The sequence below is a fragment of the Emergencia sp. genome, from assembly GCF_048465375.1.
Lineage (GTDB): Bacteria > Bacillota > Clostridia > Peptostreptococcales > Anaerovoracaceae > Senimuribacter.
This window is the reverse complement of record NZ_DBFWLQ010000004.1, coordinates 1-83,944: the sequence shown is the minus strand read 5'-3', so window position 1 is coordinate 83,944 and position 83,944 is coordinate 1. Positions and strand designations below refer to the sequence as shown.

The following is an 83,944-nucleotide window of genomic DNA, read 5'->3' as shown; positions in this document are numbered from 1 at the left end:
GTAAGGAGAAGCACTGTGAATAAAGAGCCTATCCTTTTTACGATACTTTTCTTCATTTTTATCTCGCCCTTTCAATTTATTTCTCTATGTCAAATCCTTGCGGATATTATTTTTTTGCATAAAAAAAGACGATTGAAATTTTTATCAATCGTCTTAAACGCTTTATTCAGTTTTTATGCTCTCAGCAAATATGTGTTCCAACAGGAGTGACCATAATAATCTGTTCCTGCTTGAATGATTATTATAGACTGAGTTAAGTTGTGCTCGTCATAAAAATCATATTCACCCTTTATGTCACTTTTCATTCTTTCTAGCACTTCATTATATTCATCATAACTGTAAAGGTTATCACTCGAAACCCATGAAGCAGTGTCGAGGTTAATATCTGCGGTGTCTGCTAAAAATTCATCTACTGATGAATAACCAAATTCGGCATATATCTTCTCGACTCTTGGTCTTGCCAATTCATTGCTGTATGCCTGCAATTCTTTCTGAAGTCTGTCTATATCACTCTGAGTAAGGGTTACCTTTGGCTTAGCCTTCGTAGTTGTAGTCGGCTTTGGCTTCGTTTTCTTTGCCGTTGTTGTGGTCTGCCTTTTAGTCGTTGTCTGACGCTCAGTCTGTCTTTCTGTCTGACGTTCCGTCTGCTGTGGCTGATAGCTGTTGTTATTGTCATTGCTGTTATTGTTATTATTGTTAATGTTGATGCCTAACTGACCATTCTCAATTCCAGCGCTTGTGCATTCTGGATATGCTGCACAGATACAAAGCTCTGCGGTCAATGTAATTGGCTCGTCGTCAAAGGCCGTGCCGATTGGCTGATAATTTAATACGTTGCTCTGTGCCTCCAGTGCAATGACCCGGGTAATTATCCCCGAAAATGATGCTGTAAGAGTGAAGCATGCAAAATTGCCAGGGATTCGCAGTGCAATATAGAATTCCTGACCAATAACCGGATCAGCTATCGGATTTCCGCAAAAGTCCATGTACGACCATGAATAATCACCATTGCAGTCACAGAATGGTATCAGATCAATCTGTGGCTGGCCTGCAAAACCAGACTGAATCCGGAATGGACCGATTAATAATCTTCCGCATATTGTGCGAACTTCGTTTGGGCAGCCCTGGAAGACAAGGTATGGCTCATTTCCAGATGTCGGTAAAATGCTTCGATTGCAACAATTTAAGGAAGTGCAGCCTCCACAGCAGTATGCCATGGACGAGTTCAGACCTTCTGGCAAAGTTGCATCTGCATCTACATACTGTCCTGCAAGATCGAGGAGCGCCAGCACGGTTGCCCTCATCCTGTCAGATTTCGGATGAGGATCTCCTGTCGTACAATCGAGAAAATATACCTCGTCTAAAGCAATCTGCCCCAGCAATACCCAAAGAGCGACTTGTACAGCCGCATAGGCATCATTATCATCCAGCACAGGACTTGCCGTCGAATCCACACCTGCAAGGGTGAAAGTCTCACTGGCACTGACAGTAGGAAAGGCATTCGCCATAATCCAGCCGAACATCTCCTTCTGACGTTCAGTCGCCCCCGGAAACAGGGTTTCAAACGGTCTGCTTTCATACGGAACATCATTATATGGTCCATCAGCAAATTTATCCAAACAGTACACTAATTTATTTTGGCTGCCTAAAAGGTTTCCAAAGAATTGAAATATCTGATTGTGGTCATCTCTTTTTAAACGATATCGTGATGCCGAAGTGTAATCCAAAGCGCAATAACTTTCTACGCTGGGATTGCCGCCTGCGGTTCCACTGACATCATTGCCGTTATAGACGATAAACGGCCTTGATATATTTAAAGCTCTTGTTTCAAGCACAATAATTCCTCCCTATATATTATTTTAGAAGAAAGTTCTCCAAGATTAATATATGCGAGTCAGAAGGATTCCGGTACGTTGACAAAACATCATTTCTTCTAAATCAACACTTATTTCGTCTTTCCCATAAAATGTCTGGCAAATCATCTTTATATATCAATAATGTCAATGAGCTGTGAGGGATGTTTAGCATTTGCTAGTACCGGATGTATCAATCCTTCTAGAACAGTTGCGCTTTCTCATATGTAGAAAATCGCCGTTATAAAGTCATTGATACGTCAAAAGCGAGGCAGAATTTCACATGCCTCGCTTTTATGATTTATTTTAGTCCATCATTATGACTGCAAGATTACTATTGTTTGATTAATTAAGAAAGCCTGATTACAGTTAGTGATGCTCCGTTTCCTCCCTGAAGAACTGCTGCTCCTGCCAGCCCAAAAAGTTGAAGCTGCAACGTATCGCCTGCGGTCAGCGTAGCAAAAGTTGTGGCTGCATAGGAACTGACTGATACAGCCGGCGAGAAAGTGGAACCTGACAATGCTGTACCATTACGCATAACACGAGATGACATCAATAGTCCTGCTGTAGTCGATACGCGATAGGAAACCATATAGGTTCCTGTAGCTGGTACAGTGAAGGTTGTATTTCCAGCATCTACTGTGAAACTATCTAAAACCTGGTCATTTGGAAGGGGAACTGTAGTTCCGCCCAAAAGCACCGCGATTGTCGCTCCATTGGTATTGACTGCATTCATACTATTGACTGTTGCAGTAGTTCCAGTTGGACCTGTTGCTCCTGTTACTCCTGCTGTACCTGCAACCCCTGTCGCTCCCGTCGGACCTGTTGCTCCAGTTGGACCTGTCGCTCCGGTTGGGCCCGTTGGACCTGTCGCTCCATTTGCGCCTGTTGCTCCCACTGCTCCAGTTGGACCCGTTGCTCCGGTTGCGCCTGCTGTGCCTGCGGCTCCGGTTGGGCCTGTTGGACCTGTCGCTCCATTTGCACCTGTTGCTCCCACTGCTCCAGTTGGACCCGTTGCGCCTGCTGTGCCTGCCGCTCCGGTTGGACCGGTTGCCCCCGTTGGACCTGTTGGGCCATCTGCTCCATCTGGACCGGTATTTCCGGTTGCTCCTGTCGGGCCTGTTGCTCCGTCTGCTCCTGTGTTTCCGGTTGCTCCTGTTGCTCCCGCTACTCCGTCTGCTCCTGTTGGGCCTGTTGCTCCCGTCGGACCTGTCGGGCCATCTGCTCCATCTGGACCGGTATTTCCAGTTGCTCCTGTCGGGCCTGTTGCTCCGTCTGCTCCTGTGTTTCCGGTTGCTCCCGTCGGACCCGTCGGGCCATCTGCTCCGGTTACTCCTGTTGGGCCTGTTGCTCCTGTCGAACCAGTTGCACCTGTAGCGCCTGAGCCTGGACCTGTTGGACCTGTTGGACCCGTTGCTCCCGTTGGACCAGTTACTCCTACTCCTGTGTTTCCGGTCGGTCCTGTTGGGCCGGTCGGGCCGGTTGGACCCGTCGGGCCTGTTGGGCCATCAATTCCATCAACGCCGTCTGCTCCCGCTGCGCCGGTTGCTCCAGTTGCACCATCTCTTCCATCTCTGCCATTGGCCCCGGTTGCTCCAGTCACTCCATCAACTCCGTCTCTGCCATCGGCCCCGGTTGCTCCGGTTGCTCCATCAACTCCGTCTCTGCCATCGGCTCCGTTCGTTCCTGGAGATCCAGTGGCTCCCGTCGGACCTGCAGGAATGGTAAAGAGCAGCTGTGCACCATCAGGGGTAAACGTTTCATCAACGCCTGCACTTGTTCCGGGTTTCCCTGTGACAGTTCCCGCAACCGTAATTGTTGGTGTCACACCATTTTGGCCGGTTGCGCCGGTTGCACCATCTCTTCCGGCCGGACCCGTTGCCCCGACTGCGCCAGCAGTACCCGTTGAACCTGTTGGACCGGTTGGACCCGTCGGTCCAGTCGGTCCTGTTGGGCCTGTCGGACCGGTTGCCCCTTGCGTTCCTGTACAGTGGTATACTGGATAGCACATACCATAATCCATATATCCACATCTTCCATTTATATTATAATTCATATATTCACATCCCTTTCAATTTGCGGCCGTACCGCACTTTTATAATATGACATTATCTGAAAGGGGGTCCCTGAATTTAATGAGATTTTAATTTTTTATCAAAATATGCCTTATTATGCAGAACTGCTGGCGCATTTGGCTTATATTCCCCGGCTTTGACATTATACATCTCTGCCTCCTCTGTTTCTCCTAGTTTATCATAGCAGACACACAACTGGATTGTCGGAATATAGCCGTAACAGTCTGGCAAAATGAATCCGCCCTTGCGATAATCAAGCTGACAGTTCAACGCGGTTTTAAACCAAAATACCGCCGTTTCAAAACGTTCCATCTGCATAAGGCAATCTCCAATTTCGCAACAGACTTCTGCTCTCGGAACGTCGTAAAGCAAGCTTTGGAAAAGCCTCTGCAGCGCCTCTTCAGTTTTTCCAGTCTGCCTGTAACACTTTGCTGACATGATGCACGCCTCGATTTTATCTTCCACCCAACCTTCTGGCAGAGATAAAAAAAGATTGAAAGCTTTGATTGCATCATCATACAACTGGTGATAGTATAGTTCGCGGGAATAGTAATACTGCTCGCGTGCAGAAAGGTTCTTCCCTTCTGCCAACAACTTTTTATAGATATTGAGATTGCGGTCCGGGTCACCTGCCCGCAGTTTTTTGTGGGAAATTGCAACATCAGAATATAAGAGATTGCCATTGGGTGTGATGACCTCGTGGACCGCTCCCTGCCATGGATGACTTTGATCGTTGCGGATAATTCTCTCCCGATAATACCAAAAAGATGGGTTGCCATCGTCATCAAAAGCGGTATTATAGCGCATCATAACAATGTCCGTATCCAAAGTGAGGGTATTCTTCAGTTTTAAAAAGTCCAAACGCTCCTTCTCTTCTACGACATCGTCCGCATCCAGCCACATACAATATTCCATATTTGCCTGAGAAAAAGCATAATTTCTGGCAGCGGCAAAATCGTCAATCCAGGCAAAATCATAAACCTGGTCAGTATATTGTAAAGCAATCTGCTTTGTCGCATCTGCAGACCCTGTATCTACGATAATAATTTCATCTACCAATTCTTTGACGCTGGAAAGACAGCGATCCAAGACATCCTCTTCATCTTTTAGTATCATGCATAAACTGATTGTTATCATTCATATCCTCCTTCATATGCTGAATAGGCTTATATAAAGGCTATCTTAATATCATATGAAGGTCCTATCATAGTGTGAAAAAAAGACCGCCTAATCCTTTGATCAGACGATCTCAACCGGTCTTAAACTTCATGTCAGTTACAGAAGTGCTTTTACCCGTTTCGCAGCTTCTCCATCTGCTTTTATACCTATGACAGGGATTATCAAATTGGCATCTGCCAAAGCTGCTTTCAATTTCATTATAAAAACACCCTGTCCCTCTATCTCTCTATTATCGTCGGAAGTCGTATTGACGCCGCAGCAAGGAGAACGATTGATGCCGACAATGCCAACAACCTCAAATCCGTGCTTGTGATACTGTAAAATCTGTCTCATGACATACTCTGTCAGCACAGAAAGCTGTGCCCATGCTTCCGGTTCCTGCATCGCTTTGCGAATACGCGTGTTCTCGACTACAACTGGACTTTCGGCACCCAAAACATTGCCCCTGTCTAAGCCAAGGCAGCAGAGTTCCGGACAAGGCATCTGTACGATGCCCACTTTTGCCTTCAGCAAAGTCTGCAGAATCGCCTCATTGACGCCTGGGTAATCTGCCGTACCGTCAGAAATTGAATTCTGATTGAGCAGGCAGTGTGCAACAAATATGACGCGTTTGCTTCTTGCATCTGTAAACATATGATGATCCTCCTGATTAAAAGTCTTATTTTAAAAAGTTCTATGATACGAAGTCAGTATACGGCATATCGATGCCGCCGTTGCCGATGATAAACAAAGTTTTTTTGCTCCTTCATAAGGTCTCCGAATTCAGACTAGCTTGGTGATATGTTCTCTTACGGATTCTGCTGTCACGGATTTCTCATAGAAACTACAGCACAACGCCATCCTGCCATTCACTGTCACTATGCCAAAAGTTTCTTTTGCCGCCGGTGAAGCAGGCGGAATAAAGGTGGCCTCACGGATATTTTGATTTTCAATAGCACCCAGATTGGTGATACTGATGCCCTCTCCTTTTCCATATCCCAACATGGTGCGGCCGACAAAACGAGCTGCTTTACTATCAAAACACCCCAGTGCCGCTATAGCCGCTGCGTCAATTAAGGAACCTTCTAAATTCAAATAGCAGGAAAGGATGAGCATTAACTTTCGGTTATCTGCCAGATGTACAGCTGCCTGTCTATGCACTTTTTTTGCCAATCGGATTTCGTCTCTTTCTCTCCCCTTCCAATAGAGACTCAAGGCCGAAGCGTAATTTCCTAAAGCACCTTGCTGATAACAATAAAGCTTATCCTGAATATCTGCCGCCATGATAATCTTAGGTTCTTTTGTTGTCAAAAACAATCTGGCGGTCAATAAATCGTTAATTGAAATCTGCTGCTCATGACAAAGTATCCTCATTGCCTCTACACCCCTTTGCCCTAAGGAACTGCACATGTGAGCCACTGGCTGTTCTCTGACAAAAGACTCTGCAAACGCTGCATATTCATCGTAAGTGACCTGCCGCTTTTCTTTTTTCCACTGGTTGTTTGCCTTCACCAACAATAACCGATTCACGTTTGAAAGCTCGCTTCCCGGCGGCAGATCTGAAGGTTCTGCAATTAGGCGCTCCTCTGCATAATCAGGTCTGGTGCCCTGCACATACAAATCAGCAAACTGGCAGCAGAGTTCCAGCAAACGCCGCCCATCTGCTAATATGTGATGTGCGATGAAGAGGACCTGAAAATCTTCCTGATCAGGATAGAGAAAGACCTTGAGCAGTCCCTCTTCGAAAACATTCCAGTTGGTTTTGCTGATGCCGCTGTAGTCTTGCCAGATGGTCTGTATACTTTCTCTTTCTGTCAAAGCGACGCGGGAGTTTTCGCTCACTTGGTAGAAAAGGCAGCTGTGATTTTGTTCCCATCCCATCACACTGCGCAGGAAGGGATGGGCGTTTGCTAGGATATCTATGGTTTCACCCACCTTCGCCGCATCATATGGGGCATTGACTTTGACCAGAATGCCAAAATGCATGTTGGGGCACATAAAGTGTGCCCTCTCTGACCTGACATATTGTCGCTCCATCCAAACCTCCTTTCGGAAACGCCGTCGGTTTATGGAACCATTATACCATTCTTACGGTATCCCGTCATTTGATTTTCACTGCACCGCGGAAAGGATTTGAACAACGCAGGCTGACAGCAACGCAGTCACAGCGCCAATCAAAAGCCCCTTGAAGCCTCCAATTACATGAAACCACGGATCACGATAGGCTTGCTCCATGTCTTCCGTTCCCGGTATTCTCACTTTCTTACTGTGACAGAACAACCCAATATCCAATACGACGACATCGTAAACATTGACTGCTAAAAATAGCATAAACACATGGATATAGGCATTGCTGAAAGTCTTTGCGCCTGAGAAATAGGCAGTCAGACCCAAAACAATTGCAAAGAGAAATACAGCGCAGATTTTGATGGTAATATGCCGCCTCTCTATTTTTTGGATTACACCCGCATATTGAGGCAGACTTTCCACCCTCTCTCTGATGGACGGCGGATATGACATAATCTGTTTGACAGGGTTTTGATATAGTGCAGGAAGGATGATCAGCGTAAGCGCGATACAGGCGACGATGCATTCAATTGCTAATAACATATTTTGCTCCTTTTATTAACGGTAGTGGCACACTTGTGCATTTATTTTAGACCTAGTATAATACCATCAGCTACTGAGAGCAATAAGCGAGGAAAAAGTGATACAAATATTTAATTTTGTGCCACAGGAGGAGATTATGGAAATCAAGGAAGAAAATAGGACGAAGAAGTGGATCATAGAGGCACTCTTTGCCTTACTCAAACAACGGGATTATCGAGATATAACAGTCGATCAAATTGTCAACAAGGCAGGTCTTGGCAGGAGAACTTTTTATCGTTATTTCAAATCAAAGGATGAGGTCATAGCGCATACGACAAAGCTTTTAATGGATGAATTTGCAGCTAAAATCATCGCCAACAGTGCAGACACCTTGGAGGCCATCGCTAGATCTTATTTTGAATTTTGGGAAAGTTACATTGATATACTTCTGCTGCTCAATAAGGCGCATCTGCTCTACTTCATAGAAGATCACCTGCTTTCTCTCATCTACGAGGCGGCTTTGAAGTCAGGACATGTCTCTGCCGGAATCAGCAAAGAAAAGCTGGAAAGGCAATACAAGCAGTATCAGTATGAATTCGCCTTTAAACTGGCGGGATTCTGGAAAGTTACAATTCTCTGGTGTTCCGAAAGTCCGAGAAAAAGGCCAGAAGAAATGAGCAAAATTATCGATGCGATCTTAAAATAGCAATTAACAGATGTAATCGCTGTCAGCTATGGATTTTCCTATGCCTAAAACTAGAAACCACTTTGGCAATCTGTATGCCGTGTGTGTTTGGCACCCTGATGTTTTCGCCCATAAACTTTCCAATAGATCGGCTTCCCGCCTGAATGCAGGTTATCCACAATGTATTGTCCATCGACTCCATGGCGCAGAATATCAGGTCAACCTTTGCCGGAGCCATGTTCTTGGTCAATTTTATTCATTACATCAAATTGCTCTTATGATGCGTTGCTGTCCTGATTAATAAAAAGCAGACGTGCCTTCCCAACGTATCATTAAATTGGAATGATTTCGATTTTACCTTAGCGCATAATTGTGCGATGAGAGTTTGTGCCTCTCAACTTCACGCTGCGTCTTTTCTTGCCATCCACTCACTTTCATCCGCCAGATCATAAAAATGTAACGCGAATTAGAAAAGTGAAATTTCCCTGCAACTGCAAAGAAGGGGTTGTCATAATATGATTACCCCTCTTTTACGTCGGTTGTCTATTCAAAAATTTTAATATCGACTCTTTTATTTGCTCAAAATCTCTGCTTTGCAGGTTGACACGAAGGTTGGATCACTTTCGTTAGCCCCTACCAGAACCAGCATTCCGAACTCATTGACCAATACAGTACCCTGCGCAACAGTCTGACCGCCAGCCTTAACATTCACACTGCTAGTGCCTATCGGAAGATATTGTCGAATAGCATTTTGACAATCTGCCCCACACCCTTCTGGAGCTGGAACTGGCGCAGGAAGATAAGTGATTGTATCATTATAAGTGGTGCTAGTAATTCTAACTGATACAATCCGGCAAATGGATACCGCCTCTTGAGGAACACCTTGATTATTTACAAGTTGGAATAAGCCTGCATTTGGGTTGGTATTAGGTGCTGGCAATAGTGAACCCGGACGTCCACTAGCATTATCTCCGCTTTCCATAGCGACAATAATGTTATCATTAGGATAGAGGCTTATAATTTGTCTGAGAACATTTCTCATCTGCTGAACGCAAAAACATTCAACAGAATTACCTGTTGAGCCTGTTGGACCTGTCGGGCCTGTTGGGCCTGTTGGACCTGTCGGGCCTGTCGGGCCTGTCGGACCTATTGAACCTGGGCCTGTTGGACCTGTCGGGCCTGTTGGACCTGTCGGGCCTGTTGGGCCTGTTGGGCCTGTCGGACCGGTTGGGCAATTTGGACAACATACAGCTTGCGGATATCTGCGAAAACAAGGATATCCTACAGGATACATATTATAATACTGCCATGCAGCACTTTGATTTCTATTTCCCCATGATGGTACAATATCGCAATTCATTTCTCCTTTTTCGTAATCTCTACTAAAATTGTTCATTAAATCACACCCTTTTCAATTTGCAGTCATAGCTGCTAATATACATCATATGCCATCATGAAAGAAATGGTCTCCTATTGTCATCGGTTCCTTATTGCGGATGTCAGATTCCCCCGTCTCTATGGGTAAAATTTATCAGATTCTCTATTTTACTTGAACTCTTACTCGGCCATACAAAAATAGTAAATTAGACTCCATCCAACTCAAAGTCGGCTATGTCGTGATTCTTGGTGAAGAATATATATGACGCATTTCTTGCTAGCCATAAACTTGGGAATGCCAGCACAAATTCTATCTTGCTAATCGCCTGCGCCTCTTTGGACAGAATGTCATGGATAATGGAACATGTCTAAATTGAGTCTGTCGCATTTCGAAGAAGACTGGAAAAGGCGGAGGGATTTCTAAAACTGCTTAAAACTCACAAGGTAGTCCTCTACAAATTACTGATAATAAACGCCCACCCAGGTGCACATACTATTAGATAAAAGGAAAGTGTAATCTGCTTATACATCAGAATCGAGGGTGAATCATGAAATTTGACGCAATATATTTTGAACCGGACAGTCTGTCCTATGAATTGGGAAAACAGCTAAAAGAACAATTTGCTGATTTGCCGTGGATACCGATAGACAGCCACAATTCCATCAAAGAAATGCGAGAAAAAGAAAATGCCGAGTTTGGCAAGATGAAGCGCAATTTGATCATTGGCACTAGAAAAACCCACAAATATGTGGAAAACCAGAAGGTTTCAGACTACTTGGTTCCCTACACATCGTCGGGCTGCACTGCTATGTGTTTATATTGTTATCTGGTTTGCAACTATAACAAATGTGCTTATCTGCGTCTTTTCGTCAACAGGGAGCAGATGCTGGACCGCTTAATCAAAAAAAGCGTAAGCAGTGACAAACCGTTGACTTTCGAAATCGGCAGCAATAGCGATCTGGTGCTGGAAAATACCATCACCGGCAACCTCGGCTACACCATCCCCCGTTTCGCGGAGGAAGGTTTCGGAAGTCTGACCTTTCCAACAAAGTTTCATATGGTGGATTCGCTTCTTGACTTGCCTCACAAGGGGAAAGTCATTTTTCGCATGAGTGTCAACCCCCAGCCTCTGATCAACCGTATCGAACTAGGCACTTCTAATCTGCAAGAGCGGATAGAAGCCGTCAACAAAATGTGTGAAGCAGGTTATCCCTGCGGGCTCCTGATCGCGCCTGTCATGCTGGTGGACGGCTGGAAAGAAATGTACACGGAGCTTTTGGAGCAGTTGCGGGACGGTTTGTCAGAAAAGATGAAGGAAGAGATGTTCCTCGAAATAATTATGATGACATATTCTTATATCCATCGAGCCATCAACGGCGATGCTTTCCCCAATGCCCCAGATCTCTATGACAAAGAACTGATGACTGGCCGCGGCAGAGGTAAATATTGCTATAAGCCCGAACTTAGGCAAGAAGCCGAGCAATTTCTGCGCACGGAGATTAAGCGGATCTTAGGGGATGTCAAGATCGTGTACGTCAGTTAGTGAAACGCCTCTATAAGCCCACCAAATCCAGGAATTCCTTTTCTGCCTGCAGGTCATGCTCTCGCAGGTCTTTTGTATAGCCAGCGACGACGTATTCGTTTTTGTAAGACAGGCGTGTCAAAACGACTTCACAGGGAATTGATTCTCCATCCAGTCTGCAATGCATCCAATAGAATACTGATTTGCCTTGTTCAAAAGCTTCTTTTATCTTATCCCTCGCCTTCTGCATCGATGGCAGTCCATCGGGCTGAAACTCCGGGCTCAGTTCAAAAAATCGGTCGAGATACTCCGCTTCCTCCCGCAAGCCGAAGAGCTTGACCGCAGCCTGGTTGCACTCCACATTTTGATAATTCTGGTTCCATAAATTAAGGGCTAGCGGCACGGCATCCATCATCGAAAGCAGCAGATCTTTGTCTCCGGACATCCTCAAATATTGTGAAGGGATGTTTTTTGGTGCGGCCTTTGCAAACATACAGTCTGGATGCTCTATGAAGTTTTGTTGGAAGTCCTCTGGCGGCACTGGTCTGGACACATAAAATCCCTGCAGGCTGTCAGCATGCAAAGCGCTGACATTTTGCTGCTGCAACGCAGTCTCTACGCCTTCAATGCACACCTTCATGCCCGCCCTATGACACAGGCGGATGACTGCTTCCACAAAGCTGTAATTATAGTGGTTGGCATTGAGCGATTGTACGAATAGGCGGTCAATCTTCACTACATCAATATTGAACTCCGTCAATCTTCCCAACGATGAGTAGCCCGTTCCAAAATCATCCATGGCGATTTTGCATCCTAACTCGTGGAGATAGGATATTGTAGCAGCAAGATTCTCTTTGTTCGTTACAAAATAAGTTTCTGTCATCTCCAGTGTCAGATACCGCGGCGGCAGTCCGTATCTCTTCAGTTCTTCTTCTACCACAGAGGCAAAGCTGTCGTCTTTGAACTGGAGACAGGATACATTGACGTTGATTGTAAAGTCGTCAATTTTCTCTCGCCACCGTACACAGGTTTTGATCGCCTGAGATAAAACCCAGCGTCCCACTGGAAAAATACAGCCTGTATTCTCCAACAGCGGAATGAATTCATCAGGTCCTAATGCACCATAAGTATCACTGTGAAACCGCAGCAACGCTTCGGCGCCGATTACGGTCAGATCCGTTGCATCTGTAATCGGCTGATAGGCCAGATGAAAGCCCTGAAACCCTTCCCTTACGCTCCCTGCCAGTTCTTGCAGAATTTTTTGTTCGCGCACTTTATAGTCCAGCATCTCCGGCGCAAAAAACACGCACCGGTTCTTGCCCATCGCTTTCGCCTCTTTTAAGGCGATGGCGGCACACTTCTCAACATCTTCTTCAATGAACCCAATTTCAGAAAAACACACTGCGCCTGCCGATATCGTGAAACTGTACTCCTGCCCTTCCGCAAAATGAGGTTCTATCGTAAAGTTCTGTATTTTCTCGTAGATTCTGAATAACGTAGCTCTGTTTCCCACTGGCAAAAGAATGGCAAACTGATCGCCGTCAAAACGATACAGCATGGTTCCCGGCGGAAGCATTCTCATCAGGTCCTGGGCAACGTAACGCAAAACGATATCGCCAAAATGATGGGTTTTCAGGGTATTGATTCTCGAAAAATCATCGATGCCCAACAAGATCATTCCTGCTTTTGACATGACACCAGCCGCTGCCATTCCCTCGATAGCTTCCACATATTTCTCGTGGGTGTGCAGTCCTGTTACTTGGTCGATTTTGCCGATGGACGTAGGTTTCTTTACTATGCCCACGAAAGAACGAGGCCTGCCCGACTCCTGGTCGCGATACAGCCTGCCCCGGCAATGGACCCAGATATACTGTCCCTGTCGATTTCGTATCTGGTATTCCTCGTTGTGCGAATCTGTCCTGCCATCCAGCATATCCTGAATAGAATTGAAAAAACGCGCTTTGTCTTTTTCGTGGATCAGTGCTCCCCACGCGCTGACCAAATCGTTAACCATTCTGCCAGGAAGCTCAAAATCGTCCAACATATTCTGTGATATGAAATATTTATCACTTGTCAAATCCCCAATATAGACGTAATCGTCAATACTCTCCATCAAGGCGGCGTATATTTCCCGATCTTCTACTTCAAAATTATCCTGCTTCATGTGTGACATCTTCTCCTGTATTCATAACCAGCTGATTGTACGTTCATTGTCAGAACGTCAGCCTGCTTCTGCAAGCCGGCCCTTTTTATCTATTCTATCACGGGCAGAATGGATACACAATCAAAAGCTTTGAGAAGCAAGGGATTTCAATAAAATGACACAGAAATAACCTTCTATCAAAAAAGCAACAGGTCCGCTCAATCGAATGATCACCTGTTGCTTTTCTGCAATTTCTAACGTGATATGAGATTAATTTGTCATCGGCGGTGTTCCTTCTGCGTTGGACACCACTGCGTCGATTTGGATGCAGGCTTGGTCAGGCAATTCCGATACGCCGACAATTCTTCTCGCAGGGATACCGTCTGGGAAGAAGTCTTTGTACACTTCATCTGCCGCCTCGATATCTGCAATATTTTTGAGGAAAATATTCACTTTCACCACATCGTCCATCACATGACCGATACTTTCAACGATGGCCTTGATGTTGTCCAGGCACTGTCTTGCCTGTTCTTTTACGCCGCCGGCAGCCATGCTGCCAGTTTTCGGATCTAACGGTAATTGTGCTGAAAGGTGGTTATAATGGGAGAAAGCTACTGTCTGTGTGGACAAAGGACATTTTGGCGCGTTTTCTGTATTGTTCGCTTCAATGATCAATCCGTGCCTGTCCTCCACTGCTTGCGGAGGCGTGCCATCTCCGTGGGATACTACCGCTTCAACTTGAACACAGGCGTTCATCGGTAATCCGGAAGCAGCAATGAAGGTCCGCGCTGGAACGTAGGCTGCTGCCCTTGCAATCGCAGAGTCCGGAAAGAACGTCTTATAGACATCATCCACGACATTTCTATCTGCCAGGTCTTTGAGAAAGATGTTCAGTTTTACGATATCGTCAAAGGGAACGTCGATACTCTCTAAAATCGCTTTGATATTCTTAAAACATTGTGCCGCCTGCTCTTTGACACCGCCAGTGACCAATTTGCCGGATTTCGCTTCAATGGGCAGCTGGGCGGAAAGATGATTGTAATGAGAAAATGCTACAGTCTGTGTGGATAGAGAACAGGTCGGTGCATTTTCTGTGTTGTTTGTTATCTTTATGAGGTCGCCTGCCTGGGGCGCATTTGGAATGGTACCCTCTCCGTTGGAAAGAATCGCTTCCACCTGTACCAGGGCATCCATAGGTAAAGCGGCTGCAGCGGCCACAGTCCGGGCGGGAACATAACCGGGGAAAAACGGCTTGTACACTTCGTCTACAGCTTCTATGTCTTTGATATCCTTGACGAAAATCGTAATCTTCACCACATCACTCATAGAATGATCGATACTCTCGACAATCGCTTTGATGTTCTTAAAGCACTGCATTGCCTGTCCTTTGATACCGCCAGCCGCCAGCTCACCTGTTTTGGGGTCAATGGGCAACTGGGCAGAGAGGTTATTGTAGTGGGAGAACGCCACTGTCTGCGAAGAGTGACCGATATCCGTCGGTGCATTTTCTGTATTTCTAGCTAATACTGCGTTATAACTGCTCATAATAGTATACTCCTTTAAATTAGATTATGGAATGATACTTCTATTTTGCACAGAACACAAAAACTATATGCTCGTCAACTGAAAATCTTCTGCGCATCGCTCGGCACCATTGACGATGAGTGTAATCGTATGGATTCCTGGATAGTGCTTTCTTGTGGTTAAATCAGCAAAGGAGTGTTTTTTATCGTAGAACCTCTTCTCGTTTTTGCTCAGAGAAAGTTCAGAGATTTGAAAGATCTTTCTATTTCTTTTGCCATTGGCTTTTACATAGTCAATCGCATATTCCAGTCTCACTTTTGTCGCCTCCATGGACAAAATATGAAATGAAAAAGAAAGTTCTTCGCCGATAGAAAGGGATTTTGGATTTACCATATAGTCATTGACCTCAATACAATCAGTATTTTGATATCCGAAGATAGCTAGTACCTCTCGATTGCCTTTTTTCAACAGAGTCCTGCATCCGTGTTTTACAATCCAATTCGTATCCTCGTTTTTACCGTACCAATCCTTTGCCAGTTTTTCTATCAATTCCGGATGGGTTTTCGAAATGTCGTTCAAGTTATTTGCGACACTCTTGCGCACATAAGGGGATGGATCGGCTTTTAACTGCTCTAAAATAGGCAGAATCTGGGCAGGATCTTTTTTAAATTTTGCCAAAGCCTGACCCCATGGAAGCTGCGGGCGGCAGCCTTCACTGGCCAGCCTTCTGACGTGTTCATTTTCGTGTTTGGACCAGGCATACATCTGTGCCATCATACGTTCCTCATGGTCTATGATAAAAGGCCGTACGGCAAATTCGGCGGAAGAGTAAGGGGTATATCGCTCCAAGGCCGCTATGGATAACCGCCAGTTTTTTTCGTCCCGCCCATAGACTTCAACAAAATCTGGGAACAAGATGCCGAAAAAACCTGAATCGAAACGACCCACCACTTTATCCAGAATGGCCAGAGCAGCCTCATAGTCCGCCGGCAGATATTCACCTAGATTTGAACTGATTTTTCGAACTCTCGCTTTTAATTCTAAATCCTCCCACGACTCGTCCATCGTGGACTTTAAAAAATCGTCAATCTGAAAAGGATCATAAACGGATTGAATGATCCTCGCGATGTCATAAAGTGATTCGTGGTTGTACATATCTTTTAGTAATTCTGCCATGCGCGGTCTCTCCTTTTATCGTGTATTCTGTCCTAATCAGCAAACTATATTAAATAAAACGATGTCCAAAATTCGGTTGAGTTTCTGACGGCAAAATTCCGGCGTATAGTTGTCAATATCGTGCCATTCAAACTGCGCCATCAAGTAGACGCTCATGATGATGTCTACGATGTCGTCAGGGTTTAAGTCGCTGCGAAAGTCCCCTCGCTCTTGTGCCTCCAACACCAATTCCAAAAAAATAGCCATCATATTCATGCGCGTGGCGTACAGGGGACTTGTCTCGCAGGAATTTAAATAAGTGATTTTTCGCGCAAGATTGATGTACTGTATGGAGTCCAAAATAAATACTTCCAGAACACGGCGGATTTTTTCTGCCGCACTGCTCACGTCATTCAACTCATGGGTAATGAAGTGGCGAATCTGGTCCAGCTCCTCTTCAGCAATTCCAATCAAAAGACTTTCTTTATTGGGAAAATAGTTGTAAAGGGTGGCCTTGGAAATCTCGGATCGTTCGGCCACGTCTTCAATGGTTGTATTTTCATACCCTTTTGCACTGAATAATTTCCGCGACGATTTTAAAATCCTGGCGCGGCATTTACGTTTGTTTAATTCTCTGCGGGAATGTCTTACCATGGCGAACTACTCCTTTCTTTCCTTGCATTTATTCTACACTAGAACAAAAAAAGAGGCAAACAGAATTTTCAGACTTGACACTAATTTTATACCGAAGTATAATTAAACTGAATATTTAAACAAATAATGGGCGCGGACTGAAAAATCTTATGCGCCAAAAATTCTTATGACGTGCTAAAAGATTTGTATCATCAGTGGAACAGCTGACAAGTAAAGACAGACCAGGGCACCGTCGGAAAGGATGGTGAATAACCAATGAAGGAACAAAATTATCAAGTCTACGGATATCGCTGGGTTGTATTGGGGATTTACGGATTGTGTACGGGTGTTATTCAGCTCATGTGGACTACGTTCTTCTCAATCACCACAGATGCGTGGAAGTACTATGGATTTACCGACGCGACAAAAGGAGAAAGTGCGATCAGCCTTCTGTCAATCATCTTTATGGCAGGCATGATTATCGTTTCCATTCCATCTCTCGCCGCCTTTGAGCGCTTTGGCTTCAAGAAGGCAGTAGGATTCGGAGTCGTTCTTACCGGAATCTGCGCTTTGCTGCGCGGTCTTTTCGGCGATAGTTATACGCTGGTCTTAGTTATGACCGTCGGCTTCGCCATTGCACAGCCATTCCTGTTAAACTCACCCGGTCTGGTGGCCGGTAAATGGTTCCCAGAAAGAGAACGCGCCACGGCCAATAGCGTCGGCCTTCTCTGCAGCTATTTTGGCATGTGCGTAGGGCTGCTGCTTACACCGGTGCTGCTCGAATCAGGAATGACTATCAAAAGTATGCTGATGACTTATGGCGCAGTAGGTGTCGTTTCTGCAATCTTATTCTTAATCTTCGTAAAAGAAAAACCGCCGACACCGCCTTGTCCGGAAGAGTTAGCTGGACGTTCAGATTTCAAAGAGGGCATCAAATTCGCTTTAAAAAAGAAAAATTTCATTTTGGCATTATTAATGTTTTTCTGTGTATTTGGCGTGTTCAACACCTTCTTTACCATGATCGAACCGATCTTGCGCAACTTGACTAATGAAGGCGTCGATGCAACACAGGTTGGCATCATCGGGGTTATCATCCTGGGCATCGGCATCATCGGCAGCTTGATCATATCTCTGATTTCCGATAAGGATAAACAGCATAAGCGGCTGCCTTACATGATCGTCGTCAACATCATCGGCTGCGTCGGCTTTGCACTTTTCCTCGCCATGAAAGGCTTTGGCGGCCTGGCTATCGCTGCAGCAATCTACGGCTTCTTTATCGTAGGCGGCGCACCGCTGACCCTGACCTTCGCCGCAGAATCCTGCTATCCTACATCAGAAGGTACCTCCGAAGGCCTGCTCATGTTCATGGGCAACGTCGCCGGCGTCATCTTCCTGGGCGCTGCAGGACTCTTTGGCACAAACCACCGCATGCTGATGATGGCGATGATTGCCGTTACCGTCTTCTACATCGTGCTCATGTTCTTCGCCAAAGAAATCAAGCTAGAGAAAGCGAAACAGGAGGAGAAGATTGCACAGTGATGAGATGCTGCGCAATGAGATTTAAAGAAAAAACCTCTGCAATGTATTGTTGAAAGAAGGGTTTTACCCGTCATTTTGCTAAAATAGTTAAAAGCACCTAAAAAATATACTCGCCGCTGCAGCAATGGCAAATGCCGTAACGAAGTTTCAACGGTTACAGCCATTGGCAGTGGCGACACTCCCTTTGAGTCGGGAAATTTTTAGGTGCTTTTTCTATTTTTTGATTGAATAGAGGATAATGCGACGATTGCAAAGACCGCTATGTGCAGTGCTGCAGCCACTTTTTTGAAAGCTACTCCCCGATATAGGTAAACCGCTTGTAGGTTTTGCCGTCGCGTACCACGGTTTCGTTCCACATAGAAGCCGGGCGTACCCAGATACCGCCCTCTCCGTAAAGAGCGCGGTAAACGACCATCGGCTCTAGTGTCTCGCTGTGTTTTGCGATATATAATACTTCGTATTCGTTGCCTTTGAAATGGCGATAACGCCCCGGTTTAATTTCATTCATGTTGTTCCTCCAAAATAAGTACGGCCAATTTACGCCTTTGTTACCGATAATAGGTTTCTCGTTCCTCAAGTTCGACCATTGCCGCCAATAAGTGTTTCTGCACTATCCGTATCTAAACATTCCTCTCTATTCTTAATGTTTTGCTAGATACTTTTGCTTTTTACTTTTCGGCTTGTCCGGTATGGTCATCACTAACTTTCCGGCTTGAATAAGAGGTTTTAGGTAATTTCGAGTAAAATTCTTCACATCTTTATATCCAAAAAACTCCATAATTTCATGTTTACTCTTAGGTTCTCTACAATACTCCCATATTTTATCTTGGGGGGGGTATCTTGGGGATATCTTGGGGGTACTGGAAATCTGCTGTTCCAGGAATTTTTTATTCCTAATTGTTGCATACACCATGAATGCCTCTATTCGGTATTCCGGATCAGGCAATCCTGCCTGATTCATTTCATAGTACATACGATCAACACCTTCCCCAAACTCACGTACATATTCATATTCGTGCAGTAATCCGGCAATTTTGGGGTTTCTTGAAAAGTGAATTTCTCTCATATTGTTTAAGCGAACAATTCCCGGAAGCATGCCAGGGCTTTCCACAGTAAGGTGATCATCGAACATCTTAATCTGAATATCCGTGCCTTTAATACTGTAATCTCGATGCGCTATGGCATTGATAATAAGCTCTTTCCATACAAATTCAGGGTATTCCGGTTCTGTCACAAATTTAGCATCCGGCCCCAAATAAGTATGCTCCTTTATCTGACCCCTGACAAACTCAATCGCTGCTTCGACTAAGTCCAAAATACGGCCTTCAAAAATTACGTCTTTGACGACATTCATAGCAGCACCAACTTTTGCTTCTATGCCTTCATATCGGATGAAGCGCACTCTGGCACGTTCGAAAAACAGCTGAGGATTTTTACCAAACAATAAAATTGCAGCTCCACTCATTTCCTGTCGTCCACCAACATTAATGATAAATTTTTTATTTTGCTTGATATATTCTTCTGGTGACTTTGCATATCCGATTTTGTCACAGTACTCTGCGACAGCTACCATATCAATATCATCTATTCCGCTCCCATACACCGGCTCATTTTCAAAATATCTTGCACCCTTGGCATACATCAACTGCAATCTCTCATCAAAAGTTACGGTAAAATAATTATACATTCCTTATGATTCCCATTTACCCACAGCTACTATGATTTTATCCTGATTATTATATATTTCGTTCCAAATTATGTTATATGTCTTGCTATCTGTAAATTTCCAAATAAAAGAATACTTTTCACTATTCATCGGTGCGATTAAATAAATCTGTTTCTTTATACTGTCATAAAACTTTCCTTTTGCACGTGCCTCAATAAACCTATTGCCGAAACATCCTCTTGGATATTTATATTCGCTTCGATCATCCAAAAGCATTTCGCCAATTTCTTTATCGCCGTATGTTTCTGTCACCGAGTAGCCTTTACACCTCATATAAATTTGTCGCAGCGTTCTATGCGTGTGTTTTCACTGCCCCCTCGCAAGTGCAAAGGCTGCCAACCGCATTTTCAAATACAAACTTTGTTTCATCAAATTGGTCAGCGTCAAATATCATTACTCGCTCTGAATGGACAATTTGGTGCATGACGAAATTTTGGTCTCGTAGCTCTGAAATGGACCTTTCTGCTACCATCCACGGCACACATATGTAAATTAAACCCTGCTCATTTTAACCTTACCCTCCATTTGCATATCAAGCAGATTAGCGAAATATAATAGTAGCTTTATTTATTATTTTACACTTGCGTCAAATCAGTTGCAAGGAGTTATTAAAATAGCTGCCAATACTTTGTTCGCATCAGCAGCTAATCGCTTTAAGTTCAGTGTTTTATCTCAATATCCTGTTTTCTTTAATTAGCCTTCCGGATCAACCTCGAGTTTGACTTTCTCATACGGTTTCCTTTTGCACAAGAGACATGCCATCTTAACGGTATTACCAGATTCTCACAAAATCATGTTTCATACATAGATTATTATATTTTCATTCTAGCCCCGACATTTTTTTATACAATGTTTTTGCATATCCATCCGTCATTCCGCTTATAAAATCCGTCGCAATTAATATTCTACGATACAAAAGTTCTATCTCATCTGTAATGACATCCGTTTCCTTTGCTTTAAAGTAATCATTAATGTAATTAGAGGAAATGAGAGTAATTACTTTTTTGTCTTGCATTGTCATCACTCCATAATTATCAAATCGGACAACCGCCGGAACAAACTTATCTAACAAAAAATTAAGAATAATCTGTGCAGATATTTCCGGCTCCACAATAACGCGCGAATCAAAAACAAATTCACTCATTGCCTTTTTTAATAATTTTTCTGTTAAGCTGTGATTATTATCATAGAATAAATCATAGTTAAATTTTCCATGCAAAATATCCTCATAACTTTTTGAAAATCTCCAGCACACAACATACATCAACCATTTTCTAAGGTATGTTCCCCATTGGCTCATTACTTTGACCTTATCTTTTTCTGTTTCATTAAGAGACTTCAATTTGTCAATGATTTCTTTTGTTCTATCCATATGTTGTTGAGATTCCCTGTTTTTTTCTCCCAATGATTCATATGTATTTTCGAAAAAATGCAACAACTCATCAACGCTGACTATTCCCGACTTTACTGCATCCTCCAAATCGGCAGTCATATATGCGATATCATCTGCTGCCTCAACTAAATATGCCAAAGGATTGCGGATCACTTCCCCATCTGCGTTCATAGTGCCCACTTTTTCGGCAATTTGTAAAAAAGTACTTTCTTCAGCCTGATAGCACCCCATTTTGTGTCTAATATGAGCTTCTCCTATTTCGTCACATCTTGTGGGATATTTAATCAACGCGCTAATAATCGAAAATGGCAAATTAATCTCAGATTGGTGCCGCGCTTTCGATAAAATTCTCAAAGCCTGAGCATTACCTTCAAAATTCTCTAAATCTGTAATTTGCTTCTTACTCAACAAATCTGAAACAGGTTTTTCATCATTGCACCTTAGAAGATAAATATCTTTAAGATTACCCTTAAACCATTCCCTTATTATTTCTTCACCAACATGCCCAAATGGTGGATTCCCAAGATCATGCAATAATCCAGCACAAGATAAAACTGCTTCAATATCACCAACTCTTTGGGACTTTAATTTTTCATTGTTCTGCTCGTCACAGTCAATTGGCAAATGCTGATATAACGATGTATTTTGAAAACACATAATTCCTAACTGTTTTGCGATTGTTGATACTTCTATAGAATGTGTTAATCTGGTTCTGACAAAATCGCTCTTAGACAACGGAAAAACCTGAGTCTTATCCTGCAGCCTTCTAAATGCCGCACTAGAAACAATCCGCTCATAATCCCTTTCAAATGGGCTTATATAATAATCATCAAATGCTTTTGGATCCTTCTCTTCATTAATTAACCGAGTTTGTGTCAATAGTTTTTTCCATTCCATAAATATTGTCCTCCCATTGATCTCTCACGTTCTATATTTTGTTCAAATACAATTTACGTTTTTCTCTTATCCTGTGCTGATTCAATTTTTCTGTGGACTAGCTTCTAATTTTGGTAAATCATTTAAACTTACCACTTTCAATGTCGAGATAAACTCATTTTCAAAATTTGTTGTATAGATGCCAATATCAATACCTTTAGTAGGGATGGTTTCTTTTACGGTCGCCATACAAATTCTCCTATTCTCATATCACCAACTGCCTTTTCCAAATTCAGCTTTAACATTTATAATACTGACTGGTGACTTGTATGGGACAAAAGAATTACCGTCTCTACGCTCCCTGTCCACGGGAACATGTCCACTGGCGTTCCTTCCACAAACTTATACCCATTCCCCGCTAGGTATTTCACATCTCTGGCCAGTGTCGCCGGGTCACAAGACACGTACACAATTCGCTCCGGCGCTACAGAAACCACAGCCTCCAGCAATCTTTCATCGCAGCCTGCTCTTGGGGGATCCAAGAACACCACATCGGCATGGTCGATTTTCAGCGAGTCATCAATCTTTACTGCAGGTTTCGCACTTGCATCAGTCTTATCATTTGCTGATCCTTCACGTCCAACCTTACTTCCGTCATCAGTCAAATCATTCTGCACCATCAGCGGCAGCACTTCTTCCGCCTTACCACAGACATATCGGGCATTGACGATGCCGTTGATGACTGCGTTTCGGTTGGCATCCAGCACCGCTTCTTTGACTGATTCAATTCCGATTACACGGCCAGCGTTCATCGTCATTTGACGATTTTCGACAGAATCAGGGGATTTTTCAATATTTCTATCAGTTTCTGCCCCTGCTGCAGGACTGTCCTCACTCATAACAGTAACCGTTTTTCCTGCTGCTAGTTCATCTTCCACAAACTCATCGTTACCATTCGATTGCAAAATTACTCCATGCTCGTCCGAATCCAAGTTGGTTGTCCTATCCGCATCCGAGCCAGCAATTTCGCCATCAGCTCTCCTGACCAATTCAGCTCGCTCCTGCTGTTTTCGTTCCATCTCCCGCGCGGCAAATAGTCCAATGGTTCCGACGCCACAGTATAGATCCAGCACGGTTTCATCGCCAGACAGATCAGCATATTCAATTGCCTTGTCATAGAGGGCTTCCATCTGCACAGGATTTACCTGGTAGAAGGACAGTGGAGATATCTCAAACTGTAAGTCACCGACCTGTTCAAGAATCGTTGGTTTTCCGGCCAAAGTGATGCACTCCGTCCCAAAGATACTGCCGCCGCCCTGTCCTCGGCTGAAAGCCTGACCTTTACCAGGCTTTCCATCCTTCTGGGCTTTCTTCCCTTTGCCACCTTTACCCTCTGCTTTGTTCACGTTGAGGATGACGCTCTCCAAGTTATATTCCACGCCGTCTTCACTTGGCGTCAGATTGTAAATCGCATCGTCCAGCATCTCCACCAGCTTCTCAGCGTTTGGTATGCCTTTGCCGTTGATGACGAGAACCACCATAACTTCGCCGGTACCGCGGGCGGTTTTGACGACCAGGTGACGCAGAAGTCCTTTTTCCCACTTAGGGTCATATGCCGTAATATTGTCAGAAATCATAAATTGGCGCAGTGCCTCTGCTGCTGCCATGGCGGGTTCTGACTGCAAGAAACAGTCAGAACAGTCCACCACGTCGTGGCTCTTCGCCTGATAAAATCCCACTGCAGGCGTCCCCAAATTTTCTAAGATCCCGCCCTTGCGAGTAATCACGCCGCCAGTCCAAACAGGCATCGTCGCCTTATTCCGATAGCGGAACGGTTCTTCCATGCCAATAATCGGACGTAGCCGTGGTGCCTCCTCAAAGATCACTCCAGCCAGGGTTTCCGACTTAGCCAGAGTCTCTTGCAAACCAGGCGTTCCAGATCTGTCCGGGGATTCTTCCAAACTAAACGTTCCATCCGATCCTGGCAATCCATTCTCATCCAAATTTTTCTCCAGCCCCGCAACACCGCCCAGGCGGATCAGCTTATCTCTGACCTGCTTTTCCTTGAGGGCAAGCTGGGCATCGTAAGAGAGTTCTCCGTAGGCGCAGCCGCCGCACTGACCAGAATAAGGACAGAAGGCCTCGATTCGATCCGCAGAAGGCGCATCTACAGCCAGCAGGCGTCCAAAAGCATAGTTCTTCTTCACCTTAGTCAGTTCTGCCGTGACCACGTCCCCTATCACTGCGCCTTTGACAAAGACAGCGAGGCCGTTACTTCTTCCTACGCCTTGGCCTGCCTCCGTCATATCCTCTATCTTTACTTGAACTCTTTGTCCTCTTTCCATCCTTGTTACCTTTCTTCTTGTCTCGGCCCGAGCGTCCGCCCGGCACTTCCGGCTTCTTTCCATGACGACCTTCCTTGCCGGATTTGCCCGAGCGTCCGCCTTTGCCAGACCGGTCGCTTCTGCCAGCTCTGTTCTCCTGCTTCGGCTCCACCTCGATTTCGCCCAGACTCTGTCTCAGGAAAGCAGCAGCCACCATCAGCGGTTCCATCTCTTCCTCAACACATTGCTTATAGACGATTTTCATGTAAGGTACCAGATCCTTATCCTGACAATAATTCATGGCATCCTTTACATTTTTATATGCCTTTACTGTCATGGCGCTAGTCGCTGTCGGCATATCTTTTCGTTTGATCTCCGTGTTGCAATAATTCTCCAGGGAGTCGATTTTGTATTTCTCACGGCTGGTGATCAAAGACACCGCTTTGCCGTTTTTACCAGCTCTTCCTGTACGGCCGATTCGATGGACATAATATTCCATATCCTGCGGCATATCGTAGTTGAACACCATATCCACATCGTCCACGTCAATTCCTCTTGCCGCAACGTCAGTGGCCAGCAAAAGCTCCAGATTGCCGCTTCTGAACAAATTCATCACTCTGTCTCTCTGATGCTGTGACAAATCCCCATGCAGCGCTTCTGCCGCATAGCCTTTCGACTTCAACAGCAGAGTCAGTTCATCCACTTTTCTCTTCGTATTGCAGAAGATCAAAGCCCTCTGGGGGGACATGTAATCGAGAAGCCTGCAGAGCGAGGTGTCCTTTTCTCTGCCCTTTACGACATAGTGTACCTGTTTTACCAGGGGAATGGTCAGCTCTTCCTGCTTGACTTTGACCAGCTTGGCGTTTTTCTGATATTCCTGCGTAATCTCCAGAATCTCTTTTGGCATAGTTGCTGAGAAAAGCGCCGTCTGGCGTTCCTCCGGCATCGCGCGACAGATGGTCTCAATGTCCTCGCGGAAACCCATGTTGAGCATTTCGTCTGCCTCATCCAGCACCAACATCTTCAAATTATCAAATTTCAGAGTCTTGCGCCTCATGTGGTCCATCACTCTGCCCGGTGTGCCGACGACGATGGATACCTTGCCTTTCAAGGCCCTAAACTGCCGCTCTATATCCTGACCTCCATAAATGGCTACGACTTTGACCCCTGCCACGTGCTTTGCCATCTTCTTCAGCTCTTCTGATGCCTGAATGGCAAGTTCTCTGGTAGGACATAGGATCAGTCCCTGTACCCCATTATCCTTGGGATCTATGCCTTCAATCATAGGTATGCCAAAAGCTGCTGTTTTACCGGTACCGGTCTGTGCCTGACCTATGATGTCTCTGCCCTCCATGAGTTCTGGAATCGCCATCTCCTGAATCGGCGTCATTTTCACAAAACCCATTTCCTCAAGGCCGTTAAGTATCATCTTACTAATTTTTGATTCACTATAATTCATTTAATTCTCACTTTCTGTTAACTGTAACATATAATTATAACACAAATTTCTTCTAAAAGATACAATCAATATTTGTGTTTTGCTCTGCTGTCTTAGCTGAGTTACGCAAAATTCTATATTTTACCCAATTCTGTTACACAGATAACCCAGCTAGAGGTTCTCCTGCGTAACAGACCGCCATCTAATCGATGCCAGTTACGCATGTCACCCTTCATACCTCCACTCTTGCACAACAGATTCCCCTCAAAGCAGCAGTTTTGCGTAACTGAGCATCTGCAGACATCTGCCAGTTACGCATATTGCCCTTCATCCGGGCACTTCTGCACAACGTTTCCCCTCAAAATGGCGATTCTTGCGTAACTGGACCTCTGCAAACTTCTACATGGTGCGGTTCTGGAACGATAAATGCACAGGGGATTGTCCACCACATGCAAAAACCGGAGCCCGCAGGCTCCGGCATCTTGAATCAAAGGATGATCACCCGCCAGAGCCTGCAACATCGCCGGCTCTGGCTGCTTCATCTCTATATTTCTATTGTAGGGATTCTATCAAAGTTCGGTAGAGATAGTTCACATCAAGAGGTTTCGGGATAAACCCGCTCATGCCAGCTTCCATGGCTGCATCCACATCCTTTTGAAAAGAATTCGCCGTCATGGCAATAATCGGGATTTCCCCTGCGTCGGTGCGCGGCAGGGCCCGTATGGCGCGAGTGGCGTCGAGTCCGTTCATGACAGGCATCTGTACATCCATCAAGATCACATGATACGTATTCAGCTCACTCCGCTGGAAGATTTCGAGTGCCTGCTTTCCATTTTCACTGCGGGTTACGACGGCGCCCTTGATCTCCAGAAGCCGCATAGCAATCTCGGCATTCAGGTTGTTGTCCTCTGCCAGCAATATGCGAATCCCTGCCAAGCTCCTGTCACTTGCAGCATGTGAGCCTTCTTCCTTGGCTTTCCCGAAAGGAATCGTAATCGTAAAATAGAACTCGCTGCCCTTTCCGACCTCACTGTTTAACTTGAGCTGCCCGCCCATCAGATTTACAATATTGCGGCTGATGGCGAGGCCCAGGCCGGTTCCCTGACTCTGAGAAGAACTGGTTCCCAGCTGTTCAAAGGAGCTGAACACTCGCTCCTGATCCTCCGGAGCAATGCCTACACCATTATCAATGACCTGGAAAAGGTAAGTAGCCCCCTCTTCTGTTCTCTCCTTCTCTGCGACATGCAGAGACACCTTACCGCCCTCCGGCGTGAACTTCAGTGCATTAGAGAGAAGATTTGTGAGCACTTGGCGCAGACGTATGGCGTCACCCAGCAATATACTGTTATCGATGGACTTTTCAACTGTGAGGGACACGCCTCGCCGCTGCGCCTCTGCTTCCATCATGCTCTGCAGGTTCTCTATCATCTCGCTCATGGAGAACGGTTCCTCAGCAATCGAAAGCATTCCGCTGTCAATGCGGCTCATATCCAAAATATCATTGATCAGACCCAGCAGATATTGAGAAGACACGCGAATTTTAGATAGATTCTCCCGTATATTGTCCGGAACATCATCCATCATGTTCGTCAAGTCAGCTAACCCGACGATGGCATTCATCGGCGTGCGGATTTCATGACTCATGCGCGATAGGAACTCTCCCTTAGCGCTGTTTTCTGCTTCTGCCCGCTCCAAGTTGCTCTGAATGACAGCAGCTCTCATGCGGGAACGAGTGATGAGCAAAACCGCGCCTGCTATGATAATCAAAATCACCGCCAAAATGGCCACAAATGCCACAGGATCGGCATAAATCAACTCTTCCACGGACATTTGCCTCGCACCGAGAGAGACCAGGTTCTGGTTCAAAAGCGCTCTCTTTTCTTCTTCCGAAAGGTTATTAATCGCTTTGTTGATAATGGTCAGCAGGTCTGGCTCTACAGGCTTTGTAAAAGCAAAACTTGCGTTGAAGCTCTCGTTGGAAAGTGTGACAGGAACCAGATTTGTAAAATGGTGCTGCTGAATTTCCTGTTCCAGCCGCGAGGACAGACCATAGATAAAATCCGCCTCCCCTTTGTTGACGGCAGTAAGCGCTTTTGCCACATTTTCATAGACCGCCACTTCTGACGCTTCAATATTAGAAGGAAGCGTCTGTCCCTCAATTACCGCTCCAATCAGATTTTCATCGGGATAGTTGGACGATTTATTGCGCACCAACAGTGTATTCATCACAGCGTATGGCGCCGTCAGCACCAGTTTTGCCTGCACCGCGTGATCTTCTGTTCCCAGATAGAATCCCAGCATGTCCGCCTTTCCCTGCTGCACCATTTTTATAGCATCGCCATAGCTGCCCGCATACACGTATTCAAACTTCATCCCAGAGAAGTCAGTAACCTCTTTTAATATATCCTGTACCAGGCCGTCGTGCATGTTGTCTGTGTCTTCGCAGAACAGGGGATGCCAGGACTTGGGAACAGCCACAGTCACAGTTCCTCTTTCCTTCACATACTGTCTTTCCCGGTCAGTCAGAAGGATGTCCACGTCAGTATCAGGAAAATTCGCCTCATATCGTTCCTGTCCAAAATTCGGATTCGCATCTGTAATTCGCTCCATGGCCATGTTCAAACCGTCCAGCACTTCTTTGTTGTCCCGCGTGGTTACAATATATAAAGGCTGCGCATCATAAGAGACGATCACGCGCAAATCATCGTCTCGATCCTGGGCGTTGCCAAGCAATAGGTCTACTTCACCATTTTTCAGGAAAGCGTACAGGGTCCCATCTTTCCCCATCTGATCATATCCGTATTTTTTAATTTTGCAGTCAATACCGTTGACCGCCAGATATTTCTTGAGACGGCGAATATTTTCGGTCGCTTTCTCATAAACCCCGATGGTCTTGCCATTCATGCTTTCCAAATCATTGCTGCGGATGCTGGGGTCATCTTTTCGCGCTAAAAGAGTAGAACGGCTGTAACCCGTATTATAATCAGGATAGCCGTATAGGTCCTCAAGCTCTTTCATATAATATTGGCCGCCTATGAGATCGTATTTGCCCTTTTCAAAATCCTTCAGCATCTGTACTGGATCCTCAACGAGCACATATTCATATTCCCAACCCGTATATTTTGCTATCTCGTTGAGATAGTCTACTACCAGACCATAATGAGTGCCGTCTTCGTCAACCTCAGTCAATCCCGGCACCTCCGAAAAAGCCACCTTGAGGACACGAGACTCACTGCCGGCCTTTGGTTTGCCCGGCTCACTCGTTTCCGCCAAAACTGGAGAACAAATTGTAAACATCAAAAAAACGATCAAAAATATTACGGTATAGCATTTCAAATGTTGTGCCAGTAATTTTTTCATAAGTGAATCTCCCTTTTGGTGAATGATAGTGTTCATCAAATCTTTTATTTCAGTTCAATCCGTTCTTGAAAGAACAATTTTTCAAATACGTCCGCCGGCACCGGCCTGCCAAAGAAAAATCCCTGAATCAGTTCGATGCCTTTATCTTTGATGGCGTTGTATTCAATTTCCGTTTCTACGCCTTCAAGGCAGACTTTTTTACCCACGTCATGGCATAACTCGGTAATGGTTCTCACAAAGGTCGCATTGAACAAATCGGTGCTGATATTTTTTACAAAGCTTCGGTCTATTTTTACAATATCCACCGGCAGACTCTTCAGCGAAAACAGCGAAGAATAACCCTTACCAAAATCGTCCATGGCAATTTGAATGCCCAAAGCCTGCATACCGTCAACAATGCTGCGAAGAGTGCTGTTTTCCTCTATCAGATAAGTCTCCGTCAGTTCCATAGTGATCTTCGCCGGATCAAGACCGATCTCATGCAGGGTTGACTGCATGAAGTCCAAAATCGTTCCGTCCAAAAGCTGTCGATAGGACAGATTGATACTCATATGAAACTCTTTTTTTACCTTGCTCCACTTTTTGCACTGGCGTGCCGCCTGCTCAAAGATCCACTTTCCCAGTTGTACGATCAATCCATTCTGCTCCAAAAGTGGTATGAACTCTACTGGCGATACATCGCCGTATGCCGTACAGTGCCATCTGGCCAAAGCTTCCGCTCCGTAGACTTCACCCGTGGCGGAGTCAATCTGCGGCTGATAGTGTACCGAAAAACCGGTAAAACCTCTGTCGATGCTGTCCCTGAGAAGCTGATTCATCTCCAAAGTGCGGGCTTTTTTGTATAAGATATCATCAGAGAACAACGTAATTCGATTTTTTCCCATCATCTTCGAATATTCCAGCGAATAGTAAGCGTACTTCAGCAGATCCAGATAGTTGTTGCCATCCTTTGGATAAGAAACATATCCTGCTGACATCGTGCAGTAATATTTCCTTCCGTTATGCTCCTGCTGTTTATAGAACATCCTCTGTATCCGCCCAAAGACAGCCAGTCCTTCATTTTCGTCGCTGCCAGGCATGAAGATGCCGAACTGGTCCCCATCCAGACGATAGAGCCGGGCTTCTACCGGCAGCATGGACTGAATCTTCTGTGCCGTGATGCGCAGTATTTCATCACCAAAGGACTGGTCATAAAGGTCGTTGATGTTCTTGAAGGAATCCAGGTTCAGTACCATGATGCCCATTTTGTCTGCAGTTTCATTGACAAGGAACTCCTTGATCGCCCCTTCAAATTCATATTTATTGTAAAGACCCGTCATGTGGTCCGTCTTATCTTTTTTGCCCTGGTTGGTAATCATGCCTGCAAACAGATAAGGCTCGCCTTCTTGGTTTGTAATCATCCTGCCCCTGCACCTGAGCCAGATCCACTCTCCTTTTTTGTTTTTGGCCCGATATTCTATATCGTGATAGTCAACTCTTCCATCAGCAATCTCCTGATTGCTTTCCAAAAATCCTCTTTCATCATGAGGGTGAATCAATTCGCTCCAAAGGGCGGCTGCATTTTCCACTATTTCGCCGGGCAGGCCAAATTCTTCAACCATAGCCGGCGGATAACGAAAAGTGCCTGTCTTCATATTACCCACAAATACATAATCGTCCACGCTGGCGGACAACGCATCATAGAGGCGGTCCTTGTCGTATTCGAAATCGAGAATTTCTTTCTTTTCTGCTGCTTTCTGCAGCGCAGCCTTCGCCTGTTGAATATGATAGTCTCTCTTCTGTATATACATGTACTCATCGGCGCGGGAGATGATGTCCGAAAGGATATACTGATCTTCCGGGTAGATCTCCATGAGACCGTAACTGAAGGAGACCTCATAGTAAACGGAGAAATTGTTTTTTTCTTCCTTTAGCTGTTTCATGATCCACTGTACTTTTTTCTCAGCTTCTTTGGCATCTCGATTATAAAAAGCGAGGACAAATTCATCTCCACTGAGGCGGAATACCAGATCTCGTTTGCTGATATTCTGACGCATCACGGCAGAAAAATACCGCAAAAGGCGATCTCCTTCCAGATGTCCGTACATGTCGTTGATTTTTTTCAGTTGATTGACGTCACACAAAACGACTGTGACAATCTTTGCGTTGGCCTTTGCCTCTTCTATCAGTTCAGCGAGCTTTTCCTTGCCCGCGCGTCTGTTCAACATGCTTGTCAACTCGTCAGTACGCGCAGTTCTCGACACTTTCGTGAACTCCGTTACGTCTGACGAGCACTGTACAAAGTAAGTCTTGTCCCCACTTTCAATCAAACGGTCGTAATTTTGATAGACCTTTCCAGTCTTTGTATTCTCTTCCACCCAAAGACAACTTTTGCTGGGATTCTCCTGCAGATCGCCGATCCTGCAAAATTCACACCGTTCTGCCATATTTTCCTGCAGTACCTGCCAGCAGGGTTTTCCCTCCGGCCGATCCAGATCAAAGTCTTTCTTCATCGTATCGTTCATATAGACGATGTTGTCGGACTCAATATCTGTAATATAGACATTGGCATTGAGCTGCTCTACGATTTCAAACAGAAAAGCGTTTGAAAACAAGTTTTCTTCCCGATTAGACATTTCTTACTCTCCTTCACACTGCAAGTCATTTCCCTTGTCTACCATTGTAATATTTTGTAATCTAATAAACAAGCGCTTTTCAAAAAAAACCTAGGCAAAAAAAGAGAAGAGAGCCTCCATTTTCTGGAAGACTCTCTTTTGTCTCTGTGCGCGAAGACTGTCTGCGGTCAGAACCGAATCTGCATGCAAAAGGTAAACGGCATTCCAGCCGTACAGATCGCCCGTTTCTCGTATTATACGGATAAATCCTTTCTCGTGAAGACGAAACCGCCAATTACATAAAGCACCAACCAGATTGCCGCCATCAGAATGCAGTTCAATATTACGTTTCCAGTGCCGTCCAGGATGTCCTGCCCTGGCATCAGGGTAAAAATTGTCGCATATTTCAGGTTCTCCAATTTATCGCCCATGTTGGCCATCATCTGAATGACGTAGAAGACGAGGGGCAGCCCCGCTCCTACAGCCAGATACCATCTGGTCTCGTTAAAGAAGCAGGCCGCAAAGAGGCAGATTCCGCTGACAGCAAGGTCAAAGAGCATGACAGCTCCATTGAGCTGCAGGTACTTCGTAACATCCAAATCACCAGGAAACATGACCGCACTGCTGATGCAGCCGATAGCTGCGGAAATCACGATAAGCAGGACGATGAGCAGGGACATGGACAACATCTGGGTCAAAATGACCTTCTTTCTTGAATTGGCCGTGGCCAAAATGCAGGCGATGGACCCATTATCCACATATCTCATGATGAATTTGTTTGCCAGCATGATCACATAGATGATGGGAATAAACAGCATGATGAAACCGTAAAGGTAGGTGTGAATGAACTCGATCAAAGTCCCTGTGCTGCCTGTCATGCCTACAGCGGCCATCATTTCCGGCATGATTTCCTGAAACTGGTCCAAAGATTTACTCAATTCAGGGTCATACATCCAGATGATGATCATGCTGTACATGGCCATGATGGCGATAAAAGGAATCATCAGCTTAAAACCCGACCACAGGTTTCTCTTTAACAGCGGTGTTGAAATCATTTTGCCGCCTCCTCTCCATAATAGCGCAGAAAGATTTCTTCCAGAGATGACGCTTTCACGTCAAGATCCCCCACGCCGTAGCCCGCCAGAGTCTTAAGCAGCCCATCGACGCCGCCAGATAGCAGTACGGTGGCTGTGTTTCTCTCTGCCCTCGATATCTCAAAAGGTTCCTTCTGAAAGCGCTTCCGTTCTTCCTCATTAGCAAAAGTGATGACAAAGGATTTCTGCTTCTTCGCCTTCAGAGATGCCATGTCTTCTATGGTGACGATTTTTCCATCTTTGATGATCGCCGTCCTGTCGCAGGTCCGCTCTACCTCTTCAAAGATGTGAGACGACATGAAAATCGTCTTCCCCTTCTTCTTTTCCTCTAGCAGAAGTTCTACGAACTCATTCTGCATCAGAGGGTCCAATCCGCTCGTCGGCTCATCTAAAATGATGGTATCTGGGTCATTCATAAAAGCGCAGACGATGCCGATCTTCTGTTTCATGCCCTTGGACATCTTCTTAATCTTCCCCTGCGGGTTGAGACCAAAGCGCTCCATCAATTCATCGATTCGATTTTGACTGCGAACGCCTTTCATCTCTGCGATGAACTGAATCATCTGCTTCCCCGAAAGATCGTCCAGGAAAGCCAATTCTCCTGCCAGATAACCCAGACTCTGGTGAATCCTTTCTGCCTCGGCAAAACAATCTAAACCGTTGATCTTTACGTGTCCGTCGTCTGGTTTGATAAATCCCAGCAGGTTTCTGATGGTCGTGGTTTTTCCCGCCCCGTTCGGTCCCAGGAAACCAAAGATCTCTCCCTGTTCCACATCGAGATTGACATCAAAGATGCCTTTGCCGCTGCCGTAGTCCTTTATCAGACGGCTCACTTCAATTACACTCATTTATTCTCCTCCAAATAATGGTTCTTCTTCCAAAACGCAATCACTTCCAGGAAATCAGTTTCCCACTGGTCGATATTCCGGTTCTTTTCTCTCATCTGATGCAGCATATAACCTTCTCCAATCCATATGCTGATTTTCAGCAGCATGGCCGCATCTGATTCTTCCTTAAACTTAGACTTGTCGATGATATCCAGCAGCTTCTCTGAACTCTCGTCAATGAGCCCTGTCAGCTTTGGCCCCAGTGCGTCTAGAATTTCCGGCTCATCCTCAAAGTAGGCCCTGATGAGGAATTGATTCATATAGGTATATTCCCTCGCCACCTGGCACTTGACGTGAATGGATTTTCTGAACATTTCCATGAAGTCCGTTTCCTCCATGATGCCCGTCTCTCTCAATTTCCGCAGCTGGAAGGTGATGGCGTAGTCATATAAGAAAATAAACAGTTCCTTTTTGTTGTGAAAATAGTGAAAGAGCAGTGACTTTGAAATCCCAGCCGCACTGGCGATTTCAGACATGGGTGCCTTCTTGTATTCATTTCTGGCGAATACCTCTAGCCCTGAGTTGATAATGCGGTCCTGCTTCTCCTTTGACAGTGCCCAAAACTTTTCGTTCATATTTGCCTCCGTGCATAACCGAAACGGTCAATGAGTTTTTTCTATCGTAAACCCATTGACCGTTTTTGTGAAGACCTATTCAAAAATATTTATACCTGCAGTCCCTTTTTTCTCGACTCGGTCAGCACGAAGCTGGCCATAGACGTGGCGCAGACCACGCCGGTTTCTGCATCGATCGCTTTGCCCGTGCTGCGTACCATCCTTCTCCCCACCTGGGTATACTCTGCCCGGATGATATAGCGGCTGCCATTCATCGGTCTCAGGTAGCTGACCGCAATGTCTGTGGTAGAGACCATTTTCTGTGTAATCGCCACTGCGCCGATACCCAGACCCGTATCAAAAAGGGTGCAGATGATGCCGCCATGAACTCCGTTATAAGGGTTCAGGCACCATTCCTCTACATCAAAGGCAAACTCGGTGAATCCCTCTTCTCTGCTGCAGTCCACCAATTGCAGATTCAGTCTGGCGTTGACCCTTTCCGGCATTTGCCTGTTGTCTTCGAGGATTTCTTCTATCTCTTTCGCCAATTCTTTATCTTTCACTTCTGTCATCTCCATTCCATTAAACTGCATTTTATTTTATCATACTCCCATAGGAACCGCAAACTGAAAAACGGAATATGATAAAGGAATACCTCTGTCATTTTCTTCTTTTATCCTACATACACGAACAATTCGGTAAAAGACGCACACCGTGTTTCTAATTGCAGCCGTCAGCGTCAACGGCAGAATGGAGCGTAAAATGATACAGGTCTCGAATGAATCCGATTTTCGCAGGGCACTGTCCCAGCGGGAATCTCTAATCGAAATCACTTCTGATTTTTCCTTTACATCTCAGGTTCAAATCACCTATACTGTCACCATCAGATCTGCCGCCGGCAGCACTTTTACACTGACCCGCGGCGGCAGTTATTTCAGTTATCTCATCAGAGTTGCCGGAGGCAGTCTCACCTTGGAGAACATCGTCATCGATGGAGACAGCGCAGCTCACCCCATCGACAACGAAACCAACCGTTCTCTGCTCTTTGTCACTGGAGGCAGCCTGATCCTCGGTGACGGGTCGGTCCTGCAGAACAACAACGCTTTTCGGGAAGGCGGCGGCGTCTATCTTTCTGGCAGTACCAGTTACAGCAACACTCTGGTCATGAAAGGCAATGCCGCCATCACCGGCTGTTACTCCGCATCCAACGGCGGCGGCATCATGTTTGCATCCAGACATCCTGACGACAGCATCATCATTACAGATGACGCTTTGATTGCAGGCAACACTGCGCCCAACGGCGGCGGCGTCTATCTGCGCTCCTACGATGAAAGCACCGGAATCTCAGTGACCATTGACGGAAAGGCGCAGATTACCAATAATAGTGTTACCGGTAACGGCGGCGGACTCTATTTTTCTGGCTTCCGCAACCACGGCCCCCTCGCCAGACTAATGATCGCCGATGGTGTGTCCATTTCAGGCAACCAGGCCCTTAACGGCGGCGGACTCTACTTCTTCGGCGCCAGTGACGGCGATCAATTACAGATTCAACCCCAGGTTGTGATAAGTCAAAATACCGCCTCGCAAAATGGCGGCGGCATCATCGTCACAGCTTCAGTAGGCCAGGTGAATCTCGACCTCCTGGGCGTCCAGGTCTCAGATAACATCGCAGGGACAGGAGGCGGACTCTATTTTCTGGCTGATGCTGGAGCCGCGGTCAGCATCGTCAATACAGAAATCAAGGGCAATAAAGCTGTCGATGAAATCTCCGGCTCTGGAGGTGGTATCTGGATGCAGAATCGCGCTTCCAGCATTCCTTTTACCCTGACCCTCGAAAATTCGATAATCAGTGCCAATACTGCAGCTCTGCAAGGCGGTGCCATGGCACTATGGGGAGGTTCCGGCGGATTTCACTTTGACGCCCGCAGTAACATCATCAACGCCAACACGGCCGCCACCAACGGAGGCGGGCTGCTGCTCAGCAGCAGTGAAGCAGCAGAGTTGATTTTTCAGGGAAACACCATTTCTCAAAACGCAGGAGGTAATTCCGGCGGCGGCATCTATTATGCCAATCTCAGCGATGCTGCCAGCAGCCGCCTGGAATTCAGCGGCGACACCATTGCAGAAAACACGGCAGGAGCCGAGGGTGGCGGCATCAGACTGACTGCAAGCTACGGTCTTCTCGAAGGTTCTTTGACGGACTGCACTATTTCAGGCAACACCGCCCAAAATAGCAACGGCGGCGGCATTTGGGCTGGTGGTACGGGCAGCAGCCTGGTCCTGCGCGGAAACACCCTCATCACAGAAAATGCCTCAGAGGGACGAAATGGCGGTGGGATTTACTTCAACAGTATAGCCGGAAGGCTGATGCTCATAGATCAGGTGCAAGTATCTGCTAATCGAGCCGCAGTCAGAGGCGGCGGTATCTGCACCTTTCAAGGCAGTGTGCACCTGGCTGGGCAGGTTGAAATTGCCTATAACACGGCCCAGGACTACGGCGGCGGCATCAGCGCTTCTGAAGGAGCGCCTGTCGTCATGGAGAGCGGAAGGATTCACGACAATACTGCCCTTCAGCAAGGAGGAGGGTTTTGGAATCGCGGCGGCGGCATTTTTACCAGGACCGGCGGAGCGATCTACGGCAATCATGCAAAGATCGGCGGCGGCATCTACAATGACGAGACCTCTACAACACGTATCATTGGTGATGCTTTGATCGGCAGTCCTGCGCCTAATTCCGCTGATGCATATGCGCCAGGCATCTACAACGACGGGCTGCTCTATACCAGCGGCGTCAGAAATATTGCCAACGGTCTTTATCTCACCGAGCAACGGGCTGCAGTCCGCATCGAGGGTCCTTTAGAGGCTGGCTCTGTCATTCAGCTGAACAACTCAGACTACATCAGCGCCAATCCAGAAGGGAATCCCATCGTAGTCGGTATCGTCTCAGCGCCCTATTCGTCCCTCGTCCAATCAGATGCAGACGCCTTTCGCAAGCCGCCTGAAGGCTTTGACGGCTGGGAAATCCGCCTCAGCGAGGATCACACCCAGGTGCTTCTGGCTCCAGTCTTAGTCAATTATATTGTAACGTTTAAGGCCAATGACGGTTGGTGCTGCCCGAAGGCATGTCTGATTCCAAAACCAATCACGGTCCAATCAGGGGGAAGTATGATGATTCCTATTCAGGCTCCGACCAGGCGCTGTTACAGGTTTATAGGCTGGAGCACTGCTGCAAACAGCTGCGGTGTTCTCTATCAGCCAGGTGATACGATCAGCGATATTCGTGAGGATATCAGACTCTATGCCATCTGGAAAAGATGCTGCTTTTGACGCGAAAAGGGCTGCCTCACTAAAGAGGCAGCCCCCGTACAAAAAACGCTCAGTCAAAATTCCGAATAGGTGAACTGTGGTGTCTGTGCTGGCCCTGTGAGCAGCAGATAAAAATACACGATCAGCATCAAAGCGAGGAAGAGCATCGTATAAACGACATATTCCTCGCTAAGCACTTGCCTTACCTTGCCTAAAAAATTTGTAAACTTCTTCATTAATCCTTACCCAGACTTTCCCCGCAGAACAAAAACAGCTCCATGGACGGAAGCAGCTTTTCGCAAAAGTTTCTATCTGCCAGACACATGTCCGCAAAAGACGGCGTGGATATCCAATGGAATATGCCGCTCGCTTCCAGATAGGCGAACATCGCCGCCGCAGAGGAATCGTCATGGTATCACAGTGCAGCCACAGCATACGGTTTGAGTCGATAAAACACGGTTTGTGCTAATACCCTTGCCCCCCCCCCACGATTTGGTAAACTATAGACAGCAATACGATTGCAATCCAGAAAGAGAGGGAAAAATTATGTATAGCACCCATATCTCCAAGAAAAAACGCACCGTCAGCCTGCTGACCGCAGTCCTGATGGTCCTCACCATGTCCGCCGCCTCGCTGCCGCAGGAAGCCTGGGCAACTGTCGGTGAGACTTTTACCGTTGGTGAGATCGAGTATAAGGTCACTGCAGAAAGTCCTGACAGTCCTACGGTCGAGGTCAGCAATGCAGCTAAGGACATCTCCGGCAACGTCACGATTACTGATAAGGTGAAGAATGTCGACAGCGGTACGACCTACACCGTCAGCTCCATCGGGGATCAGGCTTTTTTGAACTGCACCGGCCTCAGGTCCATCATCATCCCGGACAGCGTCAACTCCATCGGGAATAACGCGTTTAATGGCTGCTCCGGCCTCAGCTCTGTGACCATCGGAAATGGCGTCACCTCCATCGGGATGAATGCGTTTTTGAACTGCACCAGCCTCACTTCCGTCATCATCCCGGACAACGTCAACTCCATCGGAGGAGAGGCGTTTTCTGGCTGCTCCGGTCTCAGCTCTGTCACCATCGGGAATGGCGTCAAATCCATCGGAAATAACGCGTTTAATGGCTGCTCCAGCCTCGCTGCCATCGATGTGGCTCCAGGCAATACAGCTTATACAACCGTTGATGGTGTCCTATTTAACAATACCAACCTGGTCTGCTATCCTGCCGGAAAATCCGCTGCCACTTACGAAATCCCGGACAGCGTCAACTCCATCGGGAATAACGCGTTTAATGGCTGCTACGGCCTCAAATCCGTCACCATCCCGGACAGTGTCAGCTCCATCGGGAGGAGTGCGTTTAGGGGCTGCTACGGCCTCAAATCCGTCACCATCCCGGACAGTGTCAGCTCCATCGTGTCTGATGCGTTTGCTGGCTGTTCCAGCCTCACCTCCGTCATCATTGGGAATGGTGTCACCTCCATCGGGGATTCTGCGTTTTCTGGCTGCTCCAGCCTCACCTCCGTCATCATCCCGGACAGTGTCAAATCCATCGGGAGGAGTGCGTTTTCTGGCTGCTCCAGCCTCACCTCCGTCATCATTGGGAATGGTGTCACCTCCATCGGGAATAGCGCGTTTTATGACTGCTCTGACCTCACCTCCGTCATTATCCCGGGCAGCGTCACCTCCATCGAGCAGGCTGCGTTTCAGGGTTGCTCCAGCCTCACCTCCGTCACTATCCCGGATGGCGTCAAATTCACCGGGATTGACCCTTTTACTGGCTGTGACGGCCTCACCTCCGTCTTCGTCCTCTTCGGCAGTGATCCAAGCGGCAAAGCGATAAATTCTAAAATTATCGGTGCACTCTCCGCCCCTAGCAGCCCCGAATTCTACCGCGGCTGGCGCCAGTTCAACAGTGGTACGGGCAATCTCACCCTGTCCCTGTCCCAGGGTTCCGCCTGCGACCTGGTCAAAGAGATGGACATCACCGACACGGTCTATGAAGGCACAAGCGGCGGCACCCAGGTTCAGGATGCAGTCCTGCCCTTCACCCTGTCTGGGAACACCTCGGCAGGCACCACAATCGACGCAGCAGGCGTCCTCCACACTGCCTCTGACGAGACAGGCGCCCTCACCATCGACGCGGGCGGCAGAAAGGCTGCCGTCACTGTCGAGTCCGCCTACGTGCCCCCTGCCATCTACTACAGTCTGACGGCGGAGGACCTGGCATTCCCCGACCTTCAGCAGGGCGACAGCCCCCAGTCCCTGCCGCTGACCATCCGCTGCACCGGCAACGGCACGGCTTCCATCAGCAGGGTGGAGACGGACAGCACGAACTTCCTCGTTGACGCTGCGGCAGCAAGCCCCCAGGTATCCCCCGGAACCGCCAACACAACCTACCGCATCACGCCGAAGACAGGCCTTGCTCCGGGGACCTACACCGCCGCCGTCACCGTCACCTACGGCTACGGGCGCACCGCGAAGGCCGGCCTCACCCTGACCGTGACAGAGGCGGTGCAGGACGCACCGGCGAAGCTGACGGCCTCTTCAAAGAGCTACCGCTCCGCCGCCCTCTCCTGGAAGAAGGCGGACCGCGCCGAAGGGTATCAGATCTGGCGCTCCACCTCCAAAAACGGCGCTTACAGGCTGCGCTACTCCACCAAGAAGACGTCCACCGTCAACACCGGCCTCTCCTGTGGAAAGGTTTACTACTACAAGGTCCGTGCCTACCACACTGTCGATGGGAGGAAGGTCTACAGCGCCTACACCGCCCCAGCAAAGGTGACGCCGCGGCCGTCCGCCCCATCCTTCACCCTCAGGGCCGGGAAGGGCAGGATCACCGCCAGCTGGAAGGGCGTCAGCGGGGCCACGGGCTACCGCATCTACCGGGCCTCCGCTAGAAATGGGAAGTTCCGCCTGGTCCGCGATGCCAAAGGCAGCAGCAGGAGCTATACCAGCACGAACCTGAAACGGGGACGCACCTACTACTACAAGATCCGTGCCTACCGCACCGTCAATGGGAAAAAGGTCTACGGCACTTACAGCGCAGTCAAGAAGATCACGACATGATAACTTGGCTACACGAAAAACGGAGGGGATACCGGTTTATCCGATTCCCCTCCGTTTTTTCATGCCAGATCCGGCGGACAAAGCAATTTTGTTGCCCGAATCATTGTCAAATCAGCAGCCCTGCGTAACTGATTTAGTAATAGACAGAGTTTCATCCGTTTGTTATGAGAAGCTTTTGACTATTTATCGGCTTTTTTACAATCATCAGTACGTTATCAGATAACTACTTTTTCCGCTCTTCCTTGATTCTGCCGATGATGGTATGTTCAGTCAGTTCAGATAACCCATACAGCTTTTGATTGATTATCTCCCGAAAGCAAGCTGGAAGATGGTTCTGGTGCCCCCGATGGGCAGCTACACACTCCACACAGTTTCCATGCTTGTCACAGGGACTGGTACAGCTGCAGTAGTCCTCGCCCTTTGCAATGGCCTGCCGCAGTTCTTTGATAAATGCTTCCTCCAACTGAACCGCAAGAGCAAAATCCTTCTGCTCAAAAGCTGCTAGCGCCGCTTTTTCTTTTTCATTTCCATCAATCTTCATGATCTAACCCTCTCTTTCCCTCAAAGCTGTACCTTTGCAAATGGGATATAATCAAAATCAAATCCAAAATAGCGCGGTCCGAAAGATTCTATGGATTTTTCTTCATGGTAAAAGTCATAGGCCGGCGAGACTACGATGCCGACATGCCGGCCATTTTCCAGATGAGAGTTCAGCAACGGTTCTTTCTCATCCAAATCGATGAAGGAGATAAGGTCGGGGCTTGTCACAGCCGGTCGATTGTCAATCCAGAGAATATGATTTTCATTTTTAAACCAAACCTTATAAATTCTGCCGTCATCGCCCTGCACCTCATAGGTTCCCCAGTAATAGCCGCCTTGATCTCTGGCCTCCAGCCTTTGAATGACTCCGCGCCCCACCACTTTTCCGTCGGCAGCCTCTGCCGCCGCGGTCAAAACATCTTCCGCCTCACGCATGGCTCTGCCTACCTGATAGGCCTTAGACAACGTCCTCGGTACGAGGATGGTTTTCAGTTCTTTACCCGTCATCAGATAAGCAGCTTCCGCCATTTCTCCATAGGCCGCTTCACTGAGGAACTTTCCAATTCGTTCCGCCGCTTTGGTATTCGTGGCCTGCAAGGTTGCATTTTTGTTCCCCCAGGCGTCAAAGTAAGCCGCTGGCAGAAAGTCCATGCCGCGGATTGCAGGCAGCCCCTGAGTCATCTCTGGAATCGCTCTGCCCGCAGGGTCGCCGTCGATAACGGGAATACCCATTTTGTAGGCTGCCGCCATGCAGCATCCAGCGTTAGAGCCGCCAGGTTCCGCGATAAAGAGTCCTTCAACAGTTTTCCCGGTCACCTCTTCTAAGGTTCGCACAGCACCCATCAAAATTTCCTCTAGAAAATACTGCCGCTCCAAGTAGCCCAGCGTTTCCATCTCCCTAAGGGATTCTGCCGTTTTCGGCGCGATACTGCCCATGAAAAATGGACAGCAGTATAACGCATCCCCTTTGATATCGTCAGGGTCCAACAATGCCAAATTCAGGTTCTGGGACAGGCAGTCCAAAAGTGATGTCCTGCCGGCGCTGACCTCCCCTCCGCCGCCAGTACCATAAAAGGCGCATCCCTTCAAAAGGTCCTCGATATCTTGTTCGTTCTTTAAGCTAAATTTTTTGTGCATCTCTACTCCTCCATTTTCGGTCTGCACAGATGGCATCTGACCGTATGATCCGTGTCATAGGTCACCATTTGCGGATCTACCTCTCTGCAGATTTCCATAGTAAAGGGACATCTGGTATTGAAACTGCACCCTTGCGGCACATTGACCGGGCTAGGTATTTCACCTTCAGAGTGAACCTGTGAGGGTTTCAGCGCCTCCTCTGCTTCGGTAACGACAGGAATCGATGACAGCAGCATCTTCGTATACGGGTGCTGCGGGTTTTGAAAAAAGCTTTCCGTCGGAGCGATTTCAGCAATCTTCCCTAAGTACATGATCGCTACCCTGCTGGATACATTGCGCATCAGGCTGAGATCGTGGGTGATGAACAAATAGGTCAGATTCAGTTCCTTCTGCAGCTTCAACAAAGTATTGATAATCTTCGCTTGAACTGACACGTCCAAGGCGCTGGTCGGCTCATCCAGAATCATCATGGACGGATTTGTCGCAAGTGCTCTTGCGATGGCCACCATCTGCCGCTCGCCGCCACTGAGGGTCGACGGATATTTATACATATATTCATAAGGCAGTTCTACAATATCCATCAGCCGCGCTACATACTTTACATATTCACCGGCCCCGCAGACTTTGTGCACCTTCAAGGGCAGGGATAAGATGTCATAGATATTTCGCTGTGGGTTTAAAGACGTCCCCGGATCTTGAAAGACGATTTGAATTTCCTTCTTCAGTTCCAGAGAACGTTTGGCCAGAGGCATGCTGATATCCTGACCTTTAAAGAGAACCTGCCCTCCTGTCATCTCCTCCATACCGATGACATTGTAGGCAGTGGTGCTCTTGCCGGAACCCGATTCTCCTACCAGGCCCAGAGTTTCGCCTGCCTTCAGTCTGAAGTTTATGCCGTCTATCGCTTTCACAAACTGTTCTTTCTCGCCGCGTACAGGAAAATATTTCTTTAGATCCGTCACTTCCAGGACATATTCATTGCTTTTCTTCTCCACCTATTTCACCTCCTCAAACCGATAGCACGCGACAAAATGCTCCGGTCTTACTTCAAATAACGGCGGCTGTGACTGCCTGCACCGTTCTGTGGCATGAGGGCATCTGGGGGCAAACCGGCAGCCCTTTGGCGGATCCATGTAGTTGGGAAGATGCCCAGGTATACCTGTTGAAATGCCTCCTCCTGAGAGTTTAGGCACGCAGCCCATCAATCCGATGGTATAAGGATGAAAGTATTCGCAGAACAAGTCCTCGGACTTTGCAACCTCTACCATGTTGCCCGCATACATCACATAGATTCGATCCGCCATCATTCTGGCGACCCCCAGGGAGTGCGTAATCAGTATGAGGGAGCTCTCTTTCTCTTCCACTCTTTGTTTAAGAGTCTTCAGCACTTGATCCTGTATGGTTACATCCAGGTTTGTCGTCGGCTCGTCGGCGATGACCAAATCTCTTGGCGTAGCAAGAGACATAGCGATGCAGATCCTCTGTCTCATACCGCCTGACAGCTGAAAGGGATAGCTGTCCATGATCCGCTCGGGATCAGGGAGCTGGGTCTCTTTCAAAGCAGCGATGGTCCTTTCGGTCTGCACACGTTTATCTTTTGCCCCTTCGATACCAGAATAGCTGACGATTTCTTTCATCTGATTTCCCACGGTAAACACGGGGTTCAAGGAGGCTATTGGATCTTGAAAGATGATGGAAATCCCTTTCTCTCTCAATTTCTTCAAGTCTCTTTTGTTCATTTCTAACACGTTGTCACCTTGGAAGTACACTTCTCCCTGGTCCACCCTGGCCTGTCTGGCGAGAATCTGGGCGATGGTGTATACTGTTGTCGTCTTGCCGCAGCCGGTCTCTCCGACGATGCTGATTTTCTCGCGGCGCTTGACGTGGAGATTTACTCCGTTCAGAACTTTCGTGTAGCCTTTGAAGGTTCGGAAAGAGACATAAAGATCTTTCAAATCCACAATTAAATCCGCCTTATTCTTTGTATCCATTTTCTTTCCTCCTCTATTCATTGTCCGAGAGCATATCCTTGATTCCATCCCCTGCTAAGTTGAAGCCCAGTACGATCAGCATGATGGCAAGGGCCGGGAAAATGGACATCCACCATTGATCCGGCAGGTAGGCTACGCCATCAGATACCATTGCGCCAAGAGATGGTGTCGGCGGCTGTTCTCCCATTCCAAGATAACTCAGGGTGGCTCCAGCCATGATTGCCCATCCCATGTCCAAGGTGACCTTCGTCAGCACAGGTCCCAGGGCATTGGGTAATATCTCTCGGAACAGAATATGGGCGTTGCTGGCACCGGTCACCTCTGCAGCCCTGATGTACACTTCATTTCTCGAGGAAACTACGATGTTATTTACAAGCCTGGTATACCAAGGCCACCAGGATACACACAGCGCCAGCATCGCATTCATCAAAGTCGGTTTCATGATGGACGATACGCACATGACCAGGATCAAGGCAGGCAGCGCCAGAAATACGTCCGCCAGGCGCATGATGAAGTTAGATACAAACTTGCCGTTGAAGTAGCCGGCAATTAATCCCAGGATTCCTCCCAGGGGCACTACGACGGCCAGACAACCGATTCCCATGGTAAATGCGCCGCGGAAAGCATAGCAGATACGGCTGAAGATATCTCTGCCCGTCGTATCCGTCCCCATCAGGTGCGAAAGAGACGGTCCCTGATTGGCTTCATTGAATTTTACCACTGATCCGATGTCTTCCGGATAGGGGGCTATGAATTCATAAAATACTGCTACGAATAAGATAATCAGTATGATAGCAAGTCCGGCAACCGAAACCTTGTTGAGCGAGAACTTATACCACAGTTTCCTGGCGTTTTCTAGGTGATTTTTCTTTGGAAGCCTGCTCGTATCTACCGAGGAAACATCGATGATGTAACTTTCCTTGTTCATTGTTTTGTTCTCCTTTCTGCTGGTTACGATAGTCTTGCCCGCGGATCAAGCCAGCGTATGACCATATCAGAGATGATGTTGAAGACCAGTATAATCAGGCCGTCCACCATGATGACCGCCGAAACGGCGAATACGTCTTTGTTCATCATCGCCTGCAGTCCGTAGTTAGAAAGCCCCGGAAAGCCGAAAATCTGTTCTACCAGATAAGCGCTGCCAAAGATGCCTGCGATATCTAAAGACATGGTGGTGATGGTCGAATTCATCGACGGCTTGAGCAGATACTTGAACAAAATCTTATTTTCGGGAATTCCATAAGCTCTCTCTGCAAATGCATAAGGCTTTTCCGTATTCTCGATCATGCTGGAACGGGTAATTCTAGCGGCTTGACTGATGCCGGCAAAAGAGAGGACGACTGACGGCATGATGATATGCTTAAACGCGTCCCAGGCTCCCGCCATATCTCCTGCCAATATGTAGTCCAAAACATACATACCTGTCACAGTTGGCGGCGGACTGAACCCGGCGCTGATGCGACCGGATATGGGCAGTATCGGAAAGATATAAGCAAATATCAGCATGGCAAACACCGCCCATAAGAAGGCTGGCGCTACAATTCCAAAATAGGAAGAAACTCTGATGATCGCGTCCTGCCACTTGCCCGCATACTTCGTTGAAATGACACCGAGAATCAATCCGAAAATGATGAGCAGCAGCGCTGCGATAATGGCCAGTTCCGCAGTCGCCGGCAGGTAACTCATGATATCCTGCGATACTGGACGCTTGGTAATGATGGACTCGCCAAAATCTCCACTTACCATGTCCTTTAGCCAATAACCATACTGTACGACGATGGGCTGATCGAGGCGCATCTCCTGGCTCAAAGCGGCAACCGCCGATTCGGGTGCTCTGGCGCCCAGCGCCATGCGTGCAGTATCTCCGGGCATCACCCTGACGATGACAAAGATCAAGACCGATAACCCAAAGAGCACAAGGATGTATGATAATATCCGTTTTATCATTTTAATAGTCATAAATCCTCCTTCGTAATTTTTTTGCCCAGGACAGGAGAGCATCTCCCCTGTCCTGTGTGATGATGCAGACAGCCACTATTTTTTCACTTCAAATTCTCTCAGATAGTAAGAGTACCCGCCGGCATATACGAAAGGCTTTCCTGATGCGAATTTTTCTGCTACTGGAAGGTTAACGATATTGTCTGATCTGTAGGCAAAGCTAGAGGCAATATCGCCGACCCAGATGGTAGGACATAGGTCAATTAGTTCCTCAGAAATCTTTTCATATGCAGCCGTCCTCTCCTTTTCGTCAGCAATTGCCATGGCATCGGTGATTTCTTTGTCGATTTTATCACTTTGCAGCCACTCCATCTGCTCCCAAGAACCGCAGGAAGAAGAGTGATATCTGGATTTCAAGAACACACCGCCGTCCAGATAAGGACCGGCAAATACTACGAACGCTGCGTTTGGTGTGGTTTCTACAGTAGCGGCATCGGTCATCATCGTTGCGAAGGGTTTCCCTGCGATTTCGCAAGTCACGCCGATTTTATCAAGACCCGACTGCATCAGCAGCGCTAGCTTCTCTTGATTGTCTCCCCCTTCAGAGCAATAGGTCAGGGTAATCTTTTTCTTTCCACTGATCAGGTCATCGTAATACTTCGACTGTTTCAATTCTGCTTTCGCCTTGTCCAGATCATAGGCATATGGGTTCGTGTCCAAGGAACCGGCAATCCCTGCCAAAATCGGTCCTGTCGCCTTTGTGCTGCCCGGGTAGATGCTCTCACAGACCTGATCGTAATCGAGGGCATAAGCCATGGCCTTTCTGACATGGATGTCGTCAGTCGGCGCTGATTTTGTGTTCAGCGCGATATTGAAATTGTTGCCAGTCTGTGTTCTGACCAATTCAACGCCGTCGGCTTTCGTCATAGCTTTCAGAGACTCATTGGTCTGCGTATCATCCGTCAAATCCAGTTCATCTCTCGTAATCATCGTGCGGACTGTGGTACCGTCCAAGTTTCCCATCATCACGGCAGTGGTCGGGGCGCCGGCATACTGATCCCATCCCTGCCAGTAATCCTCACTCTTTTCCATGGTCAGGGAATCCTCTGTACGCATCTCCTTCACCTTATATGGTCCAGAACCGGCATCATTGGTCTGCAGCCACTTTTTCCCGTAGTCACCCTTATCGCCATACGTGTCTTTGCTGGTATCCAGGTTTTTCATGACCAGATCCTCTTCCAGAACATAAAGCCTGATCAGCATGTTAGGAAAAGTACCCGAAGGCGAATTCAGAGTGAATTTCACAGTCTGATCGTCTACTGCCTCTGTGGACTTCAGCAGATCTGTAAACAGATAGGCGTAACCCTCTCCCATGGTGATCAGCCTGTCCATACTGAACTTGACGTCGCTGGCCTTCACCGGGTTTCCGCTGTGGAACTTGGCGTCTTTATTCAGATGGAAGGTATACTCTGTACTGCTGTCATTGACGTCCCACTTCTCTGCCAAAAGCGGCTCTACCGAACCGTCCGTGTTGGGATAGGTCAGACTATCGTAGAGATTGATCATGGCAATGGTATCTGCCGACTTGCTCCCCACGCCAGGGTCGATGGCCGCCGGCCAGTCGATATTAAAGGTTACAGAGTCCTTGCCTTTCGTCTCTGTGCCGCTGTCCTTGTCTCCTCCGCCGCAGGCAGATAAGGAAATCAGCATTGCCACTGCCGTTACTACTACTAGTAACTTCTTAAAGTTCTTTTTCATAATTCTCTCCTTGTTATCATCATTTCTGCAACAACTATTTCTACTTTCTTTTATATAATCTGTCTCGCCAAAGCCGCCAGGTACGAGTCTAGCCTTCTGCCCAAAATCTTCTCCAACATGTTGCATATTTTGATTGTCTTTTCCGTATCAATCCCAGTGTCAATTTTCATGATATCCAGCATTCCTGCGAAGTCGCAGGTTTCTACCAGGCCTGTGCGGCAGTCGTTATAATAATAGTCTCCCGTACCCTTGCAGGGGACTTTGTCAACGATGTTGGCTACCTGGCCGCCGATACCGCCCAAGGTACAATCAAAGGCTGTTACACCGGCCTCCATAGCCGCATAATACGCAGCCAGCCCCATGCCTCTTACGTCGTGTACATGGAAGCTGTGCATTTTTCGATCCGGGTATAAAGAAAATATCTTTGTAAAGTATTCATAAACGGCATCCGGCGCCGCCGTCCCTTCTGTATCAGAGTGTTCAATTTCGTCAAAGCCCAGGTCAAAAACCCTGTCGCAGAATTCATAGGCGGTTTTTAAAGGAACTGCTCCCTGTACCGGACAGCCGAATATGGTGCCTACGTTGGCAAAGACTTTCTTCACGCCAACGCTATGCAGAAGCTTCACATTCCGCTTGGCTTCCGCGAACAGTTCTTCATGAGTTCTATTCATATTCTTACGCGCATAGGCTTCACTGGTCGCCAACTGTCCGCATAGTACGCGGTCAATTTTCGCTCCCTTGTCGAGAGCAACTGCTACACGCTCGCAGGCTTTGGTATTCAAAGCGAGAACGGTATATTCTACGTCGTCCCGTTTGGGCAAATTCTCCAAAACATCCTCGATATCTCTGAACTGGGGCACGTATTTCACATGACTAAAACTTCCGACCTCGATATGCTTAAATCCTGCGCCGATAAGCTGGTTTGCAATGTACAGTTTTGCCTCTGTGGGAACAAAGATTTCCTCATGCTGCAGCCCGTCTCGCAAGGTCACGTCCAGGATCTCAATATGATCTATTTTCTTCATGGTCAACATCCTTTCTGCCTTTATTTCGTCTTGCCTTCGAGTTCTTCCATGATTTCTTTCGCCCGATCGATGCGGACGGCTTTCTCACTGATCATTTGCTGTATGACTGCATCAGCCATATCCTGCGGTACACCCGCCATGGCGGCTACATTTTTCCCATGGAGCGACATGTGTCCCCGCTGTATTCCTTCTGTAGCTAGTGCTTTCATAGCGCCTAGGTTCTGTGCCAACCCGACGCAGGCAATCACTTCACCCAGCTCGACGGCTGATTGTACGCCCAGAATTCTCACAGCCAGTTTTGCCACCGGGTGGACTTTGGTAGCACCGCCGACTAAGCCCACCGCCATGGGCAATTCAATACATCCTGCTAAATTGCCATTTTTCGTTTTTTCCCAAGTGGTCAGCGTCGTGTACTGACCCGTTCTCGCCGCATAGGCGTGGGCGCCGGATTCGATGGCTCTGGTATCATTGCCCGTAGCCAGGACGACTGCATCGATACCGTTCATAATGCCTTTGTTATGAGTCGCCGCTCTATATGGATCTGCTTCTGCAAAGGCATAGGCAGAGATGATCGCGTCCACGACAGCCACGCCGCCCAATTCCTCTTTGTCGATTTCCACTCTCGCCCGGGCAAGTCTTTGGTCGGCCAGATTGGAAAGAATCCGAAGATAAACCTTCCCTCCCGTCAGCTCCTCGATCAAAGGTGCCAGCGCTTCAGCCATGGTGTTAACGGTATTGGCTCCCATGGCGTCCTTTGTATCGACGAGGATATGGGTGACTACCATCTTGCCAAGGGCTGTTTCGACAACTCTTACCTCCAGGTCCTTCATACCGCCGCCTACCTGAATGAGGAACGGGTCCTTCGCATTGGCGATTTCTATCAGCCGCTTCCTGTTCTCCAAAATCCTAAGCCTTGCGGTATGTACGTCGCTGACATTCACGGCTTGTATCTGCGCGATCATCATGGCGCCTGTATTGGAAGTCTGAAAGCCCCCATTTCCTCTGCATATTCTCGCCATATTGCTGGCGGCGGCAATTACAGAGGGTTCCTCCGTCGCCATGGGAATCAAGTAGTCTTTTCCATTGATGCAGAAATTCACTGCGACGCCCAAGGGAATCGGCATGATACCGATGGCGTTTTCAATCATCCGGTCTGCTTCTTTCAGACTCAGCGCACCATCTCGGCGGAGCATCTCCTTCTCGCCCTCTGTCAGCGCTGCAAAATCAGCCACTTCTTCCAGACGATCTGCTGTACTCAAGTTATAGAAACCGCTGTATTTACTCGTCTTCATCTATTGCTCCCTCCATTACAATCAATTTTTTAAATAATTCCACTGCATACGGAATAATCTCATCGTTAAAATCGTATGCGGCAGTGTGAAACGATGGACAGTCGATCCCATTGCCGACAAAGAACAGTGCTCCCGGCCTTATTTTCAAGAAGTGACCAAAATCCTCTGAGCCACGATAAGGTCCGTCCTTTTTTTCAACAGTCCGATATCCGAGAAGTTTTGCCGCCTTCAACACCTTCTCTGCACATTTTTCTCCATTTCTTGTTTCTGGGAACTCGTCTTCAAAGGTGAATTGACAGGTTACACCCGCTTTTTCAGCCTCTTCTCTCGCAATTTCCATTATCTCTAACTGCATTCGATTCAATTCCTCTTCATATTCACCTCGAATAGTCATACGTAAAACACCCGCATCTGCGGCGATACCAAAGGCATATTCCCCTACAGACAGCTGCACTACCGTGCAGAGAACAATACCTTTATATCGCCCAGCATCTGCTATCTGAGGAAGTTTTGATACAAGTCTGGCAAAGGCAAACACCGGGTTTTTCCCTTTTTCGGGCAGACTGGCATGTGTGGGTGTGCCCGTCATCTTAATCGTCATGCCTTTCGACGCACAATTGCTACATCCTTTGCTAATTGTAATTTCGCCAGTCTCACTTTCAGTCTGGTTATGATAGGCGTAAATCTCCACAATATCCTCATTTTCAAGCAGACAGCTTTTTGCCTCTGCCGCTCCCTGTCCCGTTTCCTCTGCATGCTGATAGATTAAATACACGTCTCGGTCCAGTTTCATCCTGTCGATTTCTAAAGCAAGTCCACACAAGGCCGCCGCGTGTCCGTCATGACCGCATTTATGACCAATTCCTGGGAATTTGGATCGGTATGGTTCCTCAATTTGGTCTTCTATAGGCAATCCGTCAATGTCAGCTCGAAATGCGATTGCGGCTCTTTTGTTCAGGTTATCGCTTCTGTAAACTGCATAAAAATATTTTCCCTTGTCGTATAGTGTCAGGTTTGTATATACTTTAAGAAACTCCATCAAAGTATCTTTCGTCCAATATTCCTGGTAAGACAATTCAGGATGCGCATGTAAGCGATGCCGCAATTCTACTACCTTCTTTAAATTTTCTTCCTTCATTAGAAAACCTCTATCGTTTCTTCCGGTGGATTGACCCTGACTATATCGCCGGTTTTTATGCGCTTTGTGACATCACATTCAAATCGATCCATCATCGGAATTTCTCTGCTATAGAATTTTTCAGAAAGGATTCCTCCTGTTGCTGTGATAATTTCACTATCATTAAAGAGAATCGCTTTCGGTGCACAACCACATCTGGCAAGCTCCAGAATAATCGCTGCGCCTACCGTCGATCCCCGTCCCTGCGGATAGATTAGAATTTTATCTTTGATATTCTTACCATATAAATCATGCCACTCATCGATAACAGCTCCAGTTTTCGGATTAACACCGCCGAAGAATCCGAAGGGCATCTTTGATACCAGTGCTTCGCCTTGAACAGCGATACCGCCTACAACAGTACGGCCTTTATATACTTTCATTTTTTATACCTCCTTTGTCCAGACGTATCCACAAACTGCTGATTCAACACACTCCTCTACACTGCCAAAAACCATTTCTGTTCCACATTCCATCGGTCCATAATGCACACATTTGCCTGAGTCCGTCATCATCACCTTGAATCCCCATTCCGCAATGGGCGATATGATCATGCAGGTCTGTGCTCTAATTGTGACCCCCAGGCTCTCAAGGTCTTTACGAATCCCCATTTTTTCTGCCAGAGCAATGGCGGCAGAATTTGCATAAATCCACAAGGCGACGTTATCACTGATTTTACGGCCATTCAGTAACTTTTGCACAGAAATAATTTCGTTGATGGTATAATGTGGACACCCAAGAGCTACGATATCAACATTTTTCCCTTTATGGGTGTTCATCTTTTCTCTTGTTTCCAGTAAATCCTTTTTCGTAAATGTAATAGTCTCCTCAGGATGGTTCCCGCCAAAGGCTTCCTCCAGGGTTCTCGCCTCTGGGGTAATACCCACTATATGGAGAAGCGCTACAGACCCTGAAGCTGCTGCCGCCGCACATAATGCCTTAAGTTCTTCCGTATCAGGGGTTCCCAACATACCGACTACTACTCCGATACGGTTTCCTAAGAGTTGCCCCAGCCTGAATCCAAGAGCCGGATATTCCCAGGCCTGCAACGCTCTATCCATTCTGAGGTCAATCAATACCTGTCCTCGCCGTTCTTCCGCAAGATGCAGGCCTACTTCTGGAGCCAGTCCCAAAATACCGCAGCATATGTCAACTATGGCCGCTTGTCTATTCGTTCTGGCGCCGAGAACTGTATTGGCAAAGGCAACCGCACTGGATTCAGACCAAGCCACATTTTCCCCGAATATCGGCATATTGAACCCGTAATACGGCGTACAGGTCCACACAGGTATGACTCCCAATCGGTTAACCGCCGCTTCTAATCTTTTTTGCATGACTGCGTATTCTTTCGGAGTTTTAGCACCCTCCCAGTCCTCCGCATCCATTCCGTAAGGATCAATTGTAGTCGGAACAGTGAACTTACCGCCCATATCAGCAATTCTTTCTGCCGCTTCCACGCCCGCATCAAAAGCGCTCTTGTATGCGTGCAATACCAAATGCACACTTTGGATTGGGATCAGTCTTTGCGCACCAAATCCCTCTCCAACCTTTATAAGGATTTCCATAGCTAATTTCCGAGCCGGTCCCTCATTTCCGTCCAGTATGTTCTGTTGCTCCGGCGTTAATTGTAACGTCATAGTATTTCACAGCTCCTTTCAGTCAAATCATTCACTATTTTCTGTATATATCATTTAAAAGCAACAACCATGCCAACAGATTTTATCCGTCAATTCCATAGGGTTTCTTTCTATTTTCTCAATTTAAAAATGCCAAAAAAGACACTAGTGTCAAATTAGGCACGTCTGTTTGCCATATTTGACACTAGTGTTATATTTGGCACATTTCTTCAAGCGCAAGAAAGGGATTATTCTTGTAGCTTTCTATAAAAAGTTCTGCGGCTGATTCCCAGCTTTTGAATAGCCATTTCACGATCCCCACCACAGTTTTCGACAGCGGCTCTGATCAACCGCTGCTCATAACGTCTAACTGCTTCTGCAAAGGAGACCTCTTCAAGGAGAAAACTGTTTTTCAGGTCATCAATCAGACTCTCTTCGCAGGCATTCTGGCTGCTTTCACTCTTATATAGCGGCATAGACCTGGCAATACCGTCTTCATCCGTCATGATGACCATTGACTCGACGTAATTCTGCAATTGTCTCACGTTGCCCGGCCATTCATACGCTTCAAATTGATGGTAGGCTTCCGGTGAGATTGAAATATGTTTCTTGTACTTTTCATTGTTTTTCTGCAGAAAGTGATTAATCAGAGGAATAATATCCTCTTTTCGTTCCCTCAGTGGAGGCACCGTAATGCTGACCACGTTGAGACGAAAATACAAATCCTGTCTGAATTGCTTTGCTTTGATCATTTCTTCCAGGTTCTGATTGGTCGCCGCGATAATCCGCACGTCCACGGAAATGCTCTTGCTGCCGCCAACTCTCTCTATCTCCCCCTCCTGCAACACCCTGAGCAGCTTTGCCTGCATGGCATAGGGCATGTCTCCGATTTCATCGAGAAAAAGCGTCCCCTCATGGGCCAGCTCAAATTTGCCCAGCTTGCCACCCTTTCGCGATCCCGTAAACGCGCCGTCTTCATAGCCGAAAAGTTCACTCTCAATCAGGCTGTCAGGTATTGCTGCGCAGTTTACAGTGATGAGCGGTTTGCCGCTGCGATGACTGTTTTCGTGAATCAGCCTGGTGATGACTTCCTTGCCGACGCCGCTTTCCCCTCTGATCAGTACAGAAGCGTCGGTATTTGCAATGGTCAGAGCTTTGTCGAGCACTTTATCATAGACTGGGCTCCTGCGCACGATTTTCAGATGGCTGAGGGACTGTTTTTCGTTGAGCTGATTGCCATACTCCCGAGCGATTCCCGCCATTCTGTGAAACTCCTGGTTCAGCTTGTCAAACTCACTGACGTCTTGAAAGATAGAATAAGCGCCCTTGATCTTTCCATTTTTTACGATGGGATAAATCCGCATGGCGACAAACTTCCCTACAGAGTGAATCAGCTGCCGGTTGCGGTAAATCGGCTCCCCCGTTTCCAAGACCTTTAGGAGGATGGCATCTGGTTCTACGACATGCAGGTTCCGTCCAATGGTCTTTCGTTCCGACACGCCGACAATGCGGCTGTATGCCTCGTTTTCAAAGCAAATGCGGCCATCGGCGTCTACCACAATCACCCCGTCGTCCAGCTTGTCTAAGATATCGCTCAAATTCAGTTTTTGCGAGGATTCAATCAAATAAATCAAATCCGCCGTCCTCATTTCACCGACTTTCTTTTCGTTTTCATCCAATACTTCTAATTGCTCTGTATCGAGGATGCTCTCAAGAGCAATATCAGACACGAGCTGATAAGAATAGATATGGTGCTCTAATCTTCTCTTATCAACATTCGTTCTCATGATCCTGCTGATTAACATGTTACCAACTGCCTTTCCTCTACAAAATAGATTATGTACTAGTTACATAACTTCAATATGGCTGACGCATAGATTTTTCCACCCGTCAAAAGCCTGTCAATCTGGGCAAATTCATCGCTGCCATGCATAAAATTATCCACCCTTTCATCAGCAAAACCAAAGGCGACAGCGTTATCAATGCCATGACAATAGGTTAATCCCCCTGCAGCGATACAGTATCCTTTCTCTCCTGTATATTCTTCGTAGCAATGGAGCAGTTTCTCTACAAAGCCGGCCTTCTCATCCACATAATGCGGCCTCACACATTGGGCGCTGTAATGCAGGTCTTCCATCTCTACTCCTTCTATAAAAGACTTCAATTTCTCGTCTGTAAAGCAGATGGGAAGTCTGGCATCAATCGTTAAGTTCAGCTTGGTTTCCGTATAGGTAATTAGGTTGGGAGAAACTGTAATTACACCCGATTTCTCGTCCTCCATATAAATTCTTGCGCTCCTGCCGTAATAATCACCGTGAGGAAACAGTCTGCTGAGATATTGGATCTGCTTAAAACCCTTTAATTTGGAAAACGGCAAGCTGGCCAAAAGCTCCAGCATCGCCGCGATGGCGTTATTACCCGCCTCAGGCATGGATGCATGTGCCGCTTTCCCTATAGCTGTAATTTCAGTCTCGCCACCGTCTAACGCAATACATGTAAAGCGGACCCTTGTCTTCTGTTCTGTATTTTCCATCTGCTGCTGTACTTCAACTGCAGAAATTCCTGTAATAATCGCTTTACAAGTCTCAGCGACAGTATTGTAAGCGGTGCCGCCTTTGATCGAAAGAATTCTCGGCAGTCGCCCGTCCCTATCGTAAACACTTTGTATTTCCGCTACGAGGATGCCCTTTTCAATATTAATCACAGGAAAAGATGCGTCAGGGCTGATTGTCATCTCTGCGGGCTCCGTTCTTTCAAAATAGTAGTGCAGTTCCTCAGAGCCAGTTTCTTCACCGCAGCCAAGAAAAACACAGGGATTCCCTTTCAAGGGCAGACGTAACTCTTTAATCGCTCTTAGCGAATAGATTACGGCAAGAGCAGGCCCCTTATCGTCAGCCACTCCTCTGCCGTACACTTTCCCATTGTCTATTTTCATCACAAAGGGATCGGTCTGCCTCCAATCTGAAGGCGACGCCGGAACGACATCTAAATGCGTTAAAATGTCTAAATTTCGGTTCTGCTCGCAATTTATCTGCACAATTCCCAGATAGTTTTCCCAGTTCTCCGTATATAATCCGTAGCCCGCCGCAATATCCAGTGCTGTTTTTAAAGACCTCGCCGGGCCTTCCCCAAATGGCATTCCCTGCCTTGCTTCACCTCGCCTGCTGTCGATGGCAATCAGCTTCGCTAAATCTTTCAGATATTCCTCCCTATGTTGTTCAAAATAATTTTCAATCAATTGCTTTTCCATTGCGCTTCTCCTTTTCGATTGTTCATGCCTTACGGTAATAGATAAAGCAATTTATGTGCCAATTGTTCAAACAAAACAATACCCCCGAACAGATAATTTTTATCTGCTCAGGGGCAGGGTGGCTTGCATTCTTTTTATCAGCGCTGCTAACGCAGCTTATTCGCATTTTTCTATTAAATCCTCAACCTGTACTATACTCCTGCAGGAGTATTTTTGCAGCGAAATAGGTCATCGATCAACAGCTAACTTTTAGTATTCATCACTTAACAGAAAATCCGCTAAATGAACAATTTTAACGCCGTTGATATTACCCGCGGCCAATTCGTCCAGCGTTACCACATATTTCGGATAGTGGTCTCTGATTTCAAGAAGATTGGCAACCTCCCGATCGGATTCCTCCGGCAGCCTGCGGCACACCTGGACATAAAGACGCGTCTCACGCCGCACTGCAACAAAGTCTATCTCTTTCGTTTCATTTTTTCCGACATAGACATCATAACCTCTGCGGCGTAGTTCAAAGTAGACGATGTTTTCCAGCATAGCAGCAATTGACTTCGGATTGAAGCCCATTATACAGTATTTAAGAGAAGAATCAGCAAGATAGAATTTTTCCTGCGTTTTCAATACAGATTTACCCTGTAAATCATATCTCTGGCAGCGATAAATAACAAACGCCTTCTCCAGCCAGCTCAAATAGTTGTACACCGCCTCAACAGACAATGAACGCCCCTCGCTTTTTAAGAACTTTGCAATGGCGTTAGCTGAAAAAGTCTTTCCTACATTTTCAACAATATACTTTACAACGCGGTTGAACAAATCAAAGTTCATAATATTATGCCGTCTCATAATATCGTTCGTGACTACAGAACTGTAAATCCCCTCTACAATTTGATAAGCCGCGCGTTCATCAAAATTACCGAGTGCCACGATTGGAAAACCGCCCAATCGCAGATATTCATTTAACAATTCTTTTGGGGAACGAGAATCGGAATTTTTAAATTCCAGATATTCGGCAAAAGACAAAGTATAGATCGGAATGGAAATATACCGTCCCGTTAAATAGGTGGAAATTTCGCTCGACATCAATTTGGAATTGGAACCAGTCACATAAATATCAGTATTGGCATTTTCAAGCAAACTGTTGACGGCTTTTTCCCACCCGTCTATTTCCTGCACTTCATCCAACAGAAGATAGTATCGTCCGTCATCTATCATCTGTTCTTTGATACCGTGATACATATCCTTGTCATTCATTTCACTTCCAAAATCTTCTGAGGTATAACGCATACTGATAATATGGTCTGCTGGAATGCCGCTGTTCAACAAATCGTCCCGCAGCATTTCCAGGATTGTAGATTTCCCGCAGCGCCTGATTCCCGCCAGTATTTTAACAAGCGGAACATCACGGTAAGTTTTCAGGATATTCATATATTGCGGTCTGATGATCATCTGGCTCGCCTCCTTGTTTTCTACCAATATTATACCAAAAAACTCCAAAATTATCAAAAGTTTTTACTTACAATTCGCAAAAACTTTCCTAACTTCGAGATTTTTTAGAATTGCGAGCAAAAAGAGCCGCTTCAACCGAAGCAGCTCTTCTCAATCTTTCAAGGTATTTTAGAACATTATTTTGCGAAGCGTTCCATCGCTTCTTCATCGTGCTCTCGCTTTTCTTCGATTGCTTCTTTCAGCATCATGTCTTTGACCTTCATCAGCCTGGTCTGATTCCCACGCTCGTTTTCATCCAGTTTCATGGTGATATACTTGATGGTCATCTCAAGCTGCGGAATCATGACATACTCCAAAGCGTTGACGCGGCGCCGGGTCTTTTCCAGCTCCGCAGCCAGCAGCGCTGTCTCTTTTTCCTTTGCGGCCAAATCCAGCAGCATCGGGAATAAGTCAGCCAATTCGGAGATGGCGTTATCCAGTTCACCAGATGTACGGGCAAAACCATAGGGGAAAATGTTGGTCGGATCTTCTGCTGTAGTCTTAAAGGTAAAGACCGGTACGTCTACACTCATGATGTTTTTGTTGCCGACGTCCAATATTACACCCTGCTTCGGGAACATCAAAGATTCCTCCATGACTTCCTGGCTCATGATGGCGCTGGCCACGGTGAAGTTCTTGTAGACCTTAGCGAGACGTTTCTCCACTTCCTGTCGGAGTCTGCCGTTTTCTCTAGCCAGCTCCAGGAAGTTCTTCATCAGTTCGTCGCGCTTATCCTTCATCAGCTTGTGCCCGCGGGTTGCCGTCTTCAGACGCTTTTTCAGCGAAGTGAGCATCATCCTGGTAGGATTTACATTCATTCTTTCTGCCATAGAAACTCACCTACCCTAAATATTTCTCGATATACTCGTCTCTGATTCTCTTGAGTTCACTCTTCGGAAGCAGCTTCAGCAGCTCCCATCCTAAGTTCAATGTATCTTCAATGCTTCGATCCGTCTCATAGCCTTGATTTACATACTGCTTTTCGAACTGCTGACTGAATTTTGCGTACATCAGGTCGATGTCCGTCAGCGCCGCCTCACCGAGAATGGTCATCAGTTCCAGACACTCTTTACCGCGGGCATAGGCTGCGAAAAGCTGATTCATAGTGTCAGCGTGATCTTCTCTCGTCTTGCCCTTGCCGATACCCTTATCCTTTAGACGGGATAGAGAAGGCAGTACGTCAATTGGCGGTTTGATGCCCTTTCTGAACAGTTCACGAGAAAGTATGATCTGTCCTTCTGTGATATATCCAGTCAAGTCAGGAATCGGATGGGTCTTATCGTCTTCCGGCATGGTCAGAATCGGGATCATGGTGATGGAACCATCCGTGTCTCTCTTCCTGCCTGCTCTCTCATACATGGTCGCAAGGTCTGTATAAAGGTAGCCAGGATAGCCGCGGCGTCCCGGAACTTCTTTACGGGCAGCAGATACTTCACGGAGTGCTTCTGCGTAGTTGGTAATATCCGTCAAAATGACCAAAACGTGCATGCCCAGGTCAAAGGCCAGATATTCTGCTGCAGTCAGCGCCATACGCGGCGTTGCGATACGTTCTACTGCCGGGTCGTTGGCCAGATTCATGAACATGACGGTTCTGTCGATGGCACCTGTGCGTCTGAAGTCCGACGCAAAGAAATCCGCTTCTTCATAGGTGATACCGATCGCTGCGAAAACGACGGCAAAATTGCTTTCTCCGCCGATAACCTTAGCCTGACGTGCGATCTGCGCCGCCAGTTCCGCATGAGGCAGACCGGAGCCAGAGAAAATCGGCAGCTTCTGTCCTCTTACCAAAGTGTTCAATCCGTCGATGGCTGATACGCCGGTCTGGATAAACTCAGCAGGATAGTCTCTGGCTGCCGGGTTCATCGGCAATCCGTTGGTATCCATCTTCTTCACGGCGATGATGTCCGGACCTCCGTCCATCGGTCTTCCCATACCGTCAAAGACTCTGCCCAGCATTTCCGGCGATACGCCAAGCTGGGTACCTTTGCCTAAGAATTTGACAGAGCTCTCTTTCAGGTTGATGCCGGCGGAGCTCTCAAAGAGCTGTACCAGGGCATCGCTGCCGTTTATCTCAAGGACTTTGCAGAGCCTTTTCTCTCCACTGGGGAGAATGATTTCTCCCAGTTCGTCGTAAGTGACACCTTCCACATTTTTGACAAGCATCAGAGGACCTGCAACTTCTGATATTGTCTTATATTCCTTAATCATCGTCCTCAGCCTCCTTACTGATCAAATCTGCAATTTCCTTTTTCATTTCATCGAGTGTTTCTTCATATGCTGTATCAATTTTTTCTTCTTCCACATATTTAAATCTGCCGATGGTCTCTCTCACCGCCATACCTGCCACCTGGTTAAAGGGAGCGCCTTTGCCGATGGCATCCTTTGCCAGATTGTAGTAGGCTATGATCAGCTTCAGCATCTTGAACTGCTTATTCAGTGAAGAATAGGTATCGATTTCGTGGAAAGAGTTCTGATGCAGATAGTCCTCACGGATGGATTTGCACGCCTCCAGCTTGATTCGGTCTTCGAAGGACAGTGCGTCCACGCCGACTAGCTGTACAATTTCGTCCAATTCTGCTTCCTCCTGCAGCAGGACCAAAGCCTGGCTGCGCAGCTGCGGAAATTCTTTGCTCACGTTCTCTTCATACCACTTGGTCAGTCTATCGATGTAAAGAGAGTAACTCTGCAGCCAGTTGATGGCTGGGAAATGTCTCTTATATGCCAGAGACGAGTCCAAACACCAGAACACCTTTACGATACGAAGGGTCGCCTGGGATACCGGCTCGGAAATATCTCCTCCTGGAGGGGATACGGCACCGATCGCCGACAGTGCGCCTACTCTTCCATTTGCTCCCAGTGAAACAACACGGCCTGCTCTTTCGTAGAACTGCGCCAGTCTGGAACCCAGATAGGCCGGATATCCTTCTTCACCAGGCATCTCCTCCAGACGGCCGCTCATCTCACGCAGGGCTTCTGCCCATCTGGAGGTAGAGTCTGCCATCAAAGCGACGGAATAACCCATATCTCTGAAATATTCTGCAATTGTAATACCAGTATAGATGGACGCTTCACGGGCAGCTACTGGCATGTCGGAGGTATTGGCAATCAATACGGTCCTCTTCATCAGAGACTCGCCAGAACGAGGGTCCTTCAGTTCCGGGAATTCCATCAGTACGTCGGTCATCTCATTGCCACGCTCACCGCAGCCGATATAGACCACGATATCCGCGTCTGCCCATTTTGCCAGCTGATGCTGGGTCACCGTCTTTCCTGAACCAAAAGGTCCCGGAATGGCTGCTACACCGCCCTTTGCAATCGGAAACAGAGTATCGATGACACGCTGTCCTGTAATCAGCGGCATTTCAGGCACTAACTTCTCTTTATACGGACGGCCTCGTCTGACCGGCCATTTCTGCATCATGGTCAGATCCGCTATGGATCCGTCCTCTTTCTTTACACTGCAGACCACCTCTTCCACGGTAAATTCGCCTGCTTGGATGTTTTCAATTGTACCCTTGATTCCATAAGGCACCATGATTTTCTGCTCTACTACGACAGTTTCCTGTACCGTACCGATGATATCGCCGGCCTCCACACTGTCTCCCGCTTTCACAGCAGGTTCAAATTTCCATTTCTTCTCTCTATCGAGAGCTGGTACGTTGATACCTCTTGTGATATTGGAGCCAACCTGTGCTCTCATGGCTTCCAGTGGTCTCTGAATGCCATCGTACATGGTTTCTATCAGTCCAGGTCCCAACTCTACAGAAAGCTGCGCACCGGTGGATACGACCGGAGCGCCGGGTCCGATACCGGCCGTTTCCTCATATACCTGGATGGAGGCCATGTCGCCTCTCATTTCTATAATTTCGCCAATCAGTCCAAGATCACCTACGCGCACAACGTCGAACATATCAGCGTCTTCCATGCCAGATGCGACGACCAGTGGTCCTGATACCTTAACGATTTTTCCCTGACTCATCTACTTTTCACCTCCAAATAGTATGTCTGCTCCCACAGCACGCTCGACGGACTTTCTGACACTGTCCATCCCTGTACCCGAAGCCCCTTCTTTACCGGGGATCGGAATAATCGCTGGAAGTCTGTAGTCCTTGTATTTATCGATATCCTTCTCCATCTCAGCAGCCAGACCTTCCGTGATATAGATAATCGCGTATTCGTCCTTTGCCAATTCGTGAAGGATCTTCTTTGCTTCATCACTTTGGCTGCAAGGGTGCACATCCAGTCCCACGGCTTTAAAGCCAAGGACGGAGTCCCTCTCGCCTATTACACCTATTTTATACATATGGCTCCCTCAATCTTTCACTGATTTGCTCCGCCGATGAACCGATCAAAATCCCGGTCAGGATAATCCTCAGATTATCAATTTCCAGTTCCTTTGCATACCAGTATCCTGCGATAGGAACAATGCCGAAGGTTTCATACTTGGCCTTCTTGTTATATTCCATCATCTTGTTGTCACACAGTTTCTCAAAGAGGTTGAAATCTCCCGTCTCTTTGATATCCTTGCCGCCTTCTGCCATGGCCTCTTTCAGCCCATAGACAGCCAGCTTATCTGCAATCTGTGCAAAGGGTTCCTCATAGCTTGCTATAAAGAATTGTTCACTGATATTGCCTCCTTCCAAAAATACCTTCTGGAAAAAAGACCAAGGTTTTTCGATCTGTCTCAGCCTGACAAACGTCTTCAAATTAAGAATGTCTATCTGAAGTTTTACAATTCCGATCAGGAAGTCCTCGCCCGTCTCTTCTGCCGCTTTCAGCATATCCTTATAGCATGCCTTATCCAAGATGATATCAATCTCCTGAGGATCGCCCCCTCTGCCGAAGAGGTCTGTCGCTTCGATGATGGCATGCTTCATATTGACAGGCATAAACATGTAGTTTCTGTCCCTGACCATGGCCACCACCTTCATCCAGTCGATATCCCCTGTGGAAACCAGATAAGTATCGTCTGGCGTAATGCCGAGAAACTCTGACTTCAGACAGACTTTGACATTATGATAGTCATAAGGAAACAGACAGAGCGCCAGCTCTTTTCTATCCGGAAGGGTATCGTAGATCAGATTAAAGTGTTTGTTCTGCTCCCTTCTGATAAAAGCTTCCACATCGCCCTCGTGAAGTTCTTTGGCTTCGCCGTATCCAAACTCCTGCAGAACTGCTTCTGCGGCGTCCAAATCTTTGCACGAGGCCAGTCTCATCATGTCCTGCCAATTCATCAGGTTCCTTGTGAAACTTCCTATATATGCATCTGCAAAGGTGTATTCTTCTGTTTTACGCTTTGCCATAGACTCTATCTCCTTACTGGAACAACTGGGCGGCAACTTCTCCTACCAGATCTTCCTTCGCCTCTTCGACGAGGGCCTCTACGGTTCCGTTAATATATATGGAGCCTTTTTTCAGTAAAAATCCGCCTTTGATGTTCTTCGTCTCTTTTGATAATGTAATCTTGCTGTCTGCAAGCTCCTTTGATAATACGTTGACCAAATCCGTCCCCACAGACGCGGCATCCCTCTCGTTCAGGATGAGCTGCCCTTCGGTTTCGCCGGTCTTTTTCACCAGCCCAACGAGAAAAGTGACGTATTCCTCTTTTTTCATAGAGGAAATTCGTTCGATGGCCTCATCAAAACATTCTGCGATCAGCTTCTGCTTTTCTTCCAGAATGATCTTCCTTCCATCGATGTCGGCCACTGCCTTTCTTCTGCTGATCAATTTTTCTTTCTCACTCTGACCGCGCTCCTGGGCCTCTTTGAGAACTTTTTCTGCTTCGGAGTCTGCTCTGGCAAGGATTGCATCACACTCAGCTTTCGCTTCGTCCAAGGTGACCTGTGCTGTGCTTTCTGCGTCACTGACGATCTTTGATGTAATCTTCTCTATGCTCATTGTTTTGCTCCTTCATTACAGTCCCAGGTTGAACAGCATCAAAATTGAAACCAGCAGTGCGAAAATCGCATAAGTCTCAACCATTGCCGCATATATGATTCCTTTTACCATCTGATCTGGTCTCTTGCCCATCAGCATGATACCAGCAGCAGCAGTTTTTCCCTGTGAAATAGCGGACCAGATTCCTACTAAGCCGATTGGCAGACCAGATGCAAAGATATATAAGCCCTGCGTCATGGTCAATTCTATCATGTTGCCGCCAAACAGGCCGATCTTTACGAAGATCAGGAAGGCCATCAGCAGGCCGTAGATGCCCTGCGTTCCTGGCAGAGCCTGCAGAATCAGAGTCTTACCGAACTTCTTCGGGTCCTCCGCTAAAACGCCGGCCGCTGCCTGACCTGCGATTCCAACACCCATCGCACTTCCTATACCAGCTAAAGCTGCAACTGCTGCACCTATCAGTGCCATAACATTTCCAGTAATCATTTTTTACCTCCGTCTGTGTCATTTGTCAGTCTGACATATTTTGTATTTTTTCTAAATGGTTCGAATTCCTCGCCGCCGTCCTCATAGAACTTGCCAAAGAATTCGATATATTGCAATCTGCTCGAATGCACGAATGCGCCCAATGCGTTGATAGCCAGGTTAAAGGTGTGGCCTACTACAAATGCAAAAAGCAGTACCAGTGCACCGAAAACACCTCCTCCTGCAAGGGAACCCATCAGGTTTACTACCTGAGCGATAACACCCGTTGCAAGGCCCAGAGCCAGCAGTCTGGCATAGGATAGGATATCCGACAGATAACTTGTAATATCATATAGAGAACTGAAGCCTCCGATGACTTTTCCGAAGCCTTTTTTGTTTCTTCCACCGGTCAGCAGCAGAATCGCCGCTCCCGCGATAGCCATAAACATGCCCGGCTTTACCAGGGCTTCTGATATGGAACTTCCGCCCAGCCACATGGCCGCACCCAGTATGACTAAATACCAGGAGAAGACGTCGAAGACAGCATCAAGCCATTTGCCATCTTTAATCAGCATACCCGCTTTGATGGCCATACCCAAGAAGATGTGGATGACACCGAATACGAGAGACCAGATTAAGAGTCTGGTCGGATCTTCAATCGGATTGAACCACAGAGCCGGTATGGTAATCTCCTTGCCGAAGATGACTCTTGCAGCCACCTGGAAGAAGTCTCCGAACCAACCGCCGAATAAGGCACCCCAAAGTATGGTGGATAACCCGCAATAGAAGAACATTTTGATCATCTTATAAGTCATGCCTTCCAGTGCGAACTTCCGCAGCACGATGAAACATGCCAGGGCGATGACGATTCCATATCCTGCATCACTGAGCATGATGCCAAAGAACATGGCGTAAAAGAATGCAAAATATTTGGTCGGATCCACACCTCTGTAATCCGGCAGAGAATACATCTCCGTGATGGATTCAAATGGGTAGACCACGCTGTTGTTCTGAGTCAGTACCGGCACCTCGTCGCCGTCTTGCGGGTCCCTGTAGGCAAAACAGCACTGGTTGCGGTCGAGTATCTTGTCCACGACCTCCATGGCCGGTTCAGGTACCCATCCTTCCAGGTTGAAAGTACGTTTGGTCTTGAGCAGCCTGCCTTTGACCCTCTCCCGGTCTCTTTCGATGACCATCTGATCGTACACGCACTCAATACCATATTTTAACTTGTACAGAGTGCTGATTTCTTTTTCTACCTGGCTGCAGCGGGCTTCTGTTTCCTCAATTTCTTTGATAATCCGCTCCCGGTTTACGGCCGCGGTACCGACAAAGTCCTTGAACGGTGTCGGCGTATAACCATACTGTTTGAGGATGGTCATCACCTCTTCCTGATCGTCCTTCATAGTGATGACAATCAGATAGATCAAATCCCTGTCCCGATCGATCTCACGCAGCTCGACTGCCTGCCGGCCTTCGCTGACACGTTCCGTAAGTTTCCCCACATCTACAGTTGATGGAACGACGCCCAGGTTGATATTTGTGTACCTGGTCTCATCAATCTCTAAAGGCAGATCGTAAATGACCCACGGATTGATCGCGCTCAGATCTGCGTTCTTCTTGTTCACCAGTTCCCGCAGTTTGTGAATCTGATCGTTGAGACCGAGAATATAATCTATGTCACCATAAATTTTTTCCCGTCCTTCCAGCGTCTTCGCGAATTCAGCCTTTTTCATGGCTCTTCTCGTCTTGAACAGCGGACTCTTTTCCACACTGTATTTTTCCAGTGTCTCCAGTGCCAGAGACACCCGATTGATTTCGGCATCCAGAGAAGTCACTTTGTTGTCATCCCCGTCCTTTACCCCCAGGTCTTTCCATGTCTCCTCTTCTGTAATCCTCTGTCCCTGGTCCGTAATCTGTATCACGCCAGCTTCCATCAATTCTGATATGAGTTCTTCTTTCACAGTGTCAAGGCCTATGACAGCCACTTTTTTCATTTTAATTATTGACACTTGACCTCACAATCCTTTCTGCAATGAATTCAATAGCCTTATTTTCATTGTTTTTAGCTTTTTCAATCATAGCTTCGCATTCATTTTTCGTCTTTTCTAAAAACAAACGATACTGCTCATCTGATTTCGCCTGCCCCTCTTTCATCAAAGAATCGTAAATGTCCTTTGCACGGTTCTCGGCATCTGTGGCAATTTTGTCTGCCTTGGTTCTCGCTTCTGCCAAAGCCTGCTTTGAATCTGCTTTTGCCTTTCTCTGAAGCTCGTCAGCGTAGTTTTCACTTTCTTTTATCTTTGTAAGTTCTTCAACAAACACTGTTTCTTCACCTCCCGTCCGAATTTTGAGAAAAATTAAAATTTTCCTCATGGTAATTATACCCCAATTTATTCTGCTAAACAATCATAGTTTAAAAGTTAACGAGACTAATACTGTATACTTTTGATACCCTAGAATTCAATATCATAGTTATACAATTATATTTCATATGTGTCTCTCTTTGTCTAAGATATCATGTATTATATGCAAAAGGAGACGGGTTTAGCCGCCCGTCTCCTCTCAGCTAGTTAGTATTATTTGGGAGAAATTGCATCTGCTTTAAAGATGAATTTCACGGTGTCATAATTTCCTTTGCTGCCAAATGCTTTGTAACTCTTCGCTGCGTTTTCCAGCGCGTTGATTTTGTCAAATACGCCTGCAAGATCGCCATCCGATAGCTTCGCTAACTTTGCGAGGCCTTCTTTTGCCATCTGGTCTACCCCTTCTGAAAGCTTTTTCGCACCTGCATTCAATTGGTTGATTCCACTGACCAGTTCATTTTCCTTACTGCGCAGTTGACTTGTGCCTTCAAACAGCTGCTCTGCACCGCCGTTCAATTTGTCAATACCGGCTGCCAGCTGCGTCTGCCCGGTCTTTAAAGCGCTGGCACCGTCAGAGATCTGCTTGGCGCCGGCTGCCAGTGCGTCTACACTGCCGGGAAGCTGTTTTGCGCCCTGGGCTGCAGAGTCAACTCCCGCTGTATATGTCAATACTCCTTTATAAAACGTCATCACGTTGTCGATTTCAGCCTTTAAACCGGTCAGCTGTTTTGCCATATCCCCCTGGCTGGCTGCAATAGCCTGATTCAGAACCTGTGCATAATTCTCTGTCGTCAGTGTGACATTCATTCCTGCCGCCTGCAGACTGCTGCTGGCTGTCTGCAGCACGCTTTCAACTACCTGCTTTGCACCGTTGTTGATGGATGCGCTGCTTGCAGAAATCTGCGTCAGACCATTTGACAAATCAGAAGCGCCTGTCTTCAGCTGCGTGGTGCCGTTATATAGAGTATCTGCGCCTGTCTTTAAATTATTCGTTCCAGTTGTCAGTTTTGCCGCACCGCTTTTCAAATCTTTTGTTCCCGCATATAAATCTTCTGTTCCTGTCTTCAGCGTATCTGTGCCAGCTGTCAATTTCTTTGCCCCGTCCTGCAGCTTCTGCGTGCCGTCATACAGCTGCGTGGTGCCTTTGATCAGCTCGCTGGCGCCGTCCTTCAGTTTATCCAGCTGTCCGCTCAGGTCAGAAAGGTCTGCATTTTGGTCGATGTTCATCTCAGCGAAAACGTCACTGGTCAGAAATGTATAGATGGTTTCGATTTGGAAATTTTTCACATCTGCTGAAACCGTAATGCTTTCCGGCACATCCAGCTGACTCTTTGAAAGCCCCAGGCTTTCCTGCATGCCAGGGAAACTGTAACCTACGACGATGTTCCGATTTCCATCATCTACCGTCTTGCCGTTAATAACTTTTATATTGGAAAAATATTCATTATCTAAAATCATCCCTGTCACGGCCATGAACGGAACATAGACACTGCCGGACTTCTGATGGTTGGTGTAATTGATGTGCATCACCACGCGGCCGTCTTTGCCGGCCAAATTTTCCGGTGTGATTGCTTTACCGTCCAGGGTATAACTGATTTTCATCGTCACGGGCAAATTGTCATTTTCATAACCGTCATAGTGGAGTGTGCCCTTTTCACTGACAATCCTCTGATGTTCTCTGCCGTCTGCATCAGTGAGCAGATACACGGTCTCGTCGTTTGCCGCCGTCTTCGATGTGGTCTTAATCCCATCGTTCACATCCTTTGACTTTGCGCCCTGATCAGCAAAGGACGTAATGCTGACGCCGCCCAATGCGATCAAAGCCACAATTAAGGTCAGCACAAGCGCTTTCAATTTCTTATCACCCTTCATATATTTTTTCATGCCTCTATTACCTCTTCTCTCTTCACTTTTTTAGTTTTAAATGCTCCTCTCAGGCCACCTGTCGTTTTGATGATCAGTCCATCAAATAGTTTCAAGAATGCCGGCAGAATGAAAATGACTGCCAGCATGCTGACGAAAGCACCTCTGGCCATCAGGCTGCACATGGAGCTGATGATATCCAGTTCAGAGTAGACGGAGACGCCAAAGGTCGCTGCGAAGAAGCCCAGAGCGCTGACGACGACCGACGGAATCGAGGTGGAAAGCGCCGTAATGACCGCTTCGTCCCGACCACATCCAGCCAGTCTTTCTCTCTTGTATCTGGTGGTCATCAAAATCGCATAATCCACTGTCGCGCCTAATTGTATGGTCGACAGACAGATCGGTGCGATAAACGGCAGCCAGGTACCTGTGTAATATGGCAGACCCAGGTTGATGAAGATTGCAAAGTAAATGGTCGCAACCAGGATTACCGGTAAGCTGCCTGACTTCAATACCAGGGCGATGATGATGAAGATCAATACTATGGATATCGCGCTGACGATGGCGAAGTCGCGATTCGTCGTCTTCATCAAGTCCTTGGTGCAGGCCGCTTCACCGATAACCATACCCTCGTCATCATAAGACTTGACGATTTTATTCATGGCTGTAATCTGCCTGTTCACTTCTTTGCTGGCCGTCCTGTATTCGCTCATCACCAGCATCAACTGATATTTGCCACTCTTCAGAGTTGACTTTACCTCATCTGGGAAGATCTCATCAGGTATCTGCGTTCCCACCAAAGAGTCCATAGCTAAAGCAGCTTTGACGCCTTTGACCTCTTCCAGTTCACCGACCATCGCCTGAACGTCGGCTTTGTTCATATTTTTATCGACCAGGAGCATATGCGCGTTGCCTACGTCAAACTGATCCATCAGCTTGTTGTTGGATACGACATAGTTCATATCCTTCGGCAGCGCCCCTGCCATGTCATAATATATGTTTGTATTGTTATAACCGTAAATCGCAGGTCCTAATATGATCAGAAAAATTGCTATAAAAATCGGACTCTTCTTCACCACGAACCGGGAAAGCTTCTTCATGTCCGGTATGATAGACCGGTGTCTCGTCTTTTCAATGATGTTATCGAAGACCAAAATCAGTGCCGGCAGCGTGGTCACGCATCCGATGACGCCGAAGACGACTCCCTTTGCCATGACTATCCCTAGATCCTTGCCTAAGGTAAAACTCATGAAACAGAGTGCAATAAATCCGGCGATGGTAGTAACGGAACTTCCGATGACGGAACTGATGGTATGTTTAATGGCGGTTGCCATTGCCAGTTCTTTATCTCCTTGTATCGCCTGCTCTTCTTCAAAGCTGTGCCACAAGAAGATGGAATAATCCATGGTGACTGCCAGCTGCAATACCGCCGACAGCGCCTTTGTAATGTAGGAAATTTCACCTAAGAAAATATTCGTTCCCAGGTTGTACATGATGGCCATACCGATGCTGGCCAGGAAGATGACCGGAATCATCCAGGAGTCCAACAGAATCATCATAGCAATGACTGCACAGATGACCGCCAGACCTACGTAATGTGGCTCCTCTTGTTCACAGAGGTCTTTCAGATCCTTGACCAAGGCCGACATCCCTGTCACATAGGAGTCATTGCCAGACAGCTGTCTGATTTCTCCGATCGCCTCAATCGTCTCATCCGCTGAAGTGGAGGAATCAAAGAACACCGCCATCAAAGTTCCTCCATCTTTATTAAATGCCTCGTAATACTTGTCAGGAATGATTTCCATCGGCACATCAGTGCTCAGCAAGGTGTTGTACCAGATGACTGAATCCACATGATCTACCTTTTCAATTTTGTTTTTGATTGCCGCTGTTTCTGCCGGCGTCTTATCCTGGACGACGATAATCGAAAATGCACCTTTCCCGTAATCGTCCATCAGGATATCTTGACCTTTCACCGTATCTAAGTTTTTCGGCAGATATGTTAGCATATCGTAATTGATCCTAGTGCCCAGCATACCGAATACTGATGGTACCAGCAGCAAGACGCATACGATCAAAATGATTTTTCTATGTTTGACTACTGCCGCAGAAAATCTGTCCATATTGTCGTCTCTCCCTTCTAACTAACTACTGTAAGAGATTGTAACGCGACAGAGAGCACAGATAAATAATCAAAAAAAGCACGGTGCATAAATTTGTTGCACCGTGCTCACATTGTGTAATTTTTGGTCAATTTCATACTCGTGTATAATTTTTCAGAGTATTAGTGTTTCTTATGTATATAGCCCAAGACAATCACTGTCAACGGCAGGAGGATACTGTAGAAAGCATAGGGTCCGTAGGAAACCGCCGGAACACTTAGAATTGTCATCACGTAGATACCGCACGTATTCCATGGTACCAAGGGTGAAGTTACTGCGCCTCCGCCCAGCAGCGTCATCGCCAAATCGGATCGGTCGATATTTCTATCTGCGTATGTTTTTTCATACATCTGTCCCGGCAGCGAAATCCCCAGGTATTGATCCGGCAAAATCACATTCATGCTGATGCAGGACAAGACCGTGACCAGGGTCAGACTCCCCTTTGATTGAATCCTTCTGATCAGAGGATTGAGCAAGGTCTCAATTTGTTCCGTATGCTGCATGATACCGCCAAAACTCATAGCGATGATGATAATTGAAATGGAATAGAGCATTTCGTTCATGCCCCCTGCCGAAAGCAGGTCGTCTACCAAAGGATCCCCGCTTTCACAGATGAATCCATTATAGCTGACGTTCAATATTTGACTGATTTCTATCTGCTGCAGAAAGAGCGCCTCAAGCAGACCGCACAAGATGCCTGCAAGCATGGATGGTATGGCGGGAAACTTCAGTAAGATGCACGCTGCCATCAAGGCCATCGGCAGCAGTTCAAAGGGTGAAATAGAGAATTGTCCCTTGATACTGTCAAGCAGAGATCCGATATCACTGCCCAGCTGCGTTTCTGTTCCACCTGTATACTGTCTGCCAATGACAAAATAGCAGACCATCGTTATGCCGAAGGCGATGATAGCTGGCTTTGCCATCCTGCGTACAATCTGAAAGACGTTCTCACCCACTACAGCGGCGGTCAGATTTGTGGCATCGGACAGCGGAGAAATCACCTCGCCCATATAGGCGCCTGATACGATGCAGCCCGCCACCACAGGTGCCGAAATATGCAGCGCTGTTCCCATGCCCATAAAGGCCAGGCCTACCGTGCCTATGGTTCCCCAAGAGCCTATAGCGAACGCCACAATGACACAGATCATCATGGCAGTAGGCAAAAAATACCTGGCAGATATCATCTTCAATCCATAATAAATCATTGCCGGCACCGTGCCGCAGGCAATCCATACGCCGACAAGGACACCGATGAGCAGCAGGATCAAAATCGCTTCCAGCGATTGGCTGATGCCTTTCAACGCGCCTTCTAATATCTTCTCCCACGTAAAACCCATCCAAACCGCTACAAGGCCCGCAACCAGACAGCCAAACATCAGCGGTATCTGCGGATCAGCCTGATAATATACCATGGACGTAAACATCACGATCACCATAAAAATCACGGTTATGAGGGGTTTATAAAATTGTATCTTGTTTTTTTCTGCGTTCATAAGGTCACCTTCGCTGCACCCCATTTGCTTCCTGGTCTTCTATAGCTTTTCTGCAATCTCTTGGATTTTTCGAAAGCGGTTGTTGATTCCAGACTTTTTCATCGGAGGGTCCATCATCTCTGCCAGCTGCACCAAACTGGCTTCTGGATATTCCAGGCGCAGCTCTGCGACAGCCCGCAGCTTTTCCGGCAGGCATCCGAGACCTTTCCGTTCTTGAATCTTTTTGATGCTCTCCAGCTGTCTCTGTGAGGCATCTAACGTCCTGTCTGTATTGGCATTGTCACAATTGGTGATTCTCACCGTCTCGTTGACAAGTTCTTTTTTTATTTTTACGTTTTCTAGCTCCAGCATCTGGGAATGTGCACCCATGATAGCCAAGGTATCGCAGATATATTCCGAATTCTTCATATATACGACATAATGGTTTTTGCGTTCTACGATTTTGGCCGACAAATCCACAAAGGTGTTAATCATCTTTTTCAAATCATTGGCCAGATTCCTGCTGCCGCAGACAATCTCCAGATGATAGCTCTTTTCTGGATCGCTGATGCTTCCCGACCCCATGAAAATACCTCTGAGATAAGATTTTCGGCAACACTTGGTCTTGATCAAGTCACTGTAAATACCGTCAGAGATATAGTTGTTACCCTCTCTTACGAGGAGTATTCCTGCCTCCCTGAGAATCTGTTCACTCCTCATGTCAGGATCTATGGTCAAAAGGTAGGCTCGCCCCTTCTTCGGCCCTGCCCCCTCCCCGATCTCCAGCTCCGTATCTACCTGAAAATACTCTTTAATCAGCTTTTTATAATGTCTGGCCACGGCCGGATTTTCTGTCGTGATAACAATTTTGAACTTGCCGCCTCCTGCCAGTCGCAGGCTGCCTGAAACCCTCAAAAAGCCCGAAATTTCTGCCAGCTGGCAGCACTTTTTTTCCGGCTCCACTCTGGCCAGTTCGTTTTTTGTCTCCGTCGCAAATGACATCTCTCCAACTCCTCTCGTAACTCACTTCTAGTATACGTGAAAATCAAAGTAAAAACAACAGGCAGTGTCTCTAGTCCTGTTCAAAAAAACACCTTGACAAATAGTACGAATCCGTACTATACTACAAATGGTACGAATCCGTACTATTTTATCTAAAGGAGGACACTATGAATATTCGTGACCAAATTAAACAGGTGAACGCCGCACTGAGCGGAACACTGGATTTATACAGGACGTGGGCAAAGAAACACGATTTAAACTACAATGCTCTCGTCGTCCTTTATACCTTAGACGACTATACGACATGCACACAAAAGCAAATCTGTGCCTGGTGGGCTTTGCCAAAACAGACCGTGCATGGAATCTTGCTGGACTTTGAGAAAAAAGGGTATATCGCCATAACAACCAGTAAAGAGAACAAGCGGGAACGCCGCCTATCCTTTACTGAAAGCGGCCAAGCATTTGCAGATTCCATCTTGGCTCCCCTTCATAGGATGGAAGAAGCGGCCATGGAAAAATTAGGAGAAAAACAGAGGGAGCAGTTGATCAGATGCAATGCCGACTACTATGAATTATTAAAGGAGGAGTTAGAAAATGGACCACACACTGGCTAAACAATACACCTTTGCCTCTCTGCTTTCCTTTGCAGTTCCCAATGTGATCATGATGGTCAGCCTGTCCATGTATATCATCGTCGATGGAATATTTATCGCGCGCCTGCTGGGTACGACTGCTCTCTCGGCCGCAAACATGGTCTATCCTGCCATCAGTTTTGAAATGGCTGCCGCCATAATGATTGCCACAGGGGGCAGTGCCATCATCGCCAGAAAGCTGGGTGAAGGAAAGCTGCGGGAAGCGCAGCAAAATATGAGTTTTCTCATCTCCATAGAAATCTTAATCGGAATCGGCGTTGCTGTTTTGGGCACTCTGTTTGTTGAGGACATCGTTGTATTGTTAGGGGCAAGTCCTCTGCAGGCGCAGCCGTGCGTCACCTATGCCCGAATCCTGTTTGCCTTTGCACCGGCCTTCTTTCTACAGACAGCGTTTCAGACCTTTCTGGTTACAGCCGGAAAGCCGACGCTGGGCCTGATCTTGACACTGGCAGCCGGCGCAGTGAACATTTTGCTGGACTATTTCTTTATGGCAGTTCTGGACATGGGAATCGCTGGTGCTGCGACGGCTACAGGACTGGGCTATTGTATCCCCGCCCTCTCGGGGCTGCTCTTTTTCTGTACTGCCAAAAGTAGTCCGCTGCACTTCGTCAAACCCCGGTTTGATGCAAAAGTGCTGCTTCGTTCATGCACAAATGGTTCTTCAGAAATGGTGACCAACCTGGCTAACGCGGCGACCACCTTTTTGTTCAACTACACGTTCCTGCAGTTCTATGGCGAGGACGGCGTTGCCTCAATCACAATCATCCTGTATTTCCAGTATATTTTTACTGCGCTGTATTTTGGCTATTCCAATGGAATCGCTCCAATCATCAGTTATAAATACGGAAACAGAGATCAGAGACAGCTGCAGGAAATCTTTAAAAGCAGCATCCTCTTTTTGATCATCAGTACGGCACTGTCAAATGTACTCATACATCTGACAGTGTCCAAGTCATTAGTGATTTTTACATCTCCAGACAGCCGCGTCTTTGATATTACGCTTCACGGATTTTCTTTGTATTCTCTAGCGTTTATCATCATGGGTCTGGGCATCTTCGCCTCCGCTATGTTCACTGCCTTCTCCGACGGCAAAACCTCCGCAGTGATATCCTTTTCCAGAACCTTTGTCTTTATCGTAGGGGCAATTCTCATTTTACCTAATGTCCTCGGTGAGATCGGTATCTGGATTGCCGTACCCGTTGCAGAGGCACTGGGGTTGATTGTGGCGTGTTTTTTTCTCATCAGAAAAAGGCACTACGGTTACGTCCCAAGTCAAAGCGGCTGAACACAAATCTGGTTATGACAGATGTTCGTTTGTTGTACAATCTACACATTACTATATTTGTCTAACAAGGCCAGCACTGTCTGGAGTTCAATCTTCATACCGGCAGAAAGCGCCTTTTCATCACCGATGAAATTTCCATTGTGAAGCGGCGACAGCTTGGTTCCTTTTGGCGCACAGCCGAGATTAAAATAAGCCCCCGGCACGGCTTCTGTGAAAAAAGCAAAGTCATCGGCCCCCATACTGGTCTCTGGCATAGGATGGACGACAAATTGCACATCCTTCGCAGCCTGTTCAACGATATCTATCACCTTGTCATCATTGATCAGTGGAGGGAAAGGGGTTTCCATCCAAGAAAATTCTACAGAAGCGCCATACGTAGCGGCCGTGCCGGCAGCGATTTGTTCAACGCGTTTCTGGATTGCCGTAAGCGTTTCCTTGCTGACAGCACGGAGCGTTCCCTGCATGGTCACCTCACCCGGGATAATATTGCAGCCGCTTCCACCGTGAATGCTGCCGATAGATACCACCACCGGGTTGGTAGCCGCCGTAAAGCGGGTTGCCACCGTCTGTAAAGTCATAATCATATCGGCAGCCACGACGATGGGATCAATACCTCTTTCCGGCTGAGCGCCGTGGCACTGCTGACCTTTTATCTGCATTGTAAAATCATTCACCGCCGCATTCATCGCCCCTTTTCGCATGATGATAGAACCTGTTTCAAAGGCGGGATCAACGTGAAGACCGATCATAGCCGATACATCTGGCTGCTGTAAAACGCCTGCTTCAATCATCTGATGAGCGCCGCCTGTAGTTTCCTCTGCCGGCTGAAAGATCAGTTTGACACTGCCTGGCAGCTGGTCTGCAATTTCACTGAGTACAATTCCCGTCCCCAGCAAAATCGCCGCATGCATATCGTGACCGCAGGCGTGCATAACGCCAGGATTTACTGAAGCGTAAGGGACCTCCGTCGTCTCGCTGATTGCCAGAGCGTCGATATCTGCCCGAATGCCGATGCAGCCAGAGCCGCTGCCTTTGACCAGGGCACTAATGCCGTGGCCCGCAATATTTCGTTGGTACGGGATATTGTGAGCATCGAGAGTCTGACAGATGTAATCTGCAGTCTCTTTTTCCTGTTCCGATAATTCCGGATGCATGTGGAGATGGCGGTAGATTTCAACCACTTCGGCACAAGTGTTCTCGATTATATTTGTTAAGTCCATAAGACGACTCCTTTCTGTAACCAATATCATGATTTGCGTCTTCTTCCATTTTAATGAGCTGCAGAACAAAAGTCAATATTTCCTGTTCTAGTTGGCGGGTGTTGCCGATACTGTCAGTCGCCCACCCTTCGCATTTTTAACTTTATCTTGACATGCAGACAGTTGTGAGTATGATTTTATGTAATGATAAAGAAATATAAGTATAGAAAAGGAGCCCACGTGCGTCTGGTACTGTAGTCAGATGTGCGTGGGCTCCCTGTTAGGTCACTATGTATTCAATTATTTTCTTGGCGGCAGGCTGAGGATTTCTCTCGCTTCGTCTGGTGTTGCGATTTCTCTACCGAGCAGTTTCGCAATTTCAACTGCCTTCGCTACCATCTGTCCGTTGCTCTCTGCAAGAACACCCTTTTCCATATAAAGGTTGTCTTCAAAACCAACTCTGACATGTCCGCCCAAGCTGATTGTCGCAGCAGCAATATGCCATGCATTCTTACCAAGACCAGTCGCAGTCCAAGTGGAACCAGCAGGAATGGACTCAGCCATGAACACCAGGTCTCTGATCGTGGCAGTCATCTGAACGCCCAATACAAAGTCGAAGTGCATCGGATGAACTAAAAGTCCTTTTCTGTCCGCTACTTTCAGCGCTGTATCGATCATGCCCTTGTCGAATACTTCCAGCTCTGGCTTGATGCCCTTTTCTTTCATGATTCTAGCAAAGTTTTCAATTGTAGTGTCTGTATTTGTGAAAATCTCGTCTCCACCGAAGTTGCAAGTTCCACAATCGAGGGTTGCCATCTCCGGAGTCGGCGTGATGTCTGTTGACTCTAATCTTTCTAGGTCTGTCATGCCTACAGCGCCGCCAGTGGAAGGCTGGATAATTACGTCTGGGCACTCTTTTCTGATTGCATCAACACATTCTTGGAATCTTTCCTTGCTCTGGGTCGGTGTGCCGTCATCCCATCTTACGTGAAGATGAATCAAGGCTGCGCCTGCATCATAGGCAGACTTCGCTTCTCTGACGATTTCCTCTACAGTATAAGGAACATTAGGATTCTGCTCTTTTGTAACCTCTGCTCCGCAAATACAAGCACTGATGATTAATTTGTCCATTGGTCTTCTCCTTTTATTTAACTTTTCATTAATTATGACCTTTTCTTGCGCACCTCTACGCATACCTCTATAAAGGACATTATACCATTAAAGGTCACGGTGTTCAAGGGTGACTCTGTAGCCGTCTTCCTCAAAGACTTCGGCCATCTTGTTTGCCATGGTCACAGAACGATGCTGTCCGCCTGTACAGCCAAAAGCGATATTCAGATGGTATTTTCCCTCTTTGACGTAACAGGGCACGATGGTGTTAATCATCACTCGCAGCTGAGACGCAAAGGTCTGCGAAATGTCATATTTCATCACATATTGAAAGACTTTTTTATTATTGCCCGTCAGTTTCTTCAGGCTGGGAACGTAATATGGGTTGGGAATAAATCTCATATCAAAGATCATATCCGTTTCCATCGGAATCCCGTTTTTGTAACCAAACGAGATGACATTAATGGCAAAGGCGCTCTCTTGTTCCATGCCCACAAAGAGCTTCTCCATTTCCAGCTTAAATCCCGCCACCTTCATATTGGTGGTGTCTATAATAAAGTTTGCTCTGCTGCGGAGCTCCGCCAGCTTGTCCCTTTCCTTATCGATGACCTCCCTGGTTGTGGAGCCTTCAGAAAGGGGATGATTCCGCCTGGTTTCATTATATCGTTTAATCAAAGTCTCGTCAGAGGCTTCGATAAATAATACCTTGCACTCGATAGCCTCACTTTTCTCCAGATAGTCTAAACACTCACTGAGGTCCGTAAAAAACTCGCCGCCCCGCACATCGACGACAAAAGCGGCTTTGTTGATTTTTTTGTTGGAGTACACGGTCAGGTCTATGAAGTTCCTGATCAGAGCCGGCGGCATATTGTCCACACAGTAATAACCCTGATCCTCAAACCAATCTGCTGCATTGGTTTTGCCTGCACCAGAAAGTCCAGTAACAATCACTACCTTCATCTTTTCCATAGATTCTAAATCTCCTCAATGTTTACAATGCGGGATAAATCCAATCCCGCTTCTAATGCTCTTTCGACCCCGCCCCAAAAGCTGCCGACCCGATCCGGCGTGTGGGCATCACTGCTGACGATAAACTGCGCATCTGTTTTAGCGGATATTTTGATTTCTTCCGTCGTCAGATGGGCATGCCAGGTACTGATTTCCATCAGCGTTCCCGTCTCCGCACAGGCTTTGGCAATAGCAGCAATATCAAAACGCCCCTTGTCGCCCGGATGGGTCAAGATTTTCAGATTGTTCTCGTAGAGCGCTTTGATGGTCATCTCGGTATTCTTTACAAGCAGTTTCTTTCCATAGAAATCCGGTGACAAATGGTGGGCATCCAGCCAGTTCCCCACACAGTATCCGTGAGGAATGCCGTAGTGATAACCCCCCAGCACAAAGTCAAAGTCTGCAAATTCTTCCTTTGTCACATCGAGATAGTTCTCTGTCGAAATGACATTGGCTTCTACGCCCAAATAGATGGAAAGCTGAGGATAGAGCGGTTTCAGTCTGTCAATCTCCGCTCTCATCACAGGAAAATCACTGCGCTTTACACCATAGGTCAGATGGCCGGGACCATGATCTGTAATAGCAAGACCCGTAAGGCCTGCCGCAATGGCAGCCTTCACGTTGTCTTCAATAGATCCTTTGCCATGAGAAAACGTCGTGTGGGTGTGATAGTCAAAGGTCATCTTGTATTTATCTTTCGTCACCAATAATTCTTACCTCCGGTTCCAGTCTTACCCCAAATTTATCATATACAGTATTCTGTACCAAATGCATCAAATCTATAATATCTGTTGCGGTAGCACCGCCTCTGTTGATGATAAAACCGCTGTGCAGCTCCGAAACCTGCGCACCTCCGACAGATGTCCCCTTGAGCCCGGCATCCTGAATCAGCTTCCCGGCAAAATATCCTTCCGGACGCTTGAAGAAACTGCCCGCGCTAGGATACTGCACCGGCTGTTTTTCGTTTCTGCGTCTGGTTAAATCCGCCATCTGTGCAGCTATTTCGTCGTGGTTTCCTTTCTTCAGTTTTAAGGTAACCGTCACAGCCACATCCCTGGTCTCCTCCAAAACACTGTGCCTATAGGAGAGTTCCATGTCTGCCGCCTTTATGCTTTCCACTTTACTGCCGTCATTCCTCACTAATCGTACGCTCTCTACAATGTCCTTCATCTCGCCGCCGTAGGCGCCGGCATTCATAAAAATCGCCCCGCCGATGCTGCCCGGAATCCCACTAGCAAATTCAAAGCCTGTTAGATCCGCTGCCAAGGCCGCTTTCGCAACCACTGACATCAGTGCCCCCGTACCACAAATCAGTCTATCGCCCTCTACAGTGACACGGTTAAAGGCTTCGCCCAACTTGACGACAACACCGTCAAATCCGGAATCCTTAATCAAGGTATTAGAACCATTGCCAAGAACAATATATTTTTTCTGCAGTCTATGAATTTCCTGCAGAACTTCCGCGAGTTCTTCTACACTTTCTAAAATCACCATCTCGCGAGCCTTTCCCCCGGCTTTAAAAGAGGTGAATTCTCTCATATCTACATTTTGCAATCTCTCCATCTACAATACATCCTTCCTGTTTATATCATATTTATTAAAATCCTCATACTCAATCGTCGATGTGGGCAGATTTTTCTTAGCCAGTCTCCTGTTGATGAACTTCCTGAAATAATAGTAGACCACGGCAAACACCGGTACACCCAGAACCATTCCCAGAAAGCCAAAGAGCCCGCCTCCTACGATGATTGCAAACATCACCCAGAAGCTGGCAAGACCAGTAGTCCCGCCTAAAATCTTCGGTCCGAGAATATTCCCATCAAACTGCTGCAGAACGAGAACCATGATTAAAAAGTAAATCGCCTGCAAGGGACTTTCCAGACAGATGATGATGGCTGACGGAATTGCCCCGATAAAAGGACCGAAGAACGGGATAATATTCGTCACGCCGATGATTGTGCTCACCAATATCGTATATGGCAGATTCAGGACGCTCATCAAAATAAAACAGAGAACGCCGATAATCGCCGAGTCGATCAGTTTCCCGTTGATAAAGCCGCCAAAAGTTTTATTGGTAAAATATGCAAATTCAAAAACCGCATCAGACCGCTCTTTATTCATCGTCGCAGATATGATTTTTTTCGTCTGCGCCTTGAACAGCTCTTTGCTGTTGAGAAAGTATACACAGATGATGATGCCGATCAAGATATTCAATACTGTCTTGAGGGTAACGATGACGCCCTGCGAAATCTGGGTCATATAGATACCAAGCTTTGGCAGAAACTCGGTCTGCGTCCACTCTACAAAATTGTCCCTCGTCTTTGCCACCAGACTTTCGAAAGCTTCCGCCGCCTCAGGATATTTCTCCGCTGTAAAAGTGGTCTCTGCCCAGTTGATCAGATCGTTAAGTCGGTCGGGCATGACCTGTACCAGACCGATAATGCTGCGGATCGTTTCCGGCAGAACCATAGCAAAAAGTCCTCCCACGACACCGATCAAGACTACCAGTGAAATGATGGTAGCCACCACGCGGCAGAACTTCAGAGCACCCTTCTTTGTTTTCCAGCGCCCACAGGTCAGCTTATACAACCTGCGAACCACTGCATTATACACAGGGCAGAGCAGATAAGCCATGACCAATCCGAAAATAAAAGGAGATAAGATCGTATTCACTCTATCAATATCTTCTCTCAATCCATCAAAATGGGTGACCATCTCTGACACCACAATCAGTGCCGCCCCTGCTGCAAAGAGTGTGACTCCCAATTTTACGTATCCATTTTTAAAACGTTCTCTCACCTAAACACCTCTATCGTCTATCCGCACAACAACCGTTTTCTAATGTTATACTACCACAAAGACGTCACTTTTACCATATTATTTACCTTTAGTATAATCATAAATTTTTTCAAATTTTTATAAATAACCCCTTGACTTTTGCATACAAAGTCGTATAATTATTTTAACGTTCAAATATTTATTCAAAGGGAGATCAGAAAATGCAAAAATCAATTCATGTAGATTGTCCGACATATTTAGAATTAGGACTGAAAAACGGTGAAGTCAGCACAGTTAATGGAAAAGAGTTAAATCACGAAGGTGTCAAACATGTCATCGATTATCTTTGTCAGGAAGTAGACGTAAAGGCAGACGATGTTCTGACAAAAGTTAAATCAGTCGGAAAAGACGAGGGTGCTGTAACACTGAAACTCTATAATGGTGCCGTAAGTACTTTCTAAGGAAAATGGAATTCAATAATGAATAATTTTAAATCGTAAAAAGAGAATTGGCAAGTGCGACCAATTCTCTTTTTCGTCTTTTCATCTTCAACAGTCATTTTGACTGTCCTGCATCAGCTTGTTCAGGCGCAGGTTCTCATAAATCACAGTCTCCGTCCCCTTTTTCAAAAACTCTGCCAAAGCACCGTTGTATTCACGTTCTGTCAGTGTCAATGAGACCATGGTCTGCCCGCTGTATAAAAGCTCGTATTCCATGGCGGCTCTGGCGATGACTTCGCTATATTGGTCGTAAGGATAGATCCTGATTAAGTGATTGTGGACGTGAACTGCCCGCGCCAAAGGATCCTGCAGCCGTCCATCGTGAAGGCGATGCAGCAGCTTCTGCAGCTCACCCTCGATTTCTGGCGGCAGAACAGGATTATAACTCAGGTGGAACAATACGGGCGTACTTCTCCTGTACTCTCCTTCTTCTCCGCCGGAAATCTTTTGATAAAACTTGTCCAGTGTCTGCACAGAAAGCTCTTCCTGCAAGTCTAAAAGGCTTTCCATCAGAGGAAGCACGTCCATCAGACGAGTTACCATCAGGTGCTCCTCCAGGGTGGCATCCAATACATATTCCCCACCCGCAATTCTGGCCGCCTTTTCTCCGTTCATCAGACTGCCTGACAAGCGCATGTTCATGGTCACCCATTCTATTTTCATTTTTTCTCTGCGTGTACCCTTATCCATACTTGAATTCTAACACAAAACCCATAATTTGTGCTATAATTAATAAAATATTTATGGAGGCCGACAATGAAAATTTTGTTATTGAGCGATACCCACGGACTTTTGGACAAGGTCTATGAAATCTATGAAAAACTGAATCATATCGATTTGATCATCCACTGCGGCGATCATCAAAAGGATGCGCATACCCTTGAGGATACCCTGGGTGTTCCTATGGTCAGCGTAAAGGGAAACTGCGACGGCGCCTCTCGTCCCGACAGAGAAATCGTAGAGACCCCGGCGGGGAACTTGCTCATCACCCACGGGCATTTGGAAGGCGCAGGATATGATTACAACAACCTGCTCTATCTTGCAGAAGAAAACGATTGTATCGCAGCCTGTTTCGGACACACCCACGTGCCCATGTGCGAGGAGCTTGGCGGTATATATCTGATCAACCCCGGCAGCCTGACTAATCCGAGAGACGGCAGCAACGGCTCCTACGCCATTCTCCACAGTACCGAAGAAGATTTCTACGCCAACATCGTCTACTACGATACCGTCTGCGGCAGCCAGAAAAAGAAAAAGTCTCAAGGGGGCTTCATCCGCGGCCTGCTCAACTACAGTGATCGGTTTTGAAAAGGATTTCTCTATAGACACCAACTTACAACTAATTAGTTTTTTGCCTAAGCTACTTAAAATCAAACCACATAATTGGTTAATTTTCCTATTTCAGGAATTTCAACCGTGACACAGTCTCCTGGCTTCATGAACTTCGGTTCTTTCATGCCCAGGGCGACACCTGAGGGCGTGCCTGTAGCGATGATGTCTCCCGGTTCCAGCGTCGTGCCGGCCGAAAGGTCTGCAATGATGCCAGGAATGTCGTTGAGAAACAGCGCCGTATTGGAATGCTGGCGTTCTTCACCGTTCACGGAACTGATCACATCAACTTCAATGGGAAACGGCATTTCGTCCTTGGTCACAATGACAGGCCCCATGGCGGTAAAGGTATCCAGCCCCTTGCCTCGTGACCACTGCTGATGCTCCCTCTGCAAAGTACGCGCCGAGATATCGTTGAAGACAGAATAGCCAAAGATCACATCCTCTGCCTCTTCACGCGCTACATCTTTGCACTTCTTGCCGATGATAACAGCAAGTTCCACCTCGTAATCCAGTTCTTCATCCAAATCCATCCGGCTTACAATCTCCGCCTCCGGTCCGATAATCGCCACAGCACGCTTGGAAAAATAGATTGACTTCGGTGGTTTTTGAAAATGTTCATCCCCCAGCCACCGTTTTGTCTCTTCCAGGTGTTCCTTGTAATTGACGCCCACGCAGAGAATGTCATGAATCGGTCTGGTAATGGGAGCCAGCAGTTGTACTTCTGCCAGAGGAATACCCTTATGGTCAGCATCAGCGTCCAACGCTTC

Annotated in this window: 70 protein-coding genes; 9 read left to right on the top strand and 61 right to left on the bottom strand. The window is 47.0% G+C overall.

The genetic code is table 11. The features are described 5' to 3' along the window. Window positions 1-173: 173 nt before the first annotated feature. From ACMQ5W_RS04220 to ACMQ5W_RS04195, 6 genes are all read right to left on the bottom strand, one after another. Window positions 174-1,835 (bottom strand): thioester domain-containing protein, encoded by a 1,662-nt coding sequence (locus ACMQ5W_RS04220; protein ID WP_419023655.1) that lies wholly within the window; start codon window positions 1,833-1,835, stop codon window positions 174-176. A 367-nt stretch (window positions 1,836-2,202) separates the two neighbouring features. Continuing rightward, window positions 2,203-3,909, bottom strand: a complete 1,707-nt coding sequence (locus ACMQ5W_RS04215; RefSeq protein ID WP_419023653.1) for a BclA C-terminal domain-containing protein — start codon at window positions 3,907-3,909, stop codon at window positions 2,203-2,205. A gap of 76 nt (window positions 3,910-3,985) precedes the next feature. Continuing rightward, the gene (locus tag ACMQ5W_RS04210; protein WP_419023651.1) at window positions 3,986-5,065 is read right to left on the bottom strand and encodes a glycosyltransferase; all 1,080 of its coding nucleotides are present in this window, start codon (window positions 5,063-5,065) and stop codon (window positions 3,986-3,988) included. Window positions 5,066-5,203: 138 nt separating this feature from the next. Beyond that, window positions 5,204-5,740, bottom strand: a complete 537-nt coding sequence (locus ACMQ5W_RS04205) for a CD3072 family TudS-related putative desulfidase (RefSeq protein WP_419023649.1) — start codon at window positions 5,738-5,740, stop codon at window positions 5,204-5,206. Between the two features lie 129 nt (window positions 5,741-5,869). Further along, entirely contained in the window at window positions 5,870-7,123 is a 1,254-nt protein-coding gene (locus ACMQ5W_RS04200; RefSeq protein WP_419023647.1) for a hypothetical protein, read from the bottom strand. A 75-nt stretch (window positions 7,124-7,198) separates the two neighbouring features. Then, entirely contained in the window at window positions 7,199-7,696 is a 498-nt protein-coding gene (locus ACMQ5W_RS04195) for a hypothetical protein (RefSeq protein ID WP_419023645.1), read from the bottom strand. 136 nt (window positions 7,697-7,832) lie between these two features. On the opposite strand from ACMQ5W_RS04195, the gene ACMQ5W_RS04190 reads away from it, so the two are divergent. Then, window positions 7,833-8,381 carry a TetR/AcrR family transcriptional regulator gene (locus tag ACMQ5W_RS04190; RefSeq protein ID WP_419023643.1) on the top strand — a complete coding sequence of 183 codons (549 nt, stop codon included), beginning with the start codon at window positions 7,833-7,835 and terminating at the stop codon, window positions 8,379-8,381. A 550-nt stretch (window positions 8,382-8,931) separates the two neighbouring features. On the opposite strand, the gene ACMQ5W_RS04185 is transcribed toward ACMQ5W_RS04190, so the two are convergent. After that, on the bottom strand, window positions 8,932-9,756 hold the full coding sequence (locus ACMQ5W_RS04185; protein ID WP_419023641.1) for a hypothetical protein: 825 nt from the start codon (window positions 9,754-9,756) through the stop codon (window positions 8,932-8,934). Between the two features lie 529 nt (window positions 9,757-10,285). Here ACMQ5W_RS04185 and ACMQ5W_RS04180 point away from each other — a divergent pair. Continuing rightward, window positions 10,286-11,281: an SPL family radical SAM protein gene (locus tag ACMQ5W_RS04180; RefSeq protein WP_419023639.1), complete on the top strand. Its 996-nt coding sequence runs from the start codon at window positions 10,286-10,288 to the stop codon at window positions 11,279-11,281. A gap of 10 nt (window positions 11,282-11,291) precedes the next feature. On the opposite strand, the gene ACMQ5W_RS04175 is transcribed toward ACMQ5W_RS04180, so the two are convergent. The 4 genes from ACMQ5W_RS04175 to ACMQ5W_RS04160 form a co-directional block, all read right to left on the bottom strand. Then, entirely contained in the window at window positions 11,292-13,424 is a 2,133-nt protein-coding gene (locus tag ACMQ5W_RS04175) for an EAL domain-containing protein (RefSeq protein WP_419023637.1), read from the bottom strand. 249 nt (window positions 13,425-13,673) lie between these two features. Further along, window positions 13,674-14,948, bottom strand: coding sequence for a RidA family protein (locus tag ACMQ5W_RS04170; RefSeq protein ID WP_419023635.1), 1,275 nt, complete (start codon window positions 14,946-14,948; stop codon window positions 13,674-13,676). A gap of 63 nt (window positions 14,949-15,011) precedes the next feature. After that, the gene (locus ACMQ5W_RS04165; RefSeq protein WP_419023633.1) at window positions 15,012-16,103 is read right to left on the bottom strand and encodes a DNA alkylation repair protein; all 1,092 of its coding nucleotides are present in this window, start codon (window positions 16,101-16,103) and stop codon (window positions 15,012-15,014) included. A gap of 36 nt (window positions 16,104-16,139) precedes the next feature. After that, complete coding sequence (locus tag ACMQ5W_RS04160; RefSeq protein ID WP_419023631.1) at window positions 16,140-16,736, bottom strand: TetR/AcrR family transcriptional regulator; 597 nt, start codon at window positions 16,734-16,736, stop codon at window positions 16,140-16,142. Between the two features lie 255 nt (window positions 16,737-16,991). On the opposite strand from ACMQ5W_RS04160, the gene ACMQ5W_RS04155 reads away from it, so the two are divergent. Beyond that, window positions 16,992-18,254: an MFS transporter gene (locus ACMQ5W_RS04155; protein WP_148492309.1), complete on the top strand. Its 1,263-nt coding sequence runs from the start codon at window positions 16,992-16,994 to the stop codon at window positions 18,252-18,254. 292 nt (window positions 18,255-18,546) lie between these two features. Here the strand turns inward: ACMQ5W_RS04155 and ACMQ5W_RS04150 are convergent, their stop codons facing one another. From ACMQ5W_RS04150 to ACMQ5W_RS04090, 13 genes are all read right to left on the bottom strand, one after another. Continuing rightward, entirely contained in the window at window positions 18,547-18,762 is a 216-nt protein-coding gene (locus ACMQ5W_RS04150; protein WP_419023629.1) for a DUF1653 domain-containing protein, read from the bottom strand. Window positions 18,763-18,894: 132 nt separating this feature from the next. Continuing rightward, window positions 18,895-19,941, bottom strand: a complete 1,047-nt coding sequence (locus ACMQ5W_RS04145; protein WP_419023627.1) for an ATP-binding protein — start codon at window positions 19,939-19,941, stop codon at window positions 18,895-18,897. Window positions 19,942-19,944: 3 nt separating this feature from the next. Further along, window positions 19,945-20,232, bottom strand: a complete 288-nt coding sequence (locus ACMQ5W_RS04140; protein WP_419023625.1) for a hypothetical protein — start codon at window positions 20,230-20,232, stop codon at window positions 19,945-19,947. 568 nt (window positions 20,233-20,800) lie between these two features. Further along, window positions 20,801-22,270 (bottom strand): deoxyguanosinetriphosphate triphosphohydrolase, encoded by a 1,470-nt coding sequence (locus tag ACMQ5W_RS04135; protein ID WP_419023623.1) that lies wholly within the window; start codon window positions 22,268-22,270, stop codon window positions 20,801-20,803. Between the two features lie 81 nt (window positions 22,271-22,351). Beyond that, window positions 22,352-22,498 carry a hypothetical protein gene (locus ACMQ5W_RS04130; RefSeq protein ID WP_419023621.1) on the bottom strand — a complete coding sequence of 49 codons (147 nt, stop codon included), beginning with the start codon at window positions 22,496-22,498 and terminating at the stop codon, window positions 22,352-22,354. Between the two features lie 56 nt (window positions 22,499-22,554). After that, window positions 22,555-24,594, bottom strand: coding sequence for a class I SAM-dependent RNA methyltransferase (locus ACMQ5W_RS04125; protein WP_419023619.1), 2,040 nt, complete (start codon window positions 24,592-24,594; stop codon window positions 22,555-22,557). Further along, window positions 24,521-26,032 (bottom strand): DEAD/DEAH box helicase, encoded by a 1,512-nt coding sequence (locus tag ACMQ5W_RS04120; RefSeq protein ID WP_148492301.1) that lies wholly within the window; start codon window positions 26,030-26,032, stop codon window positions 24,521-24,523. Before ACMQ5W_RS04120 ends, ACMQ5W_RS04125 begins: the two co-directional genes overlap by 74 nt. Window positions 26,033-26,563: 531 nt before the next feature. Beyond that, on the bottom strand, window positions 26,564-29,371 hold the full coding sequence (locus ACMQ5W_RS04115) for an ATP-binding protein (RefSeq protein WP_419023617.1): 2,808 nt from the start codon (window positions 29,369-29,371) through the stop codon (window positions 26,564-26,566). Between the two features lie 44 nt (window positions 29,372-29,415). Next, window positions 29,416-31,986: a diguanylate cyclase domain-containing protein gene (locus ACMQ5W_RS04110; RefSeq protein ID WP_419023615.1), complete on the bottom strand. Its 2,571-nt coding sequence runs from the start codon at window positions 31,984-31,986 to the stop codon at window positions 29,416-29,418. A 233-nt stretch (window positions 31,987-32,219) separates the two neighbouring features. Beyond that, complete coding sequence (locus ACMQ5W_RS04105; RefSeq protein ID WP_419023613.1) at window positions 32,220-33,020, bottom strand: ABC transporter permease subunit; 801 nt, start codon at window positions 33,018-33,020, stop codon at window positions 32,220-32,222. Continuing rightward, window positions 33,017-33,907, bottom strand: a complete 891-nt coding sequence (locus tag ACMQ5W_RS04100; RefSeq protein ID WP_419023611.1) for an ABC transporter ATP-binding protein — start codon at window positions 33,905-33,907, stop codon at window positions 33,017-33,019. The genes ACMQ5W_RS04105 and ACMQ5W_RS04100 overlap by 4 nt, the downstream gene beginning before the upstream one ends. Further along, complete coding sequence (locus ACMQ5W_RS04095; RefSeq protein ID WP_148492296.1) at window positions 33,904-34,521, bottom strand: TetR/AcrR family transcriptional regulator; 618 nt, start codon at window positions 34,519-34,521, stop codon at window positions 33,904-33,906. The genes ACMQ5W_RS04100 and ACMQ5W_RS04095 overlap by 4 nt, the downstream gene beginning before the upstream one ends. Before the next feature lie 89 nt (window positions 34,522-34,610). Next, window positions 34,611-35,063, bottom strand: a complete 453-nt coding sequence (locus ACMQ5W_RS04090; RefSeq protein ID WP_419023610.1) for a PaaI family thioesterase — start codon at window positions 35,061-35,063, stop codon at window positions 34,611-34,613. A gap of 151 nt (window positions 35,064-35,214) precedes the next feature. Between ACMQ5W_RS04090 and ACMQ5W_RS04085 the strand changes: the two genes are divergently transcribed. Further along, on the top strand, window positions 35,215-37,827 hold the full coding sequence (locus ACMQ5W_RS04085) for a right-handed parallel beta-helix repeat-containing protein (RefSeq protein WP_419023608.1): 2,613 nt from the start codon (window positions 35,215-35,217) through the stop codon (window positions 37,825-37,827). A gap of 53 nt (window positions 37,828-37,880) precedes the next feature. On the opposite strand, the gene ACMQ5W_RS04080 is transcribed toward ACMQ5W_RS04085, so the two are convergent. Then, window positions 37,881-38,042, bottom strand: coding sequence for a hypothetical protein (locus ACMQ5W_RS04080; RefSeq protein ID WP_419023606.1), 162 nt, complete (start codon window positions 38,040-38,042; stop codon window positions 37,881-37,883). Window positions 38,043-38,352: 310 nt separating this feature from the next. Here ACMQ5W_RS04080 and ACMQ5W_RS04075 point away from each other — a divergent pair, with 310 nt between their 5' ends. Then, window positions 38,353-40,872 carry a leucine-rich repeat protein gene (locus tag ACMQ5W_RS04075; protein ID WP_419023604.1) on the top strand — a complete coding sequence of 840 codons (2,520 nt, stop codon included), beginning with the start codon at window positions 38,353-38,355 and terminating at the stop codon, window positions 40,870-40,872. A gap of 223 nt (window positions 40,873-41,095) precedes the next feature. Here ACMQ5W_RS04075 and ACMQ5W_RS04070 read toward each other — a convergent pair whose 3' ends face one another. The 28 genes from ACMQ5W_RS04070 to whiA all read right to left on the bottom strand — a co-directional run bounded on the left by ACMQ5W_RS04070 (window position 41,096) and on the right by whiA (window position 73,312). Then, a complete protein-coding gene (locus tag ACMQ5W_RS04070; RefSeq protein WP_419023602.1) occupies window positions 41,096-41,413 on the bottom strand; it encodes an LPS biosynthesis protein in 318 nt (105 codons plus the stop codon). Between the two features lie 20 nt (window positions 41,414-41,433). Then, window positions 41,434-42,549: a DUF917 domain-containing protein gene (locus tag ACMQ5W_RS04065; RefSeq protein WP_419023600.1), complete on the bottom strand. Its 1,116-nt coding sequence runs from the start codon at window positions 42,547-42,549 to the stop codon at window positions 41,434-41,436. A 2-nt stretch (window positions 42,550-42,551) separates the two neighbouring features. Beyond that, entirely contained in the window at window positions 42,552-43,544 is a 993-nt protein-coding gene (locus ACMQ5W_RS04060) for an ABC transporter ATP-binding protein (protein ID WP_419023599.1), read from the bottom strand. Further along, window positions 43,545-44,540, bottom strand: coding sequence for an ABC transporter ATP-binding protein (locus ACMQ5W_RS04055; RefSeq protein WP_419023597.1), 996 nt, complete (start codon window positions 44,538-44,540; stop codon window positions 43,545-43,547). A 13-nt stretch (window positions 44,541-44,553) separates the two neighbouring features. Next, complete coding sequence (locus ACMQ5W_RS04050) at window positions 44,554-45,468, bottom strand: ABC transporter permease (RefSeq protein ID WP_148492289.1); 915 nt, start codon at window positions 45,466-45,468, stop codon at window positions 44,554-44,556. A 23-nt stretch (window positions 45,469-45,491) separates the two neighbouring features. Next, on the bottom strand, window positions 45,492-46,499 hold the full coding sequence (locus ACMQ5W_RS04045; RefSeq protein WP_419023595.1) for an ABC transporter permease: 1,008 nt from the start codon (window positions 46,497-46,499) through the stop codon (window positions 45,492-45,494). 75 nt (window positions 46,500-46,574) lie between these two features. Beyond that, a complete protein-coding gene (locus tag ACMQ5W_RS04040) occupies window positions 46,575-48,236 on the bottom strand; it encodes an ABC transporter substrate-binding protein (RefSeq protein WP_419023593.1) in 1,662 nt (553 codons plus the stop codon). Between the two features lie 50 nt (window positions 48,237-48,286). Beyond that, window positions 48,287-49,261, bottom strand: a complete 975-nt coding sequence (locus tag ACMQ5W_RS04035) for a hypothetical protein (protein WP_419023591.1) — start codon at window positions 49,259-49,261, stop codon at window positions 48,287-48,289. 20 nt (window positions 49,262-49,281) lie between these two features. Then, window positions 49,282-50,553, bottom strand: coding sequence for a hydroxymethylglutaryl-CoA reductase, degradative (locus tag ACMQ5W_RS04030; RefSeq protein WP_419023589.1), 1,272 nt, complete (start codon window positions 50,551-50,553; stop codon window positions 49,282-49,284). Beyond that, window positions 50,540-51,691, bottom strand: coding sequence for a M20 metallopeptidase family protein (locus tag ACMQ5W_RS04025; protein WP_419023587.1), 1,152 nt, complete (start codon window positions 51,689-51,691; stop codon window positions 50,540-50,542). The genes ACMQ5W_RS04030 and ACMQ5W_RS04025 overlap by 14 nt, the downstream gene beginning before the upstream one ends. Continuing rightward, window positions 51,691-52,113 (bottom strand): aconitase X swivel domain-containing protein, encoded by a 423-nt coding sequence (locus tag ACMQ5W_RS04020; protein ID WP_148492283.1) that lies wholly within the window; start codon window positions 52,111-52,113, stop codon window positions 51,691-51,693. The genes ACMQ5W_RS04025 and ACMQ5W_RS04020 overlap by 1 nt, the downstream gene beginning before the upstream one ends. A 3-nt stretch (window positions 52,114-52,116) precedes the next feature. Further along, on the bottom strand, window positions 52,117-53,367 hold the full coding sequence (locus tag ACMQ5W_RS04015) for an aconitase X (protein ID WP_419023585.1): 1,251 nt from the start codon (window positions 53,365-53,367) through the stop codon (window positions 52,117-52,119). A 227-nt stretch (window positions 53,368-53,594) separates the two neighbouring features. Continuing rightward, window positions 53,595-55,133 carry a sigma-54 interaction domain-containing protein gene (locus ACMQ5W_RS04010; RefSeq protein ID WP_419023583.1) on the bottom strand — a complete coding sequence of 513 codons (1,539 nt, stop codon included), beginning with the start codon at window positions 55,131-55,133 and terminating at the stop codon, window positions 53,595-53,597. 56 nt (window positions 55,134-55,189) lie between these two features. Continuing rightward, on the bottom strand, window positions 55,190-56,596 hold the full coding sequence (locus ACMQ5W_RS04005) for a Sapep family Mn(2+)-dependent dipeptidase (protein WP_419023581.1): 1,407 nt from the start codon (window positions 56,594-56,596) through the stop codon (window positions 55,190-55,192). A gap of 249 nt (window positions 56,597-56,845) precedes the next feature. Next, a complete protein-coding gene (locus ACMQ5W_RS04000) occupies window positions 56,846-58,045 on the bottom strand; it encodes an ATP-binding protein (protein WP_419023579.1) in 1,200 nt (399 codons plus the stop codon). 176 nt (window positions 58,046-58,221) lie between these two features. Further along, a complete protein-coding gene (locus ACMQ5W_RS03995) occupies window positions 58,222-58,914 on the bottom strand; it encodes a V-type ATP synthase subunit D (RefSeq protein ID WP_148492278.1) in 693 nt (230 codons plus the stop codon). 10 nt (window positions 58,915-58,924) lie between these two features. Further along, window positions 58,925-60,292, bottom strand: coding sequence for a V-type ATP synthase subunit B (locus ACMQ5W_RS03990; RefSeq protein WP_148492277.1), 1,368 nt, complete (start codon window positions 60,290-60,292; stop codon window positions 58,925-58,927). Further along, entirely contained in the window at window positions 60,285-62,063 is a 1,779-nt protein-coding gene (locus ACMQ5W_RS03985; RefSeq protein WP_419023578.1) for a V-type ATP synthase subunit A, read from the bottom strand. The genes ACMQ5W_RS03990 and ACMQ5W_RS03985 overlap by 8 nt, the downstream gene beginning before the upstream one ends. After that, the gene (locus ACMQ5W_RS03980; protein WP_148492275.1) at window positions 62,064-62,387 is read right to left on the bottom strand and encodes a V-type ATP synthase subunit F; all 324 of its coding nucleotides are present in this window, start codon (window positions 62,385-62,387) and stop codon (window positions 62,064-62,066) included. Next, window positions 62,380-63,387 carry a V-type ATPase subunit gene (locus ACMQ5W_RS03975; protein ID WP_148492274.1) on the bottom strand — a complete coding sequence of 336 codons (1,008 nt, stop codon included), beginning with the start codon at window positions 63,385-63,387 and terminating at the stop codon, window positions 62,380-62,382. Before ACMQ5W_RS03975 ends, ACMQ5W_RS03980 begins: the two co-directional genes overlap by 8 nt. Window positions 63,388-63,400: 13 nt before the next feature. Beyond that, window positions 63,401-63,982, bottom strand: coding sequence for a V-type ATP synthase subunit E (locus tag ACMQ5W_RS03970; RefSeq protein WP_148492273.1), 582 nt, complete (start codon window positions 63,980-63,982; stop codon window positions 63,401-63,403). Between the two features lie 15 nt (window positions 63,983-63,997). Beyond that, a complete protein-coding gene (locus ACMQ5W_RS03965; protein WP_148492272.1) occupies window positions 63,998-64,468 on the bottom strand; it encodes a V-type ATP synthase subunit K in 471 nt (156 codons plus the stop codon). After that, the gene (locus ACMQ5W_RS03960; protein WP_419023575.1) at window positions 64,465-66,459 is read right to left on the bottom strand and encodes a V-type ATP synthase subunit I; all 1,995 of its coding nucleotides are present in this window, start codon (window positions 66,457-66,459) and stop codon (window positions 64,465-64,467) included. Before ACMQ5W_RS03960 ends, ACMQ5W_RS03965 begins: the two co-directional genes overlap by 4 nt. Then, window positions 66,446-66,772, bottom strand: coding sequence for a hypothetical protein (locus tag ACMQ5W_RS03955; RefSeq protein WP_148492270.1), 327 nt, complete (start codon window positions 66,770-66,772; stop codon window positions 66,446-66,448). The genes ACMQ5W_RS03960 and ACMQ5W_RS03955 overlap by 14 nt, the downstream gene beginning before the upstream one ends. Window positions 66,773-67,026: 254 nt before the next feature. After that, on the bottom strand, window positions 67,027-68,697 hold the full coding sequence (locus tag ACMQ5W_RS03950) for a hypothetical protein (protein WP_419023573.1): 1,671 nt from the start codon (window positions 68,695-68,697) through the stop codon (window positions 67,027-67,029). Further along, a complete protein-coding gene (locus ACMQ5W_RS03945) occupies window positions 68,694-70,799 on the bottom strand; it encodes an efflux RND transporter permease subunit (RefSeq protein WP_419023571.1) in 2,106 nt (701 codons plus the stop codon). Before ACMQ5W_RS03945 ends, ACMQ5W_RS03950 begins: the two co-directional genes overlap by 4 nt. A gap of 161 nt (window positions 70,800-70,960) precedes the next feature. Next, window positions 70,961-72,331: a Na+/H+ antiporter NhaC gene (nhaC, locus tag ACMQ5W_RS03940; RefSeq protein WP_419023569.1), complete on the bottom strand. Its 1,371-nt coding sequence runs from the start codon at window positions 72,329-72,331 to the stop codon at window positions 70,961-70,963. Between the two features lie 39 nt (window positions 72,332-72,370). Beyond that, a complete protein-coding gene (gene whiA, locus ACMQ5W_RS03935) occupies window positions 72,371-73,312 on the bottom strand; it encodes a DNA-binding protein WhiA (protein WP_419023567.1) in 942 nt (313 codons plus the stop codon). A gap of 167 nt (window positions 73,313-73,479) precedes the next feature. Between whiA and ACMQ5W_RS03930 the strand changes: the two genes are divergently transcribed. Further along, window positions 73,480-73,926, top strand: coding sequence for a MarR family winged helix-turn-helix transcriptional regulator (locus ACMQ5W_RS03930; RefSeq protein WP_419023565.1), 447 nt, complete (start codon window positions 73,480-73,482; stop codon window positions 73,924-73,926). Continuing rightward, entirely contained in the window at window positions 73,907-75,250 is a 1,344-nt protein-coding gene (locus tag ACMQ5W_RS03925) for an MATE family efflux transporter (protein WP_419023563.1), read from the top strand. Before ACMQ5W_RS03930 ends, ACMQ5W_RS03925 begins: the two co-directional genes overlap by 20 nt. 41 nt (window positions 75,251-75,291) lie before the next feature. On the opposite strand, the gene ACMQ5W_RS03920 is transcribed toward ACMQ5W_RS03925, so the two are convergent. The 6 genes from ACMQ5W_RS03920 to ACMQ5W_RS03895 all read right to left on the bottom strand — a co-directional run bounded on the left by ACMQ5W_RS03920 (window position 75,292) and on the right by ACMQ5W_RS03895 (window position 81,366). After that, entirely contained in the window at window positions 75,292-76,470 is a 1,179-nt protein-coding gene (locus tag ACMQ5W_RS03920) for a M20 metallopeptidase family protein (RefSeq protein ID WP_419023561.1), read from the bottom strand. Between the two features lie 279 nt (window positions 76,471-76,749). Continuing rightward, window positions 76,750-77,580, bottom strand: a complete 831-nt coding sequence (locus ACMQ5W_RS03915; protein WP_148492264.1) for a 3-keto-5-aminohexanoate cleavage protein — start codon at window positions 77,578-77,580, stop codon at window positions 76,750-76,752. Between the two features lie 87 nt (window positions 77,581-77,667). After that, window positions 77,668-78,528 (bottom strand): RNase adapter RapZ, encoded by an 861-nt coding sequence (gene rapZ / locus ACMQ5W_RS03910; RefSeq protein WP_419023559.1) that lies wholly within the window; start codon window positions 78,526-78,528, stop codon window positions 77,668-77,670. A 5-nt stretch (window positions 78,529-78,533) separates the two neighbouring features. Next, complete coding sequence (locus ACMQ5W_RS03905; protein ID WP_419023557.1) at window positions 78,534-79,271, bottom strand: PHP domain-containing protein; 738 nt, start codon at window positions 79,269-79,271, stop codon at window positions 78,534-78,536. Continuing rightward, window positions 79,258-80,130, bottom strand: a complete 873-nt coding sequence (gene murB, locus ACMQ5W_RS03900) for a UDP-N-acetylmuramate dehydrogenase (protein WP_419023555.1) — start codon at window positions 80,128-80,130, stop codon at window positions 79,258-79,260. Before murB ends, ACMQ5W_RS03905 begins: the two co-directional genes overlap by 14 nt. Then, the gene (locus tag ACMQ5W_RS03895; RefSeq protein WP_419023553.1) at window positions 80,131-81,366 is read right to left on the bottom strand and encodes an AI-2E family transporter; all 1,236 of its coding nucleotides are present in this window, start codon (window positions 81,364-81,366) and stop codon (window positions 80,131-80,133) included. A 200-nt stretch (window positions 81,367-81,566) separates the two neighbouring features. Here ACMQ5W_RS03895 and ACMQ5W_RS03890 point away from each other — a divergent pair, with 200 nt between their 5' ends. Beyond that, window positions 81,567-81,806 (top strand): hypothetical protein, encoded by a 240-nt coding sequence (locus tag ACMQ5W_RS03890; RefSeq protein ID WP_148492262.1) that lies wholly within the window; start codon window positions 81,567-81,569, stop codon window positions 81,804-81,806. 87 nt (window positions 81,807-81,893) lie between these two features. Here ACMQ5W_RS03890 and ACMQ5W_RS03885 read toward each other — a convergent pair whose 3' ends face one another. After that, entirely contained in the window at window positions 81,894-82,508 is a 615-nt protein-coding gene (locus ACMQ5W_RS03885) for a Fic family protein (protein ID WP_419023551.1), read from the bottom strand. A 93-nt stretch (window positions 82,509-82,601) separates the two neighbouring features. On the opposite strand from ACMQ5W_RS03885, the gene ACMQ5W_RS03880 reads away from it, so the two are divergent. Next, entirely contained in the window at window positions 82,602-83,153 is a 552-nt protein-coding gene (locus ACMQ5W_RS03880; protein WP_419023549.1) for a metallophosphoesterase family protein, read from the top strand. A gap of 62 nt (window positions 83,154-83,215) precedes the next feature. On the opposite strand, the gene ACMQ5W_RS03875 is transcribed toward ACMQ5W_RS03880, so the two are convergent. After that, on the bottom strand, window positions 83,216-83,944 hold a 729-nt coding region (locus ACMQ5W_RS03875; RefSeq protein WP_419023547.1), incomplete at its 5' end, for a fumarylacetoacetate hydrolase family protein.

Excerpts from the sequence above, each read along its gene's own strand:
- ACMQ5W_RS04070 (WP_419023602.1), bottom strand. The coding sequence starts at position 41,413 with ATGAAGATTGATGGAAATGAAAAAGAAAAAGCGGCGCTAGCAGCTTTT.
- ACMQ5W_RS04155 (WP_148492309.1), top strand. The coding sequence starts at position 16,992 with ATGAAGGAACAAAATTATCAAGTCTACGGATATCGCTGGGTTGTATTG.
- ACMQ5W_RS04040 (WP_419023593.1), bottom strand. The coding sequence starts at position 48,236 with ATGAAAAAGAACTTTAAGAAGTTACTAGTAGTAGTAACGGCAGTGGCA.
- ACMQ5W_RS04135 (WP_419023623.1), bottom strand. The coding sequence starts at position 22,270 with ATGGAATGGAAAAAACTATTGACACAAACTCGGTTAATTAATGAAGAG.
- ACMQ5W_RS04075 (WP_419023604.1), top strand. The coding sequence starts at position 38,353 with ATGTATAGCACCCATATCTCCAAGAAAAAACGCACCGTCAGCCTGCTG.
- ACMQ5W_RS03880 (WP_419023549.1), top strand. The coding sequence starts at position 82,602 with ATGAAAATTTTGTTATTGAGCGATACCCACGGACTTTTGGACAAGGTC.
- ACMQ5W_RS04030 (WP_419023589.1), bottom strand. The coding sequence starts at position 50,553 with ATGAAGACGAGTAAATACAGCGGTTTCTATAACTTGAGTACAGCAGAT.
- ACMQ5W_RS03985 (WP_419023578.1), bottom strand. The coding sequence starts at position 62,063 with ATGAGTCAGGGAAAAATCGTTAAGGTATCAGGACCACTGGTCGTCGCA.
- ACMQ5W_RS04195 (WP_419023645.1), bottom strand. The coding sequence starts at position 7,696 with ATGTTATTAGCAATTGAATGCATCGTCGCCTGTATCGCGCTTACGCTG.
- ACMQ5W_RS04020 (WP_148492283.1), bottom strand. The coding sequence starts at position 52,113 with ATGAAAGTATATAAAGGCCGTACTGTTGTAGGCGGTATCGCTGTTCAA.
- ACMQ5W_RS04105 (WP_419023613.1), bottom strand. The coding sequence starts at position 33,020 with ATGATTTCAACACCGCTGTTAAAGAGAAACCTGTGGTCGGGTTTTAAG.
- ACMQ5W_RS04210 (WP_419023651.1), bottom strand. The coding sequence starts at position 5,065 with ATGATAACAATCAGTTTATGCATGATACTAAAAGATGAAGAGGATGTC.
- ACMQ5W_RS04095 (WP_148492296.1), bottom strand. The coding sequence starts at position 34,521 with ATGAACGAAAAGTTTTGGGCACTGTCAAAGGAGAAGCAGGACCGCATT.
- ACMQ5W_RS03970 (WP_148492273.1), bottom strand. The coding sequence starts at position 63,982 with ATGAGCATAGAGAAGATTACATCAAAGATCGTCAGTGACGCAGAAAGC.
- ACMQ5W_RS04100 (WP_419023611.1), bottom strand. The coding sequence starts at position 33,907 with ATGAGTGTAATTGAAGTGAGCCGTCTGATAAAGGACTACGGCAGCGGC.
- ACMQ5W_RS04035 (WP_419023591.1), bottom strand. The coding sequence starts at position 49,261 with ATGAAGAAAATAGATCATATTGAGATCCTGGACGTGACCTTGCGAGAC.
- whiA (WP_419023567.1), bottom strand. The coding sequence starts at position 73,312 with ATGTCATTTGCGACGGAGACAAAAAACGAACTGGCCAGAGTGGAGCCG.
- ACMQ5W_RS03885 (WP_419023551.1), bottom strand. The coding sequence starts at position 82,508 with ATGAAAATAGAATGGGTGACCATGAACATGCGCTTGTCAGGCAGTCTG.
- ACMQ5W_RS04160 (WP_419023631.1), bottom strand. The coding sequence starts at position 16,736 with ATGGTAAGACATTCCCGCAGAGAATTAAACAAACGTAAATGCCGCGCC.
- ACMQ5W_RS04190 (WP_419023643.1), top strand. The coding sequence starts at position 7,833 with ATGGAAATCAAGGAAGAAAATAGGACGAAGAAGTGGATCATAGAGGCA.
- ACMQ5W_RS03990 (WP_148492277.1), bottom strand. The coding sequence starts at position 60,292 with ATGATTAAGGAATATAAGACAATATCAGAAGTTGCAGGTCCTCTGATG.
- ACMQ5W_RS03925 (WP_419023563.1), top strand. The coding sequence starts at position 73,907 with ATGGACCACACACTGGCTAAACAATACACCTTTGCCTCTCTGCTTTCC.
- ACMQ5W_RS04110 (WP_419023615.1), bottom strand. The coding sequence starts at position 31,986 with ATGTCTAATCGGGAAGAAAACTTGTTTTCAAACGCTTTTCTGTTTGAA.
- ACMQ5W_RS04170 (WP_419023635.1), bottom strand. The coding sequence starts at position 14,948 with ATGAGCAGTTATAACGCAGTATTAGCTAGAAATACAGAAAATGCACCG.
- ACMQ5W_RS04145 (WP_419023627.1), bottom strand. The coding sequence starts at position 19,941 with ATGTATAATTATTTTACCGTAACTTTTGATGAGAGATTGCAGTTGATG.
- ACMQ5W_RS04115 (WP_419023617.1), bottom strand. The coding sequence starts at position 29,371 with ATGAAAAAATTACTGGCACAACATTTGAAATGCTATACCGTAATATTT.
- ACMQ5W_RS03930 (WP_419023565.1), top strand. The coding sequence starts at position 73,480 with ATGAATATTCGTGACCAAATTAAACAGGTGAACGCCGCACTGAGCGGA.
- murB (WP_419023555.1), bottom strand. The coding sequence starts at position 80,130 with ATGGAGAGATTGCAAAATGTAGATATGAGAGAATTCACCTCTTTTAAA.
- ACMQ5W_RS03950 (WP_419023573.1), bottom strand. The coding sequence starts at position 68,697 with ATGAAAAAATATATGAAGGGTGATAAGAAATTGAAAGCGCTTGTGCTG.
- ACMQ5W_RS04080 (WP_419023606.1), bottom strand. The coding sequence starts at position 38,042 with ATGAAGAAGTTTACAAATTTTTTAGGCAAGGTAAGGCAAGTGCTTAGC.
- ACMQ5W_RS04015 (WP_419023585.1), bottom strand. The coding sequence starts at position 53,367 with ATGACGTTACAATTAACGCCGGAGCAACAGAACATACTGGACGGAAAT.
- ACMQ5W_RS03945 (WP_419023571.1), bottom strand. The coding sequence starts at position 70,799 with ATGGACAGATTTTCTGCGGCAGTAGTCAAACATAGAAAAATCATTTTG.
- ACMQ5W_RS04215 (WP_419023653.1), bottom strand. The coding sequence starts at position 3,909 with ATGAATTATAATATAAATGGAAGATGTGGATATATGGATTATGGTATG.
- ACMQ5W_RS04185 (WP_419023641.1), bottom strand. The coding sequence starts at position 9,756 with ATGAACAATTTTAGTAGAGATTACGAAAAAGGAGAAATGAATTGCGAT.
- ACMQ5W_RS04125 (WP_419023619.1), bottom strand. The coding sequence starts at position 24,594 with ATGGAAAGAGGACAAAGAGTTCAAGTAAAGATAGAGGATATGACGGAG.
- ACMQ5W_RS03890 (WP_148492262.1), top strand. The coding sequence starts at position 81,567 with ATGCAAAAATCAATTCATGTAGATTGTCCGACATATTTAGAATTAGGA.
- ACMQ5W_RS04165 (WP_419023633.1), bottom strand. The coding sequence starts at position 16,103 with ATGGCAGAATTACTAAAAGATATGTACAACCACGAATCACTTTATGAC.
- ACMQ5W_RS04200 (WP_419023647.1), bottom strand. The coding sequence starts at position 7,123 with ATGGAGCGACAATATGTCAGGTCAGAGAGGGCACACTTTATGTGCCCC.
- ACMQ5W_RS04205 (WP_419023649.1), bottom strand. The coding sequence starts at position 5,740 with ATGTTTACAGATGCAAGAAGCAAACGCGTCATATTTGTTGCACACTGC.
- ACMQ5W_RS03995 (WP_148492278.1), bottom strand. The coding sequence starts at position 58,914 with ATGGCAGAAAGAATGAATGTAAATCCTACCAGGATGATGCTCACTTCG.
- nhaC (WP_419023569.1), bottom strand. The coding sequence starts at position 72,331 with ATGAACGCAGAAAAAAACAAGATACAATTTTATAAACCCCTCATAACC.
- ACMQ5W_RS04065 (WP_419023600.1), bottom strand. The coding sequence starts at position 42,549 with ATGCACAAAAAATTTAGCTTAAAGAACGAACAAGATATCGAGGACCTT.
- ACMQ5W_RS04025 (WP_419023587.1), bottom strand. The coding sequence starts at position 51,691 with ATGAAGGAAGAAAATTTAAAGAAGGTAGTAGAATTGCGGCATCGCTTA.
- rapZ (WP_419023559.1), bottom strand. The coding sequence starts at position 78,528 with ATGGAAAAGATGAAGGTAGTGATTGTTACTGGACTTTCTGGTGCAGGC.
- ACMQ5W_RS03915 (WP_148492264.1), bottom strand. The coding sequence starts at position 77,580 with ATGGACAAATTAATCATCAGTGCTTGTATTTGCGGAGCAGAGGTTACA.
- ACMQ5W_RS04045 (WP_419023595.1), bottom strand. The coding sequence starts at position 46,499 with ATGACTATTAAAATGATAAAACGGATATTATCATACATCCTTGTGCTC.
- ACMQ5W_RS04130 (WP_419023621.1), bottom strand. The coding sequence starts at position 22,498 with ATGGCGACCGTAAAAGAAACCATCCCTACTAAAGGTATTGATATTGGC.
- ACMQ5W_RS04180 (WP_419023639.1), top strand. The coding sequence starts at position 10,286 with ATGAAATTTGACGCAATATATTTTGAACCGGACAGTCTGTCCTATGAA.
- ACMQ5W_RS04150 (WP_419023629.1), bottom strand. The coding sequence starts at position 18,762 with ATGAATGAAATTAAACCGGGGCGTTATCGCCATTTCAAAGGCAACGAA.
- ACMQ5W_RS03920 (WP_419023561.1), bottom strand. The coding sequence starts at position 76,470 with ATGGACTTAACAAATATAATCGAGAACACTTGTGCCGAAGTGGTTGAA.
- ACMQ5W_RS04120 (WP_148492301.1), bottom strand. The coding sequence starts at position 26,032 with ATGAATTATAGTGAATCAAAAATTAGTAAGATGATACTTAACGGCCTT.
- ACMQ5W_RS04000 (WP_419023579.1), bottom strand. The coding sequence starts at position 58,045 with ATGATCATCAGACCGCAATATATGAATATCCTGAAAACTTACCGTGAT.
- ACMQ5W_RS04005 (WP_419023581.1), bottom strand. The coding sequence starts at position 56,596 with ATGGAAAAGCAATTGATTGAAAATTATTTTGAACAACATAGGGAGGAA.
- ACMQ5W_RS04050 (WP_148492289.1), bottom strand. The coding sequence starts at position 45,468 with ATGAACAAGGAAAGTTACATCATCGATGTTTCCTCGGTAGATACGAGC.
- ACMQ5W_RS04055 (WP_419023597.1), bottom strand. The coding sequence starts at position 44,540 with ATGGATACAAAGAATAAGGCGGATTTAATTGTGGATTTGAAAGATCTT.
- ACMQ5W_RS03965 (WP_148492272.1), bottom strand. The coding sequence starts at position 64,468 with ATGATTACTGGAAATGTTATGGCACTGATAGGTGCAGCAGTTGCAGCT.
- ACMQ5W_RS03975 (WP_148492274.1), bottom strand. The coding sequence starts at position 63,387 with ATGGCAAAGCGTAAAACAGAAGAATACACCTTTGCAGATGCATATATA.
- ACMQ5W_RS04175 (WP_419023637.1), bottom strand. The coding sequence starts at position 13,424 with ATGAAGCAGGATAATTTTGAAGTAGAAGATCGGGAAATATACGCCGCC.
- ACMQ5W_RS03980 (WP_148492275.1), bottom strand. The coding sequence starts at position 62,387 with ATGTATAAAATAGGTGTAATAGGCGAGAGGGACTCCGTCCTTGGCTTT.
- ACMQ5W_RS04010 (WP_419023583.1), bottom strand. The coding sequence starts at position 55,133 with ATGAGAACGAATGTTGATAAGAGAAGATTAGAGCACCATATCTATTCT.